Genomic DNA, 109,052 nt, shown 5'->3' with positions numbered 1-109,052 from the left:
AAAACCGGTGTAGCCGGATCATCACCGATCTTGCGTCGTACGTGCCCGATATGCACATCCACAAGGTGCGGATCGCTCATCCAGCCGTCTCCCCATACGGCATCAATGAGTTGCTGCCGAGAGAAGACGATTCGAGGTTGACCGGCCAATGCCGCCAACACCTCGAACTCGGTGCGGGTCAGGTCCACCGCTTCACCGCTTCGGCGGACTTCGCGGCTGCCGACGTCGATTTGGAGGGAGCCAAAGACAAGGGGCGGTGTGCCGAGCGCGGCGGCTTGTTCGCTGGGGCGGGGCCGGCGGAGCATAGCGCGCACTCGAGCCACGAGCTCTCGCGGGCTGAAAGGCTTGGTCAGGTAGTCGTCTGCTCCGACAGAGAGGCCGACCAGCTTGTCGATTTCGTCAACCCGGGCGGTCAGCATGATGATGTAGCAATCGGTGAAGGTGCGCACGGTACGACAAACCTCAATGCCGTCCATCCCTGGCAGGCCCAAGTCGAGAACGATGATGGCGGGGGCCCAGTTTCGTGCCGTCGTCACCGCAGACTGGCCGTCAGCTGACGTCTGCACGTCGAACCCATCTCGCTCCAAGTAGCCGGCGACCAACTCGAGCAGCGGCACCTCATCGTCGACCACCAGTACTCGCGGCCGCGGCTCCGCAGCGGTTTGTGGCCTGAAGGTCGTTGACATCATGGTCTCATTGTCCCTCCGGGTTCATCCCGGACCGCTCTGATGAGCGGCTGCCGCCCATATCCCCAGTCAATCTTTGTCAAAAGACCTATCAATGGATTTCAGCTGAGCTGCACCGCGCCATTCCCAGCTGAACTTTGTCAAGTGTCGATACGGTTTTGGGTACCCGCGATTTCAACCTGGTTTGTCGACACTGGAGGTGACATGAACCCGCACGGCAATTCCGTAGCTGACCGTCACCAAAGGCCTGTAGTCGCCTATGCGTTCACGGCGGTTCTTGTCATGGCAGCCATGTTGCTGGGCATGCACTCCATGATCGGCGAGCACGGCGTAGGTTCGGGGGCAGCCGAGTCCACTGCACATTCCGACACCGTCCCGAGGGCCGCTGACTTCGGAACTGACGTGGCGGTCGCGGCGACGGCGCCGATGCTCCCAGTAGTCGTGCATGCAGAAGTCGGCCTTTTCGGTAGCGCCGACGGCATGCTCGATTGCGCCGTGTGGGCGATAACCTGCGCCCTGGTACTGGTCTTAGCGGCTCTCATCATTCTTGCCAGCTCGCCGGCCACGTATCGGCGTCTGCTCGAGGCGGGCGGGCGGGTCGTCTCTCGCTATCAGGGCCCCGCGCTTCATCTCTTCAGGCCTAGCTTGGTCGTTCTCTCCATCAGTCGCACCTAAAACCAGCAATGGCCTTAGCGTCACTCGACGCCTACCTTCACCACGCCGTATGGCGACCCGATTCTTCACGTCTGACTCCGAATGGATTGACAATGCCCAAGCCACATACTTATCTTCTTGCTGCCGCAGCCGTCGCGACTGCACTCACTCTCAGCGCCTGCGCTGGTGGAACAACCGACACCGGCTCATCCGCCGCCCCCAGCTCCCCCGAGTCCTCCGCCTCATCGGTTGATCTCGCCGACGCGGACGTCGAGTTCACCCAGATGATGATCCCCCATCACGAACAGGCCGTCGAAATGAGCGATGACCTTCTCGCGAAAGACGAGATCGACCAGCGCATCGTGGACCTGGCCACCGAGATCAAAGACGCTCAAGAGCCCGAAATCCAGCAGCTCGAATCCTGGCTGTCCGCATGGGGCATGGATGACACCAGCTCCAGCGAAATGGATATGTCCGATATGGATCACGGCACGGACGGCATGATGTCTGACGACGATATGAACGCCCTCGAGTCCGCGCCCTCAGAAGACGCTGGAAAACTCTTTCTCGAACAGATGATCGTTCATCACCAGGGCGCAATCGCGATGGCTCAGACCGAGATCGACGAGGGACAATTCCCGGACGCTGTGGACATGGCCACGAACATCGTGAACAGCCAGACCGCCGAGATTGATGTCATGAACGGCATCCTCGCCACACTGTAGCCCCAGGTTCAGGAGCGACCGTGACACGCGAGCGGTCGGACCCCGGATTCCGCGAGCGAAGCAGGTAAAGATGACTGTCATCGGGTACGCGCGTGGTGCAACGCGCAAGCAGAGAGTCGATGAGCGAGAAATCGCGTTGACCGCGGCCGGCGCGGAGCGCGTGTATGTGGACCACGGCGAGTCGAAGAATAGGGCGTCGTTGCCATAGTTTTCAGCCTGCTTGGCTTGCTTGCGGGCCGGTGACGTCTTGTTGGTTTGCCAACTCAGCCAGTTGGATCGGTTGGCTCGTGACGATCGTCTGATTTCACTCCTTCACGAGCTCGGCGAACGCGGCATCGGACTTCGTTCGTTAGCGGAACCGGCGATCGATACGACCGGCCCCTCAGGCCGGATCCTTCTCGCTTGCCCAGGTTGAAGGCTCCATAGGCGCTACCGTCCTTGCCTGCGGGGAGAGCTGGAACTGGGTGTAACCGTCAACTTCGATGACGAGCTCGCCAGTGCGTTCGCCTATGCCTCCGTCAGCTGGGGCCCGCGGGTGGGCGTGTGGTGGGCCACTCCACTGAGGAGAGATGGCGGCGCAATTTCTTTTCGGACAAGCGACCGTAGCTGAACAGCTCGCCGTCGATCAAGATGCCCGGGGCGAAAACGATGCCGAGCCGGTTCGCAAGATCTCGGCCTTCGGCTGATGCCAACGGAATCTCCACGATGTTGAAGGGATACTCGTCGGCGAGCTGCGCCAAGGTGTTTTTCGCGTCCACGCAGGAGGGGCAGGCCTCTTGGGTCAGGACGGTGACCATCATCATCCGTTCACCCCGGCAGCCGTCATGTCGGCGAGAAGGTCGGTCATGGACACGTACATGGTGTAATCCGGGGCGCCACCGTAGTCGGCTCGCCACTGAATGGTGCCGTCAGGCCCGACAAGGATGAAGCTGTGTCCGGCGCGGGAGTCGCCCATCATGCCGTAGTCGTTCGCCCCGTACTCTTTTATGACGTCCATCTTCGTGTCCGCCAGGGCGATGGAGGCGAGTTTGTCATCTTCCATCTTTTGCGCAATCAGGTCTACCGGCCCGCTGGTGATTGTGAGCACGGCGTCGACTCCGACGGCAGTGAGCTGATCGGATTCGGCGTCCAGGTCACGCATCTGGTCCCAACAGGGCTGGCAGCCCAGTCCCTCATGGAAGTACAAGAGCACCGATTTGCCCGCGTAGTCAGTCAAATCCACGGTGTCCCCCGATGTGGACTCCATTGCGAATCCCGGGGCCATCTCTCCCACCCCCGGAGATCCCACCGCGTAGTCAGCCGCATCGTCGCTCCTGACCATAGGAGCGGACTGGGCCGGCTGGGCGGGTCCGGAGGGCTCCTGGGCGAGAATAAGGAAAAAGGCGCCGAAAATGGCCACGACCACGCCGGCACCGATCAGCACGGCAAGGCGGTTGGTGTTCATTTTCAGAGGCCGCATCGCTGCGGCGCGCTTCTTGTTGCGTGATGCCATTACTGTGATTCCTTTGCGGTGTCGTGACAGGCCGGAGCGGTCGAACCGGCCGCTACCTGCACTGCCGTATCTGGCTCTGTCGCGGAAGAGGTGTGACCTCCCTGTGGGCGTCGGGCGAGCAGCGCCTTCCACACCAGGGTGGCGAGGGCGATGAAGACCACGAGGGCCGAGAGCCAGCCGGGGATGAAGCCGACGGACTGCTGAATATCCACAGCTGTGTGGTTGAGCCAGGCGGTGACCCGAACCTGCCAGCCGTCGGGTGCCATGCCGATGCCGCGAACCGCGATGATCATGGTGACGATACCCATCCCGAGCATCAAGCCACCGGACAACAGGCTCGACAGCGGCAGCCGTCGTCCGCCGGGCCACAGGGCGACAGTGCGCGCCGTGAGCAGCCGGCTATTGCTCCAGTCCTTCCGATCCCACACCAGCGCAAGGACACAGAGCGGAGCGACCATGCCGAAGACGTAGGCAATACCGACCAGCGCTGCCGTAGAAATCGACGACGCCGCCCCGGACATCGCGGCAACTCCGGCCAGGACTGGTGCACAACAGGCACTCGCCGCGCCAGAAAACACGCCCAACCCGTACACGGAACCGATTCCTGACCCTGAACTCTTCCCCGACGGCATCGGGAGCATCAACTTCCACCCCACCAACGTGGCGACACCTACGACGACCATGGCAATTCCCACCGCGCTGAAAATCCAGAAGTGGTACTGCGCCAGGGCGCGGCTAACGATCGCGGCGCCCAACGCAATGGGCAGGATGATCGTGCCGACACCGGCAGCGAAAACAAGTGTCATTCCCAGGATCTGGCCGCGACGGCGGAAGCTCGACGCGAAAAACGCCGGCAGCATGACCGACACACAACAGGGGGCCAGCAGGGCGACGATGCCGCCTAAGAACGAGGCGAGGATTGTGGTGGAGAGCAGGACCTGCTCCATGTATTGCTCCTTCAAAAGTGCACGGACTCACCGCCGTGCCGATGCCGTGGGGACGGGCGGACGGGCGGACGCCCGAGGGTCAAGCCTGGGTCGTAGTCTTCGCGGCTTCGTTGGAGCCGGTGTCGCTGTGGACGGGTGATTCCCGCGGGGCGGCAGCGTCCTTGTTTTTGCTGCGCATCATCATGAACGTCATCCCGATCATCGTCACGGGGCAGGCCAGAACCGCTGCGAGGGGAAGTGCCTCGCCGATCGATCTTCCGGCCACGAGCAGGCCGCCGAGAATAACGACACCGATCAGAATCATGCCGATGAGATGCGACTTGCCACCGTGGTTGTGCCCGTTCATGGACCTTCTCTTCTCTGGGGTTCGGTTGGGTGGACTGCGTCCCCTGGTGGTGGGTTTTTGCCTCGGCCGTTTATGGGGAAGATCCGAGCAATCGCCCACACCCCGAGAACGACGAACACCACACAAATTCCGGCGAGAATCGGCCACTCGCTCATGACCATTACTTCCTCCTGCTGGAATGTCCTGTCATGACTCTGGTTCCTCCACCCGCGGTTCTCGATGCAGGTTTGACGAAGAAACGATAAAGAAGGAGCGTCCGGTCCGAGGGTTTGTGGGCCCGGAGACTTCGTTTACGCATCGCTGAACGGCGACAACGCTGTGGCGCCGCAAACCAGGGCCTCGTGAGATCGACCGTCGCAGCGGCGCCGACCGACCTCAGGACGCCCGAGAAGGGGAAAATGAGTTATTGCCAACTTTTGCGACTTGTGATTGCATTTTTCTAAAGCGTGTTTGCGGCGAGAGCTTCAACGACCGGCCACGGAGGATGACGTTGCGAGCTCCGCAGAGTCATCTCCCCCAGTCCGACTCGGAGAGGGCTATTTGCGCGTCTTGAAATCGATCGCCTCACCGCCGACACAGTTCCGGCTGCTCCTTCCAGTCCTGGAGTCGCTATCATGACGCGTGATGGCACAATTGACCTCCCCGGTACTTCAGGCGCTTGGCCGATTCAACGACCGGCATCCTTGGTCGCACAACGATGCCTACTCAGGCTGGATCGTCTATCAGGCCCGACGCGTTCACAACCGCGGAGGGTCACGCGCACTCGACGTCGGTTGTGGCACCGGGCATCTGGTCGAACGCCTGTCCCGCGAGCTCTCCGACGTGCGTGGCATCGAACCAGACCCGGCCAGCGTAGAAGCGGCGCGTTACAACACGCGGGAGCTCCGCAACGTGGTGATCAGCCGATCGACGTGGGCCGAAGTCCGCGACACCCCGTATGACCTGATCACGTTCGTGGCGGTACTCCACCACCTCCCCCTTCAGGAAACTCTGCGCAGAGCGAGCCTGCTCGTCGCTCCAGGAGGCCGTCTGGTCATCGTGGGCGTCGCCCGTGAAACCGCTCGCGACATCCCGTTGTCGCTGATCTCGACACTGCTCAATCCGCTGGTCGGCTTGGCATTGCACCCGCGCCCGGCCGACCGCTTGCCCGCTTACATGCGCTCCCCCATCCAGCCGCCCACGGAAACATACGCCGAGGTCAAGGCCGTTGCCCGACGGGTGCTGCCCGGTATCACCCTGCGGCGCAGCCTGTTCTGGCGGTACACGGCCGTTTGGACGGCACCACCGTCGTCCTCCCAAGTCCGCCGGCCAGTATTTCGCAGCAGACTACGCCGGGCTACCGGTTGAATCACTCAAGTCGTGAAATCGATCGTACCGACGGATAGCAGTCTTCAAGAGCCCGCTCCGCCGAAGGAGTCCGTCCGACGCTGCCGAACGGAATCGATCAGACACGCAGATGCGAAATGCAGCCCGCAATTTTGGTGGCGGGCGTGACACATTCGCCTCGAGCTACGTCTTAGAAGTGGATACTCCGGACCGCCTGTGGTGGAGGCGCCACGAAACAAGGGTTCACTATGGACGCAATCACATTGGCCGGGCGCTCACCTGAGGTCACCGCAGCCGGACCACCGCGACTACGCGGACGTTACCGGTTGCTGGAACTGATCGGTCGAGGCGGCGAGGGCTCTGTCTACCGCGCCAGGGACGAAACGCTGGGTCGTGATGTCGCGGTGAAGGTCTTCGAGGCGTCCGCGACAACCGAGAAGGACATCCGTCGTCAGGAAGACGAAGTGAACCTCTTGGCGAGCCTGAGCCACCACAGCCTCGTCACCCTGCTCGATGCGGGTGTCGACCGCACGGATGTGGGCCGGCCACGTGTCTTTTTCGTCATGGAGCTCGTCACCGGCGCGGATCTCAAGGTCCAGCTCGAGCGGGGCACTCTCTCGGCTCGTCAGATAGCGCACATCGGCTACGACCTGGCTGAAGGCCTGCAGTACATCCATCATCGGGGTGTTGTGCATCGGGACGTCAAGCCGGCCAACGTCCTGCTTGTCGACTACAACCACGGCGGCGCTCGATACCGCGCGAAGCTGACCGATTTCGGCATCGCCCTGGTAGGCGCCATCGACCGCCGAGACCCGGACGCCGTGACGACGGGCACGGCCGCCTACCTCAGCCCCGAACAGACGCGGGGTCAGACGCTCGGCTCGGCCAGCGATGTCTACTCGCTGGGGCTCGTTCTTCTCGAGTGCTTCACTCGCACCATCGCGTTTCCCGGCGACCCGATCCCGTCGGCACTGGCCCGGCTCAGAAAAGACCCCTCCATTCCGCCCGGCATCGCCCCGGAATGGCGGGCGCTGCTGGCTGCAATGACCGCCCGCGACCCGAAGGACCGCCCCTCCATCCACGATCTGGTCGTGGCGCTTCGCCAGATGGTCGCTGCCGAGACCGGCCGGCACCGAGATGTGGCGGCGATTTCCGCGCCTTCGACCGAGGAAGCCCGGATGCTCGCGGTCGCGCGCTATCGACTGCCGGAAGCACCGGCCGACGGGTCCTTCGACCGCGTCACGGCCATTGCCGCCCGAGTGTTCTCCGTTCCGGTCGCGCTCGTCACGATCGTCGACCAGGACCGGATCTGGTTCACGTCCCACCACGGCCTGGAGATCGACCACATTGAGAGGCACCCGGGGCTCTGCGCCTCGGCGATCCTGGACGACGTGCCCTGGGTCGTCGAGGATGCCCGGTTCGACCCCCGGACGCTGGCTAATCCCCTCGTCGCCAGCGATTTCGGCCTCCAGTTCTACGCCGGGGTGCCGTTGCGCACCCGCGACGGACACAACCTCGGCACTCTGTGCGTTCTCGACTTCGAACCGCGCCAGGCCTCGGAAGAGGAACTCGCCACCCTCGGCGACCTCGCTGCGGTGGTCATGAGCGAAATGGAACTGCGCCTGGAAGGTCGGCGATCTGCTTTGGCGCTCAAAAGCGCTACTTCGACGCCGAGCTGACCCGCCGAACCCGCCGGGTCACCGTGAACTCGCCTGACGCCCTGCGAGCCGCGGGGCACCCTGCGCGAAGCATGAGACCTCCCTATTTCTTCTTCAGAGTGTTGGCGTGATCAGTGACCAGGCTCGCCTCATCCTTCGGGGGCCGCTCGTAGTCATTTGCTTCCGGGCGATCGGGAATAGTCACTTCGTCCGGCACCCGGTGCTCATAGGGGATGTTGGACAGAAGGTGCTTGATTGAGTTGATTCGTGCCGCACGCTTGTCATCGCTCTCAACCGTCCACCACCGTGCAAACGGAAGGTCCGTGACAGCGAACAAGTCATCCTTGGCTCGCGAGTAGTCCTCCCAGCGGGTAATCGAAAAGAGGTCCGTCTCGGAGAGTTTCCACCGGCGCATCGGATCTTCCAGTCGAGAACGGAACCGGTCTTCCTGGACCTTGTCAGACACAGAGAACCAGAACTTCACCAGAATGATCCCCTCGTCAACGAGCATCTTTTCCACCAAGGGCACCTGCTCGAGAAACAGACGGTATTGCTCATCGGTGCAATATCCCATCACCCGTTCGACGCCACCACGGTTGTACCAAGAGCGGTCCATCAAGACGATCTCCCCGGCGGTGGGAAGCCGTTCAATGTAGCGCTGGAAATACCACTGGCCCTTCTCTCGCTCGCTCGGAGTGGGAAGTGCGACGACCCGGGCGGAGCGCGGATTCAAATATTGGACGATCCGCTTGATCGCGCCGCCCTTGCCCGCGGCGTCTCGACCCTCGAAGATGACCAGCACCCGCGCTCCGGTCTCAATGACCCATTGCTGCATGCCTACGAGCTCGGCTTGCAACCGTTCCAGCTCATCCTCGTATAGAGGTTTCGGAACGCGCTTGACCGCACCTGTTTTCTTCGACTTCGACACGGCTGTCCCTTCATCGACCTACGGCGGCAGCCCGAAACACGCGGCCGGGACGATCATAAATCCTGTGCGGCGACAAGCGCGAGGTTAGAGCGCAGATTCGTTCCCTGCGAGCATGCTCATCTCTGTACTGCCTGGTTTACAGTGGCTCAATGAGTGATGTCACGCTTCGGAACGCCGCTGTCGTTTACAACCCCGTCAAGGTCGATCTCGATGCCCTCCGAAACGCTGTGAATGCGGAGGCAGCGGCCGGGGGGTGGTCTGAGAGCGTCTGGTTTGAAACGTCCGTCGACGATGTCGGCCAGGGCGTGACCGCGAAAGCGTTGGAACTCGGCGTTGATCTGATCATCGTCGCCGGCGGTGACGGTACCGTGCGCGCTGTCATCGAGGCCGTTCGCGGGCACGACGTGCCGGTTGGGCTTATACCCTCCGGAACGGGCAACCTCCTCGCGCGCAATCTCGACCTCACCCTCAGTGACATGCACGAGAGCGTGCGCGCAGCATTCACCGGTGAGGATCGCGCCATTGATCTGGGCATGATTCGTATCGAGCGAGACGACAAGTCGCGCGACGAGCACGCGTTCGTGGTGATGGCAGGTCTGGGCCTTGACGCAAAGATGATCACGAACACTGACGATGATCTCAAGGCAAAAGCCGGCTGGGCAGCCTATGTGAAAGCAATCGTCAAGTCTCTGCGTGACCCGGATGAGCTGCACATGCGATTCCAGATCAACGACGGCGCTGCCAAGCGAGCAACGGTGCACACCCTGATCCTCGGCAACTGCGGATCGTTGCCGGCCAATATCTTGCTGATGCCCGAAGCAGTGCTGGATGACGGTTTGTTCGATGTCATGATGACCCGGCCAGGCGGTGCACTGGGCTGGATCAGGGTATGGGTGAAAGTGGCCTGGACCAACGGCATCGTTCGTCGAACCAAAGCGGGCAAGGCCCTCGCCGGGGAACAGAAGAACGACGGCGACCTGCGCTATGAAACCGGCTCTGAGTTCACCGCACGCTTCTCTCGACCCGAGGAAATAGAACTCGACGGTGACGCGTTCGGCAAAGCCGTTGCCTTCAAAGCCTGGATCGAGCCCAGCAAGCTCCGCATCCGCATTCCAGTCACAACCGCATAAGAATCCTCGCACCAACCACACCACCCAGAACTTGCAGGCGGAGTATCTGCATCACGCGGAGAACCGCAACGAGTGGCCTGCCTATTCGAAGTCACCCGTCGCGGCCTTGGCGCCGATGTCGACGCGCTTGCTGACAAAGCCACGCCCAGCAAGATCGTGGACCGCCAGAAAGTCAGACGCGCGCAGGCGCCTCATCGCGGGAGCGCTCAATACCGGCGAATGTGGGGTCGTCGTCGAATGACTTAATGCGTGCCACCTGGAAGATGATCAGCGCATAGACGGCCTTTGCCAGAATGTCGGCGATCGAATAGCCGACCTGTTTGTAGACCCAGGCATCAGGACCGGCGATGTCCAGCAACGGCAACAGATAGGCAATCGGGTAGACACCCCAGCTCAGCAACAGCAAGAAACGCAGCTGGCTCAGGATGCGGCGCACGCCCACGGGTTGTTTGTTCAGCGACTTACCCAGCTGGACGAACAGCACATAGAGAATGTAGGCGAACGGGATGGTGGACAGCAGCCCGAACAGGCCACGGATGCCGTTGTCGCCACTGATCTCTCCGGGGTATCCGAGGATGATCATGAGCGCGGCGGCCGGAACGAGCCGCACTAGCAGCCCACGTTGCACGGACCGGGCCAATGCGAGCACGGCAATGAGTTCCACCAGCAGCAGCGGTACCGTGAGGAGCCAGTCCACGTAGCGGTAGCCCTCGTTGAATCCTTCGCCGACCGCCTGGCTGTAGTCGGCCTGGCCGCCGACGCCTTCCGTCACGAAGGCCGCCTTGAACGAGTCGAAGATGCGGAAGTAATGGTAGGCCGCGATGCCGCAGACGACGATGGCCACCGTGATGGCCTGGCGATACCGCGGCAGGATGCGTGGCAGCGAGATCAGCAGAAAGACCGCCGTGAACAGCTGGGCGGCGATGACCAGGGACAAGGAGTTGTAGACCGTGTCGTACTGGCCGGGCGAGAGAATATCGGGAATCATGATCTACTCCATCGGTTTTGACGGTGCCTGATTTGCCTTAGCCACTAAGTGACTTACTCAGTAAACTACATTTTCACCTTGTTTGGGGTGAATTAGGTACGATTACTTCACAACGCCGCGTGGGCGGGGCTTGGCCCCACGTAGGCCGGAGGAGACATGACCCAACCCGAAGCACTCGCGCATACCCTCACCGGTTTTCCGGCGGCGGCCACTGCATTCGTGAGCGCCCTCGACGCCAACCGCCAGCGCATCGCGCAGGATGTCGGCGTGAGCGCGACCGAGCTGCGCGCCCTGTTCCGGGTGGGGCGGTCGGTGAGCATCACCCCCAAGGAGCTGGCCGCACACCTAGGCATGACCACGGGCGCGATCACCGCGATCGCCCGCCGGTTGGTCGACGCGGACCTGCTGCACCGGGTGGATCACCCCGGCGACCGGCGCAGCCTCTACCTGGAGTTGACCCCGCTCGGGCACGAGGTGATGGGCGGCATCCACCGGGACTTCTCGGAGATGCTCGCCGCCTCGACCAGTAGTTTGAATGCCGATCAGCTCGCCGCCTTCACCGAGGCCCTCACCTCGGTCGCAGCCGAGGTGCGCAGCCGGTCTGCGCGCCCCTGATGCTCAGAGCAGTGACGTGCTCGTTGCCGGAAACGGCACGCTGAAACTCACGCCCCATTGTGCCTGCCGGGTGCTTTACACCGCCTCCTCCCCCACCGCCGCACCGTTGATTTCCGTGAACTTCCCGTATGTCTTCCGTTAGGGGACCGGTGTTGCGCCCGGGTGTCCGTTAGGACTGAAGAATGACTACTCCTGACAGCCCCACATTGGAGCCCCTTAGACCCAGCGATCTGGGAATGAGGTCTGGCTCATGACTCTCACCGCGATGATGCCGTCCCTCCGGCGTACGCTCGCCGATCCTCTCAACATCGATGCGTGGCCCGAATCTTCACACGCCACCACCACTGATGTCATCGTCTCCGGCGTGTCCATGCTGCGGCTCGTCGACGTGTGCCAAACCCCGTGCGTGCATACTGCTACCGCCGTCATCCCCGGCACTCACGGGCGGAGATCGCCGTACCGGGACGCCGCCGTCGTCGTCGTGCAGGTCACTGCGGTTCTGAGGAACTTCGACGCCGCACGTGTGGTCCTCATCGACGCGCGCCTGGACAATGTGGACGCGACGTGGCGGGAAACCCGACTCATCGGGCGAGCCTCGACGGTCAAGAGCAGCACCGCGATTCTGCTCTCCGGCGAATCTCACGAAACCCCCGGTCTCGGTCGCGGCATGGTGGAGCTGCCCGACGATCTCCGTGAAGGTGACTTACTCGCCATCCCCTGTATGGGTGTTGTCGCACTCCGCGATATCCGGGCGCGGCCGCAGTTCGAAGACGACACAGTGGCACCCCCCGAGCGTGACGCCGTTGCCTTGACCTGGCTGGCACAACTCGCATAAACCGTGAGACCGGGTCAGCCGGCCTATTTTCGGTGTGAGACTGGGCATACCGACGCTGTCATCGGGGAAGAATCCCACGTGTGAAGGTCTCGGAGACGGCGATGGGGCGCAATGCAGGCACGAGAGTGGAAGAATCCGGTGTTGGTCACCGGCGCGACCGGGAATGTGGGTCGGGTGGTTGTGCAGGAGCTTTTGGATGGTGGCGCCCGAGTGAGGGCGACCGGTCGTAGCGTCGAGTCGGTTCGGCGGGTATTCGGCGACCGGGTGGAAGCCGTTGCTCTTGACTTCACCGACCCAACTACCTGGGAAGCCGCCTTTGCGGGGGTGCAGCAGATGTTCCTCATGCGCCCGCCGCACTTGGGGAAACCAAAACGTCAGATGATCCCGGCGTTGGAGTACGCCCGCGACCACGGGATCTCGCAAATCGTGTTCCTGTCGCTGCAGGGAGCAGGGAAGAACACCATCGTGCCGCACGCGGCGATCGAGGCGTGGCTTCGTGACTCAGGCGTGGCATGGACTTTCGTTAGAGCATCCTTCTTCCACCAAAATCTGTCCACCACCCATCTGACCGATATTCGCGACCGGGACGAGATCATGGTCCCCGCACGCAACGGAGCGACGGCATTCGTGGATGTTGAAGACGTCGGAGCCGTTGCGGCCGCGGCGCTTCTGGATCCGTCAGCGCATGTGAACACCGCGTGGACGGTGACCGGGAATGAAGCGCTGACCTATGCACAGATTGCCGAGATCCTCACCCACGAACTGGGCCGGCCGATCCGCTACGCGCGGCCCGGCATCCTGCGGTACATCGTGCATGCCCGCAGGAAGTTAGGAATGCCATGGGGCATGGTCCTCGTCACTGCGGCGATTTACACCACCGCCCGGCTGGGCCTGGCCGCGGGCCTGACCGACGATGTCCGTCAGGTCCTCGGTCGCGACCCAGTCGGGTTCGCAGTGTTCGCCCACCGCGACCGCTCGGTGTGGACTCCGCGATAGTTCGGAGCGAGCGCGCGCCGCGGTAGAGCATTCAGCGGTGCTGACGATCCTGTTTCAGGACGAGGTCGCGCTCGTGTCCGTTGGATGCTCGTGAGAAGTATCCATGTCGGTGTATTCGCCCTCCACCTCCGCCCCCTCGCCGTTTGCTTCCGACGGCCCTGCTGCTGGCTCAGAATCGGTGTATTCGCCATCAGGAGCATTCTCGTTTTTCATGAGCTTCTCTCTCGAAGGGAGTACTGAGTTTATCTCTTGTAGCTGGCCCGTGTTCGGGTCCATCATTCTCGGGTGCCGCTCCCCAGTGGATTGGTGAACGTTAGGAGACGATCAAGTTCTTGCCGGGAGATCTCGAACCTAGAGCTATAACGCAGAAGATTAGGGTGGGCTGAATCGATCCTTGTATCTCCTAATGGGACCCGAACCCATGAAATGCGAGACGTAGGAGATCCCTCCTGTTCCCCCAACGAGCGGCAGATGACTTGTCTCGCATCTGTAGGATTCCGAGATGAGATTGCCCCTTGTCTGAGTTGCTCACGTTCGCCTGTTCGCGTTCTGGTAATTGAGGTTCCAGTAGCGAGCCACGAGGCACCTCCACCTCAGAAGCGCGCGGTATCACTGCGGTGAATCCGGCTAGTCTTAACGGATCAGACAGGGCGTCGCGGGTCACCGGGACCACCCCTCGTACCCTTGTGTGCCTCTTCGATGATCCGGACGTTCTTTACAACGGCGCTTTCGGTCATGAGCAGATCGAGCGAAGTGACGAACAGTCGGGCGATTTCTTCACTGCTCACATCAGGGCCGGGCACGTCGACCCGGAACCTCTGGGCCTGAAGTCCACCCTCGTTCGAAAACACGATCTCTGCATCGAAAACAGCGCGATATTCGGTCATCTGGCAACACTAACGAGATGGTCGTTGACGAACACGCTGCCCCGCGGTACCAACTCAGCGATCACGCGACGCAACAGATAACCATCGCGCGCACGAACCCATCATTTGATCAGCCTTCGACCGGTTGGACTAGACGCCTCGCAACCCATGGGATAGGAGACGCAAAAGATCCCTCCTGTTCACCCGACGAGCGGCAGGTGACTTATCTCGTATCTGGACCCGTCTCGCATCTGTAGTGTTTCGAGTCAAAGGAACTTGCTGGACGGCTGTCCCCGTGGCCTAGGTGCCCGCATTCGATATGTCTATTGAATGGTGCCAGAAATCGTCTGCATCAGTTTCAGGACTCTTCAACACAGCTGTAGTCGGGCTTGTCCGAGAAGCCCGTGGCGGAGCATTTGGTCGACCGAATGGTGGGGCATCGTCGCGGTGGCGAACACAGCGTTGCGGCCGGGAGTCGCCGTGAATCTGGAATTTCGGAACGGTGGCATTCAGGCATTCGGGAGAGCGACTTCCGGACCATCAATGGCCTCCATCCTGGTGGCAGGTGGTCGAAAAGGCGAACAATGCAATGGCAACAGCGGGTAATCCTGCAACGCGAAGGCGACGAAGAAGCCAAGAGCCGAGTGGTTGGATTGCGTAGTTTTCCTTCTTATGGTTGTGGCTGTTGGGGGGGGATTCGTTAACCAGTTGTACTCGATTGCAGTTGAAAGCGTGCGGTGTGTGGTGTTGTCGGCGCAGGCGGACACGGCGTCAGGCAGATCGGGGGGGGCGGTGTCAACGCCCTAGGTTGTCATAGAGACGGCGAACTGCGGTCCACTGGATATCTCGACGGGAGTGACTTTCGACGGGCTGCAAGAGTTGGTGGGACGAGTCCATCGGTAGAGTTTTGCGATGAAGAGTTTTCACATCAAGGTGCCAGAGTCGGATCTTGTTGATCTACGGGATCGGCTTCTTCGTACACGCTTGCCGGAGCCAACGCCTGGGGCGGAGTGGGCTGCTGGAGTTCCGAAGTCCTACTTGCAGAATCTCGTCACCTACTGGGAAGCCGAGTTTGACTGGCGTGCTCAGGAACGTTGGTTGAACTCATTCCCGCAATTTACTGCTGACATCGACTCACAGTCAGTCCATTTTGTTCACGTGAAGTCATCCCATCCTCATGCCGTACCTCTTGTCTTGAGCCATGGATGGCCGTACTCGTTTGCCGAGATGCTCCCGCTCGTCACTCTCTTGTCCGACTTTGACCTCGTCATTCCCTCATTACCCGGGTTCGTGTTCTCCGACGCCCCCACCGGATTCTTCACCGACACAAGCACGGCGCGCACGATACACAAGCTGATGACAGATGTCCTCGGCTATGCCCGGTACGGCACCTATGGTGAGGACATTGGCGCCTCCGTCAGTCATAGCCTGGCGTCACTCTTCCCGGACTCGGTGCTCGGTATCTTCGTCACACACCCCGCAGTGCCCCAGGTTGACGACCGGAAAGACCTCTCCGCGGCAGAAGACGCCTTCATTGCATGGCTCGACGCCGAATGGGAGGACGAGACCGCGTATGCGCATCTGCAAAGCACCCGCCCCGACACGGTCGCCGCCGCCTTGAACGACTCGCCCGCTGGGCTTGCCGCCTGGATTCTCGAAAAGTTTCGTTCCTGGAGCGACAGACGAAGCGGCCCGACGGAACTCACTCTTGATGAAAAGTTCTCTCGCGACGACCTTCTGCGAACGATTTCGCTGTACTGGTTCACCCAATCCATTGGGTCATCATTCCGCTCCTACTACCACCTGCGGCACCGCGAGAAGCGTGGTGCCGTTCACGTCCCGACGGGCATCGCCGTCGGGACAGGAGACCTCGGATACCCCCGTGAACTTGCCCAGCGCACGTACACCGACATTCGAAGCTTCGCCGTGCTCCCTCATGGTGGTCACTTCACGGCTAAAGAGGAACCCGAACTCGTCAGCGCCAACATCCGGGCCTTCTTCCAAGGGCTCCTAACCGAACCGGACCCGACGCGACCTCCCGATGGCGCCCGGGGCGTCTATTCGGAGGTCGGAGAGGTGTCGGAGGTCGAAAGTTCTCGGCCGTCAGATGGCGATTGATCAGCTGCTGTAGCGTCAGCCCACTCCTCCGCCCAGGAAACAAGCGGCCCGAACGCCGCAGGTAGAGCGGCTCCAAGCGAGGACAACTCGTATGAACCGTCGTGCTGACGGGCGACCAGCTTCGCTTCAGTGAGTTCACGAAGTCGGAGAGTCAGCGTCGAAGATGACATCCCGTCGCACTCTCGTTGAAGTTCCAAAAACGTGAGCGCGTGGCCCTGCAATTCCCAAACAATTCTCATGCTCCATCGCCGCGTCATGAGGTCGAGCAGTGCGAACAGCGGCCGCCCTGTTCGCGAACCCTTGGCAGGTCTTCCTGGAAGAGGGGTGGTTGACATAAAGCCACACTATCGCTTGCGCTTCGATATTCGAAGTGGTAGCTTCGGCTTCACTTCGATAGTCGAAGTGATCAGGGTTGGGAGCGGAAATGAAGATCGGAATTGTAGGCGCGGGCAACGTAGGCAAGCTGTACGGCGAGCAGTGGGTGAAGCGAGGCCACGAGGTCGCGTTCAGCTATGTGCGCGATTTGGGCCGTCTCGAAGATTTTGTCGGCCGGCTAGGTTCGTTGGCGTGCGTGCTTGAGGTAGAGAAGGTGGCAGCATTTTCGGACGTGGTCGTTTTCGCGCCGCCATTCGAGCTGATTGCGCACGCGGCAGCGCTCGTCGGTCCAGCATCAGGAAAGGTGGTCGTCGACACCACTAATCCTTTCAACCCAGAGCGCACTGGGTTGGTCGATCTCGGCACCAACACTTCGTCGGCGAAGGTCGCAGACTTGTTCCCGGACGCCTTTGTGGTCAAGGCCCTCCATAATTTGTCGGTAGATCAGGCCGCCGCTGCCATCAACCAGACTCCCCCCGTCATATTCATAGCCGGGGACAACAACGAGGCCAAGGACACGGTGGCGCGCTTAGTCGTCGACGCTGGGCTCAGTCCCTTTGACACGGGTGAACTAACTACCGCCGATCTGAGCGAAGCACCTGGCCCCTTGTTCATGAACGTGTACAGCATGTCGGCGGTCGCCGAAGCGGTCGCGATCGCCCGCGGCTGACTGTCCCCTAACAAACTCGAGCCACCCCGACTTCGCGGTAAGTTGGCGCACGATCGAACGGAGCTCTCGTTCGACATCCCGGCCACAAGCGAAAGCAGCCCCTTGGACGTCGTGGAGTTGCTGCTCCAGGACGACGCCTTTACCCTGGCGTTGAGCAGCCTTCCCATCAATCAAAAACGTGCCTGGCTCATGCGCGAGTTCGCCGGCTGCACCTACTCGGTCATCGCGCTTGAACTCGTAGTTCCGGAGTCCACCGTGCGCGGGCTCCTGGCCCGATCGCGTCACACCCTTGCCCGGGAATTGGCCTCCTGGCGCTAAATCGCGAGACCGCTCTTCCCGGGGAGAGCGGTCTCGCCGCCGACAGGTGCCGGCCCGGGTCGAATCGACCCGGGCCGGGGATGGGGCGGTTAGCGCCTGATAGCGCGTTGGAGCCAGCTGGCTTTGGCCGACGGCACCGGCCGCTGCTGTTCGCCCTGCTGGGCGCCGAGCACGATCAGGATAAGCGTGACGACCGGAGTGACCCACTGCAGGATGCGTTGCTGGTTCTGGGCGGACGCCAACTCATCTGAGGTGACCTCGCTGGGTTCGGTGGTGCCCTCGACCGCTTCGCCTGCGTTCGCGCCCATCTTCATTCCCAGCACGCCGGAATACACGCTGGTGCCGATGCCGACCAGCGTGAGTGCCAGCTTGACGCCGGTGTTCACCCGCCCTTCCTTCTGGGCGGCGAGCCGCTCGGTGTTGCCCAGGATCAGGCCGACCCCGCCGAGGCCATGCGCGGCCATGGCCGCCCACTGCACCGGCGCCCAGTGCTTCCAGCCCACGCTGGACACCGCCAGCCGTTCCCGGGGGTTACTGACGGAAGCGGCAGCGCTGTTCAGCCCCACCGCGCCCATCAGCGAACCACCGAACCAGGCGGCCAGGCCCACATCATGAAGGCTTCGAACGAGAGTGTTGCGTTGTGACATACGTCTGCTCCTCTTAGTTGTTTCAGGTCGCGAAAACTCTTGGCCGTTTAGGCTTCGAAGGCTTCCGCGCGAAACGTCATGACCAACTGAATAGCACTGGGCCGCACGGTCGCGCCTCCCACGGCACCCGGACCCGGGGACCGAAGCCTCCCGGGCCTGGCGGTTCTTCAGGTGCTAAATGGTGTCGTCGCGGGCACGGCGGCCCTTGCGCTCGATGTCTGACTCGTCGTAGTCGATCTCTTCTTTGCGCACGTCTTCGGAGACCCGCTGGTCTTCGGTCACCGTTTCGGTGCCCAGGCGGACCCGCTCCACCGGAACGGTTTCTTTATCCACCACGACGCGCTCCTCGGTGAGCTGGACTTCGTGCTCCTCGTCACTGAGGTCGGGACCGGAGTTGGCGTTGCCGCGGTTGGCGTCGGTGATGGGTTCACGTTCGAGGGTGACCTCTTCGTGGCTCACCGGTACCGTGACGGTCTGGTTCTCCGTCACCACGTGCTTGCGCAGTCGGGCGCGGCCAGCGGACACCTGCTCCTTGCCGACGCGCAGCTGCTCCTCGGAGCGGGTCATCGCTTCGTCGGTGGTGGGCCCGGAGGTGTCGTATCCCTCGGTGCGACGGTCACCGGCAGCGGCATCCGTGCGGGTGTCGTCGGAGTTTCCGGTGTTGCCGGTGCTCTGGCCGACGGTGGATCCGCTGAGGCCGTAGTATCTGTAGAGGGCGTCTTCGTCGGCGCTCTCCAGCGCGCCGTCGGTGTCGATGCGGGGGGCATCCTTTACGACATCCTTCGCGAAGCCGATGTGGAGCTCGTCGCCGGTCCAATCGGCAGTTTCAAGGGGCGCGAAGGATTCGCTGGTTCCGAACAGTCCGGTCTTCACCGTGACCCAGCTGGGCTGGTTGGTGGACGAGTCCAGGTACACCTGGCCGACGGTACCGACCTTGCGGCCCTCGGTGTCGACGACGTTGGCACCGATAAGGGAATCGATGTTGTTGGTGTTGATCATTGTCATTTCTCTCTTCCTACTTCGCACGCCGGACCAGTTGCCCGGCGGTGGTGGGGCGGTGGATCGAATTGAGGATCAGGGTTGATGCAAGGGTGCTGTTGAGTGGTGCGGACTAGCGGCCGAGGCCGGCCTTGTCGACCTTGCGGTGGTAGCGCATTCCGGCGAGACCGCCGAGGATGGCGCCGCCGAGGCTGACGACGGCGATAGCGATGGCCGTGATGATGCTGCCGAGGGCAAGGTCGCCCTCGTTGATGGGGATGCGCGGGAAGCTGTTCAGGTTGGCGAGGACGTTGAACTGACTGCCTGCTATGGCTCCCACGACAGCCAGCACCACAGCCACGATCAATGCCCAAAGCCAGACGGCGATGCCCTGCTTCGCGCCGCTGAACCGCGCCATCCGCCCGGCGACATAGCCGCCGCAGAAGTATGCGACGAACACGACGACCCCGAGCGCGATTGCCCCGATTAGGCCCACCGTTGCGGCGTTCTCGGTTGCTGCCCCCGCTGCCTGCTCTGGGTCGGCCTGCGTGCCTAGCCCGACGGCAGCGCCGGCGCCGACGACCAACGCGGTAAGCAGCACCGCCGCCCCTGTAGCGGTGAGCCAGCCGAAGAAAGCGGTGCCGAACCGCATGCCGCCGAACTGTTCCTTCTGCTTCGCCACAACATCCTCGCGGATGGTGTTACCGCTGGTGGCTGCGTGAGCGGCCGGCTGGGTGTCGCCGGATGTTTGTGCTGGCGGCACCTGGCGGGGTTCGTTCTGCGCTGAGGTCATGAGGTTCTCCTTCGAACGAGGCTGCCGAGTGGAACGAATGCGTCTCGATGGCCGGTGCGGCACATCCGCCGAATCATCGGCTACCTATCTCAGACGGTCAGACCCGGCGCATCGTCACGCTCCAAAGTGAAGTTTTCTCAAAAATCGCGAGACGGATACACGCAGGCCTTGGGACGTACCCAGCCGGAATTCGTTCCCCCCAATACCGGCACTCTCAAGATGCCCCACTTCGGGGCGCGAACCGAGAGGTGTGGCTGAAGGCTACCTGCACCACCGTGTGGCGATATGGCGGGAACTCAGACGGATGGGAGCCGTGCCGGCGACGGCGGGTGCTTGGGCGGTACCGAACTTGCTAGCCTTCACCGAGCAGGTGCCGGCCGTTCGCGAACTTGCGGAGCGGGGCGAGGGAACCCTTGCAGTGTTCGAGGTCACCGGCCAAAGCCAAGCTGACGCTTCAATCCTGCGGGACGCTTTCGCTGCGGCGCGCAGAGATGAGTGGAACGAGTTCATCGCTGATTGCGGCAAGTTCGATGCGGAGATCGATCGCGAGTTCGCGAAAGAGAAGTTCACCTTCGGCGAGTTGGAGGAGGAAGAGCAGAGCCTCGATCGACTCCGCCGCTGGCACCGCGATCTCATGCGACGCGACGCACTGGCTTTGCCCGATGCGGTGCGGGCTGCGGAGCATCTTGCGCAAAGTACGGAAAAACTCGCTGTCTATTCCGAGAGGGTGTTCGAAGTAAATCTCCCAGCCGACCCATCTGAGGGTTGAGAGATTCGGGCTTCACCGGCGGCGTCGCCCCCGGCTCGCGAGCATTCGGGGTGTCCGCGAGGCATGGTTGGCAGCCCTACTCCGTCTGCCTCAGGGCCCGATCTGGGCGTACGTTTCCGGCGCACGTGAGCCGTCCCTTACGGCGCCAGCTCGCCAACTCTATTTCTGGGACCGGAAGATTCGTATGCCCGCCACGTTCATGACGCGGATATTCGTGATGCGAGGCCTTCGCTGACAAAGTCCGCGACCGATTCTTATCCACAGGAGTCGCGGGAGACGGTACCCGACGATCCAACTGATTTCAGCGCGCTCGATTCACCTGGACAAAAAGCGAGCAGTACATTCCACTCCGGTCGCTCCGTGATCACCACACCCACCTAGTTACGTTGAGGTAACGGGTTACCCAATGCAATCCTTGACGAATCACCGCGGCAAGTAGACATACAGAGCGCGACTATGCACCACCTGTTGTGGCGGATACCTGCTTCGGCGCACCCGACAGCGGCGACGTGCCAGCAGCGATGATGCCTCTTCGGCCCAGTACCGAACTGGAGTCGACCGTGCGGTAGGTTCAAGCTCGAGTTGCCTGAACCCAACGTTGCAAATGACACACTGAAGGCTCCAAGAGAGACAGATATGACCATCAGTCAGCCGACGTCGATCAAAGTTCGTGGTGCTCGAGTCCACAATCTCAAGAACATCGATGTAGATGTCCCCATCGGCCGTCTCGTCGCGATCGCGGGTGTGTCCGGTTCGGGGAAGTCGTCGCTCGCGCTCGGTGTTTTGTATGCGGAGGGCTCGCGTCGCTACGTCGAGGCGCTTTCGACGTACACGCGTCGACGGATGTCGCATGCCACGCGTGCAACGGTGGACTCCGTTCAGCATGTACCCGCCGCCTTGGCGCTCCGGCAGCGGCCGGGAGTGCCTGGCGTTCGGTCGACATTCGGTACATCGACGGAGTTGCTGAATGTGCTGCGGGTGATGTTCTCGCGTCTCGGTTCCCACTTGTGTCCCAACGGGCATCGCCTTGCTCCCACCATCGACGTCGCTGCGAATAAGGACCTGGTCTGTCCCGAGTGCGGTGCCTCGTTCTACCCGCCCGGCGCCGAAACTCTCGCGTTCAACTCAGACGGCGCCTGCACCGTCTGCACCGGCACAGGCACAGTGCGCGACATCGATGATGAGACTCTTGTCCCCGATTCTTCGAAAACTATCGAAGGCGGAGCGGTAGCTCCGTGGGGCATGTTCGGACTTTCCGTGATGCCCCAGGTCGCGGCCGAACTCGGCGTGCGCATCGACGTACCGTACCGGGACTTGACTGAGAAAGAACGATGGATGGTCACGGATGGCCCCGCCGTGAAGCGGGAGATCCGGGTCCCCTCGAAGTCGGGAAAGCTCTTCGACCTGAACTTCACCTACCGCAGCGCCAGGCAGGCCGTCCGCGAGGCGATTGACAATGCGACCAGCGAAGCTGGACTCGGTCGCGTGAACCGGTTCATCACGGCACACACGTGCCCGTCGTGCCACGGCACTCGGCTGTCGGACCAGGCGCTCGGAAGCGAAGTCGACGGCATCAACCTCGCTGAAGCGGCCGGAAAGGACCTCGACACGGTGCTTTCCTGGGTATCGACGATCCCGAGCACAGTCGACTCCGATCTGCAGCCGATGGCATCGCTCATTGCCGGCCAGTTCGCCGAGATGGGCCGACGTCTGCTGCAACTGGGCCTGGGATACCTGACCCTCGACCGTGCCAGCTCAACGCTCTCCACCGGAGAACGCCAGCGGGTGCAACTGGCTCGGGCCGTGCGCAACGAAACCACCGGGGTCCTCTACGTCCTCGACGAACCGTCCATCGGCTTGCATCCGGCGAACATCGACGGCCTCATCGGAGTGATGCGCGACCTGCTCGACGACGGGAACTCTGTCATCCTCGTCGATCACGACGTCCAGGTGCTACGTGAAGCAGACTGGATGATCGAGATCGGACCAGGCTCTGGCGCGACGGGCGGAACGGTGCTCGCGCAGGGAACAATTCCACAGATCGGCGCCAATCCCGCTTCCCTGATCGGCGACTACCTCACCGGACGCGCCGACGTCATCACCAGAACGCGCGCCGGCGAAAAGGAGGTATTCGCAGACGGGACGATCCGACTCGTCACATCCGCCATGCACACCGTCCACGCCCTCGACGTCAGCATCCCGAAGGGTCGGCTCACCGCAGTGACCGGTATGTCCGGCTCGGGCAAGACCACTCTCGTCCTCGACAGCCTTGTCCCCGCCATCGCCGCGGCACACGGGGGCGGTGCGTTACCTTCGCACGTCCGGAGCCTGGACGCTGCCGGCCTGGCAAGCGCCAATGTCGTCGACGCCACCCCGATCGGCACTAATGTGCGCTCCACCGTGGCAACATACAGCGGCGTTCTCGACGAACTTCGCCGCGCATTCGCAGACACCCCCGCAGCGCGCGACAACGGCCTGAAGCCGGGCGACTTCTCGTACAACACCGGTTCGCTCAAGTGCCCGCGATGCGAAGGCACGGGCCAGGTCGTGCTCGATGTCCAGTTCCTTCCCGATATCGACATCCCCTGCCCCGATTGCAACGGCACCCGATACAGACCTGACGCCGACGACATCCGAATTGCCACACGGCAGGGCGACCGCACTCTGCCCGAAATCCTTGCCACCACCGTCGCGGACGCTGCCGAATTGTTTGCCGACCGCCCCCGTATCAAGAAGAAACTCCAGACCCTCGTCACGCTCGGACTCGGGTATCTGACACTCGGCGAAGACACTCCGTCGCTTTCCGGCGGCGAAGCGCAACGACTCAAACTCGCAACCGAGCTCGGCCGAAAGCACACGGGCACCCTCTTCATCCTTGACGAACCTTCGGTCGGCCTTCACCCGCTGGATACCCGAGTGCTCCTTGGCGTCCTCGACCAGCTTCTAAAAACAGGTGCGACCGTGATCATCATCGAGCACGACCTCGACATGATCGCCAACGCCGACTACGTGGTCGACATGGGCCCGGGCGGCGGCACGGCCGGTGGCCGCATCGTGGCCACCGGCCGCCCGCAAGAGATCTCGAAGAATCCCGAGAGCGTCACAGGGCGATACCTCGCGGCGTCGATGCGCGGTTACGAGCCATGAGCGTGTGCAGCCACTGAGAACGGCATTTCGCGATCAGTGAGTGTGGTCCCGGCCGAAACACCTCGCCGCGATCGCACGCGCAGGCTGTGTCCCGGACCCGATGCGCCAGAGGCGAGCCCCCGATTACCGGCGCCGCTCACCGTCGTTCGAGCTTGACCCTCTCCCGTCATACGGCGGGAGACTGGTCCTGTTTCCGGGCGTAGGCGCGATTGGCCCGCTGCCTGGCGCCGCAGCGTTCCGAGCACCACTGCCGCCTTGCGTGCGTTCGAATCATGAACCGATCACAGGGTGCGGATGCGCACTGCGCGATGCGATGCGCATCCGGGCCAGTCAACAACGCAGCGGCATCCTCGGCGATGTGGGCCATGGCGTGAGCGACGAGCTGGCTCGTTGGATGGCTCGGAACCCGGAGCAGCCCTTCGTCGGGGTCGAATCGCAGCAACGACGCGCTGGGCACTGCGGTCAGGGCGCGGTTGATGCCGCTCAATGTTTCGGCATTCGGCGCGACACCTTCGGTGCGCGACTCCAGCGCGTTCCGCAGGTTCGCTCTCAGATCCGTGAGCTGAAGTTGGCAATAGGCCAGCAATCCAGTATCGGCGGGTGCGAGGGCGTGCATGACGAGCCACGCGGTGGCACTTTCCGGGCTGTTGAGCTCATCGACCCGCTGCCCGCCCGGGAGGGTGACGATGCTGTTGACCAACGCCAAGCACGGATGCTCGGCGGTGCCCGGAGCGAGGGGCAATGGAACCTTTGTCATAGCACTCACGGTATCAGTTGCACTTTGCCGTGATAAGACCTTAGAGTGAATTGTCACGTCAAAACCAATATTATTCCGTGACAAGTTAGGTAGTATATGAACAATCCGAGCCCTTCCGGCACCGCCCCCTTCGTTTTGTCGATACTCGACAATGCATTCACCGGGGTTGGCCACCCGGTAGAGGAAACGTTCCACGAGATGATCTCGCTCGCGCAGCTGGCCGACCGGCGCGGTTACCAACGGTTCTGGATGTCCGAACATCATGCAATGCCCGGTGCCGCCATCTCGTCCCCGCAGCTGATGGTGGCTCGGCTCACCGGCGAGACCGAGCGCATCAGGCTCGGCGTGGGCGGGATCATGCTGCCCAACCACGTGCCCCTGGTGGTCGCCGAACAAATCGGCATGCTCGACGCGCTGGCTCCAGGACGGATCGATCTCGGCCTCGGTCGGGCTCCGGGCACCGACGGAGCAACCGCTGCGGCCCTGCGCCGTCACCACACGGCGAACGACGAATTCCCCGAGCAAATCGACGAACTGCTCGGATTCTTGGGCAATGACTTTCCGCCGGATCACCCCTATCGTGATGTGCCCGCCGTGCCGGGCCCGTGGCAGGCGGAGCAGAACCGGGTCCCACGATCGGAGACCAGCGCTGATATCTGGGTTCTGGGATCATCGACCTACTCCGCGCACGTTGCCGCCCGCCTCGGTCGGCCCTATGCCTTCGCACTGCAGTTCGGCAGCGCCGACATCCTGAATGCCATGCGGATCTACCGCGAGAACTTCCGGCCGTCTTCGTTCCTCGCGGAGCCATACAGCCTGGTCAGCATCGGGGCGATTGCTGATGAGAATCCCGCCGAGGCGCGGCGCCAGTCGACGTCCACCGCCATGGCAATGCTGAGGATGTTCCAGCGTAAGCCCTTCGCGCTGCTTCCTCCCGAGGAAGTGGAGGCCTTCCAGGCCAACGTGCAGGAGCGACAAATCATTGAGGAATACACCGATCGGACTCTTCATGGAACCGCCGGCCAGGTGGCCGCAGGCCTGGAAGAGCTTCAGGCACAAACCGGTGTCGACGAGGTGATGCTGGTGGTTTCGGGATACTCGCGCCGTGCCCAGTCCCGCACGGTGGAACTGATCGCCGACCACTACGGCATGCCCACCCACTGAGGGCGGTGATTCGCGGGTAGATAAAGCGGTAGAGCCAGTCCTCGCGGACTGGCTCTACCTACAAGGTGATTCAGGGACGGTTAGCAACCCGGTGATCAGATCCAGGTCAGGCTTGGACGTCTCGAAGCCACTGCTCGATGGAGCGCGGTTCGATACCGAGACGTTGCTGTGCACTATCCCCCATTTCGATCTCCTCACCGGTCTGAGTGAGCCTCCAGTGGTAGGACGCAACAACCGGGTCAGCCCCGGCTTTGCCGAACAACGGCGTTATGAGGGCACCGAAGTCGTCCGGATCCTGCGCCTCAAAGCTCACGCTCCGGTCAAGATACGTTCCGAAACCCGTTGCCAAGTCGTCCCCAAGAAGACCGGGAAGAGCTCCGACCGCGACCACACCGGTGACCTCGGGCTGATCGAAGAGTCGAACCACCACGTCGGCGATGTCCAAGTGCGAACTCCACGACACACGGTAGTCGTCACGGATCGGATAACGCAGCATTCCCTCTTCACGGGTGGGTCCAGTCACTGTAGGCAGAAGGAGGTTCTCTAGGTAGAGCCGGGGTTCAACGATGGCTACTGACACACCGCTCGCCATGAGTCCCCTCACGAGAACCGACGCGGCGTCCTCCCCCGCCTCGGTCGTGTTCACGCGGTACCCGCTGGTAGAGGCGACCACCCGTGCGGGCTGGGCGCGCGTGACGGCTTCAACGATGGTCCGCGCGTGGGCGAGTTGCTGTTCGGCAGTCCCGATCGGCAGGTGCACGAAGAGGCCCTCGACTCCGCGGTAGGCCTCTTCCAGGGACTCGACCGAACTGAAATCGACGGCGACGGCGTCGCCCTCATAGTTGGATGGGTTGCGAACCGCGGCTGTGACGTTCTTGCCGGCTTTGCGGAGGGCTGCGACGACGGGGCCGCCTTGGGCGCCCGTGGCGCCGTGAATGAGATAGGTCATGGGAACCATTAGTGCACGCGATGCACCAGTTACGTCAACTGCACTAATGGAGTAGCCTCAAAATATGACATTTTCCGGTGCGCCCTGGCCAGAATGCGGCATTGCTCGATTCCTGACCCTGCTTGATGGCCCCTGGGCGACGCTCATCATCAGAGAGCTGCTGACCGGGCCGGCGAGGTTCACTGAGCTGCGCGATGCACTGACTGGCATCAGTGCCCACACTCTCACGAACCGGCTTCGACGTTTTGAGACCTATGGATTGGTGACCAGGACCGTGTACGCCGAGATTCCTCCTCGTGTGGTCTACGAGCTGACGGCGTCAGGTGAGGCGCTGCGCCCCGTGTTGGAGGCGATGAACACCTGGGCGGCCACAATGCCTCTGATCGACGCTGAAGGCGCCGTCCCGCTGCCCGCGTCCTGTGTGACCGAACCCGCGAGCGCGTAGCGGACACCAGGACTTCACGTGGACGCCGGTTGCGTCACCTGTCCGTCGGCCGTTGATCGTAAGCGTCTCGGGCGTCCAGAACCGCTTCGATGTGCTGCTCCGCCCAGATGCCCAAGGCGGTCAGAGGCTCGCGTAGCGTCCGCCCCAACGACGTGAGTTCGTATTCCACTCGAGGTGGCATCTCGTCGTACGCGGTCCTGGTGAGGACCCCGTCCCGTTCCAGGTCGCGAAGCGTTCCCGAGAGCACCTTGCCGCTGATGCCCCCGACGCTCTCGCGGATGGCACCGAACCGGGCCGGGCCGTCGCTGAGCGTGATGACGATCATCGCGGTCCACTTGTTGGCGATCTTCGCCAACGAGGTTCGGGAGGGGCAGGTAGCCAACATGACGTTCCATACCGGGGCTTCGTCCGACATGCATCTCCTTAGTTACGTTGAGGTAACAAGTTACCATCTGTGACTATGGGTGAACACACCGACGAAGGAGCCACCAAAATGACCGAGCCCACCCCCGCAGCCGTTGCTGAGACCTATTTCGCCGCCCTCGGCCGCGGCGATATCCCCACCGTGATGGCCCAGTTCAGCGACGACGTCCTCTGGCACCAGCCCGGCGCCCACCAGTTCTCGGGAGACCACCATGGCGTGGGCGGGGTCGGCGCCCTTCTCGGCGGAATGATGGAAGCCAGCGCAGGCAGTTTTCAGCTCGCCGTCGCCGGTGCCCCGATGGTCAATGGAGACGTGGTCGCCGTGCCGGTGCGGTTCTCAGGGAACAGTGCCGGAGCAACCATGGACATGGCCGGCATCGATCTGCTCACGGTCCGGAGCGGCAAGATCGTTGAGGTGCACCTGTTCTCCGAAGACGGCCCCGCTGAAGATGCCTTCTGGGGTCTGAAGTAACCCACTGACAGCGCTGTCGATCTGACTTGCGTGGGCGACTCGGTTACGCCGTTCTGAAGAAACGGCGCAACCGGGGCACCCTGCGGATCAGCAGCTGGTCCAGCGCGAGGACGATCAGCAGCGACAGCCCGAACATCGGCAGGAAGATGCCGAGGGCCGTCATTGCCATGAGCAAGACCCGGTTACCCCACACTGGCAGCTTGGCACGGGGAGCCGCAGTCCCGGAAGCCGTGCCACGCCGAGTCCACCACATGATCGGCCCCGACACGCACATGAAGATCACCGCCAGACAGAACAAGGTTGTTGCGATCATGTTGACGACCCCAAAGCGTCGCCCCTCGTGCACAGCGATCCTCTGGGATACCGCCTTGGCCACCGCACTGTAGTCGTCGTAGCCGTAGCGGGCTGCTATCGCACCAGAGTACTGATCGACGTGCACGGTCTGCTCTTGGGTCACATCGGATTCAGCCACGTTTCCGTTGTTGTCCCACTGACCATCTGTCACGCTGAGTACTCCTGTGTCGCCATCGGGATAGATGACGGACGTCACCAATCGCCCCCCCTCTCCCGAAGTTGCCCCGCGAGGGCGTCCGAACGCGGCGCATTGTCGCATCATCGGACGCATACGGGCGTAGCACTTGGGCGCTTCAACGGTTGGCCTGAATTCATCGCCTTGTGTCATGCGAGCCAATGGCATGCCGGGGCGGCGGACGTGACCATGGATGAGCGAAGATAATTTCGCTCAAATCTCAGGAGTAAAGACTATGCACACACCCCGTCGCGCACTGATCCTTGTTGACGTGCAGCAGGAGTATTTCAGCGGACCGCTGGAGATCAAGTACCCGGCTCACCAGGACTCCTTGCCGAAGATCACCGCCGCCATCGACGCGGCCACGTCCGCAGGAATTCCGATCGCTGTCATCCAGCACAGCGCTGGAGATGAGGCACCTGTCTTCAACCCGACGATGGCCGGTTTCGCGCTGCATCCCGAGATCGCGAACCGCCAGAGCCCCAGGTGGAAGTCCGTGACGAAGCAATTCGGCACGGTCTTCGCCGGCACGGATGTTCTCGACTGGCTGCGGGAGCACGAGGTCGACACGATCACCCTGGTGGGCTACATGACCAACAACTGCATCATCGCCTCGGCCGCCGAGTCCGAGACCCACGGGCTGACCGCCGAGGTCCTCTCGGACGCGACCGGATCCATCAACATCGCCAACGATGCGGGCTTCTCCGACGCGAAAACCGTGCACACGACCCTCATGGCGCTGTTGAACTCGAACTTCGCCGCGGTCGCCACCGCCCAGGCCTGGACCGATGCGATCGCAGACGGTTCCGTGCTGCCGAAGGACAACCTCGGCAGCTCCGCCGTCCTCGGCGCCCAGCGAGCAGCCGCACTCTGAGTTCACGAACCCGAAAGTCTCGCCTCCGTACTTGCTAAGCGTCCACTATCAGGGTCCTTCGCGGTATGACCACCGGATACTGCCCCGGACGCCGCCACGGCTTGTCAAACGGACGCATCTGCGTCTTCCGTTCGATACGAATGCCCCCACACCAGTGGCTGTGGACTGTACTACCCGCAGACGTGCTCAATCTGGTGATCGTCTGAGGTGTCACAGATGTGGCGCCTCAAACGCGCGAGCCGCTCCTCGACTAGCTTTCGTCAGGTGCGTGCAAGGAGGAGTGCCGGGAGGGTGGTGTGCCGTACTGGCGCCGGAAGGCGCGGGCGAACGCACTGGGCTGTCGGTATCCTCTGTCGAACGTTGCGCGTGGCACGGTGCTACCGCGGTCTATGAGGTGGCGCGCGAATTCGAGGCGTACCGCCCGGATCGTGGCTGCTGGAGTCGTGCCCGCTGCCGCGAATTTCATCTGCAGAGTCCTCACCGAGATGTGATTGTTCGCGGCCAGCGTGAGCGCCTAAAAATCTGGATCGGCGAAGTGCTCCCTGATCTGGCGGCGCATCTCGGATCGGAGGGCTGTGCGGGTGGGCGCTATCCCGAGGCGCCGTGCGGCTGACCTGACCGCGTCCTCCGAACGTCCACGGGCGCATCGCTAAGCGAACGGCGAGCCTGAATGGTGTGGAGGTCACGCAAATCACGTTCCACGTTGGCGCGCGCTGGTCCGCGGACCTCAAGGAATATGCGGGCACCGATCTGTGCGTGCTGCCACACGTGGCCCTCGTTACCGCCGGAACCCTTGCCGTCGAGATGAGAGACGGTGAGCATGCCGAGTTCTCCACCGGTGACGTGATGCTGCTCCCGCCCGAACACGATGCGTGGGCCGTAGGAGAAACCGATTGCACATTCGTCGAGTTCTCCCGTGGCGACGAATACTACGACGGCGAGGCAACGCATGGAGAAGCGTGAGGCCGGAGAGCTGGCAAACCAACTGCGCATCAAAAACGGGCTCAGCTGGGAGGACCTCGCGTCGGCTATCTCCCGCCCACCGGTGTGGACCGTAGCCGCGATCCTCGGCTTCCACCCGATTCCGGCCGACCAGGCACGTGCCCTTGGCGAGCTGCTGGGTTTGGACGACGACGCCGTCACAGCGATGCAGCGTCAGCCCTCCCGCACAGCAGACGACTCGATACGGAGCGATCCAACGATCTACCGGTTCTACGAGCTCCTCCAGGTCTACGGCCCCGCACTCAAGGAACTCATCCACGAGGAATTCGGTGACGGGATCATGAGCGCGATCAATTGCAATGTCGAACTCGGCCGCGTTGCACACCCCGACGGCGATCGAGTCCGGGTGACCATAGAGGGGAAATTCCTTGCCTATCAATGGTAAAAGCCGGTTCTCGTGGGGGTGTTCGGTCTGCAATGTAGACGGCCTGGCTACCTCTATCGAACGCGCTCAGGCTCCTCCGCGTCGGGACGCACTGGTCGAATTTCTGGACGTGTCAGACCTAGAGCATCGAAACCGAAGACTATTCCTTCACGGTCAGGGCCTGGGATGACCAAGTCGGCCAGCCGAAGCAACGCTTCGGGGGATCCTTCAACGGCGACAGCAGTACCAGCGAAGGCGAGCATTTCAAGGTCGTTGGCCCCATCCCCGATGGCAACGACGTCGCTTTGGTCGATTCCGAATCGAGCGATGACAGCGGCGATACCGACCGATTTGTCAACGCCGGGGATGTACAGCTCACCCGCCCTATCTTTCAGCCCCGTGATGGAACTTGGAAGTGCCGCGATATCGGTGCCGATCTCTTCCGCGAGGGCGGGAACCGGCACTCTGGAGTCGAAAATCGTGACTTTACCGAACGAACAATCGCTGAGGTCGTTGGGTACCTGAAGAGACGCGAGGATGTCGCTCGGCCCCTGTCCATCGCCGGGAAAGGCTCCAAAGAGAATCCCGTGAATCCGCTCGCGACTTCCGGGCGGCCCGAAGATCGCGGTGGGTGCTTCGAGGACGTAGGTGACGTCGTATTTCTCGAGGACGGAGATCGTTCTCGCGGCTAGGTCAGCCGAAAACCGCTGGTCAGACCAGACCTGCTCGTCAACCTCAATATAGCCGCCAGCAGCAGCGACAAGGCCGTCGAATCCGACGGCCTGCACGTTGCGAGCGAGCATCGATTTCGGTCGGCCCGTGCACAGGAATATCTTGTGTCCGTTGGACCGCGCACGACGAACGGCTTCTACGTGAGCGGGTGGGATGACTCCTCGATCAGCGAATGTCCCATCGAAATCGATGAACACGGCCTTGGCGGTGGTCATGTCAGCGGAAGTGGGTGTTGGGGTAACAACTGGATGGGGCACGTCTCCACGCTACCGGTCTTGTCGCCGTCTCCGCGACTGGCCCGTGTGCAGTATTACGATGGCATCAGGCCAGAGGAAGGGTTTCTGTGAAGATCGCGATCTACGCATTCGATGGTGTCCCGATGTTTCATCTTTCGGTGCCGCAGATGGTCTTCGATGAGGTGAGTCGGCAGGGGCTGGCCCAGTGGGAAACAGTTCTGTTCTCCGACCGCGCGGGCTCGATCCGCACTGCCGAGGGGTACACCTTGGGCCGGGTTATGGGTCTTGACGCTGTCCTTGACGCCGACTTGGTCGTCGTCCCCTCATGGATCGACGACGGCCGGAAGATCCGGCCTGCATTCCGGGCAACGCTTCTCAGTGCCCACGGTCGCGGATCGACGATCGTCGGGCTGTGCCTCGGGGCGATCACCGTCGCCGACCTTGGCCTTCTCGAGGGCCGAAGTGCGGTGACGCACTGGCACGCCGCCGGCGACCTGGCCCGGAGACATCCGGGCGTCACCGTAGACGCGGACGTGCTGTATCTCGATCACGGCGACGTGATGACGTCGGCGGGTACCGCTTCCGGTATCGACGCGTGCCTGCATGTAGTCCGGACGCGCCTCGGCGCCGAAGCGGCGAACCGGGTCGCGCGAAGCTTGGTCGTCGCACCACATCGGGAGGGCGGGCAGGCGCAGTACATCGAGCGGCCCCTGGCGCACCAAGCCGCAGCCGACCCCATCGCCGTCGCATCGACCTGGGCCCTGGAAAATCTTGGGGAGGATCTCGGCGTTGACCGCCTCGCGGCCGCGGCGCACATGAGTCGCCGCACCTTCGTACGGACTTTCCGCAACGCCACGGGGGCGACACCGGCCGCGTGGGTAAGGTCTCGCCGACTCGATGAAGCCAGACGACTTCTCGAGACGTCGGACCTCTCGGTCGATCAGATCGCCGCGTCGTGCGGATTCGGCAACCCCGTTACCCTGCGCCAGAACTTCGCCGCCGCGTTCGGCAGCACGCCGTCGAGCTATCGCCGCCGGTTCGACGCCCGGGCGTGACAGTCCGCTTCAACCGTTCCGGGTCAGCGAAGCGCCGCACGCACTGGCAAAGGCGACCCAGCACGATCGGTCAAAGCCTCGGGAGGCCTGACGACAGGGGTGATGAATGCAGCGGCCGCCACTAGGACGAGCGGGGCGATCAGTGCCGTCCTGAGACTGGAGTGTTCGCCAACGAACCCGATGAGGGGCGGCCCGACGAGCAATGCCACGTATCCGACCGTGGCCGCGAAGGCGACGCGCCTGGCGGGGTCTCCCTCTCCTTCTCCTGCCGCGGACAACGCCAAAGGGAAACCCAAGGACGCGCCCAGGCCCCAGAGGACGACGGCCGCTACTGCGGCGACCTGGCTGTCGACGAAGATCACCAGGGCCATGCCCACAACGGCGCTGAGGACACCGACTCGCAGAACAGGTGCACGGCCAAAACGGGCGACGAACGCCCCACCGACGAAGCGGCCGATCGTCATGGAGGCGGCGAATCCGGTGTACACGGCAGACCCCGATGTGGCGTCGAAACCGTGGCCGTCGACCATGACTAAGGGGAGCCAGTCGCTCGCGGTCCCTTCGGTGAGCGCCATCGCGAGCACCAACGCAGCGATAAGAAGAAGGCGCGTGTCGCGCCACAGAGGCAACCGAGGCGCCGCCGCCGTGAGCTCCGCTGCCCGAAGAACCTGCCCGGTTCCGCGCGGGATACGCGGAGCAGCCGCGCCCATGACGACGACGGTGACGGCCCCGATCGCGGACAAGTGCCACAACACCGGGACGTCGGTCGCGGTGAAAGCGATGCCCGCACCGGCACCGACGAGAGTGCCCAGACTGAAGAAGCCGTGCAGGGCAGGCAGCACGGGGCGGCCGATGGTCTTCTCGATGTCGGCGCCCTCGACGTTCATCGCGATCTCCCCGCCCCCCATCCCCAGCCCGAAGAGAAACAGGCCGATGATCGTCGCTGTGGCCGACGATGAAGCTGCCCCGACGCCGATCGTCGGCATGCTCAGGATGACCCCGATCGTGCCCGCGAGCATCACGGCCCTCGCTCCCCAGCGCGCGACGGCAGGACCGGACGCAAGGATGCCGATCATCGACCCGGCGGACAAGCCGAGCAGGATCAAGCCCATCTCCGATGTCGTCGCGCCCAGCAGATCCCGGATGGCCGGCGTCCGAGTCACCCACGAAGAGATCGCCAGCCCGGGCAGGGCGAAGAGGGCAAAAAGTGCCAGGCGGCGCGAGTGCAAGGTCGTCATGGTTCATTTCTCGGTCGTGGATACAGCGGTCCGGAATCAGCATTGAGATCACGAATGCCGCCCTAGGCCGAAAGCACGGCCTCTCAAATTCTGCAGGCGGCAGGCGATCTGGACCAGTGGCCTAGAAACCAAATACCGATGAATACGAGCCACAGGAAACGTGTAGACGTCTCCCTGACGTGCGCCACGACATGCAGTTCGAAGACCCCGACCACACCTTCGCTGCGGGCGAGGACGTGCTGTAGCCGGTCGCCCCTGCCGGCAATCGCCGGTGCGTTCGATGATCCGCAGTGGGGCACGAGGCACCCGCCGGCTTATCTATAGGAATGTCTTTTCTAACGGCCCGGGGGCGTGCGCCGGCGCTTGGCGATACGACAAGATAAGGGAATGGATCGCGCGTCAAACTACCTGATCGCAGACCTCGAGGAGCCATCAGGCACGCGCACTCGACGCCTGCTTCGTCGGGCATGGGCACTGATCCGCGCAGCATCGGGTGACGTCGAGATCGACGCCGACCTAGTCATCCGCCGGCGCGCGAGCGGAGCCGAGGTTCTACGCACTGCCGCTGACATCGGCGAACCCCACTTCTTGTTGGAGACCGTGCGCCGCGACCTCGAAACCAAGACCGTCGATGAGTTCGTGCGCGAATGGCGCGTCTTCGACTAAGGCGCAGCCCGCTGGGCGTCGGGCCCCACGTTACGAGATACCTCTCGGCTCGGCCGCAGGAGTGCGACTAATCCGACTGTCAAAATTCATCTCACCATCTCGCATCCGTAGGGCTACGAGACGCTCAAGGGCTGGCTTGTCGACAGACTATATTTCGCAGGCGGCGTTCCCCATTCTGTCGAGTCCTTCTAGCAGCTGTCCGATCTGCTCGGCCCAGCTCTCACTCGCACGGAGGACGACGGCCCGGTGCTTGCTCGCCGCTCCCCCGTCGCCGACTTAGAGGATGCAGGGATACCTACCTGTGCTCAATCCGTGCATGACGGCAAGCCACGCGAATTTCGACACCACGGATCGGCCCTAAACGTCTCTCGACAGGGCTTTCGCGTGCGCTCGTTCTAAATGAATTTGTTGTCTACAACAGCACTGTGGCCAGATACTCTGCCGAGAATGTGATTATGTAACAACAAAACCCCCGCTTGACCGGGGGTTGCTACTGCTGGGGTACCTGGACTCGAACCAAGAACAAACGATAGCCGTCTCGAGCTCTTCGTCCACCCACAACTGGGCCGGAATCCCGCGGATTTCCGCGGTTTTCATGGGTCTAGTGTACGCGCTGGCACGGACGAATACGGGCTCATTCTGGTCACACAGCGAGCTATCTGGTTCGTTTCTGGTCACACCGCCGACCGGTTCTGGGACTGCCGGAGAGCTAACCTACACGCGCTGCCCTCGGCAAAGCGCGACCTGAGGTCAGAGTGACGTGGTGTCCGTTGCCGGCGGGTTCTCGTTAGGAGTATCGCTATCGGTGTACTCGCCCTCTGCCTGCGTCTCGTCGGCGTCAATTTCCGGCGTGCCGGCCGCTGCCTCGGAATCGGTGTATTCACCATCAGCGTCGTCGTTGATTTTCATGGCTCTCCCTCTCGAACGAACAATCAGTCTATGTCGCTGGACTGACCAAGGACAGGCGTACGTGATGTGCCGTGTCCCCTGTCCGCCTGCGGACGACCCTACGGGATCCGGGAACGCTGTCCTTCGACACCCCGGCACAGTCGAAAGTAGTCCCTTAGACGTAGTGCAGCTTCTACTTCAAAACGGCGCACTGTCTAGCGTTGGCTAGCTTCCCCCTGGATCGAGAACGGGCCTGGCTCATGCGTGAGTTCGCCGGCTGCAGCTACGCAGATATCGCGATCGAACTCGTCGTTCCAGAGTCGACAATGCGCGGATTACTCGCCCGATCGCGTCCCACCCTCGCCGACGAACTGGCCGCCTGGCTCTAGCCAATAGCCGACGCCCGGCCGATGGACTCCTGTTCTATGGACCGCGGAGGAACTGCGGCGGCCGGCGCGCGCAGCGCCGCCCGCGACGCCCGCGACGCCCTTCGCAGGAAGCGCGTTAGCCGTCTGCGTCCGTGGCTCGAGCCGAGTAAATGCTAGTCGTGCTAACGGACTCGTCGTCAGAATCTTCGACGCCTATAACGGGACCACGCCAAAGGAGTTCGTTTGCTCGCGCATGCACCCGGGCACTATCAAAACTGAACCCACCACCTGGATGGCCTACGACCGTCAATTCGATCTGGTCTGCCGATTCGAGTTTGCCGGAGAACGCGATGTGCGCTAACTGCTGCGCCAGAGTCTCCTCAGCCTGATCGGTCGGAGCCTTGAGAAGGTCTCCTCCGAGTTCACCCAAACTTGAAAAACAAGAATTTGGCACAGATCGCTTCCCGTCATCGGCACGATCGTGGTTAGTCCCTAGATCCCACGGCACGCGCGCCTCCCCCATCTCTATCCATGCGCCGCGACCGTCCGATTGTGGCTGAGACGGGCGTCGTCTCGTTCATGTCGACGCAGGCATCACTGATTCGTGGTGACAGGCGTCTTGTCTTTCACAGAAAGCATCGTGAAGACCAGGGCCACCAGAGCAGTACCGGCTAGGAGGAGTAGTCCGATGGCGTAGCTGTTTTCCGCAGCGTTGTAGGTGGCCCCCATCACCAGCGGCGGAAAGTATCCTCCCAGCCCGCCGGCCGCGCTGACGATGCCGCTGACCGCACCCACCCTGGCGGGCGGTGCGTTTCGTCCGATCCAGGCGAAAACTCCTCCGGCGCCGAGGCCGAGAGCCGAGGCCATTGCGACGAAAGTCAGGCCGGCAGGGATCTCACCGTCGGGGCGGAGATTCACCACCCAGGCGAGAACTGAAACGGCTGCGATCGAGCCCATCACCACCGGTTTCGGCCCGACGCGGTCGGCAAGGATCCCTCCGACGGGGCGGAGGATAACGGCGGCAACCGCAAACCCCGCCGTCCGGGTTCCGGCGGCAGTGAGGTCGAAGTCGTAGATCTGGCGCAGGTAGGTGGGCAGGTAGGTGGAAAAGGCGACGAATCCGCCGAAAACCAGCGCATAGAGAAAGCTCATCTGCCAGGTCACGCTGAGCCGAGCAGCAGCAGCGAGCTTGGGCAGGAAGGGATCAGTGCTGGCCGTGAATCCTGGGGACTCGGCCATGAAGAGCCACACGATGACGGCAACAACGATGAGGAGCACCGCGAGGATGAGGTGAGTGGGAACGTATCCGAACCGTTCCACCAGGCGAGGCGTGAAGAATGCCGACAACGCGGTACCGCCCATCCCTGCCCCGAACACGCCGGTGGCGAAGCCACGTCGGCTCGGCGGGTACCAGTGACTCACGAACGGGATTCCCACGGCAAAAACGGTTCCGGCCACGCCGAGCAACAGCGCGGCGGCCACCAGGAAGACGTAGGTGTTGAGGGTTCCTGCAATCGCGACGAGCACCAGAGCAGGGACGGATGCTAGTAACACCAGTGCGAATAGGATGCGTCCGCCGAATCTGTCAGTGAGCACGCCCACCGGGATCCGGCCGATCGATCCGACAAGCACAGGCATCGCGACGAGCACTGATGTCTGGGCCGGGGAGAGGCCCATTGATTCGGTGTAGCGAATGCCCAGCGGCGACACGCTGGTCCATGCCCAAAAGCACACGACGGATGCGAGCGTCGCGAGGGCGAGGTTGGTCCCTCTACTGTGGTGTGCCCTCTGCCGTGCAGAGGTTCTCGAGCCCATCGGTGTGTCCATCGCCGCTGCTCCGATCAGCGCTTATCGGGAGTGCGATCCTTGGTGCCGATGGGCGCCCACCCGCGCCGCGCCGGCCGTACCTGCCCGGCTTCTCGATCCCTGGACCGGTAGACGATGTAGGGCCTGAACAAGTAGTGCAGAGGCGCGGTGAAAGCGTGCACCAGTCGGGTGAAGGGCCAGATTGTGAACAACAACATGCCGACGAGGGTGTGGATGTGGAAGGAGAACGGAGCGGCAGCCATAGCCGTGACATCGGGTTGCAGGATGAACAGGGATTGGAACCAGGGCGACACCGTTTCCCTGTAGTTGTGGCCGTGCTCACCGCTGAAGACGCTGGCGAGAGTGGTCCAGAGGCCCAGGACGATCGCAGCTGTCAACACGACGTACATGATCTTGTCATTGGTGGTCGTGGCCATGAAAACCGGCCCCGTCTTGCGTCGTCGATAGATCAGGATCACGATCCCGCCGAGAGTGCATACCCCAGCGACTCCCCCGACCAGCAGTGCGTTGAGATGATAGAAATCCTGGCTCATCCCGAAAAAGAGTGTCCAGGACATGGGGACCACCAGGCCGAAGAAATGCCCGGCGATGACGGCTAGGAGCCCGAAGTGAAATATCGGGGATCCGATCCGCAGGAGGCGGGATTCGTAGAGTTGGGATGAACGGGTGGTCCAACCGAATTGGTCATAGCGGTAGCGCCAGATGGTCCCACCGATCAGGATCGCCACCATCACGTAGGGGAGAATGCCCCAGAGCAGCACGTCCCACATCATGAGCCGCCGTTCAGGGGAAGCAGACGGGGGTCGTAGGGTTCGAGGCCGACACTTTCGGCCGGTGGGCCGACGCCCGCCATGGTTTGGACGGCCTGTCGATCGGCGGGTGATGGGCCGGGAAGGGTGGCACAAATGCCCTCCACCACGGTGGCGTACGGTGACTTGTGCTCGGTGAGCGCGAGTCGGAGCATTTCGACACTGGGCCGGTATCGGATGAGCAGATCGCGACCCGCCATCGGGCCGGCCAACGCGGCGAACTCGAGAACCAGCGGTAAGAAGTCGGGCAGCTCACCGTGGGTGTTGGTCAGGTAGTCACTGCCCCGGTACACCTGCTTGAACTCAGCCAACACGTCACCCCGGCGACGGGTGTCGCCGTCGGTCCAATACGAGAGATAGAGCGGATGGTGCTTGCTCAGGTCGAACGTCTCCACGTAGGAACGCTCCAGGGTCCCCAACGCGGTGTTCTCGAGGTACCCGATGAACGCTGTGAGATCCGGTGCAGCCGGGCCGTGTTCGGCCAGCGCGGACCGCATCAACGCGCACCGTTCCAGGAGTTTGGCATCCGGGTACGACAGACACCAGGACGCGGCCTGATAGAACACGCGCTGCGCCAGGCTGTGCGCGGCGGCGGCTCGATCGCGCCTCATAGCGAGCCGCCCTTTTCCGTGGGCGGGCGCAGATCGCCCGGCGACGGGGCCGCAGCGCTTGGTCGGTCGCGTTTCTCGGGAAAGAGACCGGTCGGGCTACCGTTGCCGTCCCAGTTCAGTAGATTGACGCGGCCTCGGAGGGCCTGCTCGCCGGCGGGAGTATCGGACGTCTGCCGGTCTTTCAGCGCGTAGAAGTTTTCCACGGCCACGGGTGTTGGCCTGCCGCTCGCCTCACCGAACGGCGAGTCTTCATACATGCCCGGACCACCCTCAAAATCGACCGAGCACCCCATCTCCTCCAGGTCGTGTGCCTGCTCGACGTGTGCCTTGGGAATGACGTAACGCTCGTCATACTTCGCGATCGCCATCAGCCTGTACATCTCGTACATGGAGCCCGGTGACATCCCCACGGCTTCCGGAATCGACGGGTCGGGTTCCTGTTCCATCGTGATCGCCCGCATGTAGGCACGCATCGCCGCAAGCTTGCGCAACACCTCGGTGATCTTGTCGGTGTCGCCGGCGGTGAACAGCTCAGCGAGATACTCGACGGGGATGCGGAGTGCGTCGATGGCGCCGAAGAGATTGCCGCTGTCTTCGGCGTCGTGGCCCTGCTCGCTCAGCAGGTCAACGATGGGAGACAGCGGCGGCACGTACCAGACCATCGGCATGGTGCGATACTCCGGGTGCAGCGGCAGCGCCACTTTGTATACCTTGGCGAGCGCATATACCGGCGACTTCTTCGCTGCGTCGAGCCAGTCGGCGGGGATGCCCTGGTCGAGGGCGGCTGCGGCCACCTCGGGGTCGTTGGGGTCTAGGAGTACGTCCATCTGCGATTCGTACAGGTCAGTCACGTCCGTCACCGCGGCGGCGTCGGTGACCCGGTCGGCGTCATAGAGGAACAGACCGAGGTAGCGGAGGCGGCCGACACAGGTTTCGGAGCACACGGTGGGAAGACCGACTTCCACCCGCGGATAGCAGAAGGTGCACTTCTCGGCCTTACCGGTCTTGTGGTTGAAGTAGATCTTCTTGTAGGGGCAGCCGGTGATGCACTGGCGCCAGCCTCGGCACTTGTCCTGGTCGACGAGAACGATGCCGTCTTCGACGCGCTTATAGATGGCACCGGACGGGCACGACGCCATGCAGGAGGGGTTGAGGCAGTGCTCACAGATCCGCGGAAGGTAGAACATGAAGGTCTGTTCAAAGGCGAACTTGATCTTGTCTTCCGACTCCCGCCGCACCTTTTCGACGATGGGGTCGAGGTGCCCCATCTCCGGGGCGCCGCCGAGGTCGTCGTCCCAGTTGGCCGACCAGCTAATTTTGGTGTCCCGACCGGTGATCAACGATTTTGGTCGGGCCACCGGGAAGTCGTCTCCGAGCGGAGCGTCGATCAGGGTCTTGTAGTCATAGGTCCAGGGCTCGTAGTAGTCCTTCAACTCGGGCTGCACGGGGCTCGCGAAGAGTCCGAACAGCTTTTTCAGCCGTCCACCGCCCGTGAGCACCAGTCGGCCCTTCTTGTTAAGCTGCCAGCCGCCCTTCCACCGTTCCTGGTCTTCGTAGCGGCGCGGATACCCTTGTCCCGGCCGGGTCTCGACGTTGTTGAACCAGACGTATTCGGTGCCGGCGCGGTTCGTCCACGCTTGTTTGCAGGTCACCGAGCAGGTATGGCAGCCGATGCACTTATCGAGGTTCATCACCATGCCCATTTGAGCCATAACGCGCATCAGTACCGCACCTCCTGGGAACGCTTTCGTATTGTGGTGACCATGTCACGCTGGTTGCCGGTGGGTCCCAGGTAGTTGAACGCGTAGGACAACTGCGCATACCCACCGATAAGGTGGGTGGGTTTGACGAGCAGTCGGGTGGCCGAGTTGTGGATGCCACCTCGGCGGCCGGTCGCCTCGGACTTCGGCACATCGATCGTGCGCTCTTGGGCGTGGTAGACGTAAACGACACCCGCGGGCATCCGATGGCTGACGATGGCTCGGCACACATACACCCCGTTGGTGTTGACGCACTCGATCCAATCGTTGTCGGAGACCGAGATCGCCGCAGCATCCGCGGGGCTGATCCACGCTGTCGGACCTCCTCTGGACAGCGACAGCATGAAGAGGTTGTCCTGGTACTCCGAGTGGATCGACCACTTCGAGTGCGGGGTTAGGTAACGCACCGTGATCTCGGAAGTTCCGTTCGGGCCAAACCGCGGTTCGCCGAACAGCCGCTGCATATCCAGCGGTGGTCGGTAGATTGGCAGGGCCTCGCCCAGGTCGCGCATCCAGTCGTGGTCGAGGAAGAAGTGCATCCGACCGGTGAGGGTGTGCCAGGGCTTCAGCCGCTCGACGTTGATGGTGAACGGGGAATACCGGCGCCCACCCGTCTCGGACCCGGACCACTCCGGGGATGTGATTACCGGAACGGGCCCCGCTTGGGTTTGCGCGAAGGTCACCCGCTTCTCTTCGGAGCCTTCGGCGAGGTCGGCGAGCTTCATGCCGGTCTGTTCTTCCAGTTCGCGGAAGCCTTGCACGGCAAGTTCGCCATTGGTCGTTCCGGAGAAGCTCAGGATGGCTTGGGCGAATTTCGCATCGGTATCGATGGCCGGGCGACCGTTGCCCGCCCCGCCGAGCATCAACCCGTTGCTCTGTGCGAGCCGCTCAATTTCGTGCTCCATCCGGTAGGTGATGTTCTTGACGGTGAAGCCGCGTTCCTCCGCGAGCGGTCCGACCGTGGCGAGCTTCTCCGCGATCGCGGTGTAGTCGCGCTCAACGATCGAGAAAACCGGCATGTTCTGACCGGGTACCGCCGGGATATCCGTGTCCCGCCAGTCGCGGACCACTCCACCGGGCTGGGCGATCTCCCCCGGCGTATCGTGTTGCAGCGGCACACTGACCAGGTCCCGCCGGGTGCCGAGATGCGTCTTAGCCTGGCGGGAAAACTCCTCCGCGAGCAGACGGAACGTGTCAAAGTCGGTTTTCGCCTCCCACGGCGGGTCGATGGCGGGGCTGAAGGCGTGCACGAAGGGGTGCATATCGGTGGAGGAGAGGTCGTGCTTTTCGTACCAGGTGGCAGCGGGAAATACGATGTCCGACAACAGCGTTGTCGACGTCATCCGGAAATCTGCGGAGACAAGGAGGTCGAGTTTTCCTTCCGGTGCCTCGTCGTGCCATTTCACGTCCCGGGGTCGGGCGGCGTTCACGTGGTCGGTGCCCATCACGTTGTTATGGGTGCCGAGGAGGTTGCGCAGAAAGTACTCGTTGCCCTTGGCCGACGAGCCGAACAGGTTCGAACGCCAGAGCACCAGGGTGCGCGGCCAATTCTCGGGAGCGTCGACATCGTCGATGGCCGGGTTCAACCGCCGGTTCTTAAGGGCGTTGGCGATCCAGGTCGGGGTATCTGGTGCCTCCCCCGAATCCACCGCCGCTTGGGCCTCATCGGCGAGATCAAGCGGGTTGCGGTCGAACTGCGGGTAAAACGGCATCCAACCGAGCCGGTTCGACTGAGCGAGGGTGTCCGCGGTGTGCATTCCATCAAAATGTCCTTCGGCGAGGGGGGACTTGAGGGAGTCGGCCGAGTACCCATCAGAGCGCCACTGATCGGTGTGCATGTACCAATACCCGGTCCCGATCATGGTCCGGGGCGGTCGGCTCCAGTCCAAACCGTTCGCGAGGGAAATCCACCCGGTGATCGGACGGGTCTTTTCCTGACCGACGTAGTGCGCCCAACCGCCGCCGTTACGCCCCATGCACCCGGTGAGCATCACCAGCGAGAGCACCGCGCGGTAGGTGGCGTCACCGTGGAACCACTGACAGATGCCAGCGCCCATGATGATCATGGATCGCCCCTTCGATTCCTCGGCGTTGCGGGCAAATTCGCGCGCGACCCGGATGCAGGCGGCAGCCGGCACACTCGTGATCTCCTCTTGCCAGGCCGGCGTATACGGGGTCGACGCATCGTCGTAGTCGGTGGCCCAGTCTCCCGGCAGCCCCGGACGGCCAACCCCGTACTGGGCGAGCATCAGGTCGAACACTGTGGTGACCAGGTGACCGGCCACCCGCCGGACCGGCACACCCCGGGTCACCACCGAGCCCTCGCCGGAGGGCGCCTCGAAGCAGGGCATCCGAATTTCGGCGGTTTGGGCGGATGCGCCGCCGTCGGCCTCGTCGAGAAGGCTCAGGACCGGGTCGACACCCTCCAGGTCAAGGTTCCACTTGCCCTTACCCGCCTCCCCATACCGGTAACCGATGGACCCGTTGGGCACCACTGGAGCGCCGGTGGCCGAGTCGATCAAAACCGTCTTGAAGGCGGCATCAGGAGTGTTCGCCTGGTCGGGTAGGTCCGTCGCCATCAGGAATTTAGTCGGCACGAGGCCACCGTCAGCGTGCTCCTCGATGCGGACGAGGAAAGGCAGATCGGTGTAACGGCGTACGTATCCGCTGAAGTACGGAACCTCGCGGTCCACAAAGAACTCCTTGAGCATCACGTGGCCCATTGCCATCGCGAGCGCAGCGTCTGTGCCGGCCTGGGCGGGCAGCCACTCGTCGGCGAACTTCGTGTTGTCGGCATAGTCCGGACTGATCGCGACCACCTTCGTGCCCCGATACCGCACCTCTGCCATGAAGTGCGCGTCGGGCGTACGTGTCACTGGAACGTTCGATCCCCACATCATCAGGTAGGTGGAGTCCCACCAGTCCCCCGATTCAGGCACATCGGTTTGGTCGCCGAACACCTGCGGAGAGGCCACGGGGAGGTCGGCGTACCAGTCGTAAAACGATGTCATTACCCCACCGATGAGCTGAATGAACCGGTTTCCCGCCGCGTGAGACACCATCGACATGGCCGGAATCGGGGAAAAGCCGGCGCACCGGTCCGGACCGTACTTCTTGATCGTGTGAACGTGGGCGGCAGCGGCGATCTCAACCGCCTCCTGCCACGGAATGCGAACGAGCCCGCCTTTCCCTCGCGCCTTCTGGTAGCGACCGCGCCGTTCAGGGTCATCTACAACGTCTGCCCAAGCGAGCACGGGATCTTTCAGCCTCGCCTTGGCCTCCCGGTACATCTCGACGAGCACACCTCGGCCGTACGGATACCGCACCCGTGTTGGCGAATAGGTGTACCAACTGAATGCGGCACCCCGAGGACACCCGCGCGGCTCGTACTCCGGACTGTCGGGGCCGACCGAAGGGTAATCGGTCTGTTGCGACTCCCAGGTGATGATGCCATCGCGAACATATACCTTCCACGAACACGATCCAGTGCAGTTGACCCCGTGGGTGGAACGCACCACCTTGTCATGACTCCACCGGTCACGGTAGAACACATCACCCTTGCGCCCGCCCTCACGGAACACCGCGCGTCCATCATCTGTCTGGTCCCACCGCGTGAAAAAACGGCCAAGCGCCAACATGGTGTCCGACGCTTTCCCGTCCAAACCGGCAGGCACTGAAGCAGCTGCCATGGCCAAATACTATATTTCGCCCTCCCAGCGCGCTAGTGATCAGTGAGCTTTCGTCACGTCAGTGTTTCCGGGCGCACCGTGCACCACTACGTCATCTTCGATCACTTGGGACGAGAGGCCGCCAACACCTGGTGGAGGCGCGGACGAATGCGTCGAACGGTACGTGCCCGCAGCAGCCGTCGTTCTAGGGTTGGTGAACCACGGCATACCGATTATCGTCACAGCGATCGGCGAGGCAGCACGATGCGCGCACTGGTGGCTTAGGATTGCCTTACCTGCCCCATGGACTGAAAGGTCCCCAATGCTCTTTCCCCTGCGTCTCGCGCGCCTTGCCCCCGTTGCCATCGCCGCACTGCTCGTTGCGGGCTGCTCAGCGAGCGGCCCGGGCGATGATTCGAGCGACAGCCAGGATGGTGGCACTTCCGACGGCGCGCTCGTCGTGTACAACGCCCAGCACGAGGAGCTCACCACAGAGTGGGCCGACGCCTTCACAGAGGAATCCGGCATCGAAGTGGTCCTCCGCAATGGCGATGACAGCGAATTGGGCAACCAACTGGTGCAAGAGGGCGCCGCCTCTCAAGCCGACGTTTTCCTCACCGAGAACTCACCGGCGATGTCGCTCGTCGAGAAGGCAGGCCTGCTCGCCCCGGTCGATGAGGCCACTCTCGCGCTCGTGCCGGAGCAGTACCGACCTTCATCGGGCGACTGGACCGGCATTGCCGCCCGCTCGACTGTGCTCGTCTACAACCCTGACCTTATTTCCGAGGCAGAGTTGCCCACCTCGCTCCTGGATCTAGCCGACCCTGAGTGGAAAGGCCGCTGGGGTGCGGCCCCGGCGAAGGCGGACTTCCAGGCCATCGTCTCAGCTGTGGTCGAGACGCAGGGCGAAGACGCCGCGCTGGAGTGGCTCGAGGGTCTGGCAACGAACGCCACCGAGTACCGCAACAACATCGTCACCATGAAGGCTGTCAGTGCCGGTGAAGTGCCCGTCGGCGTCATCTACCACTACTACTGGTACCGCGATCAGGATGCCGCGGCGGAAGACAGCGGCAATACCCAGTTGCACTATTTCGGCAACCAGGACCCGGGCGCCTTCGTAAGCGTGTCCGGTGGCGGCGTGCTCAAGAACGCCCCGCACGCCGACGAGGCCCAGCAGTTTCTTGCCTTCATTGCCGGAGAGCAGGGCCAAGAGATCCTCGGCGAGGGGTACAGCTTCGAGTACCCGGTAGCCTCGAACGTTCAGGCGAAGTCCGAACTTCCACCGCTTGACGGCTTGGCGGCCCCGGTGATCGACCCTTCAGCCTTGAACGGCCCGAAGGTTATCGAGCTCATGACGGAAGCCGGTCTACTCTGACTACGCACCTAACCCGGCCGCCGTTTGTCGCCACGCCAGCGCGTCGCGCCTCCGGCGGTCTCATCACGCTCGTCGCCGTTCTTGCCCTCGGCGCGCTCGTGCCCATCGGCTACGTCGTCCAGGCCTCGGTTGCCATGGGCTGGGACGAGCTTTCGACGCTGGTGTTCCGCCCGAAGGTCGGCGAGCTGCTCGTCAACACTGTGCTCCTCGTCGTGATCGGCGTTCCGGCATCGGTTGTACTCGGGGTCAGCGGCGCCTGGCTGGTTGAGCGCACAGCCCTGCCGGGGCGCCGTGTCTTCGCGGTGGCACTGGCTGCGCCGCTGGCGATTCCCGCCTTCGTCGCCAGTTACGGGTGGGCGAGCGTTGTGCCCTCGATCAGCGGGCTGTGGGGCGGTGTGCTCGTCGCGGTCACCGCGTATTTCCCCCTCGTGTACCTGCCCGCGCTGGCGGCGATCCGGGGCCTCGACCCCGCACTCGAGGAATCCGCGCGTTCGCTCGGTATGGGCTCGTGGACGGTGTTCTTCCGGGTCGTGTTACCGCAGCTGCGCGTGGCGGTCCTGGGTGGCGCCCTGGTGGTCGCGCTGCACCTCCTGGCGGAGTACGGCGCCTTTGCCTTCCTGCGCTTCGACACCTTCACCACCGCCATCGTTGTCGCATATCAGACAACCTTCGCCGGGCCGAACGCGGCCGCACTCGGGCTGGTGCTCGTGCTGCTGTGTTTGGTCCTGCTTGTCGCTGAGTCCCTCGCCCGCGGCCGTGCACGCTACGCCAGGGTAGGCGGCGGTTCGCCGCATCCGCCGGCCCGGGTACCGCTGGGACGCCTCGCCCCGCTGGCGGTCGCCGGGCTGGTCTGCCTCGTCACGGCCTCGACCCTCGTGCCGTTGACAAGCGTGGTGCGCTGGTTGTTCCGCGCTGACACGGCCGACCTCGGGCACCTCGCATCGGCGACGGTCCAGACCCTCGTCCTGTCGCTTGCGGGAGCCGCCTGCGCGATCGCCGTCGCACTCCCCTTCGCCTGGTTGGCGGTGCGCTACCCAGACCGGCTCTCGCGCGTCCTCGAAGGAGCCGCCTACCTCGCCAGCAGCCTTCCCGCGATCATCGTCGCGCTCGCCCTCGTTGCGACGACCCTCGCCATCGCCCCCACTCTTTACCAAACTGCGTTCACGGTCATCGCCGCGTACGTCGTGATCCTCCTGCCTCGTGCGCTCGTTCCGCTGCGAGCCGGCCTGTCGCAGGTGCCCGAGTCGTTGGAAGAGGCCGCTCGATCGCTCGGCGTCCCACCTTTCGTCGCGCGCCTGCGGGTCACGGTGCCGCTACTAGTGCCGGCGGCGTGCGCAGGCGGCGCCCTTGTCGCGCTCGGTGCGGCGAACGAACTCACCGCGACACTGCTGCTCGCGCCGACCGGCACCCGCACGGTCGCGACCAGCTTCTGGTCCGCGGCTTCCTCACTCGACTATCCGACCGCTGCCCCCTACGCCGTGGTGCTGGTGCTGCTCTCGTGCCCGGCCGTCGCCCTCATGTTCGCCCACGCAACCGGACGGAGCCTCCGATGACCCTGCACCTCTCTGGCATCTCGAAGTCGTTCGGCGCGACGGAGGTGCTCCGCGACGTCACCCTCGAGGTGCCGGACGGCACCCGAATCGCCCTGGTCGGGGCGTCGGGCAGCGGCAAGAGCACCCTGTTGCGACTCATCGCCGGCTTCGAACGACCTGATACCGGCACCATCACCCACGACGGCCGGGAGATAGCCGGCCCGCGATCGAGTCTGCCTGCGCACCTGCGCGGCATCGGCTACGTCGCACAGGACGGCGCACTGTTCCCGCATCTGTCCGTCGCCCGCAACATCGCGTTCGGACTGCCCAGGGCGGCCAGGAATCACGCGCGTGTGCGCGAACTGATGGAATTCGCCTCTCTCGACGCCAGGCTGGCCGCCAGGATGCCGCACGAGCTTTCGGGCGGGCAGCAGCAGCGGGTCGCTCTCGTTCGCGCCCTCGCGCAGCGACCCAAGGTCATCCTGCTTGATGAGCCGTTCAGCGCCCTCGACACGGGTCTCCGCGCCCAGACCCGGCAAGCGGTCGTCGATATGCTCGAGCTCAGCGACGTGACGGCCATTCTGGTGACCCACGACAGAGACGAAGCGCTCTCATTCGGGCAGCAAGTCGGTGTGCTCGCGGGCGGCCGACTGGTGCAGGCCGGTACGCCGGCGACCGTCTTCGACTCTCCGATCGATGCCCGTGTCGCCGAGTTCCTGGGTGACGTGGTGCTCGTGCCGGCGCGCCCGGCGGGCGCCGACGCGGTGGACTGCGCCTTGGGACGCCTTCCAGTGCGGCACGACCGCAGCGGCGCGGCCGCCACCCTGTTCGCGATGGTTCGGCCCGAGCAGCTGCGTCTGGCGCCGGCTGCGGATGGCGGCAACGCGACTGTCATCAACGTCCGGTCAACCGGTGCAGGCGCCGAACTCACGCTGGCGTTCGACGGCGGCGAGTTCCCGGCGGAGGCGACGCACCGGGTGCCGTTGCACGCGGCGGCGCAGTTCACGGCCGGACGCTCCGTGCAGGTTTCTGTCGATGGCGGGGTGGTGCTCTACCCTCAGCCTGGCGCGCCGGGCCAGAAGTCAGCCCTGAGCACGCCTAGACCTGCACCGGTCGCTTCTGTCGCGCCGTCGAGGTAACACGCGTCGACCAAATCGCTCCTCTGACCCGACCGCTCACCAGCGTGTACCCACGCCAGGCGATGACACCGACCATGAGCGAGAGCACAGTCCCGAGCCACGGCGCATCCTGCTCGAACGGCGGGTACACCTGCCAGTGGGTGAGGTAGATGAACATCGACGCTCCAGCCAGCGCGACGACAGCGGGCACCAGTAGTCGTGGCACGCGAATAGCCGGTACCCAGACCAGCACCAGTGCGCCGCCGGCGGGGATGGCTTCGCGCAGCGGATCGTCGAAGAACCCGAACGAACTCACCCCGATGACCATCGAAACGAGGACTCGCCTCGACGTGCTGTCGGCTCGCGCGACAAGCCAACCGAGCGCGATGAGCCACACGACCACGGGTCCGCTGTAGCGCTCGACATACTCGGCATGCGGCCCGGCGAAAACGAAACGCGCCACGAGGGCGACGGAGAATGCGACGAGGGCGAAGCCGAACGGCCACCGCCGCTCCAACCGGTCCACCGGCCGGATGGCGAACAGGACGGCAAGACCGACGAGGGTCCACAGAAGCGCTTCGAGAAACCAGAACTGCCACTGTTCATTCCACCGCCCGTCGCCCGGCACGAGGTTGTTCACTAGCAGGACAGTGGTGAGGCTGTACTGGCCGCTCAGGAGGGCGACAGCACCGATCCAGAGCACCGCGGGCACCGCGAGTTCGGCAGCGCTGCGACCGAGGCCACGGAATCTGGGCCGCCCCGGCACCGATGCGAGTTGAAAGCGGGCAAGGTTGTATCCGGCGACGGCGAGCAGCAGGTGGGCGCCACCTTTCAGGCCGAACAAGTCGGCGTGCGTGCCGACAATGAGCACGATGGCGACCGCCCGCAGCACGGCCGGAGTCTCGAGGCGCAACAGGTGTGCGAAGCGAGGGCGGCGGCCTGCATCGACGGAAGCGCCCGGCGCACCGGAGCCTGCTTCCGCTCGCGCTCTGTCGGCGTTCTCGCGCACCTCTGTGGCGAACGCCGCCAACTCCCGAACTGAGCGGGTCGGCCAGTCCCTGGGCAGCTCCCCGAGCATCGCCTCGAGCCGAAGCGACACTTCGATGTAGCTGAGCGAATCGCCGCCGAGCCCGGCAAAGGAGTCGTCTAGGCTCACTTCAGGTTGGGACAGCAGCGTCGAGAGTAGATCGCGAATCATGTCGGGTGCGACGCCGCCCCCGTGTGCCTTGCTCACGTGGCACACCGAGTCAGAGGTCGATTCGACGCGATCCTGCAGTGCCGCGAACCGCACGAGAGCCGCCGTGTCGGGCTTTCCGCTCGAGGTGCGAGGGAACTGGGCTATCGCATACGTGCCGATGACCCGCATGGGAATTCCGACGAGGGCGGCGGCGCGCTCGTGGGCGCGTTGGGCTGCGCGATCCGAGGTGGCGAAGAGAAGCAGCCGTTCATCGGAGCTGGCCACGCGCACCTCGATCCCTTCGTCGAGCAGGAGCCGTTCAACTCGGTCGAGGTCGATTCGCAATCCGAAGATTTTGACGAAACGGTTTATCCGGCCGACAATCTCATACAGGCCGTCGGCGCGCCGGCGCGCGAGGTCCCCCGTCCGCAGTTCGTGCACGGTGCGACCGAGTTCGAAATCCGCCGGAGTCTCGGCGTAGCCGAGCATGACGTTCGGCCCCTCATAGACGAGCTCACCCTGACTGCCGGCCGAAGCCTCCGTGCCATCGTGGGCGTCGATGCGGAACCGGCCGCCGGGAATTGGTCGACCGATGGCACCGGCAGAGTCCTGGAGCAGATCGGGCGGCAGGTAGGCCATCCGAGCCGTGGCTTCAGTCTGGCCGTACATCACGAAGAGTTGAAAGCCCCGTTCGTCGCCAATACGGGCGAACCGTCGGATGACTTCCGGAGCGAGCCGACCGCCCGCCTGGGTCAGGTACCGCAGGCTCGGCACCGAACGCTCGGCGAAGTCGCCGGCCTCCAGCATCTCGAAGGTATAGGGCACGCCCGCAAATGAGGTGATTTCATGGGCGGATGCCTCGTCCCAGAACTCCTCGTCCGTCACCGATCGCTCGGTGAGAAGGATGCTTGCACCGGCGAACAGATGGCTGTTAACGACCGAGAGCCCGTAGCAATACTGCAGCGGCAGGGTCGTGGCCGCGCGATCATCAGGTCCGAGGCGCAGGTACTCGCCAATGGATGCGGCGTTGCTTCGCAGGTTGTCGTACGAGAGGCGCACGAGCTTGGGGGATCCTGTCGACCCCGACGTGCTGGCGAGTAGGGCCAACTCCGGATGGAATTTGTGTGCGCTGCCGGGGTGGCGCTCCTCGAGTGTCCACCCTTCTGGGCCGTGGCCGGCAATGACATCGGGCCGGAAACGCTCGGTGAGGGCGGCTCTGTGGATCAGGCTCGCCTCATCTGAGGCGCCGGGAACGAGGAACACGGGGTGCCCGCCCTCGAGTGCGGCGAGGTAGGTCACAATCGGCTCCAGCCCATTAGCCGCCGCGATCATCACCAGGCGACGGGTCTCGCCAAGCTGCGTCCGACGCGCCCGGATGAGCAGAAGTAGCTCGGCATAGCTGATTCTGACGCCGTTGCCCACGAGGGCGGTAGCGTCCGACCGACCGCCGAGAAGGGACAGGCTGGGAACAGAGACTAGCGAGGGCATAGCGGGCGGCTTTCAACACGGGCGGGAAACGCAGAATCGGGCCAAGTAAGCCTAACCTAACGTTGTGCGGACCTGCTTTGCGCTCGCGAAACCACCGGGTCGACGCGTACCGGATGTCGCTGTCATGGACGCGAGTGTTCCCAGACGGGACGCGGCGCAACCCTGCCGGGCTCGACTTCGACGACCGCCTCATCGACGCAACCCTTGCGCGCAACATTGAACCGTTCGTCACGATCAACCACAGGGAAGTGCCCCTCGCGCTAGACGAACGTGGTGGTTGTCCCAATCGCTTTACGTACACGACCACCGGCACTTTTAACGGGCGAGTGGTCGGCAACGTGGGCCTATCCTCGCCGCAACCGGCGACCGTCCCCAGCGTCGCCGGCTCCCCCGGCAGCTCTGCCCGGTCTTTGGCGGCTCCCGAAATCAGCCCCGCAGTTCGCTGCTGAGAACGGGATTGCGGATTCGGTTGCTCAGACAGTGCTCTCCCAGTGCTTCTGGCTCGTCGCCGCGGCGGGCGTCTACGGAGACCCTTACAAGGCATGCAAGGAGCAGCCCATCTTCGCGTCTGGGCGTTCCGACGTCCCCGAAGCAACCGACCACGACCTGGCAGCGCCGACCCAATCGCCAGGGTGGGTCAAGCTTGACTACCGCCCTAGCGCTGAGAACCCCTCCAACGAAGCCTGGTACTACGGTTCAGCTCAATGCCCAGCCCCAGTTGCAGGGCTCAATTGTGATGAATACCCGTTCAGAGCTACAGTCCAAGGAGGGGCAACCGCCCTGCCTCTCCCCAGTCTCAAGCTCATAAATGGAGCACAGAATCAACTACAGGGCAGCCGCTACGGTTCCTTTTTGTCGACGTGTCACGTTTCGTCCAAGCCAGTAGGAGAGCGGGGCTTCCTTGCGATTCCTCTCCCCCCGTCCGCAGTTGGAGTGCCTACTTTGACTTTGTGCAATGGGAGCTAACTCGTGACTGCCGCTGAGGTCGGGCAAGAGCTGCAGCGGTTCGCGCAACTCTGCAGCGACCGCGGCGCCGGCAACATCAGACGGATGCGCCCGGGCCTCACGTCCAACCAGCTCAGCGAGATCGAGAAGAAACACAACCTCCGGTTGCCTGATGAGACTCGACATTCGCAACGAAGGCGATGTTTTTCTGTATCCAGGATCACGCTGGTTAACGCTGAGCTTCAGCACTATCGCCAGGGTTATCGATATCACCGATCATTCCATCCCCAACGCCCTCGTGCTCATTTCCGACGCCACCGCATCGCCGGAAGAGTTCCCGATCGTGTCCGTTGCCAAGCAAATTTGGTGGTGGAACTTCGCGATCGAGAGCGGTGTCTGGGCGCTTGACGAAGACGGCCAGTGGGTTCATGACCACGCTCATTGGCCGACTGGCCCGGAGCGGCACCTAATGTAGCGGCCGTTGTAGCGACGGGCATAGACGGATTCCGTTCGCCGACGGGGAGCCACTGCGTGTAGTGCGGTGGCGTAAGCCTGTAGAGCGCCGGTGAACAGCAGGCTGCCACGGTTGTCGCGGAGCGAGGAGCACAGTCTCTGCGGCAATTTTGGCGCCGAGCACGTCGACGGCAAGAGCGTTGGCCCCTCCGTCGTCATCGCCGTCCGTCGGGGCGCAGTAGTGCCGCGTTGCAGATCAGGGCTGACGGGGCGCCGAGCTCATCGATGGCCTTCGACAGCGCCGCGCGCAAAGCTGGCGGGGATCACTGGCGTCAGCAGCGTAGCCGCGGGCGTCCACGTCGGCGCGACTGAGCTCAGTTGTCAGGGAGTCGACTTGCTGTCGGCGCTGCGGGCGTGTAGGGCGATGTTGTGGCCGGCGGCGGCGAAGGTGCGGGCAAGGGCGAAGCCCATGCAGGGGCCAGCTCCGAAGATGATTGCGGTTCCCTTGGTCATGGGTGGTTGCTTGCCATGGGCGCAGGTGCGCCCCCACCGCGTGCGCAGTTGCGGGGCCGTGACGACCGATTATGGAGCCCTGTTGTTCCTTCGGCGCGGTGCCGGTTGATCCATCGGTGGGCGCACTGCCGGTAGATGCCGAGTCTCCACTAGAACCAGAGGTTTTCCCTTTTTTCAACCCCGACTGTCACCAACCTCTCGGCTCAGTACAACTATTAGCGGCCCGCGGAAATTTGCGGGCGGGCACTGGAGGTCGCGATCTATCCGTTGACGATTATTAGTCAGGTCCAGGCCAGAGCAGTGTCAACTGGGTCGGCACGCAATCACGCAAAGGATTGATGACGATGCAAACGTACAAATTCATGGTCTATTTTCTGTGCTGTGCTGGCGCGACGAACAGTTCAGACACTCGAGTCAGGTCAGGACACTACTGGTCGGCACGCACTTGCGCGCTACGTGCAGACCTCACGGATTGGTAGTGCCGGGCGGCGCGGGCGCGATTGCCGCAGGCAACCGAGCACCATTCCCGCCGCGGGTGCGTCTTCGTGAAGTAGAGCACGCACCCTGGGGCGTGACACGCCCGCAATAGGGCCGGATTCGCGCTGAGCAGCTGTTGGGCTTCTACGGCAACGCCGGCGATGCCGACGACGACTGGCGACCGCGCCGATTCGGCGGCGAGCACGAGGCGCGCGTCGAGCAGTCGCAGCCGGGCAATCGGTCGCTGGCTGGCAGCGGCGTTCACGTTTCGGGCCGCGTCCTCCACGCTGGCTACGGCGGATACGGCAGCCGGACGGCGGTCGCCCGTGACGTGGGCTGCCAGCTTGCGTACTGAGTCCCGAAACGTCCGTGCGCTCAGGAACTCCTCTTGCGTGGCCGCCACGCCCTGCACGTCAACGCCGACTGCATCCAGCCACGCGTCCAGGTCCGACGGGGCCGCGAAGTCATCGTGCTGACCCTCCGAGTCGGCCCATCTCGTCGCCATCAGCCGCACCGGGGCGGGTTCGTCAGCGAGTACCCAATTACGGTCTGACATGTCATTTCTCACCTCACCAAACTATCACGGAACAAGCAGCTTGCATCCGTTAGAACATTCATGGTAGAACTTGTCACGGATGAACACGTGTTCATGCATTAGAAACGAGGAGACAAAACTATGACCGCCACCACCGCCGCCACCATCGCCCCGATCCAGCCCGAGACGGCCACAGGCGTCGCCAAAGAGCTGCTCGATCAGGTCCAGAAGGGACTGGGCCTCGTGCCGAATATGACCAAGGTCATGGCCACCAGCCCCGCTTTGCTGAAGGGGTACCTCGCGCTCTCCGCCGCAGTGGGATCAGGCAGCCTTCCTGCCGCGGTGCGTGAGCGTCTCGCGATCTCGACCGCACAGCTGAACGGCTGCGAGTACTGCCTCTCCGCCCACACCTATATCGGTAGCAATATCGCCAAGGTGGATGCTGCCGAGCTCGACTCCGCGCGCCGCGCCGAGTCGAGGGACCCGCATGTTGCCGCGCTGCTCAAACTCTCCAACACGATCGCAGAGTCTGCCGGTGATGTGGGCGACGAGGCGATCGGCGCAGCCCGCGCCGCTGGCGTGACCGACACGGAAATCGGTGAGGTCGTCGCGAACCTCGCGCTGAACATCCTCACCAATTACTTCAACACGCTCGCCAAGGTGGAGAACGACTGGCCCGTAGTCGGGCTGTAAATCTCCCTCGGTCCTCGAGGAGATGATGACGACGATCGAACGCACCAGCTCGCCGATGTGGGTTTCCACGCCGGCGAGCTGGCTGTGCGGCGCAAGCCGGGGTCGGGCAGGACCAGGCCCGGGCGGCGCAGCTGCGCGGGCCCGCCACCCAGACCGCCGTCAGCTCTTATCCGCGCAACCCGCGCTAACTGACTTAAAGGACAGATGGAATGACCGAATCCCGACCCCCGTTCCCTCCCTTCGACCTACCCTCGGTGCTGCAGAAAGTTCAGGCAGCCGAAGACGGTTGGAACAGCCGCGAGCCCGAGAGGGTCGCTCTTGCCTACACGCCTGACTCGATCTGGCGAAACCGGGACGTGCACGTCGTCGGGCGCCCGGCCATCATTGAGTTCCTCACCGCAAAGTGGCAGCGTGAGCAGCACTACGCGCTTCGCAAAGGGTTGTGGGGCTTCCGCGGCAACCGCATCGCCGTGCGGTTCCAGTACGAGTGGCACGACGATCACGGCCAGTGGTGGCGCAGCTACGGCAACGAACTGTGGGAGTTCGAGCCCAACGGCCTGATGAGCCGCCGAGAGGCATCCATCAACGACCACCAGATCACCGAGACTGAGCGTCGCTTTTTCGGGCCCCGCCCACAATCCGAACACGGCGTTGACTTTCCGCTCTGGTGACACCCATGAATCAGCGCATTGAGAGAGGGCAACGAGGGTTCTCACGCTCTGCCAGCCCGAGCGACAGCGTGTCTCATATTCGGGATGCCTCATAACCGATGGTTTGTGGAGGTTCCTGTCGGCGGCGGCGTCGAGTCTCCGACTGGCCTGCCGCCGCGTGATCCGCGCGGGACGAGTAGGATTTGTCGCCTCGGACCGCGTCCGGCCGGGTGCGCCGGCGGCCGATATCGTGCGCCCCAGTGCCCTTCCGTCGTCTGGCCGGCTCCGGAGCACGTGCCCGCAGATGTCAGCTGTGTGTCCCCACCACCGCGATCAGCTCGCGCGCCTGGGCAACGATGGCGTCACGCCACGCCTCGAACGTCGCATCCGTCGCGGCGAACTCGGTGTGGAAGTGCTGCATGTCGGGGGTGTGGATGTGCCCGGCCGGAATGCCGAGCCCCGCCCGATCGCGCAGCAGCGTGTTGCGGTAGGCCGACTCATTCGAGAGATAGGTGCCACCTCCGCCGCTGCGCGCGCAGGAGCCCTGGGGTGGGGGCGTCGGCTCGAGGGCAGGCGGGTATGTGTCCTCGCGCTGGGAAGTCTCCTTCTCTTCACCTGAGTCGCATCTGGGGAAATACCTGTAGTTCGTATTCCACAGCACGCCGAACGCAACCGACTCGTCTTCCCACGAATCGCCCGGCGGACGGGGAACATTCGAACCCGTGCGTGCCGCGATCATCTGCTCGATCGGTAGCGTCGACGCGGTCCACTGTGGTGGATCCGTCAATGTGTCGCCGCCACCCCAACGCTCCAGCACCTGGGTGTTGCAGCCAGGATTGTCCTTTGCCAGCTGCGCGGCGCCGGTCAAACCGGCAGGCGGACAGGGCGCAAAGCTGTCGTTGCCGGCAACGTCGCCGTGGTATCGGCCGTTCCATTGCTCCAGCGCGAACTGCGACCCGGCCGCCTGGCTCATGGTGATTGACGCATCCAACCGATCGTCGCCGGGCTCCATGAGTGGACCTACGGTGTCGTCCAGATATCCGCGCTCGAACTCGGGGTAGTTCACTGGCAGCGTGTACGCCTCGTAGCGCACCGTGGTGCCATCGGGAGCCGTCGTCGTCGTACCGTCAATCGCCAGTACGGTCGCCCCGGACGGATTACCGTAGCGAATCTGATTGCCGGCTGTTCCCGCCGCGCTGCCCGTGGCGCCACCGTCGAGAGTGAAGGGATCGAATCCGCTTACCAGCACCCGCGCCACCTGGTCGCCCGACGGCAGATCGACGTCACGCATGCCGCGGGCCGCCCGGTCGAAGGCATCGACCAGCAACGCACGCTCTTTGGTGGAGAGGGTGAAGTCCGGGCCCCACTGGTGCAGCACGGTCATGGCCTCCAGCCGCGTCCAGTACAGCGGTCGGTCGTCGCTCGCCGGCAGGTCACCGGTGACGCCTTCCGTCGATTGAGCTCGGGCGACAGCGTCCTGCCACAGCAGGGTACCCAGTCCCTCGACGACGGTCTTCGCATCGGCAAGGGACCCCTGTCCGCAGACGTCTTTGGCGAAAGCAGCGGTGAACTCACCGAATCCGGCGCCCTCGACCATCGTGCGTGCGAACGTACGATCGGCGGGCTGCGACGGATCGGCCTCGTCCGGCATAAACGCCGTGAGGCGCTCCTCTTCGACTGTGACGGGCAGCGAGGCGTTGGTGCAGCCCTCGGGTGCGAACCCGGCGACGATAGCGCTGAGCTCGTCGGATGCCGACTTGAGGGCGGTCGTTGACCGCTGCTCCGGGGTGGCCACCGCTGGCGAGCATCCGACCAGCAGTACGGAACCGAGCATCAGCGCCAGCCCGGCAGCGACAGGTACCGTCTGACGCGAGCGTGCACCTGGTTGACCTTGCTGAGATCGGCCGGATAGAGGGCGCATGCAGGATTCCCTTCCGCGCGTCCGCGGGGCGGCATAGCGCTTGGTCAAAGAGTGAACTCGAATCATTACATGCCTTTCGTTCACCTACGACGCTACGAACCAAGCCGCACCTGCACATCAGACTCCAGTCTCGAAAAAGAGCGACGAGGCAGTACCAGAGTCCACACCCGCGTAGTACTCGTGTGCCGCCCGCCGCAGTCTTTTCGGTTACGCAGTACCCGCAACTGATCGACCCCTCACCGAAAACGCTCGTAGGCGGCGCGTCAGATCGGAACGCAACTGTTGACATGTTTCGCGACCCGGAGCGCGTGGTGACGCAGCGTGGATCGCGCGCCATGGACAGCGCCTGGGCCCAGGTATCGCGCATGGTCAAATTGTGCTTGATGCGCTGAGACCTCGTCGCGGTGAGTCTCGGACCAGAACTTGAGCTGCCGGACCGTTTCGTGAAGTGACAGTCCCAGGCGGGTGAGGACATGACCGGAGTATTCGGCCGAGAGGGCTGGATCACGGCCGCCCATGCGCGTGCGACCTCTGCTACCGGCGACTGACGCATCTTTGTCGAATGCTAGTCAGGAGCACCCCTGACAACGCATGCTTGAGTGAATTGATCCACGACATGGAGGGAAATTGCGATGTCCGGCACTGACTTGGGCGACAACGACCAGACCCGCAAGGACACCAGTTACAGCCCGGCGAGCGAAACTGAAACGCAAGCCAAACAGACCGACGCCGCACCGTCAACGCTCGACCCCGAGATTGCCGACAAAGTGAATGTGGCGCCGGGAACAGGCGGTCCCGATGATGTTGGGGACGTCGAGGTAAATGAGGAGGACATCAATCTGCCGCCGTTTGGAGAGACGGTGGAACCTCCGGATTGACCCCTAACTCTTTCCTGAGCAAGGGGTGGTCGCTGATCGGACCTAGCTGATCATCGCTTGTTCGTTGTCGCTGACGTGGTGTGTCACGCACTTCGTTGCCATGTCTCGAAGGCTCATGTGCGCGCTGGCCGCGGCCGCTCGCAGGATCAGGAAGGCCTGATCCATGGGTACGCCGTGACGTTGCGCGAGAACGCCCTTAGCGGGCCGCGTTGTGTTTGTATACTCAACGAGTGAATTCAGCTGATCGAGACAATGAGCCCGAACCGGTGGGTCCTTCCGCGCAGTCATCGAGCAGCTCGATACTGCTGGCAGACGTCGGCCGGTCGCTCCTCGAAGACGAGCCGGATAGCGTCCTGGTTGACGTCGCGAGGAGCGGGAATTTGGTCGCTTTTGAGGTCTTGGTGCGTCGCTATCGGAATCTGATGCGTGGCTACGCCGTCAGGATCCTGAAGTCGTCTGCCGATGCTGACGATATCGTGCAGGAGGCCCTCATTACTGCTTGGGAAAAGCTACCAACCTTAAACGATGGCGCGCACGTGAAGGCCTGGTTAATGCGTGTGGTGCGCAATAAAAGCCTCGACCGGATCCGTAGGAACGCCCCGGTGGCTGCCGAGTATGACGATGACACAACAGAAATCCTGGATACCGAGCCTTTCAAGGTCGTCGAAACGCTGCTTCAGAATGAGGCATTGGCCCTAGCCCTTGCCAATCTGCCGACCAACCAGCGCCGCGCCTGGCTGATGCGCGAGTTCTCCGACTGCAGTTACGCCCTCATTGCGGATGAACTCGAAATTCCGGTATCGACTGTCCGTGGTCTCCTCGCGCGTTCACGCAGAAGCTTGGCAGGGGCGTTGGCCGACTGGCGCTGACGGTGTTTTCATCAACTCGAGAGGAAGCCTCCTCGGCTAGCTCATCATCAGCGGTACGGAAATTGAATTTGACGTGCGCTAGCTCGATACTGGCGGCAAGCTGCGCCGGGTGAGAGTTCGGTGTCTCTGGGTCTTCGTGCCGCGCCAGTATCGCAAATCCGTGTCGACGACGCCCGACGAGATCCTAAGATTCGAACTGATCGACGCAGCCGGATTTCGACTTTGATTCACGACGTCACGGCGTGGCTCCTCGCCTCCAGGACGCCGGCTCGAAATATTGACATTGGCCCGTCCGGGGTGTCAGCTATGTGAAAGCGCGAGTTGAGCAGGGGGCCCACTCGCGTGTGGGGGTGCTCATGAATCTACGCAACCGCTTCAACTCACGCTGCGGTGCCCGATGAGCACCGCCGCTACGCCCCGTCGAATTTTCGACCTGGTCGACTCGCTACTCTCTGGGACGTGGCCTGTCCTGGAACGCGACGCATTTGCGCTACTCGAGAGGCATTGCTGCAACGTTTTGGTCGCTCACCGGCACACTGAACGTGCGGTTCGGGTTGCGCGTTGGCACTGCACCGAACTAGACATCTGGGGCGCCTGGACGACCTGTCCCCCGCACGGGATCGGGCTCAGTGTCTATCTGTCGGACACTACCGCCACCGGCCCCACCATCTCGCTCGGGTACGGCGCCCTGACCAACGAGTTCACCACTCATCTGGGAGCGCCAGAGATCATTGACCGCAACCCCTACAGCCCCCGAACATCGTGGACTCGCCACAATCTTGCCGTCAGCATCGACTCTTACACCCGAGAACACGAATGCCCCTTGATCAAACTGACTATCCAGCCGCTGACCACAGTCATCCAACACCACGTCACCCCAACCGACCAAACCGCCTGAAATCTGGGGTCCTGTCCGGCGCCTCGTTACCCACCCGCTGGCTGAACTACCGGAATGTTGAAGGCAAGCAGCCCTGGACTTCTAATCCAGGCGAGGGCGTTGAAGCGGACGTCTCAATCGTTCCACCTAAAACGAGAGCCCGTGATGCACGACACCATCAGCGATGTCGTGCAGCTTTGAACTACTTGTGCGCGCGTAGGTGCGGAGCAAGGAGAAGGCGGCATCAATGGGCACCCCGTGGCGCTGCGCCAAAACACCCTTAGCTTGCTCGATAAGTATCCTGCTCTTCAGCGCTTGCTGTAATTGACCGTTCACCGTGCCTTGATTGCGGATGGTTTGATGTTGAACGAGGCTGATCGTTGCCACTTGAGCCAAGGCCAGCGCCAAGGCTGCGTCCTGGTCGCTAAACGGTTCGCGGGTGGAACTAAAGAGGTTAAGGCTCCCGAAAGTGTGACCGCGCAGGCGCAATGGGAAGGCATGCACGGCATCGAATCCTCGCGAGAGGGCAATCGCAACAAACTGAGGCCACCGCCCGGATTCTTCGGAGAGATTAGGAATCTCTACAGGTTCCCCGGAAGCGAAGCAGTCCAGACACGGGCCTTGATCGTGACCAAGCTGGGCCTCTTCGACCTCGCTCGTACGCTCGTTGGAAGACGCCACAATGTGAAGAACTCCACCGCTGTCGGCCAGAAGAATTCCGGCGTCTGTCGCCGCGGTATATTCGGTGCTGGCCTGGACGAGGATGTCCATGGTGTCGACGACGTCGCGGCCCGCGCTTAGTGAGTCGGCGAGGAGCACAAAGACGTCTGCAAGATCAACTTCGCGTTGTGAGGAGACCATGCACACAGAGAATAGAGCGCGATCACGACGGCCGTAAAGGGCTTGCGCTCAACTGTCAAAGGCCCTACACGGATTATCGAACTGTGCTCTTGGCCCACACTGGCTCATAGACCTCAGCGGTCCCGTTCGTCAGCCCAGCCATCCAGGACTGGACAGCTCTCGGACAGTGCTAATCGAAATACAGTCCCAATGGAAAGCTCTGGACACCAAAGCAAAATAGACGAAGGCAGTCCTTCGAGATTGCACAATGATCGGAATGGCTATCGACGACATTGCGGATTTTGTCCCGTCGAACCAAATGTGCTGACCGAACTCAGCCGCTCATGGGCACTGTTGCCCTGTCCTGGGCGGGTCGATTCGCGACGAGTGGGCGCGGTTCTGGGATGACCGTCATTCCTTCGGGCGTGTTCGCGGACTTGACTAACACTTCGACCCACTCCAAATCGAGGAAAGGCCATCGGCCGTCTGCGAACTTGAAGAAGAGTGGGGCGCCGGGGAATATCCAGATCGAGCCCCGCCCTCCGTCACCGTCCGTCTCATCTTTCCAGGAGAGATGAAAGCTTTCTTTTAGGTGGAGCTTGACCCCGATGGCGACCTGAAGATGAGCGAGTGTCCAGTCGTTGAAATAGATTGTGAGGCCCGAGTCGTACGTCAAGGTTCCCATGAGCTTTCCTCTCATGAAGTAACTATGGCCAGACCATAACCCCACTGCGTAGCCTCAGGGAGGGGGTTGCGCGCTCCCGCGACACTGTGTGTTCCATGCATTGCGGCGACGTCACGAGCGCTCTGGTACAGGAGCGGATCCGCACCTGCGAAAATGCGTGCGACGAGCTAATTGCGGCGAGCGAGAATTGCGCCGACGCGTGTCTGGCGGTGCCTGGTGACGGAAAAGTCACAGCATGTTTCCTCGCCGATCTCTACTGCGTGGAAATCGCAGCGGTGACAATCAGAGTGCTGTCATGGACGACAAGCACGACTGCACAGCAGCGATCTCAGTCCTGGGCGCGTGCGTAGAAGCGTGCACATCATCAGTAGTGCTCTCCGAATTCCGACGGCCCAAGGCTGCTCCCCCCACCAGGGCGCCGATGCTAGTGATTGTGTCGATTCGCTGAGCCGGACCGGCCTAGCTGGCGATCGCCGGGATGATGGCGCCGGAGAACACCTGCCAGGCCAGCGCCGTTTTCGCGACCAGGCTCAGGGTGATGTAGGTGCGTTCGCCCTGCAGGTAGCTCTTCCACTGGCCCACCTGCTTGTATTGCAGCCATTGGTTGATGGCGAAGGTGTTGAAAAACACGAACAGGGAGATGACGATACCGACCACGAACCCGGGGGCCGCAACGTCACTGGCGCTGCCCGGACGAAGGAAGTAGATCAACACCAGGATCCAGGGCACGATGCCCACCATGGACCCGAGGATGAACGGCAGCAGCCGCCCCGTACCCGGCTGCTCGTACTTCTCTTGCAGCGCGCCGAACATGATCATGGCGGCGTTGACGGCGAACACCGCGACCAGCGCGCCGATGTCGGTGACGCCGTTGATTTGTAGGATCAGCCAGATCATGATCGACGAGCTCAACGAATACTCCACCCAGCGGAAGTAGTTGTGGTTGTTCAGCAGTCCCTGCTTATAGCGTGCAAAGAACCCGGGGCTGGAAATGAGGAAGTGGAAGAAGGCGCTGAGCGCGAGGAACGCGACGACGCCGATGCCGATGTTCACCTCGAAGAGTGTCACCCGTTCCGGCGGGATCGGCACACCGGGAGGGCCGGCCAGGTAGTCGGCGGTCACGGCGAACAGAACCTGCGAGCTCAGCATGGTGAGAACCACCGTGAAGCCGATGGCCTGGATCAGATGCAGACTTCCGGCGACAACGTTATAGATGCGCAGCCGATCGATCTGCTCGTCAGGCGTGTTGACCCTTTTGGCCATGGGACGACTCCTTAGTTCGTGGGCGCCAGGGCCCCTGAGGACATCTTGGCACCGCCGTATCCGTAATTGGTTCGACGAGTGAGGAGCGGGCTGAGGCCGCCAGTTCTCCTGTACCCGCGTTCTTGGGTTAGCGACGATCAATACTCTTGCTTCCCCGCATATCCTTCAAAAACTCCACTCGACTTGGCCTTAAGCCGAGTGCCGGATTCATGTGCCTGCCCGTTGAGCCGGTCCCCCGCTCTCAAGCCGGGTTCGCTGTCCGGAGTTTGCGTGGGGCGGGGACAGTATTGAGGATTGTTGAGGTCAGGTCGGCGTTGCGGTCGGATAATGCTCAGGTACATTCCCACAGAGATGAGCAGAGTTCCAGCGGATCGTTGCGGCGGGTCAGCCGTGCTTCCGGTCACGTCTTCCGGTCGGTGGGTGGCGGGGTGTCCTTGAACAGGTCCGCTAGCCAGTTCTCGCCCCGGGATGCAGTCTCTTTGGATTGGCTGACAGGCGGGGTGTCCATATTCTCGCTCGCGGAGCTTGTCGCTCGCAGCGGGGGTAGTGACGGTGGCCGGCCTGGACGACTGCGGGCGCCGGCGAGGGCAATGACTTTGTCCAGTTCCCCGCGATCCAACCACACCCCCCGGCAGATCGGGCAGACGTCGATCTCAACGCCGGCTCGGCGAGCGACTGCCAGCATGGCTCCGTCGTGAGGGCAGTTCATGTGTGCTCCTTTTCTGTGGCTGAACAATACGGCGGCTGGTGAAGCGGGCGAATACCCCAAACATCACCAAAGGATCAGGGGTTTCGAAGAGAACAAAGGGGTGAGCGGGAACCACGCGACGCACAGTACCCCCCATTCGCTGACCCTTCCGGCGGGAGCCGGGAGCCGAAGTGTGGCGCGCGTGGCGCTAAAGGCCTCGACGTATACCTGCGATAGCGTCACCTCCACACCCGCCGTGCCTGCATCCCGCATTACCTCGGCGAGCATCGCCCGACGTCGGCGTTCACTCGATGCTGAGAGGACGGCCGGATCGATGCTGAATCCACCCCGTTCTGGCTGCGCGTGCACCCCGACGTGCGCGGTCCGTTCGGCCAGCACTCGTACGCCGGCAAACAGTCCCACCCAGCGGTCCCTGTCGCGGGGAAGAACGATGTGCACACACAGGTCATCGTGGCGGGTGAGCTTGAGGAGGTCTTCAGGCCACAGCTCCCCATCTAAGACCAAGCGGCCGACCGGCGCTTCGTACGCAGGGCCGCGGAGCTGGCAGTCGCGGGGAGAGTGCGTCATCGTGATCAGCTCGATTCCGGGCAGGGCCGGTCGTGCAGCTGCACCCGGGCGCCCCAGTCATCGACCGGATGCCACACCCCGGTCGCCTCAGTGGTGCGATCGATGACCGCCCGGACAGTGACCGGAATATCTCCTGAATTGCGCAGACTGCCGCATCCCGGTACCGGACCCCCGCAGGTGTCGTCAACGCCGACGGTCCACGCGACGACCAGAATGCCGGCTACCGCGAGCAGCGGCAACGCAAGCACCGCCGGCGTTACACCTCGACGGCCTCTCCGCACTGTCTGCGGTTGAGAGTCCAGATCCACCGAGGGGTCCAGGTCACTCATCGAAGCGATCCTTTCCGCCCCCGGCGGGCACTCCACGGCGGCCGAAGACCGGCTCAACCGCAGCAAGTTCCTCGTCGGTGGCGATCCGGAACGCCCCAGCGGCCTCGGCCTGCACTTCGCGTCGGCCTTGACCGCGGGTGGCGCGGAGGCTGGCCACGATGGACACCGTGATGATGGTCACGACTACGGCCAGGCTGATCGTGGTCGGGATGTAGAAGACATCCAGCAGCAGCATCTTGATACCCACCCAGATCAAGACGAAAGCGAGTCCGATCTTGAGGTAAATGAACCGATGGATCAGGTCCGCGAGCAAAAAATACATCGCCCGAAGCCCCAGGATGGCGAACGCGTTCGCGCTGAAGACCAGGAACGGTTCGCTAGTGACGGCGAAGATAGCCGGGATCGAGTCGACGGCGAAGATGATGTCCGTGATTTCCACCAGCACCAGCACGGCCAGCAGCGGGGTCGCCACCACGATTCCTGTCTTGCGGATCAGGAACTTCTGCCCGTGGTAAGCGTCGGTCATCGGCACGAACCGGCGAAACACCTTGAGAATGCGGGATTTCTCGGGGTGGACGTGGTCGTTGCGAGAGCGGAACATCCGCCACCCGGTGTAGATCAGGAACGCGGCGAATACGTACAGGATCCAGGAGAAGTTCTCGATCAGCGCGGCGCCGGCGGCGATGAAGATCCCGCGGAAAATCAGGGCGCCCAGGACGCCGAGGAACAACACTCGGTGCTGGTACTCGCGCGGGACCGCGAAAGCGGCGAAGATAATCGCCCAGATAAACACGTTATCTACCGCGAGGGATTTCTCGATCAGGTAGCCAGCGAAGTACTGCTGCCCGAATTCTGCCCCCCACAGCGTCCACACGAGCACGCCGAACGCGACACCGAGAGACACCCACACGATCGACCACACGGCGGCTTCCCGCACACCGATCACGTGAGCTTTGCGGTGGGCGACCAAGTCGACCGCAAGCATCAGCAGGATCACACCCAGGACAGCGAACCACGCCCACAGAGGGACAGTCATGACAAAGACCTCCACGAAATTATCGTGAAGGTCTCATCGGCCTTGCGGCCCTGCGCACCGGAACCCACGGAGGGAACGTATTGACGATGCGGAGCGAGGATTACTCCCCTTCTATGGATATTCAACACGAGAGGCGTGCTTCACGTCAACTGGGCCAGCCGAGGATTCCCTGAGCGAAGGATAGAAACTGCTTGTTTGACTCGCGCCGGGTATCTGGCTCGACTAGGCTCACCTCGCGGTTCAGCGGGCTGCAACACAAGAACGGTGGTTGCGGTGAAAGCTTCGGGACTCGACCTGAATTCGCGGTTGAGGCGCTACCCATGGGTGTCGCGGGCACTGAACGCGGAGGCCGTTTATGGCACCGTTTTGACCGCTGGCCTAATTTCTGCGTTCTCCCTCTACAACCCGGGACTACCCGTCCTGATCGCCCGCACTGTCGGCACCGTGTTGGTTTTTTGGGGCGCACACGTGTACGCCGAGATTGTCGGCAATCGGGAAACGAGCTGGCGGGAAGCGGTGCGTGAGGCTCTGCAACGCTCCGCCGGATTACTGTGGGCCCTCATCGTCCCGGTGGTCTGCCTAGCCTCAGCCGCAGCGCTTGGGCTTTCGATGGATGCCGGCGTCGACGTCTCGCTGTGGGGTGCCGTGATCACCCTGGCCGTGTTGGGATGGTGGGCAGCCCGACAACGTCGCGCCGCCCTCGTGGCAAAGCTCGCCACCGCCGCCGCCACCGCCGGCATGGGTGTCGCATTGATCGCCCTCAAAGCGCTCGTACACTGACCGATCCCTTGCCGCCAGACTGGGCCGGGCTAACTAGTGCTCTTCGCAGCCTGCGGCCCAGGTCGTAACCTGCGTCGATGGGGCCGTCACAGAGAGTTACCTCGTGAAGTGTGGCCCGACGCCCAGCGGGCTCAGCCTCAGTCGATTACGCGCCATTCGCGCACGGACTCCTCGACGGTCTTGGTTTCGAGGTCTCGGCGCACGGTCTCCAAAAGAAAGTGGGGGTCGCCGAGGTCGGCGGCAGTGCGAAGAACCTCAGCTCCGCTCGCGCGCCGGCGGATGACAAGGTCAGCGTCGACCTCGACGTAACCCCATGCTGCACGGACCAGCGCCAACGCACGACGGAACAGACGTCGAGTGCGTGTACCCGATGGCTCCTCAAGCTCGGCGACCAGGTGGTTTGACGCGCGATCCATTCCCTCATCTTGAGGCATATCAAAGCGCCTCGGTTGGTGTGCCTCCTGGTTGAGGTTGAGAGACGCTCCACAAATCAGTCGGACGCCAATAGGCTGAATGGCCTACTTCCCAGAGCCGCCAGAAGTCTGGAACGTCTGCCGAGCGGCCCGAGGTCCCCAACGCGTAACGAATTTCAGCCAGCCACGCTACTTCGTTGTCGTCAATCTCTAAATGAAAACCAACTTCGCACGGGGCGTGCACTGGTATTCCTGTCGGATCGATCCGCTGCTGACGGCACCCTGTCAATCGACGCCGGCCACCGTGGCTGGTAGAGGATCGCCTAACAAACTTTCGTCCGCAGCCGGCGTCTCGTATCCAACCTTCGCCACAACGGTCAAGGGGGAGATATCGGCGCACATCGGCGTTACCGTAAACCTCATGCTCCGCAGCGAATTAATTCACGCTCTGATTCAAGAGCGGATACGTACCTGCGAAGAAGCATGTGACGAACTGGTCCGTGTGAGCGAGATGTGCGCAGAGGAATGTCTAGCAGTGACCGGTGATGGGGAAATCACCACGTGTTTCCTAGCCGACTTGTACTGCGTTGAGATTGGACTTGTGACGGCCAGGGTTCTTTCATGGACGACCAGCGCCAATCACGCAGCAGCGATCTTAATCCTGGATGCCTGCGTCGAAGCCTGCACAGAGTCCGTGATCGCATGTGAGCGAATGGCTCAGCTCCACCCCAAGTGGGCAACCTGCACAAAAGCGTGCCACCGCGTGAGTAACGCCTGCACAGACCTGCAAGTAGCCCTCTCCGTCCGATAGACGATCGTCTATCGACCGTACGCCACGCGACGAGTGCGAGGGCGACGTCGTGAAGTAGCGCGAAGCGATCCAGATTACTCAAACGCGAATAGGCGTCTTCGGGCGGGGACTCCCCTCCCCATCGATTGCCGTAATCGATAAAGAGGCCCCGCTCGTCGCGATAGATCCCCACTGGGATCGTGGGGTGTCGATACTCACTCATGGTCACACGCCAGTCGTCAGCGTTCTCTCCATCGAGCGATCCCTTCCGGGCCCTCCTCCGCGGCTCGAAACCCAGGGGCTTTAAGGCACTAGGTTGCGAGACACTGGCGCCAGCTGACGGCACTGTGGCGCCAGGCTCACGGGCAACGACGGGCTCGAGCATCTGCTGGCAGCAATTGCTAGTTGAAACGGGGCTGTGGTGACCAAGACCAGTTGAAAAGGTACCGGTCTAACGGCGTATATCTCTACCGAAGAGAATCAATGTGGACACGATCACAACGACAAGCAGTACAGACCAAATCGGGCTTTCTCGGTGCCCAGCAACATTGTATTTCAGGGCCAGTATTCCGAAAATTGCTAGCAATCCCACTATCGGTATGAGAACCCTCTTCAATTTGCTCCGCTGTCTGTAGGGCGCGGCAACTCTGAAGCGAGTGGGGCCTCGAAGACCACTTCACCAGTTTGTGTCGCCGCCGGCCGGTCGTGTGTGGCCGCGCTTGCAGACGCTGATTGAGCCCCCCAAACACTGACCAAGATTAGGATACCTGCCGTGGCAAGGCTGGTCGCGCGATTCCTAACTCTCATTGCAATCCCCCTCATGGGATCGAGAGCGCTCGGACGAGTGACTTACCCTGGTTCCGTCTGCAGTCTAGGCCGAACGCCATGGACTGCGACACCTCGGCCCGTGCGTAAATGCGCTTCAAACACACTCCCGTCCCGTTGAGCGCCGGCGGCGTGCCCCTCGTCGATTGAAAAGGTGGTCTTCAATATCGAGCATGCCATGGGATATGACACAGCGACGTTACAAGACACCTCACGCATGAATCGGACTGCATCCGCGGGCTGGCGCGGCCGTCTCGCGCGATCTGGGACATCGTTCACCCCGCGTTCACCGTCTTCAACCCCGAGCGAGAGACCTTTGCCAACGTCTGGTCACCGTTCCACGCTGACTTCCCGACCTTCTGCGAACACACCGCCGACGTCTTAGCCAAGTACCGCACTTCCACGTCGTTTCGGCCGCAACCAGATATGCCCACAAATGTGTTCGACATATCCAGCGTTCCGTGGGCGTTAGATACGAGACAAATCATGTGCCACTCGTCGGCTGGAGAGGAATCTCCTACGTCTCGTATCCCATGGGTTTCGAAACACTCTCGTTTCGAGACAGCTCAGCTCACACGAAAAACCGCACTCTCGCCAACGTCTGGACGCGACAACGGCCGCTTCAGAAGTTTCGAACGCAGCCTGAAACCGGCCAGCTACCAGCCCAGAGAGATGGCGCGGAGCGCCCCAACGTGGGCCGAGTACGCGATGCGGCCGCTCTTGGTGAGCTTCACGAAAGTCGAGGTACGCGAGCACGTGGCGATGGCTGCCGCTCCGAAACCAATCACAGCGGCAACAAGCCCTGCGATCGGCGCCGCTGCAGCCCCCACCCAGATCAGCAGGAGGGCTGCAGTCACGGCTCCAACTCCGGTTGTCCCAAGTCCAGTAGCAGCTATGATCTTGCTCGTGTTACAGCTGTTCGCCCCGAATTTGCGGTCAAAGTAACCGGCGTAACACCGGAGGCGACAGGTGTTGGCGGAGGTGTTTGCGGTGCGGCATTGGCCGCAGAGTTCGCCCCAGGAACAAGGGCGACCACCGTCGTGGCCGTGAGAAGGAGGGCCTGCCACTTGCGGCGGCCAGTATGAGCGTTTATCTGTGATCCCCTTTGAATACTGTCGGTTGTTTTCTTCTCTACGGGATGTCCGCCTAGGTCCGAAAGGTTCAATAGCAGAGACAATTTGCAGGCGGTAGTCCCTGTGCCGTAGCGATTAGCTGGTTACCTGTCGCGAAACCTAAGTCTTCGCCGACACCAAACGCAGCCGCCGGAGTATTGGGCCCCTCGAGCGCCACCAGTTATTGCGGTTGAGCGCCGCTGAATATCGCGTTTCAGCGCCAATGGGTAGCGCCGGTGAGCGCCAGCGGTTCAGCTCGAGCTCACCGGCGTGGGTCACGCCGCGTCGTAAGAGTCGGAGGGACGGGGAACGTTGCGGGTGGAGTCTGCGAGCTTTCGTAATCGCGACTAGCTCGTCTGCGAGCTCGGTCTGTAGGCTTTCTTCGTTGACTGCCACGGTTTTTCCTGGCCTGTCGGTCATCATTCGTGAGATACGGCTGCGCCTAAGCACGGCGGAAGGTTCGCACCGCGTCGCCACTGAGGAGCTGCTCAGGCTCAACCGCGACTCTGAGAAAGCTCAGGCTCCTCGAGTCGCTCCCGCGTCGTAGCGAACGTGCCGGCCGACCTTGAGGTAGGGCGGGCCCGTGTGGGTCGGTCGCCAGTCCTTCAGCGTTCGCTCGGGCAATTTGAATAGCTCGGCGACCTCGAGCTGGGTCAGGAACGTCGCGGTGATCTGCGTTGTCGCGTCCATACCCAGAAGGTCCGCGCACGAAGCCGTGGGCAGCCCGTTTGGTTCAGGACGGGTCCGTATGAGCCGGTGCAGCACGTCACCATAGCAACCGTGAGCGGGGGGGGTATTGGACCGCTTCCGGTCACAGAGGCCGTTTAGGCCTAGTTGGGAGGAGGGACGATGGGCTGTTTCGCCGCGGAATCCTGCGCCTGTTGCTGCTGGGGTACCTGGACTCGAACCAAGAACAAATGAACCAGAATCATCCGTGTTGCCAATTACACCATACCCCAATGCGTTGTCCGAGGACCGCGCCGAAAAGTAACTCTATCCCACTCCGGGGCGACCAGCCAAATTGACGGGAGGGTGTGTCGCAAGCGGGCCGAGAAGTTCCCGGTTTATCGCCACCGCGGCGCGAGCTCCCTCTCCGGCCGAGACCAGCAGTTGCTCCGGGCCGGGCGGAGTGGTGTCCCCCGCGGCGTAAAGCCCGGGCACCGAGGTGCGACCCTGATCGTCGACGACAAGCAGGCCGACGGCATCCGTTGTCGGGGTCAGCGACGCAGCGAACGTGGCGGCAGCCTCGTACTTGGGGCGCACGAACCCGCCCTCTCTGGCCACGAACTCGCCGTCGGCGACCTGGATGCCGGTCATGGCTCCCCGCTCCCCCACCACGTCGGTGAGCGGGCGGCGGTCGACGCGGATGCCGCGCGCGGCCAGTGCGGCCTCGTCGGCGTCGGTGACCTGGCCGACACCGTTGGTGAAGACGATCAGGTCGTCGGTCCACTGCGAGATGAGCAGGGCGTGTTCGGCGAGGTCGTCGGTCTCGCCGATCAGGGCCAGGGCCCGGTCGGCCTCTTCGTAACCGTCGCAGGCGATACAACTGTGCAGGTTGGTGCCGTACCAGGCGCGAATGCTCGGCAGCGCCGGCAGCGTCTCGGCCAGGCCCGTGGCGATGAGCACGGTGCGCGCGGTGACCACGCGGTTCTTCTCGCCCCGCATGCCCTTGGTGGACACGGTGAAGCGGGCAGCGGCGGCGTCCGGCAACTGCTCGACGGAGCGCACCAGGCCCATGTGGAACTCGGCGGCCGGGTAGGCCTCGTACTCCTCGCGGCCGATGCGGCGCAGCTCCAGCGGCGGCACGCCGTCGCGGGTGATAAAGCCGTGCGAACGCAGGGTGGCGGAGTGCCGGGGCCGGTTGCTGTCGATCATCAGGGTGCGGCGGCGGGCGCGCACGAGGTTGAGCCCCGCGGCCAGGCCCGCCGGGCCGGCACCGATGATGACGACGTCATACGGCGCCTCAACGGCACCGGCAGCGGAATCGCTGCCGGCACCGGCGCTCAGCAGACCGTCCGAGCTCATGACACCAGGGTCGCCGAGAGCCGATCCAGGCGAGCCAGCGAGTCGGCCCGGCCGAGGATCTCCATCGACTCGAACAGCGGCGGCGAAATCTTGCGACCGGAGACGGCGACACGCAGCGGGCCGAACGCTACCCGCGGCTTGAGGCCGAGGCCACCGATCAGGGTGTCAGTGAGGGTGCTGTGCACGAGTTCGTGGGTCCACTCCTCTTCGGGAATGTCGCGCAGCGCTGCCGTGGCGGCCGTGAGAATCTCGGCGGCGTTCTGCGGGAGCGAGGCGAGCGCATCCGGCTGGTGCTCGAGCTTGTCGGCGCTCTCGAAGAGGAAACCGAGCATGTCCGGCGTCTCACCGAGCAGGGCGATGCGCTCCTGAACCAGCGGGGCGGCGGCGGCGAGGATGGCCTGCTCGGTGTCACTGAGCGGCTCGGTGAGCACGCCGGCGTTCACCAAGTAGGGAACCACGCGGGCGGCGAAGTCGGCCGGCTCGAGCAGACGGATGTGGTCGCCGTTGAGCGATTCGGCCTTCTTGAGGTCGAAGCGGGCGGGGTTCGGGTTCACGTCGACCACGTCGAATGCGGCGATCATCTCTTCGATGGAGAAAACGTCGCGGTCGTGGGTGAGCGACCAGCCCAGCAGGGACAGATAGTTCACCAGGCCCTCGGGGATGAAGCCCCGTTCGCGGTGCAGGAACAGGTTCGACTCCGGGTCGCGCTTGGAGAGCTTCTTGTTCTTGTCACCCATCACGTAGGGCAGGTGGCCGAAACGCGGCACGAAGGTGGTCAGGCCGATGTCGATCAGCGCGTGATACAGCGCGATCTGGCGGGGCGTGGACGAGAGCAGGTCTTCGCCGCGCAGCACGTGGGTGACACCCATCAGGGCATCGTCGACGGGGTTCACGAACGGGTAGAGGGGATGGCCGTTGGGGCGCACCACGACGAAGTCGCTGAACGAGCCGGCCGGGAAGGTGATCTCACCGCGGACCAGGTCGTCGAAGGAGAGCTCGGTGTCCGGCACCTTGAGGCGGAGCGCGGGCTCGCGACCCTCGGCGCGGAAGGCGGCCTTCTCTGCGTCGGTGAGGTCGCGCTCGTAGTTGTCGTAGCCGAGCTTGGCGTCCCGGCCGAGCTTGATGTTGCGCTCGGCAATCTCCTCGCCGGTGGCGAAGCTCTCGTAGATGTGGCCGGATTCGATGAGCTTGGCGATCACGTCACGGTAGATGTCGTAGCGCTGGGACTGGCGGTACGGCTCGTGGGGCCCGCCGGCCTCCACGCCCTCGTCCCAGTCCAGGCGCAGCCAGCGCATGGCGTCCAAGAGCTGGGTGAAGCTCTCCTCGCTGTCGCGGGCGGCGTCGGTGTCCTCCACACGGAAGATGAACTTGCCCCCGTTGTGCCGGGCGTAGGCCCAGTTGAACAGGGCCGTACGGATCAGGCCGACGTGCGGCGTTCCGGTGGGCGAGGGGCAGAACCGCACACGCACATCAGTGCCGGTTGCGGTCGAGAACGGGTGCGCTGTTGTAGTAGACATACGACATTCATCCTACCGAGCGAGCGGCGCGCCCGGGGTGTGTTCACGGTCTGCCCCCACGAGTGACCAGGGCGCCGCGTCGATCTCGCCGATGGCCCGGATGGTGGCAGCCACGGCCGGAATCGACTCCGCGCCCTCCGTTCCCACCAGGTGAATCGTGCGGAAGTCGCCGCCCGCGGTCGGCCGGGCGACGATCCCGGCCGGCAGGGGCGACGCGGCGATGGCCAGGGCGGGCACCAGCGCCACCCCCAGGCCCGCCGCGACCATGCCGAACACCGCCACGACGTTGTCGGTCTCGTAGGAGATGCTGGGGCTGAAGCCGCTGCGGGTGGCGAGGTCGAGCAGGTGCGCCCGGCAGCGCGGGCAGCCGCCGATCCACTGGTCATCGGCCAGCAGGGCCAGGTCGATCCGGTCGCGGCCGGCCAGGGGGTGCTCGCGGGGCACAACCACGAGCATCTCGTCGCGCCAGAGCGGCACGACGGTGAGGCCCTGGGCGCTCTGCCGGTGCGGGTCGGCCTGGTCGCCCGTGTAGCTGAAGGTGATCGCGAGGTCGGCGGCCTGGTCGCGCACGGCCCGCACGGCCTCCGGCGGTTCGGCCTCGAGGTAGTTCAGCTGCACACCGGGGTGCCGCTGGGAGAGGCCGCGCAGCACCGTGGGGATGACCGTGGCCGAGGCGGAGGGGAAGGCGGCGAGGGTCACCCGGCCGCTCCGCAGGCCGGCCAGGTCGCTGAGTTCGCCCGCCGCGGCATCCAGCGCCTGGGTCACGGTGGCGGCGTGCCGGGCCAGGATGCGGCCGGCCTCGGTGAGCCGCACGCCGCGGCCGGCCTTGGTCACCAACGGCATGCCCAGGCGGGCCTCGAGCCGTTTGAGGTGCTGGCTCACGGCCGGCTGGCTGTAGCCGAGCGACCGGGCCGCCGCGGTGATCGAGCCCAGCTCGTTGATGCGGTGCACGATGCGCAGCGCGTGGGAATCTACGTCAAGTGCACGGTGAAGATATTCGGGCATGCCCAAATCATAACCACTGGTTATCTGATTGATCGAGGACTGGGCGTTGCCGAATGGATCGAACGGGGCAACGCTGGATGGATGCGATCCACCGTTCCGTCCACTGTTCCGCCCGTAGCCCCGGCTCCCGCCCCGACCATGCCCCAGGTGCGGGCCGCCTACGCCCCCACGGACACGCGCTACCTGGCCGCGTGCACCTCGGGACTGCCCACCCTGGACACGGTGCGGGCGCTCCGCGAGGACGCCGACATGTGGGGCAGCGGCCTGGCCTCCCCCGCGCACTACCAGGCCGAAATCGACCGGGCCCGGACTCTCTACGCCGGGCTGGTCGGGGTGGGTACCGACCGGGTGGCGATCGGGTCACAGGCGTCGGTGATGGCAGCCGTGCTGGCCGCATCCGTGCCAGAGGGGCGCGAGGTCGTCTGCGTCGACGGGGACTTCACGTCGATGGTCTTCCCGTTCCTGCAGCAGGAGCACCGCGGGATCACGGTACGCCACGTTCCGGTGGCCCAACTCGCCGCCTCGCTCACCGAGCGCACCTGGCTGGTCGCCTTCTCGCTGGTGCAGTCCGGCACCGGTGTGATCGCGGATGCACCGGCCATCCGCGCGGCAGCAGCCGCGGTGGGTGCATTCACCCTCTGCGACACAACACAGGCCACCGGCTGGCTGCCCGTACACGCCGGCGACTTCGATGCCACCATCTGCCACGCCTACAAGTGGTTGGGTGCACCGCGGGGCGCGGCCTTCCTCACCGTGCTGCCCGCGCTGGCCGAGGTGCTGCGCCCGGTGCAGGCAGGTTGGTTCGCGGGCGACGACCCGTGGGCATCCTGCTACGGCCCGACCATGACCCTGGCGACGGATGCCCGACGCTTCGACGTGTCACCGGCCTGGCCGGCCTGGGTGGGCACGCGGGTGGCTCTCGAGTTCTTCAGCTCACTCGACTCGGCCGCCGTGTACGCCCACGACACCGGTCTGGGCAATGCCCTCTGCGCCGGGCTCGGACTGCCCGAACACAATCAGGCCATCGTCACCTGGGCCGATCCCGCCGGAACCGACCTGGCCCGACTCACCGCCGCCGGCATTACCGCGTCCGGCCGGGCCGGCCGCGCCCGCGTGGCCTTCCACCTCTGGAACGACCCCACCGACGTGGCTGCCGTCCTGGCCGCCCTGGGGCGCTAGCCTCGCACGAAAGCGGCCCCGTGGTCGCCTCGGGATGGTGAGGCGACCATAGGACCGCTTTCGCGAAACTGCCTGGTACGGCTAAGCGCTGCTACTTCTGGGCGGCCACCGCGTCGATGATTGCACTGGCGAGCTTCACCGAGGAGGCCGGGTTCTGGCCGGTGTAGAGGTTGCGGTCGATCTCGATGTGCTCGGCGAACGAGGCACCCTCGACGAAGTCGGCCCCGAGCTCGACCAGCCGCGCCTGCACGAGCCACTTGGCCTTCGGGGCGAGTCCGCCCAGGGCCTCTTCGGCGTCGGTGAAGCCGGTCATGCGGTAGGCCAGGAACGGCCAGGTGCCGTCAGCGGCCGTGGCGGCCAGAAGTGCGGCAGGGGCGTGGCAGAGCACACCGAGAATCCGGCCGGATGCGATGGTGTCCGTCATGATCTGGCCGCTGGTCGTGTCGACCGCGAGGTCCTCCATGGGGCCGTGTCCACCGGGGTAGAAGACCACGTCGTAGTCGGCGGCAGTGACGTCGTCGATCGAGGCCGGGCTCTTCAGCGCGGGGATCGAGTCGAGATAGCTGCGGAGTTCGGTGGAGCGTTCTTCGCCTCCGGTGGCCCCGGCGGCCAGGCTGCCCTCGTCGACGGTGGGCGCGACGCCCTTCGGGGTGGCGATGGTGATCGACCAGCCGGCCTCGGTGAAGAGGCGGTGCGGCTCGGCGAGTTCCTCGGCCCAGTACCCAGTGGGGTGCAGGGTGCCGTCGTTGAGGGTCCAGTGGTCAGCAGCGCTGACAACAAAAAGTACGGAAGTCATGTTTCTCCTAGATCGAATTCAGTGAATCGGTTGCGGCGGTTGCGGATTAGTGCCCGGCCGCGGCGGAGTCAGAGGTCTTGACCACCATCTTGCCGGTGTTCTCTCCACGAAGCATGCCCAGGAACGCATCGACCGAGTTCTCGATGCCCACAACGACGGTCTCGTCGAAGACGATGTCGCCGGCCGTGAACCAAGCGCCCATCTGCTCGGTGAAGGCCGGGAAGTGCTGCAGGTAGTTGCCCACGGTGAAGCCCGTGAGGGTGAGCCCGCGGGTGACGATGTTGACCATGTTCTGCACGCCGGTGGGGCCATCGGTGCGGTTCATCTGCGAGATGGCGCCGCAGAGTGCGGCGCGGCCGCCATCCTTGAAGGCACCGAGTGCGGCGCTCAGGTGGTCGCCGCCGACGTTGTCGAAGTACACGTCGATGCCCTCGGGGGCGGCTTCGGCCAGCTGGGTGGCGAGGTCGCCGGTCTTGTAGTTGAAGGCCGCGTCGAAGCCGTACTTCTCGGTGAGCAGGGCCACCTTCTCGTCGGTGCCGGCGGAGCCGATGACTCGTGCGGCACCCTTGAGGCGAGCGATCTGGCCGACCATGCTGCCCACGGCACCGGCTGCGCCGGAGACGAAGACGGTGTCGCCTGCCTTGAACTTGGCCACCTCGAGCAGGCCCACGTAGGCGGTGAGAGCGGTCATGCCCAGCACGCCCAGGTACGCCGACGACGGCACGTTGGGGATCTCGGGAACGACGCGGAAGCCCGCGGCATCCTCCTGTACGACATCGCGCCAGCCGTACTGGTGCACAACGAGGCTGCCGACGGGCACGGACGCCGCGGCCGACTCGACCACGTGGCCGACGGCGCCGCCGCCCATGGTCTCCCCGAGCACGAAGGGCGGAATGTAGGACTTCACGTCGTTCATGCGGCCACGCATGTAGGGGTCGACGGAGATGAAGTCGTTAACAACGCGCACCTGGCCCGCCGCCAGGTCGGGCAGGTCGATGACCGCGGTGCTGAAGTCCGTTGCGGTGGGCCAACCGGTGGGCCGGGCGGCGAGCTGAATCTGAGTGCTGGTGGCTGTCGTCATGAAAAGAGTCCTTACTGTTCGCGATCGGTGCCGGGGGCGTCCCTGTTCTCAACGGATGGTTTTCTGCACCGATCGTTTTACTATAGCCGGGCTATCGTTTATAGTGAAACGAGCGGTACAGAACATTCACAGCAACACCGCTCGCAACACCCACGGACCAGACGTCCGCGGACGGAAGGCAGACAGCTCATGGGACGGCTCCAGACGTTCGACAGCACCACGGTCGTGCAATCCGCCCGCGACGTCTTCTGGGACCGCGGCTACGACGGCGCATCCCTGGCCGACCTCGAGACGGCGACGGGTGTAAACCGGTCGAGCCTGTACCACGCGTTCGGCAGCAAACGCGGGCTCTTCGACGCCGCCGTCGCCGATTACCGCGACACCGTCATCCGGCCGCGCCTGCGCGGCCTGCAAGCGGATGGCGCCGGCCGCCAGGAGCTGCTGGCCTACTTCGACGAACTGCGGGAGGCCGTGGCGACGCTGCCTCTGGACTCCCCCCGACGGGGCTGCCTCCTGGTCAACTGCGCCACGGGTCTGGCCACGCACGACGAACCCGCCCGGGAAGTGGTCGAGGCATACCGAACCGAGTTGGCCGCCGCACTTCGCAACGCCCTCGCCGGCGGACCAGCCGAAAACACCGACGAGCGGGTGCGAACCCTCGCGTCGCTCTCGATGAGCGCGATGCTGCTCGCGAGGGTCAATGCCGCCGAGTCGGCCGCGCTTCTCTCCACGGCCGCCGACCAGGTCCGCGCCTGGTTCCCGCTCTAACTGTTCCCCGTCCGGACAATTGGTCCCGGTGCGCCGGGCACAATTGTCCGCTTGGGCAACAGTCGCTGCCTAGGAGCGGGCGATTCCCCACTCCGCCGCGAAGACCTCTGGCGTGAATTCGTTCAGCTCGCGGCGCACCGTCTCCAGCATGGAGTCGGCCAGCTGCGAGTCGTTCTGCCCGGAGCGGTAGACCTCGCGCCCATTGGCCCTGACCCGGATGACGAGGTCGGCGACCGCCGGTCCGATCGGGGTGTCTCCCATGCCGAGCAGGCTGACCGCCAGCGACGCCACGGTGCCGGCGAGCATCCCTGCCCGCCGGGCCATGGTGACCTCGCGCGGTTCCAGGTCGGCCGTGTACAGCTCGGCAGCGGTCATCGGTCCCCCGTCGGTCCGGTCGGTCAGGCCGGGCGGCGAACCGGGTTGGTGAGCACGCCGAGGCCCGGGATCTCGATGCTCGCGGTATCGCCGTGCGACACTCGCCGTGCGGCGCTGGACGAGCCGGTGAGGATCACATCGCCGGGCAACAGGGTGAACGAGTGCGAGAGGAACGAGACGATTTCCGCCATCGAGAAGGCCAGCAGCGACACCTCTCCGCTCTGGAACTCCACGTCGTTGACCCGGCCGAGCACGCGGCCGTCCGTGGGGTCGAACTCGGTGTCGATAACCGGTCCGAGCGGGCAGAACGAGTCGAAGCTCTTGGCCCTGGCCCCGTGGCCACTGCCCTCGGCCAGGTCGACGGCGGTGACGTCGTTGGCGATTGTGTAGCCGAAGATGGCCCCAGGAGCGTCGGCGACGCTGAGATTCTTGGCGACCCGGCCGATCACGATGGCCAGCTCACCCTCGACGCGCACATCGTCGGAGGCCGCGGGCAGCACGATCGGGTCGTTGGGGCCTACGACGGTGGTGTTGGGCTTGAGGAAGAAGCGTGGCTCGGCGGGCTCCCCCGGCGCGGCAAGCGCCGCGGCCTTCTCCGCGGCATCCGCGAAATAGGCGCCGGCCAGGCCGACGACCTTGGAGCGCGGAATCACCGGCGCGAGCAGCGCCACATCCACCAGCGGCAGGCGCGCGCCGGTGGGGTTGTAGCCGGCGAACATCGGGTCGCCGGTCAGGACGACCAGTTCGTCGTCGTCGATGATGCCGAACGCGATGGTTCCGGCGTGGCTGAACCTGGCGATCTTCACGCCGTCACCTCCGCGTCCAGACGCATCAACCAGCCATGCCGGTCGGGCAGACGGCCGTACTGGATGTCGGTGAGCTCCTGACGGAGCGCCAGGGTGATCTCCCCCGCGGCAGCGTCGGCGTCGCCGATGGTGAAACCGACGGCCTTGAGCTGGGCGATCGGGGTGACCACGGCGGCGGTGCCGCAGGCGAACACCTCGGTGATCTCACCGGATGCCACGCCGTCGCGCCACTCGTCCACCGTCACGTCGCGCTCGATCACGGTCATTCCGCGGTCACGGGCGAGTTGGATGATGCTGTCGCGGGTGACGCCCTCGAGGATGGTGCCGGTGAGGCGGGGGGTGACGAGGGTGTCGGTGCCGTGCACGAAGAACACGTTCATGCCGCCGAGTTCGTCGATGTGGGTGCCGGTCTCCCCGTCGAGGAAGAGCACCTGGGCGCAGCCGTTGTCGTAGGCCTCCTGCTGGGGCAGCAGGGAGGCCGCGTAGTTGCCACCGCACTTGGCGGCCCCGGTGCCGCCGCGACCGGCGCGGGAGTACTCGGTGGACAGCCAGATCTTCACCGGGGCGACGCCGTCGGTGAAGTAGGCGCCGGCGGGGCTGGCGATCACGTAGTAGCCCACCTTGTGCGCGGCCCGCACGCCGAGGAAGCTCTCGTTGGCGATCATGAACGGGCGCAGGTACAGGCTGGTCTCCGGGGCGTCGGGCACCCAGGAGCCGTCGACGGCGATCATCTGCTTGACGGATTCGAGGAAATCGGCCACTGCGAGTTCGGGCAGCGCCAGCCGGCGGGCGGAGCTCTGCAGGCGTTCGGCGTTCTTCTCCGGCCGGAACGTCCAGATGGAGCCATCGGCATGGCGGTACGCCTTCATGCCCTCGAAGATCTCCTGGCCGTAGTGCAGCACCGAGGAGGCGGGGTCGAGCAGCAACGGCCCGTATGGCGTCACCCTGGCGTCGTGCCAGCCCTTCTCGATGGTCCAGTCGATCGTGACCATGTGGTCGGTGAAGTGCTTGCCGAAGCCGGGGTCGGCGAGGATCGTTTCGCGCTCAGCGATGCTGCGGGCGGTCTGTGACGGCGTGCGCTCGAACTCGAGCGGGAAAGATGTGGTCTGCTGGCTCATGGGAGTCCCTTGTGTTTAGACGGGAGTGCGGTTAGGCGGGAGTGCCGGTCAGGCGGGACACGATGGCATCGCCGACGGCGCTGGTGGATCGTGGCTCCGCTGCGACGCTGCGGGCGATGATGTCGGCCGTGACGGCCGCGCTCACCCTGGCCGACGCATCCGCCAGACCGAGGTGGTTCAGGAGGAGCGCGACAGAGAGGATCGCCGCCGTGGGATCGGCCAACTGCCGGCCCGCGATGTCGGGTGCCGAACCGTGCACGGGTTCGAACATGCTGGGGAAGCGACCTTCCGGATTGATATTTCCGGATGCCGCCAGGCCGATGCCGCCGCTGATTGCCGCTGCCAGGTCAGTGAGGATATCGCCGAAGAGGTTGTCCGTGACGATGACGTCAAATCTACTCGGATTCGTGACCAGGAAAATCGTTGCCGCGTCCACGTGCAGGTAATCCACGGTCACGTCAGGGTATTCGGCGGCGACCTCGGTGACGATGCGCTGCCAGAGGCTGCCCGCGAAGACGAGAACGTTGGTCTTGTGCACCAGGGTGAGCTTCTTTCGCGGGCGGTTCTGGGCCGCTTCGAAGGCGTAGCGCACGACCCGTTCCACGCCGAACGCCGTGTTGACCGAGACCTCGTTGGCGACCTCGTTCGGTGTGCCCTGACGGATGGCGCCGCCGTTGCCGACGTAGGGACCCTCGGTGCCTTCGCGCACGACGACGAAGTCGACGTCGCCGGGGTCGCCGAGCGGGCTGGGCACACCGGGGAAGAGGACGCTGGGGCGCAGGTTCACGTAGTGGTCGAGGGAGAAACGCAGTTTGAGCAGCAGCCCGCGCTCGATGTTGGCGTTCTTCAGCCGCGGGTCGCCGGGCAGCCCACCGACGGCGCCGAGCAGGATGGCGTCGTGGGCGCTGATCGCGGCCAGGTCATCGTCGGTGAGCACGTCGCCGGTCGCGAGGAACCGGGTGGCACCGAGTGAGAAGTGGGTGAGCTCGAACTCGACGGGGTCGGCGTGGGTCACGGCGTCGAGCACCTTCAGCGCTTCGGCGACGACCTCCGGGCCGATGCCGTCTCCGGCGATGACTGCGAGCTTGACTGAGCGGGACATGCGGCTCCGATTACGGTGAGGCAGCCGGTGGGCTGGCGATATTGGCGCGATATTGGCTTGGAGATACCCTGCAAATCAACCCTACTGTGCCCATTTGGCTGTCTATGCTTGAGGACCCTGACCATGTGCGTCGCCGGCGTGCGTGTGCCATCCCCGAAGAAAGCAGTTCACCATGAGTATCGGATTGGGAATCTTCCTTTTCGTCGTCGGCGCCATCCTGGTGTGGGCCCTGAACATCCAGGTCGACATGATCGACATCGACCTCGTCGGTTACATCTTGATGGGTGCTGGCGCGCTCATCTTCGTGCTCGGCCTGGTGTTGCTCACCCGCCGCCGCAGCAGCATCAGCACCACTCGCAGCGCCGTCGACCCGGTCAGCGGAGAGCGCGTCGTGCAGCGGGAGCGCTCGATCGACGACGTGTAACCCTCGCTTCACCAACGCTCCATCCACAAGAAAGCCCCGGATTCGCATCCGGGGCTTTCTTGTGTGTGCGGCCTGTGAGGCAGCGGTGTCCTATTCGGTGATGTCGATGGCGACCATCACGTCGGCAGTGATGGCTTCACGCACGGAGGCGAGCAGACTGGCCGGCACCGGCGAGTCGACGGTCAGCACGCTCAGCGCGGGGCCGCCGGCCTCGTGCCGCGCGATCTGCATGCCGGCGATGTTGATCTCGGCGTCGCCGAACTCACGGCCGTAGACCGCGACGATGCCGGGACGGTCGGTGTACAGCATGACGATGAGGTGCTCGGCGAACGGCACCTCCACGTCGTAGCCGTTCACTTCGACGATCTTCTCGATCTGCTTGGGGCCCACCAGGGTGCCGGACACCGAGACCTGCGAACCGTCGGCGAGGGCGCCGCGGAGGGTGATCAGATTGCGGTACTCGGGCGATTCGGCCTCGGTGATCAGGCGCACCGCGACACCGCGCTGCTCGGCGAGCAGGGGCGCGTTCACGTAGGAGACGGTTTCGCTGACCACGTTGGTGAAGATGCCCTTGAGCGCGGCGAGCTTGAGCACCGAGACGTCGAACTCGACGATCTCACCACGCACCTCGATGTCGACGCTGGTGAGCGGGCTGTGCGCGGCGAGTCCGGAGAACACCTGGCCGAGCTTCTCGACCAGCGGGATGCCGGGGCGGACCGTCGGGTCGATGATGCCACCGGCGACGTTGACGGCGTCGGGCACGAGTTCGCCCGACAGCGCGAGCCGCACCGACTTGGCGACCGAGACGCCGGCCTTTTCCTGAGCTTCGTCGGTGGACGCGCCCAGGTGCGGGGTGCTGATCAGGTTGTCGAGGCCGAGCAGCGGTGATCCGGTCGGCGGCTCGTTGACGAAGACGTCGAGGCCGGCACCGGCGATGGTCCCGTCGACGAGGGCTGTGTACAGGTCGGCTTCGTCGATGAGTCCGCCGCGGGCGACGTTGACGACGTACGCGGTGGGCTTCATCAGCTTGAGCTGCGGGGCGCTGATCATGCCCGTGGTCTCGGGGGTCTTCGGCATGTGGATGGTGACGAAGTCGGACTGCGCGAGCAGTTCGTCCAGGCTCACCGGGTGCACGCCCAGCTGCTGCGCACGGGCCGAGGTGATGTACGGGTCGAACGCGATGATGTTCACGCCGAAGGCCTGCAGGCGGGCGGCCACCAGGGCGCCGATGCGGCCGAGGCCGATGATGCCGACGGTCTTCTCGTACAGCTCGATGCCGGTGTACTTGGAGCGCTTCCACTGACCCTGCGCGAGGGCGCCGTGGGCCGGCGGGATGTGGCGGGCCAGGCTGAGGATGTGGCCGACGGTGAGTTCGGCGGCGGAGATGATGTTGGAGGTAGGGGCGTTGACGACCATGACACCGGCCGCGGTCGCGGCCTTGATGTCGACGTTGTCGAGGCCGACACCGGCACGGGCGATGACCTTCAGGTTCGGTGCGGCGGCGAGGGCCTCGGCGTCGACCTTGGTCGCGGAGCGGACCAGGATGGCGTTGGCGGAAGCCAGGGCGGAGAGCAGTGCGGCACGGTCAGTGCCGTCGACGTTGACAACGTCGAAGTCGGGCCCGAGGGCATCGACAGTGGCAGGCGAGAGTTCTTCGGCGATTAATACGACGGGCTTCGACACGAAAACAGATCCTTAGAAAGCGTCGGGCGAGGGAAGCTCGCGCCTCGACGGTGGGGCGCCAGATACCACAACACCTTACTGGCACCACAATGGAGCCATGAGCCCCGAGTCAGTGACCTACGTCCTAACCGTGCTGAGAATCGTCCTTGCGGTGGTGTTCGTCGTCGCCGGGATCAGTCATTTCGTGCCCGCGGTTCAGCGCACGATGTCGGCCATGATCCCGCCACGACTGCGCGTGCGGGGCCTGTTGGCCCCGCGGAACCTCGTGATTTTCACCGGTCTGTGCGAGATTGCCGGCGGCATCGGGCTGCTTCTCGAATCCACCCGTGTTACGTCCGGTGTCGCTTTGGCCGTGTTCCTCGTGGCCGTCTTTCCCGCCAACGCTTACGCGGCGCGGCACAAGGACCGGTTCGGCGCTGTCGCGATTCCGTTGGTTCCGCGGCTGCTCGGCCAGCTGGCGCTGATCGGTCTGGTGCTCGTGGCGGGTCTGGCCGGCTGAGCCAGCCTCTCAGGCCCTAGACGATCAGGCTGCCGAGGCCGAACACGAAAATGTCGAGGGAGATCGCCGAGACCAGGGCCAGCCCGGCCAGCAGCAGAAGCGCCTGCGGACCGGCTTCCCGGCGGCGGCCGAGCCAGAACGCGATCCCGAAGACCACGATCGGGACGAGCACACCCGCCAACAGCAGGCCCCAGCCGAAGCCGCTCAGGGTGGTGTCGAGCGACTGGGCGGCACTGTTGAGGCCCAGCAGGTTGCCCAGGCCCGACCACGCGCTGTACGCGTAGAACAGCCCGAACAGGATGGCGATGGTCGCGGAGAGCCACGCCGGCGTGCGACGGGTGCGCTGGGGTGCGGTGGTTGCAGTGCTCATCAGAGTCCCCCGGTTCCGGCGATGAAGGGCAGTGGGGCCAGCAGCACGACTCCCAGGATGAGCCAGGTCCAGCGCAGACGCGGCATGCCGCGGGTGAGCCAGTACGAGGCGGCGAACCACACGAGCGGTGCGGCCACGGCCAGCCAGGTGCCCAGTGAGAACATGAACTGCGACAGCGGGTCGGTCAGCGGATTCTCGATGCGCCCCACTCCGATGAACCAGCCGATCGTGTAGAGCAGGTAGACGCCCGCGAGGATGCCCAGACCAACGAGGGCCGGCGACGACAGGGCCGCCTTGCCCGCGGGTGCATCGACGTAGCCACCCGGTGATCCGGTGACGGTCCAGCCCTCGGGGAGGTCGGCAGCAGGCCCATCCGCGGGCTCGGGTGGGTTGGTGCTGCCGGACACGAGGGTGGGATCGTCGTCGCCGGCCCAGCCGAGCGCGTCGTTATCCCGGGAAGAAGTCATGCGCTCAGCCTATTAGTTCAGTGGCTGATCAGCACCTTGAGCGCGTGGGTTTCGGCGGCGCGGGAGAACGTGTCGTAAGCGTCTTCCACCTGGCCGAAGTCGAAGGTGTGGGTGGCCAACCGGTCTGCGGGGATCTTGTGCTGGGCCACCAGCTTCAGCAGCATCGGCGTGGTGTTGGTGTTCACCAGGCCCATGCTGATGCTGATGTTCTGGATCCACAGGTTTTCAACGTGCAGCGACACGGGCTTGCCGTGCACACCCACATTGGCCAGGTGTCCGCCGGGCCGCACGATCTCGGTGGCCATGGTGAAGGTCTCCGGGATGCCGACGGCCTCGATGGCCACGTCGACGCCGGCGCCGTCGGTGGCGGCGAGCACCTCGTCTCGCCACTCCGGTCGTCCGGAGCGCACGGTGTGGGTGGCCCCGAAGGTCTTGGCCTGTTCGAGCCGGTTCTCGTCGATGTCGACGGCCACGATCGACCCGGCGCCGTAGAGTCCCGCGGTGGCGATGGCGGCCAGGCCGACCGGACCGGCGCCGATCACGGCGACGACGTCGCCGGGTGCCACCTGGCCGTACTGCACGCCGATCTCGAACCCGGTGGGCAGGATGTCCGAGAGCATCACGGCCTCGGCGTCGGTGACGGAGTCTGGCAGCGGGTAAAGCGTGTTGTCGGCGTAGGGCACCCGCACCAGTTCGGCCTGGGTGCCATCGATGAGATGGCCGAAAACCCAGCCGATGCCCGAGCGGCCCTCGTCGCCGAGACAGTGTGAGTAGAGGCCGGTCTTGCAGTTCGCGCAGTGCCCGCAGGACTTGATGCAGGAGATCAGCACCCGCTCGCCCACGATGATGGATTCCACCGACTCCCCCACCGCGACGACGGTGCCGACACCTTCGTGACCCAGGATGCCCCGGGCGTCACGGCGGGCACGTCGCCCTTGAGGATGTGCAGGTCGGTGCCGCAGATGGTGGTGGTGTCGATGCGCACGATCGCGTCGGTCGACCGCACGATCTGCGGCTCCGGCATGTCGGTCCAGGATTTCACGCCAGGGCCGCCATAAACGAGTGCTTTCACGATGACGCTCCTTCGAGTCAGTTGTGCGCTGCCCCCGCTGATGCGCGCCATAGTACTCGCGGGGTAGTCTGGTGGGCTCGTTCGACCCCGGGCGAAAACAGGTTGATCATGCAACACCATCTCGATACCAACCGCGCGAACTGGGACGATCGGGCCGCGGCCCACGCGGTGCGCACCGGGTTCGGTTACGGAGTGCAGCGGTACGTCGACGATCCCGCGCTTCTGTCGGATGTCGTCCGCTTCGACCGCGAGCGGCTGGGCGATATCGCCGGGCTGACGACGGTGCACCTGCAATGCCACATCGGAACCGACACGCTCTCGCTGGCCCGGTTGGGCGCCCGGGTCACCGGGCTTGACTTCTCGTCGGTGGCTCTTGCCGAGGCCCGCGCCCTGGTCGCCGAAACCGGGGACGCCGTCGAGTTCGTTGAGTCCGATGTGTACGCGGCCCTCGCCGTTCTTCCGCAGGCCGGCTTCGACCTGGTCTACACGGGCATCGGTGCCCTGTGCTGGCTGCCGAGCATCGACCGATGGGCGGCCGTCGTCGCCGGGCTGCTGGCACCGGGCGGGCGCCTGTTCATTCGTGAGGGTCACCCGATCCTGTGGACCATGGACGAGCGACTCGCTGATGACCTGCACCTGCGATTCCCCTACTTCGAGCAGCAGGAACCGTTGGAGTGGGACGACGATTCCAGCTACGTCGTGACGGATCGGCCGATCACCAACACGAAGACCTACGAGTGGAACCACGGGATCGGCGAGATCGTCACGGCGCTCTTGAACGCCGGCCTCACCCTGACGATGCTCGTCGAACACGACAGTGTGCCGTGGGAGGCCCTGCCCGGCCAGATGATCGAGCGACCCGACGGCGAGTTCGCGCTCGGTGAGCGAGCCGGGGTCGCACCGCTCAGCTACACGATCCAGGCCGTGAAGCCGCTCGGCTGACGGGCACCGCGGCGACTCAGCGGTGCCGCACGGCCCTGACCACTGCGATGCTCACCGCGATGACCCAACCCAGCACCCCGGCCAGGCAGACCCGCTCGGCCAGGCCCAGCAGGCCGGGGGCGATCGCGGCGGTGACGCCCAGCGACACCAGGCCGACGGCGGCGACCCCGGTGAGCCACGCGGCGGCCGGGTAGGCGCGGGGCAGCTCACTGCCGCGGAGCCACCTCGTCAGAAGGGCGAACGCCACCAGCGCGGCGACGAAGCCCGCGGCCGCGACGATCAAGTGCGCGGCGCCCGGCGCGGTGGTCGGGGCGAGCCCCGGCGCATCGGCGGGTGGGATGTCGGTGGGCAGGAATGCCAGCGCGGCGGAGCACACCCCGGCGAACAGCATCAGGACCAGGCCGGCCTGCCGCAGCGGCGACCGCGGGCCGAACGAGGAGAGCGCGGCGACGGCGCAGAGCGTCACCACTCCCCTGGCCAGGAAGTTCAGGTTCATGATCCAGCCGTACGGCCCCACCGCGAGGTTGCTCTCGGCCTCCGAGATCACGCTGTAGTGCGGCGGTAGCAGCTGCAACACCACGTCTACCAGAACGTAGAGCACAGCGCCAACGAGGGCGACGGTCGCCAGCAGTCGGGTCCCGGGCCGGCCGGTGAACCGGGCCGTGACCGAGCTCTCGCCTCCGGCATTCATAGCGTTCACCTGCGGAAGCCTATCGGTCTGCCGGGGACGCTCGTAGACTTCCGCCATGGCTCGAGACGAGTCCCCCGGCGTCCCCTTCGCCATCCCTGGTGCTCCGGCCCCGACCGTGGGCCGGCACCACGTGAACGGATGCCGCCTGTACGCCGAGGTGCGCGGCGCCGGCCCGCCGCTGCTGATCATCGGCGCCGCCAGCGACGACGCCGAGATGTTCCGGCCGATCGCCGAGCGGCTGGCCGGGCTCACCGGCGTCGCCGGGTTCACCGTTGTGACCTGGGATCCCCGCGGCACCCGACGGAGCACGAGGCCGGGCTGGCCATGCGATTCGTATACCCACGCCGACGATGCCGCCGCGCTGCTCCAGGACCTCGGGGTCGTTCCCGCCGCGATCTTCGGCGCCAGCGCCGGTGGGATCGTGGCGATTCGGCTCGCCGTGCGGCATCCGGACCTGGTGCGACAGGTCCTCGTGTACGAACCGGGCTTCTTCCGCAGCACGGATTCGGGCGCCGCGCTGCTGGCCCGCACCTCCGACGCCGTGCGAAAGCACCTGCGGGAGCGCACCGACGACTGGGCCGGCGCCCTCGCCGTGGTGGCGCGTATGGCGGGGCGGGACCCGGCCGCCCGGCTGAACAGCCCCGACGACTCCGCAGGCCGGGGTCCGCTCGACGCCCCGCCCGGGCTCGAGTGGTACACCGAGCGCGGGGCGGCCCTGGCCGAGAACTTCATTCGGGACGACCTGCCGCGCACCGGGGAGACCGTCGACCCCGCCCTCCTGCGCGCAACCGGCAGCGACATCCGTTTCGCGTTCGGCACCGACTCCGCCCCGGTGTTCCGGGAGATCGCCGAGACGCTCACCCGCGCCCGCCAACGCACCGGCGCAGATCCGCACCTGCCGGACGCGATCAATGGAGCCGCCCACCTCGCTTATCTCACCCCGGACCCGATCGCACGCTACATCCGCGCACGGTGCCTGCCCGAGGAAGAGGTCGACTAGCTCGCCGAGTCGCCGCAAACACCCCCTTCGGTGGCTCTGAGGGGGAAGGATGCCGCAACTCGACGCGAGGCCGTTTCCGTGAGTTGCCAGTTGGCGCCCCCTCATGGCGTCCGAAGGGGCTTCAACTGGCAACTGACGGCGCATTCACCTTGTGAGCGGCGCCGGCACACGCCGAAGGGGCCAGTCGATTCGACTGGCCCCTTCGGGTGAAACAGGTACGGAGTTAGCGGGCAGCTTCGCCGTCGACGTAGTCGTCGTCGTTCGAGGCGTTCCAGGCGAAGAGCTTCCGCAGCTCGCGGCCGGTGGCCTCGATCGGGTGCTCTTCGCCCTTCTTGCGCAGGGCCAGGAACTCGGGAGCTCCGGCATCCTGGTCGTTGATGAAGCGCTCGGCGAATGCGCCGTTCTGGATGTCGGCGAGAACGGCCTTCATGTTCTCCTTGACGCTCGGGTCGATGACGCGCGGGCCGGAGACGTAGTCGCCGTACTCGGCGGTGTCGGAGACGCTCCAACGCTGCTTGGCGATGCCGCCCTCCCACATCAGGTCGACGATGAGCTTGAGCTCGTGCAGCACCTCGAAGTAGGCAACCTGCGGCTGGTAGCCGGCCTCGGTGAGAACCTCGAAGCCGTACTGGATCAGCTGCGACGCGCCACCGCAGAGAACGGCCTGCTCACCGAACAGGTCGGTCTCGGTCTCTTCGGTGAAGGTGGTCTTGATGCCGGCGGCACGCAGGCCACCGATCGCCTTGGCGTAGCTGAGGGTCAGCGGCCAGGCGTTGCCGGACGCGTCCTTCTCGACGGCGACGATGACGGGAACGCCACGGCCGGCCTCGAATTCGCGGCGCACGGTGTGGCCCGGGCCCTTGGGGGCGACCATGACCACGTCGACGCCCGCGGGCGCCTCGATGTAGCCGAAACGGATGTTGAAGCCGTGGCCGAAGACCAGGGCCTTGCCGTCGGCGAGGTTGGGGAGGATGTCGTCCTTGTACAGGTGACGCTGCACCTGGTCGGGTGCGAGGACCACGATGACGTCGGCCCAGGCGGATGCCTCGGCGGCACTGAGGACGGTGAAGCCGACCTCTTCGGCCTTGGCACGCGACTTCGAGCCCTCCTTGAGTCCGATGACGACCTCGACGCCGGAGTCGCGCAGGTTCTGCGCGTGGGCGTGGCCCTGCGAGCCATAGCCGATCACGGCGACCTTCTTGCCCTGGATCAGGGACAGGTCGGCGTCTTTGTCGTAGAAGATTTCAGACAATGTGGTGTTCTCCTTGGTTTGTGTATTTGTCGGGAAAATTTTGTTTGGCGTTCTTGTCGAGAAGGTGCGCTGGTCGAGCTTGTCGAGACCTTAGTTTTTGAAGACGCGTTCGGTGATCGATTTGGATCCCCGACCGATGGCGAGGAGGCCCGACTGGGCGATTTCCTTGATGCCGTATGGCTCGAGCACCCGCAGGAACGCCTGGGTCTTGCCGGAGTCGCCGGTCACCTCGATCACGACGGCATCCGTGGACACGTCGACGACCCGGGCACGGAACAGGGTGACCGCTTCGAGGACCTGGGAGCGGGTGGTGTTGTCCGCCCGCACCTTGACGAGCAGGTGCTCGCGCTGGACCGATTGGCTCGGGTCGAGCTCGACGATCTTGATGACGTTGATCAGCTTGTTGAGCTGCTTGGTCACCTGTTCCAGCGGGGCGTCCTCGACGTCGACGAGGATCGTGATGCGCGACAGGCCGGGGATTTCGCTGTGGCCGACGGCGAGGCTCTCGATGTTGAAGCCGCGCCGGGCGAACAGGCCCGCGACGCGGGTCAGCAGTCCGGGCTTGTCCTCGACGAGGAGGCTGAGAACGTGGGTACTCATCGGTTACTCCTCTTCCCAGGTGGGGGCGTGGTCCTTGGCGTACTGCACGAAGCTGTTGCTGACGCCCTGCGGCACCATCGGCCACACCATGGCGTCGCGGCTGACGATGAAGTCGATCACCACGGGCCGGTCGTTGGTGGCCAACGCAAGCTTGATCGCGTCGTCCACCTGGTCGGCGCGGGTGACCCGGATTCCCAGGGCACCGTACGCATCGGCCATCTTCACGAAGTCGGGCACCATCGCGGTGCCGTGACCGGTATTGAGGTCGGTGAAGGAGTGCCGGCCGTCATAGAACAGCGACTGCCACTGACGCACCATGCCGAGCGACGAGTTGTTGATGATCGCCACCTTGATCGGGATGTTGTTGATCGTGCAGGTGGCGAGTTCCTGGTTGGTCATCTGGAAGCAGCCGTCGCCGTCGATGGACCAGACCGTGCGGTCGGGTTCGGCGACCTTGGCGCCCATGGCCGCGGGCACCGAGTAACCCATGGTGCCGGCCCCGCCGGAGTTGAGCCAGGAGTTCGGCCGCTCGTACTTGATGAACTGTGCGGCCCACATCTGGTGCTGGCCGACGCCGGCGGCGTAGACGCCCTCGGGCCCGGTGAGCTCGCCGATGCGCTTGATCACGTACTGCGGGGCGAGCAGGCCGTCGGCCGGTTCGCTGTAGCCCAGCGGGAACTTCTCCCGGAGGCCCTTGAGGTAGGTCCACCACTCGGAGATGTCGGGGGTCGTCGTGGTGATCGCCTCACGGTAGGCCACGGTGAGGTCGGCGATGACGTCCTTGGCGTCACCCACGATGGGCACGTCGGCGGCGCGGATCTTGCCGATCTCGGCCGGGTCCACGTCCACGTGCACGATGGTGGCATTGGGCGCGAATTCGGAGGCCTTGCCGGTGACCCTGTCGTCGAAACGGGCGCCGAGAGCGATGATGAGGTCGGATTCCTGCAGTGCCAGCACGGCAGCGACGGTTCCGTGCATGCCGGGCATGCCCAGGTGCTGGTCGTGCGAGTCGGGGAACGCTCCGCGGGCCATCAGGGTGGTGACGACGGGGGTGCCGGTCAGTTCGGCCAGCTCGAGCAGTTCGGGTGACGCCTGGGCGCGGATGACACCGCCGCCGACGTAGAAGACGGGCTTCGCGGCGCCGGCCAGCAGCGCCGCCGCGGCCTGAACCTGCTTGCCGTGCGCCTTGGTGATCGGCCGGTAGCCGGGCAGGTCGAGCTTGGGCGGCCAGATGAACGGTGCCTTCATCTGCTGGGCGTCCTTGGTGATGTCCACCAGCACCGGGCCGGGACGGCCGGTGTTGCAGATCAGGAACGCCGAGGCGATGGCGGCGGGGATGTCTTCGGGCCGCTTCACCAGGAACGAGTGTTTGGTGATCGGCATGGTGATGCCGACGATGTCGGCCTCCTGGAAGGCATCCGTGCCCATCAGCGTGGAGAAGACCTGGCCGGTGATCGCCAGCAGCGGCACCGAGTCCATGTAGGCGTCGGCGATGGCCGTGACCAGGTTGGTCGCGCCGGGGCCGGAGGTGGCGATGGCCACCCCGACCCGGTTGCTCGAGGACGCATAGCCCTCGGCGGCATGGCCGGCGCCCTGTTCGTGGCGTACCAAGATGTGGCGGATGTCGTCCTGGTTCATCAGCTCGTCGTAAAGCGGGATGACGGCGCCGCCGGGCAGCCCGAAGACGTCGGTGACGCCGAGCATCTTGAGGCTGCGCAGAATTGCGCCGGAACCGGTGAGGATTTCAGGCGTTCCGGACACGGCGTCGGCGGACGGCGCGCTGGGGGTCGGGGCGGATGGCACGGGCAAAGGTTCCGTGGTCATGAGAGCAAATCCCTAATTCGAATGACGGATGGTGTCGATTATCCCGTGGTCGCACCCAGGGCCGCGGACTGCACGAGCTTGGAGTACTTGGCGAGAACGCCACGGGTGTAACGGGGAGGAAGTGGAGCCCAGCCTTCTCGGCGGGCGGCCAGCTCTGCGGGGTCGACCAGTAGGTCAAGCGAGCGAGCTGCGATATCGACCCGTATCAGATCACCATCGCGCACGAAGGCGATCGGACCTGCGTCCACCGCTTCGGGTGCTATATGGCCGATACACAGTCCGGTTGTGCCGCCTGAGAATCGACCATCAGTCAATAGTAGTACATCGGCTCCGAGCCCAGCGCCCTTGATGGCCGCGGTGATCGAGAGCATCTCGCGCATGCCCGGGCCGCCCTTGGGGCCTTCGTAGCGGATGACGACGACGTCACCCTTGAGGATCTCCCCCGCGGTGAGGGCGTCCATGGCCGCGCGTTCACGCTCGAAGACCCGGGCGGGGCCCTCGAAGATGTCGCTGTCGAAGCCGGCGGTCTTGACGACGGCGCCCTCGGGGGCGATGGAGCCCTTGAGGATGGTGATGCCGCCGGAGGCGTGGATCGGGTTGTCCAGGGTGCGCAGGACCTTGCCGTCGAGCTCGGGCGGGTCGATCTCGGCGAGGTTCTCCGCCACGGTCTTGCCCGTGACGGTGAGCGCGTCGCCGTGGATGAGACCGGCCTCGAGCAGGGCGCGCATCACGGCGGGTACGCCGCCGTGACGGTCGACGTCGTTCATGACGTACTTGCCGAAGGGCTTGAGGTCACCGATGTGCGGCACGGTGTCGCCGATGCGGTTGAAGTCGTCGAGGGTGAGCTCGACCTCGGCCTCCTGCGCGATGGCGAGCAGGTGCAGCACCACGTTGGTGGAACCGCCGAAGGCCATGGCCACGGCGATGGCGTTCTCGAACGCCTTCTTGGTGAGGATGTCGCGGGCCGTAATGCCTAAGCGCAGCAGGTTGACCACGGCCTCGCCGGAGCGGTGCGCGTAGTAGTCGCGGCGGCGGTCGGCGGAGGCGGGCGACGCGGAGCCGGGAAGGCTCATGCCCAGGGCCTCGGCGACGCTGGCCATGGTGTTGGCGGTGTACATGCCGCCGCAGGCACCCTCGCCGGGGGCGAAGGCGCACTCGATGCGCTTGGCGTCTTCCACGCTCATGCGGCCGGCCTTGACGGCGCCGACGGCTTCGAACGAGTCGATGATGGTGATGTCCTTCTCGGTGCCGTCGCTCAGCTTCACCCAGCCGGGTGCGATGGACCCGGCGTAGAGGAAGACGCTGGCGAGGTCCAGGCGCGCGGCGGCCATGAGCATCCCGGGCAGCGACTTGTCGCAGCCGGCCAGCAGCACAGAACCGTCGAGGCGTTCGGCCTGCATGACGACCTCGACGGAGTCGGCGATGACCTCACGGGAGACCAGGGAGAAGTGCATGCCCTCGTGGCCCATCGAGATGCCGTCGGAGACCGAGATGGTGCCGAACTGCAGCGGGTAGCCGCCGCCGGAGTGCACACCCTCCTTGGACGCCTGCGCGAGGCGGTCCAGGGACAGATTGCATGGGGTGATCTCGTTCCAGGAGCTGGCGATGCCGATCTGGGGCTTCTCCCAGTCCGCGTCGCCCATTCCCACCGCTCGGAGCATGCCGCGGGAGGTGGTGGCCTCGATGCCATCGGTGACGTCGCGGCTACGGGGCTTCATATCGAACTCAGACATGCACCGAGTCTAGAACGTCGCGGGCGGCACACCCGTCATGACGACCGGTGGCACGCCCGCGACGCGGGACCTACTGCTGCTGCGTGGCGGCGGCGCGGAAGTCTGCTAGGAGCGCCAGCACCTGGGTGACCTCCTTCGGGCCCCGCACCCGATAGCCGGCCTGGGTAGCGCCCGGGCCGATCTTGAGGCCCAGGTCGCCCTCGCCCAGCACCGTGAAGGCGTCTTCGTCGGTGACATCGTCACCGGCATAGAGCACCCTGTCGGCGCCGGTGTGCGCACGCAGGCGTTCGAGGGCGTCGCCCTTGGTGCTGGAGCGCACCGAGAACTCGAGCACGTTCTTGCCCTCGCGCACGGTGAGGGCAGGCAGCAGCTCGGCCAGCTGGTCGCGGGCCTCGCGCTGCACGGCCTGGCCGTCCTGCGCGGTGGCCAGGCGGGTGTGCAGCGCCAGGCCGGCCGGCTTCTGCTCGATCCAGGTGCCGAACACCGGGCCGGAGATGCGCTCAAGCACCCGGGTGAGGGTGTCGAGCTTCTCGACCTCTTCGGGTACCAGACCCAGCTCGATGCCGTTTGCGTCCAGCTGCACCTCGATACCGTGCGATCCGGTGAGCAAAACCTCGCTCTGCGGTTCGGCCACATGCTTGAGGCTCACCAGGGCCCGGCCGGAGACGAACGCGACACGCACGCCGGGCAGGTCGAGCAGCCGCTGCACCACGTCGTGGGTGCCGTCGACCGCGCGGGCGTCCTCGGGTTCGTCCACGTGCGGCGCCAGGGTGCCATCGAAGTCGAGGGCCACCAGGATGGTCTCGGCCGAGCTGATGTCCTTCAGCGCCGACACGAGGTTCTCCGGCACGCCGCTGGGCACGGCGGCCCCGCCGGTGAGGGTCTGCAGGAACGAGGCGGACCAGGTGGCCACGTCGTTGTCGAAGACCTTGCGGCGGAGGGCCCGCATGCGCCTCGTGCGTTCGCGCTTGGGCATGGTGACGGCCTTCATGATCGACGCCTTCATGCCGTCGATGTCGTGCGGGTTGATCAGTACGGCCTGCTTGAGCTCGTCGGCAGCACCGGCGAATTCGCTGAGCACGAGCACGCCGTCGCCGTCGTAGCGCACCGCGACGTATTCCTTGGCGACGAGGTTCATGCCGTCCCGGAGGGCCGTGACAAGCATCACGTCGGCGGCCAGGTAGAGCGCCACCATCTCTTCCCGCGGGTAGCCATGGTGGTGGTAGCTGATGGCGGTGTGGCTGATGGTGGAGTAGTCGCCGTTGACGCGGCCGACGGCGAGTTCGATCTCGTCGCGCAACTGCATGTAGGTGGCCACGCGCTCGCGGGACGGGCTGGCGACCTGTACGAGCGTGACGTCCTCGACGCTCAGAGTGCCGTCGGCGAGCAGCTCACCGAAGGCCTTGATGCGGTGACCGATGCCCTTGGTGTAGTCCAGGCGGTCGACGCCGAGCATGATCGTTTTAGGATTGCCGAGGTCCTCGCGGATCTGGCGGGCGCGTTCCTGAATCTCCGGTCGCTTGGCCATTTCCTCATAGGCCTCGGCGTCGATCGAGATCGGGAAGTGCTTGGCGATGACCCGGCGGTGCTGGCCGTTCTGGCTGGGCACGTCCACGGCGACACCGCGGGTGGCGTAGCCGAACAGGCGGCGCACGGCGCGAGAGAAGTTGCCGGCATCCGCCAGCCGCTGGAAGCCGATCAGGTCGGCGCCGAGCAGGCCGTCGAGGATCTGCTTGCGCCAGGGCAGCTGGGCGAAGATGCCGTACGGCGGGAACGGGATGTGGTTGAAGAAGCCGATCACCAGGTCGGGGCGGGCGTCGCGGAGCATCCGCGGCACCAGCTGCAGCTGGTAGTCGTGCACCCAGACCGTGGCGCCGGGCGCTGCGGATGCCGCGGCCGCGGTGGCGAACCGGCGGTTGACCTGCACGTAGGCGTCCCACCATTCGCGGTGGTAGCTGGGTGAGGCGATCACGTCGTGGTAGAGCGGCCAGAGGGTGTCGTTGGAGAAGCCCTCGTAGTAGAGCTCGAGATCTTCGGTGCTCAGGCGTACGGGCACGATCGAGATGCCGTCGTTTTCGAAGGGCTCGAATTCGCGGTCGGCCACGCCGGGCCAGCCCACCCAGGCGCCGTCGGAGGCGCGCATCATCGGTTCGAGGGCGGTGACCAGGCCGCCGGGCGAGGTGCGCCAGCTTTCGGTGCCGTCCTCGGCTACTTCGTAGTCGACCGGAAGCCGGTTGGAGACCACGACCAGGTCGAAGTGACCGGGCGCGACCGAATCGGGGCCGGGCTCCGCGCCGGCCTCTCCGGTGGTGTCGGGTGCGGTGACTGATGCGGTGGTGTCTGCTGCGATTTCGATGACTCATCCATTCCGGTGCCCGCCTGTGCGGCGCACCTGGCTGCACCTCGAGGTTACCAGCGAAGGCTATGCTGACGCCGTGATTCGCATCGGCATGAGCTCCACCTGCGTGTACCCGCTGGGGTTGGAAGACTCTTTCAGGTTGGCGAAGCAGGCAGGGTTCGACGGCGTTGAGATCATGGTCACCCGGGACGAAGCCACCCAGGATGCGGCGGCGCTGACCGCGCTATCCGAGCGGTACAGCCTGCCGATCTTCTCGATCCACGCACCGGTTCTGTTGCTCACCCACTTCGTCTGGGGCCGGGACCCCCGGGTGAAGTTGGAGCGGTCCGCCGAGCTCGCCGGGCTGGTCGGCGCATCGACGGTGGTGGTGCATCCGCCGTTTCGCTGGCAGGCCGGTTATGCGGAGGACTTTCTCGACATCGTGCGGGAGCTCGGCGCCGGCACCGGCCTTCAGATCGCCGTCGAGAACATGTTCCCGTGGAAGATCGGCGGGCGAGGGGTCAAGGCGTACTCCCCCGGTTGGGACCCCACGGTGATGGACTGCGCCGCGGTGACCCTCGATTTCTCGCACTGTGCGCTCAGCGGCCAGGACAGCCTCGCGATGGCCACGGCCCTGGGCGAGCGTCTGCGCCACGTGCACCTCTGCGACGGCACGGGCTCCCTCGACGAGGGCCGGGTCTTCGACGAACACCTGGTGCCCGGCCGCGGCACCGAGCCGGTGGCCGAGGTGTTGCGGAACCTCGCCGCGGTGAACTGGGACGGCACCATCGTGGCCGAGGTGAACACCCGGACCGCCCGCACCGAGCCGGAGCGCCTGGCCCTGCTGACCGAAACCCTCACCTTCGCCCGCGACCACACCCGAGAGCTGTGACTCAAGCACCTAAAACCCGAGTTTTTTGGGGCTTTTCTCTCAGTTCGCGGGTTGTCGGCTAGCGTGTAGCCATGCGAAAGTTCTTGTTCAACACCGCAATGATCAGCGTCGTCGTCGGCGGCTGGCACATCCTGCAGGCCACCAAGAACGGTCCGAGGGACTGGCGCCTGGTGCTCACCTGGATCGGCTGGGGACTCAGTGTCGCGGTCGCCGTCGGCAACGTGGTGAAGGACGCCGACGAGAAATCCGTGCCGGGCGCCACTGCCGTGAAGGTTAAGTAGCGGGCATCCCCCCGCCAGTCCCCGTTCTGCGGCGTGTCCCCCGTGATTTCGGGGTGGAGAAGGCGAAACTGGTCTTCTCGCGTTGTTAGTAGGAAGGGGCTCACGATGTTCGGTCGTCGACGTCGCACCGCACCCGTCATCCAGGCCCCGGTTGCTCCCGCTCCGGCAGAACTCAGCCGCGCCGAGGTCTTTGAACATCTCCACGCCGCGCTGGCCGATCTCGTCGGCGCCGAGGGAGCCTGGACCCTGGTCCCCCGCCGCTCCGATGACACCGATGTGATCTTCCACGGGCTCAAGGCCCACCAGATCGCCGAGACCCTCACCGAGCTCCTGGCTGCCGAGACCATGCGCCTGCGCACCGATACCCAGGCAGCGCCCCGCAACATCGCCGAACCCCGCACCGACACCCCGATGGACGGAATCACGGCCGTCAACACCGGCGCCCTCCTGGTGTCCTCTGGTGCGGAACCGACCGCACTGCCCTGGAACCCGGCTCCAATCTCGGTGTGGGCCGAACCGACGTCCGGCGCCCGCGCCGGATCGGCCACGATCAGTCGCCTCGTCGCCTAAGCACCACCCGCGCTGCAGATCAGGTCGAGCTGCTACTCCCGCGGTTGCGGGTAGCCGCGCCGTAGATGAGCAGCACGATGATCGACCCGAGAATGGCGATCACCCAGGTGCGCAGGTCGAAGAACGACCCCATGTCGACCCCGAAGATCAGGCCGGCCAGCCAGCCGCCCAGCAACGCGCCGACCACACCGAGCAGCAGGGTCACGAACCAGCCGCCACCCTGCGTTCCGGGGAGGATCAGCTTGGCCAGGGCGCCGGCCAAGAGGCCGAGCAGGAGAAATCCGAAGAAACCCATGAGAACTGCCTTCCGTGTCCCGGCATCGGTGAACTCTCCGTCCGGCTGCGACGATCATAAAACCGCACAGGTCCGACGGATAGGCGTGCCGATGGCAGCGGGAAACCGGACCGGAGACCCCGGCCGGGACCGGTGACCAGCGTTCCGCCGGATTTTTTGTAGGTATTCCACTGCGGCGCCCTGCCGAGGAAATCTAGATTGAAAACCATGACAGCCCCCACCGTTCCCGCCCGTAGAGTCACGGCCCGCCTCAGCGTGCGCGACCTGGCGCAGATCGCCATTTTCGCCGCCCTCATCGCCGCCCTCGGGTTCCCCGGCGCGCTTTCCCTGGGCGCCAGCACCGTGCCGATCACGTTCCAGACCCTCGGCGTGATGCTGGCCGGCGCGATCCTCGGAGCGCGCAAGGGTTTCTTGGCCGTGCTGCTGTTGCTGGTCCTCGCCGCGGCCGGGCTGCCCCTGCTCTCCGGTGGGCGCGGCGGCCTGGTCTGGTTCACCACCTCCCCCTCCGCCGGCTACCCCTACGGATGGCTGCTGGGCGTCGTCGTGATCGGCGCCCTCACCGCGTGGCTGCTGCCGCGCTACCCGTTCTGGCCGGCACTGGGCGCCACCGTTCTCGGCGGCATCGTGGTCGTCTACCTGATCGGGGTGCCCGTCACCGCCATCAACCTGGGCCTGCCGCTGTGGGCCGCCGCCGTCGACAGTACGAAGTTCCTGCCCGGCGACCTGGTGAAGGTGGTCGTGACGGTCCTCGTCGCCAAGCAGGTGCACCGGGCGTACCCGGGCCTGATCACCCCGCGCCGCACGGTTCCGGTCTCCGCGCCCGTCGACGCCCGGGCGTGAGCGTGAGCGCCGCCGGCATCCGTTTCGAGGACGTCTCGCACGGCTTCGACGACCAGCCCGTGCTGCGCGGCATCGACCTGCACCTCACCGAACGCCGGATCGGCATCGTCGGCGCCAACGGCAGCGGCAAGTCGACGCTGGCGCGCATGATCAACGGTCTGGTCACCCCCACTAGCGGCACCGTCACGGTGAACGGCCTGGACGTGCGCCGGCAAGCCAAGCTCGTGCGGCGCGAGGTGGGCTTCATCTTCACCAATCCCGACAACCAGATCGTGATGCCGACCGTGCAGGAGGATGTGGCCTTCACCCTGCGGCGCCGGGGCCTGGCCGCCGACGAAATCACGGCGCGCACGGCAGAGGCGCTCGATAGGTTCGGTCTCACCGCTCTCGCCGAGCGCCCCGCGCACCGTCTGTCCGGCGGTCAGAAGCAGCTGCTGGCCCTCGCGGCGGTGCTGGTGGCCGGGCCCAGCATCGTAGTGGCCGACGAACCGACCACCCTGCTGGATGCCCGCAACACCCGTCTGATCACCGGGCTGCTGGTGTCGCTGACCCAGCAGGTGATCGTGGTGACCCACGACCTGGAGGTGCTGGACGGGTTCGACAGGGTGATCGTGGTCGACGAGGGCCGGGTCGTCGCCGACGACGTGCCCGCCACCGCTCTCACCGCGTACCTGAGCCTGCTGTCATGACCGGGCCGGCATGATCGGGCTGTACCGGCCGGGGACCTCGCTGCTGCACCGCGCGCCGGCGGTGTTCAAGCTGGCCGTGCTCGCCGTCGCCATGGTGCTGGTCGGCCTGGCGGCCGATCCGCTGGTGCTCGCGGGGGAATTCATGGCCGTGGTCGCCCTGTACGCGCTGGCCGGCATCCCACCCACGGCGGCCTGGCCGCAGATCGGTCCGATCCTGTGGATCCTGGTCTTCGCCGTGCCGGTGCAGGTGCTGGTCGCGAATGGTTCGGCGGAGGGCTGGACCACGGCCGGTCTGATGGCCGGCCGGCTGCTGGCGGCCGTGGCCCTCGCCGCCCTTTTCACCCTCACCACCACGGTCACCGCGGTGCTCGAGGCGTTCCAGCTGCTGTTGCGGCCGTTCCGGCGCTGGGTGGATGCCGACAGGGTGGGGCTGCTCGTAGCCCTGACCATCCGGTGCATCCCATTGGTGGCGGAGATCGTGCGGGAGGTGCTCGACGCCCGGAGGGCGCGCGGCGCACAGGGGTCGATCATCGCCCTGGCCGTCCCCGTCGTCGTACGCTCGTTGTACGCCGCCGATGCGATCGGAGAGGCCCTCGCCGCACGCGGATTGGACGACTGATCGAATTGACCACTGACAGCAGCCCTCGAACCGTTCTGCGCACCCGCATCAGATTCGCCGGTTGGACCGCGCTCACCGCGCTGGCCCTCGGGATCGTGGCCGTCCTGTTCTGGACGCAGCTCGTGATGCCCGCCGACCGCACGGCCGCCCAGGCCGTGTTCGACGACCCCGCCGTCACGGTGACCGACACCGACGTCTCCGTCGTGATCGCCCCGGCCGAGGAACGCTCGGTCGCCGGCCTGGTCTTCATTCCCGGCGCCAAGGTCGACCCGTACGCGTACCTCGCCACCCTGGCTCCCACCGTGGCAGAGACGGGGATGACCGTGGTCATCACCAAACCGGTTCTGAACCTCGCCTTCTTCGACCAGCGTCCGCTGGACACCTTCACGGCCACCGCGCCCGATGTGGCGGCGTGGTTCGTAGGCGGCCACTCGCTCGGCGGCGTGCGGGCCTGCATGTACGCCGAGGACAACGAGGTCGCCGGCCTGGTGCTGTTCGGCAGCTACTGCGCCTCGGCCGTCGACGACGAGCTGCCGGTGCTGAGCCTCAGCGGGAGCGAGGACGGCTTGAGCACCCCGGCCAAGATCGAGGACACCGCCGACCTGCTGCCCGCCGACACGACCTTTGTGCGGATCGAGGGCGCCAACCACGCCTCCTTCGGAGCGTACGGGGCTCAGCCCGGCGACGGCGAGGCCACGCTGACCCGGGCGGCATCGGAGCGGGCCATCACCGAAGCGCTGTCGAGCTTCATCACGCTGCGAGCTCCGCAGTCGCAGTGACCCGGCAATCGCACTGACCCGCGGGACCTGCTGCTCTTGTCGGTCGCCGGGGCCGGGGCCACTATGACTCGTGTCGGCGAACGTCGCCACGACCCGGGAGGACTCATGCACGCACTCGTCGTCTATGACACGAACTATGGCAGCACCCGCACCATCGCCGAGGTGATCGCCACCGAATTGGGCCAGGGAACCACCACCCTCAGCGTGTCCGACATCACCGAGGCAAGCCTCGACGGCGTCGACGTCCTGGTGGTGGGATGCCCGATCAACGGCTGGAAGCCCACCGATCGGATGCGCCGGTTCCTGCGAACCCTCGCACCGGGCTCCCTCGCCGGTGTGCGGGCCGCCGCGTTCGACACCCGCATCAAGCTATTCATCCACGGGGATGCGGCGGCCAAGATCTCGCACGCCCTGCACGCCGCCGGCGCCACTATCGTGGCCAAGCCACACGGCTTCGTTGTCGACGGCACCGAGGGGCCGCTGGCCGCCGGAGAGACCGGCAAGGCCGGTGCCTGGGCGGCGTACATCGGCGCCGAACTGCGCGCCAGCGCCTGAGACGACCGCGCCAGAGCCGACCGCACCAGAGCCGACCGCGCCAGAGACGACACAGAAACGGCCCGTGCCGAGGCACGGGCCGTTCATGGACGGGGCAGTCGACTACGCGGTGAGCGAGTCCACATACTCCTGGTTGTCTTCGATCCACTTCGCGACGATGGGGCCGTAGTCCTGGCCGTCGTAGTCAACGAACATGGCGGCTTCGAGCGACTGGAGCTTGTCGAGGTCCATGGTGTAATCGGCGATCCACTTGGTGGCCTGCGGGAAGTCGGTGGAGAAGTCCTTCTTGCCGTAGGCGTGGATGGTCTCCGAGGCGCCGAGGGTGCCTTCGGGGTCTTCGAGGTTCTTCAGGTCGAAGGTGTCGTAGGCCCAGTGCGGCGCCCACAGGGTGACGGCGATGTTCTCGCCGGACTTCTCCGCAGCGGTCAACTCGGTGAGCATCGCTGCGGTCGAGGAGGTCTGGTAGTCCATGTCCTCGAGGCCGTAGGTGGGGATGGTGTTGTCGGTCACGGCCTCGGTGAGACCGGCGCCGGGCTCGATGCCCACGAGACGGTTGTCGAACAGGTCGGCGTTATCGGCCAGCTCGGCGAGGGTGTCGATCGGCGCATCGGCGTTCACGGCGATGGTGTTCTTGGCCTCGTCGTTCCAGGCCCCGAGTTCGGTGATGTCGTCGCCGTACTCCTCGAGGTAGGACTTGTGGGTGTTCGGCAGCCAGACGTCGAGGTTGAGGTCGTAGTCACCGGTGGAGAGCCCGGCGTAGACCGGTGCAACGTCGGCGTACTCGAGTTCGACGTTGTAGCCCTTCTCGTCGAGGATGGCCTTCCACAGCTCTGATGCCGCGATCCCCTCGTCCCAGCCGTTGAACACGGCGATGGTGAGGTCCTTGTTGTCCGAGTTGCCGTCACCGACGGTCTCGGCCTCGGCCGCGGTGCAGCCGGCCAGGGCGAGCATGCCGATGGCACCGGTGGCGAGGATCTTGAGTGAACGGTTCTTCATGTGTCTGCCTTTCGTGTCACCTGCTGGTGGTGACCGGGGTTGAAGCTGCGGGGGTTGAAGCTACGGGTGGAGCTAGACGCGGGACGGCTCGCGCTCGGCGGCCTGCGTCGGTGTCACGGCCGGGGCCACGGTCGGTTCCACGGCGACGGCCGCGGCCGGAGCGTGGACCGGGTGGGCGCGGCGCTTGCGAGCGGCGAGCACCCTGCTGATCGGGGTGTTCCCGTTGCCGAGAGCCGCGGTGAGCCGGTCCAGGAAGATCGCGAGAATCACCACGGAGAGGCCGGCCTCGAAGCCGAGCGACACGTCGATGCGGTTCAGGCTGGCCACGACCTGCTGGCCGAGACCGCCGGCGCCGACCATGCCGGCGATGACGACCATCGAGAGCGACAGCATGATCACCTGGTTGATACCGGCCATGATGGTGGGCATCGCCAGGGGCAGCTGAATCTGACGCAGGATGCGCCACGGTGACGCACCGAAGGCCTGGCCGGCTTCGACCACCTCGCTGTCGACGCTGCGGATGCCGAGTTCGGTGAGCCGAACGCCGGGAGCCATGGCGAAGATGATCGTCGCCACGATGCCGGGAACAACACCGACGCGGAACAGGATCAGCGCGGGGATCAGGTACACGAAGGCCGGCATGGTCTGCATGAAGTCGAGGATCGGGCGGATGATGCTGGACGCCACGCCGGACTTGGCCGAGAGGATGCCAAGCGGCACGCTGAACAGGATCGCCAGGACGCTCGCGACGAGCACCAGGGCGAGCGAGTCCATCGCGTTCTCCCACTGGTCGACACCCACGATGACAACGAGGCCGACGACGGTGCCCACGGCGAACTTCCAGCCGCGGATCATCAGTGCCAGCGCCGCGGCCACGAGGATGATCACCCAGAACGGCGGTGTGGCCAGAATGAGGTCGACGAGGTCGTAGGCGCCGCTGAAGATGGCGCGCACGAAGTCGAAGAAGAACCCGAAGGTGTCGGTGATGAAGTCGATGAAGGTATCGGCCCAGGAGCCGAGGGGAATCCGGAAGTCGTTCACGGCTGTACTCCTTCCGACGCGGTTTCGCGCAGGGTTTCGGTGATGATGCTCATCGAGATGGTGGCCGGCGGTTCCATCACCGGCAGCTCACCGGTCGTCGGACTGACATTGCCGAGAGCCGCGAGCAGGGTCACCCGGGGGATCACACCGAGCAAGCGGTTGCGATCGTCGACCACGGCGATGGGCAGGTCGCTCTCCACGGCCAGTTCGACGAGGTCGACCAAGGCGGTGTCGGCGGCCACCGCGGTGGCGTCCAGGATGATGGCCCGCAGGTCGCCGTCGCCGGCCTTGACCTGCTTGAGCACGTCCCGGTCGCGCACGACCCCCGCGAAGCTGCGGTCACGGCGCAAAACGAAAGTGGCCGAGGTCTGCAGGTCGCGCATGGTGCGGAGAGCCGCACGCGGGCCGGCGGTGACGGTGACCACCGAACGCGCCGGCTCCATGACGCTGCCGGCGGTGAGCACCCGCGCCCTGTCGACATCCTGCACGAACTGGGCGACGTAGTCGTTGGCCGGGTCGGTGAGGATCTCTTCGGGCGTGCCGATCTGCACGATCCGGCCGTCGCGCATCACGGCGATGCGGTCGCCGAGGAACATGGCCTCGTTGAGGTCGTGGGTGATGAAGATGATCGTCTTGCCGAGTTCGGCCTGCAGCTCGATCAACTGTTCCTGCATTTCGCGGCGGATCAGAGGGTCCAGGGCGGAGAACGCCTCATCCATCAGGAGAACGTCGGTGTCGGCGGCCAGGGCCCGGCCGAGGCCGACGCGCTGCTGCATGCCACCGGAGAGTTCGGAGGGCAGATTGTCGGCCCATCCGTCCAGTCCCACCAGGCGGATGATGGTGCGCGCCTTGGCGAGGCGCTCCTCACGGGGCATGCCCTGCACCTCGAGGCCGTAGGCGACGTTATCGATCACCGTGCGGTGCGGCAGCAGGGCGAAGTGCTGGAAGACCATCGAGATGCTTTGACGGCGCACGTCCCGCAGCTTGGCCGCCGGGATGCCGGTGATCGGGGTGTCTCCGACGGTGACAGTGCCGCTGGTGGCCTCGAGCAGGCCGTTGAGCATGCGGATGAGGGTGGACTTGCCCGAGCCGGAGAGGCCCATCACCACGAAGATCTCACCACGCTGTACCTCGAAGGAAGCGTCGATGACGGCGGCCGTTCCCAGGTGCGCGAGCTCGTCACGGCTCGCGCCGCTCTGGAGTTTCTTGACGATGTCGTGCGGTTTGCGGCCGAAGGCCTTGTAGAGCCTGTCCGCCTTCACGGCGATTCCCGGTGCTACTGCTGCTGCAGTTTCTGTCTGCTCCGCCTCGCTGGCGGGTACTTCTGCCTTGACGGCGATGATTTCGGTCACGGATTCTCCGGAGCACGCCGAATAGACCGCCTGAGCGGTCGACAACACGGGGCTCGCTGTGTCGGACGGGTAGGCCGAGACCGGCCTCGACACCGAGAAACGGCGTGGGCTGGAGCGACCATGGGATCGCGTCCGTCTGGGCCTCACCGTACGCACGCGGCCGTCCCAGTCGAGCTGGGGGCTACGCGTTCGCGTCCTGGTGAAGGGTCGGAAGACCGTCACCGAGCCTACCACGGTAGGGCACGCCAGACCCCTGGACCCCCGACTCGCCGACCCACAACGTGCACTCTCAAGTGCTGGTCAGTGGGGATAAAGCGTCCCGACTCAGATCAGCACGCCAGGGGCACCGGCCCCGGCGCGGCGGTCTGGGCGTACGTTCTCCCTAGAGGTCAGGATGGTCACGACGACGTGGACCAGTGGTGCGGCCGGGAAGGATGGGTGCGAACTATGCACGGGTGGAGCATTACACGCCGGCTGTTCGTCGCTCACTCTGTGTTCATAGTGTCTTTGGCCGTGTTCGTGAGCACTGCCGCCTTCGTCGACGCCCGGGACCGCGGCTACTCCGAAAGGGCCGACCGGCTACTCGCGGTAGCGGCCGCGATCGCCGACAGCCCGTTCGTGGTGACGGCGGCGACATCGCCGGATCCGACGGCGGCGCTGCAGCCGTACACGCTCGAGGTCAACCGGGACGCCGCGCTGGACTTCATCACGATCATGAGCCCGGCGGGCGTCAGTTGGACGCACCCGGACCCCGCCGAAATCGGCCGGCAGTATGTCGGCCGCACGGGCCCCGCCACAGCCGGAATGTCGTTCACCGACGTCACGCCGGGCACCCCCGGCCCGTCGGTGCGCGCCGTGGTGCCGATCCTCGACTCCGACGGCGAAGTGGTGGGCATGGTGGCCGCCGGCGTGAGAACCAGCAACCTGCAGATCGCCCTCGACGCCCGGCTGCCCGCCATCCTGGCGATAACGCTCACCCTGCTCCTGGCGGGTTCGCTGGCCACCTGGGTTCTGCGACGTTACCTGCGCCGGGTCACCCTGGGCTGGGGGCCGGAAGAACTCGCCCGACTGTTCGTCCATAACGACTCCGTGGTCAACTCGGTGCCAGAGGGGCTGATTCTCGTGGACGGTGCCGGCGACCTGGTGCTCTACAACGATCGAGCCGCAGAGCTGCTCGGGCTGCCGCCGCGGCCCGCCTCCCGCGCCGCGGGCGCCTTCTCGCCGGGCATCGACGACCTGGACCTGCCGCCCAGCCTCGCCGACCTGTTGCGGAGCGGCCGCACCGTGGCAGACGAGATCCACCTGTGCGGGTCCCGGGTGCTGGTGGTGAGCCAGAACCCGGCAGAGCCCACCCCCAGCCGGCTGGCTACGCGGGCGGCGCCGGTGGGAACCGTGGCGACGCTCAGGGAACGCTGAGCCCGGTCAGTGCAGGCGCCGCGCCCGCACCACGACGTCTTCGGTGTGGTGGGCACCGGCACCGGTGGCCACGTGGCGGGGCCGGGTTTCGTCGACCTCGATCCGCCAGGTGTCGTCCAGCAGGGCCGCGACCTGGGCCGGGCTCACGTACAGGTCGGGATCAAAACCGTGCGCGGCGGCCTCAGCGGCGGTGGGCGTGGGGTGGTGCACGATGAGCAGCACACCCCCGGGCGCGACGGCATCCAGCAGGGCGCGCTCCGCGATATTCTCGTCCGTGCGCAACAGGGCGGGGTACTGCGCGGAGACCAGGTCGAAGCTCGCCGCCGGCAGGGCCGCCTCGACGAGTCCGGCGTGCAGCCAGCGCACCGTGCCGCCGACCAGGTCGGCTCGCACGAGGTCGGCCTGGCGGGCGGCGCGCTCGAGTGCCACTCGTGAGACATCCAGCGCCGTCACGTCCCAGCCCTGTGCCGCCAGCCAGAGGGCATCGGCGCCCTCGCCGCAGCCGACGTCGAGGGCCCGCCCCGGCCGCAGGTGGTGCGTCTCGCTGACCAGCGCGGCGTTGGGCCGGCCGCTCCACAGGGTCTCATTTCCGGCGTAGCGCTGATCCCAGAAGTCTCCTATTGCGTCGGGCTCCTGGGGTTCACGGGCGGTGTCGTTGGTGTGCATGACTGCATCCTCCCTCGTCGGCGGCACGGCGACAAACTGGCTTGCCGAACCAGCAACTGGCCTGCGCCCCGGGGGCTCGTCGAAACGATAGCCTCGTCGCATGACAGCTGAGCCGGGGCGCCGTGGACGTGCCTGCTGAGAGCCGGGCGGCGCCCACGAAGGCCGATGTGCCCGCCGCCCGCCACACCCTGCAGATACTCACCCACCTGGCCGCCCAGCGCGGGCCGGTACCGGCGTCGACCATCGCGCAGACGCTCGGGCTCCCCCGGTCCACCGTCTACAGGCTGCTCGGCGTGCTCACCGAGCTCGGCTTCGTGCTGCACTTTCCCGAGGCCCGTCGGTACGGCATCGGCCTGGCCGCCTTCGAGCTGAGCAGCGGCTTTGCCCGGCAGGAGCCCCTGGCCCGGCTGGGCCGGCCAATCCTGGCCTCGCTCGTCGACACCATCAGCGAGAGCGCGCATTTGGCCGTGCTGCACGGTCGCGATGTGATCTACCTCGTGGAGGAGCGCGCTCCCCGCCGCCCCGCCCTGGTGACGGATGTCGGGGTGCGCCTGCCCAGCCACCTCACGGCCAGCGGCCGGGCGCTGCTCGCGACGCTGCCGGTCGCGCAGGTGCGGGCCCTGTTCCCCGACCCGTCCGCCTTCGTGCAGCGCGACGGCGGCAACACCCCGGCGCCGGGCGGCGTGAGCAGCTATCGCGAGCTGAGCCGGCTCCTGGCCGAGGTGCGCGCGCAGGGCTACGCGGCGGAGGACGGCGACGTCACCCTGGGTCTCGCATCCGTCGCGGTGGCCGTTCGGGACCACAGCGGCTGGCCCGCCGCCGGCATCGCCGTGACCTTCGCCCGGTCCAGCGTGCCGCCGGAACGCTGGCCGGAGCTCGCCGCCGCCGTGGAGCACGCCGCGGCCGAGTTGGGCCGCCGCATCAGCGGTCGAACCGGCTAATTTTTCGAAAAAGTGAACCGGTCTGAACCTTTTGGCCTGCCGTCTCGTTGCACAGAGTGGATGACCACCATCCGCTCGCTAATTACACGCGAAGACTATGAACGAGGGTGACATGCAGAAAAAGACGAAGATCGGGCTGTGGATTGCGGGCGGAGTTGTCGTCATCGGCGGTGCCGCCCTGGCCTTCGGGCCTGCGGTCTATGCCGACTACGCCAACAGCACCGTCGAGGCGGCCCCGACCATCGCCGCGGGCACCCCGGGCCCGACGGATGCCGGCGCGGCCACCGAGGTCAACGCGGACGACCTCTCCGGCACCTGGAGCGTGGCCGCGGACTCTTTCGCGGGCTACCGCGTCGACGAGGTTCTGCAGGGCAACGACGTGACCGTGACCGGTCGCACGGCGGACGTTTCCGGTGAGCTCACCGTCGACAACCTCTCGCTCACCGCCGCCACGATCACGGTGGACGTGGCGAGCATCGCCACCGACGAAGGCGCCAGGGATGCCTACTTCCGGGACTCCGCGATGGAAGCCGACGACTTCCCGACCGCCATCTTCACGCTTACCGCACCGGTCACCCTCGAGGCCCCCGTGGCCGGTGTCGCGCAGACCCTGAGCGCCACCGGCGAACTCACCCTGCACGGCGTCACCCAGCCGGTCACGGTGGAGCTGCAGGCCGCGCTCACCGAGGCCGGCGGCCAGGTTGTCGGCAGCATCCCGATCACCTTCAGTGACTACGGCGTCGACGCCCCCGACCTCGG

General features: G+C 64.8%; 114 protein-coding genes, 1 tRNA gene and 3 pseudogenes (2 of these 118 only partly in view). 52 read left to right on the top strand and 66 right to left on the bottom strand.

Translation table 11 applies throughout. The features are described 5' to 3' along the window. Window positions 1-689, bottom strand: the 5' portion of a protein-coding gene (locus tag E3T22_RS01140; protein ID WP_166789242.1) for a response regulator transcription factor. Its footprint begins 49 nt before the window's first position; the window shows 689 of its 738 coding nt (coding positions 1-689); it begins with the start codon at window positions 687-689; the stop codon falls past the left edge of the window. Window positions 690-890: 201 nt separating this feature from the next. On the opposite strand from E3T22_RS01140, the gene E3T22_RS01135 reads away from it, so the two are divergent. The 3 genes from E3T22_RS01135 to E3T22_RS19585 all read left to right on the top strand — a co-directional run bounded on the left by E3T22_RS01135 (window position 891) and on the right by E3T22_RS19585 (window position 2,480). Continuing rightward, window positions 891-1,361: a hypothetical protein gene (locus tag E3T22_RS01135; protein ID WP_134479792.1), complete on the top strand. Its 471-nt coding sequence runs from the start codon at window positions 891-893 to the stop codon at window positions 1,359-1,361. A gap of 92 nt (window positions 1,362-1,453) precedes the next feature. Continuing rightward, the gene (locus tag E3T22_RS01130) at window positions 1,454-2,065 is read left to right on the top strand and encodes a DUF305 domain-containing protein (RefSeq protein WP_134479790.1); all 612 of its coding nucleotides are present in this window, start codon (window positions 1,454-1,456) and stop codon (window positions 2,063-2,065) included. Between the two features lie 220 nt (window positions 2,066-2,285). Continuing rightward, window positions 2,286-2,480, top strand: a complete 195-nt coding sequence (locus E3T22_RS19585) for a recombinase family protein (protein WP_134479788.1) — start codon at window positions 2,286-2,288, stop codon at window positions 2,478-2,480. 103 nt (window positions 2,481-2,583) lie between these two features. Here the strand turns inward: E3T22_RS19585 and E3T22_RS01120 are convergent, their stop codons facing one another. The 4 genes from E3T22_RS01120 to E3T22_RS01105 form a co-directional block, all read right to left on the bottom strand. Continuing rightward, the gene (locus E3T22_RS01120) at window positions 2,584-2,868 is read right to left on the bottom strand and encodes a thioredoxin family protein (RefSeq protein ID WP_134479787.1); all 285 of its coding nucleotides are present in this window, start codon (window positions 2,866-2,868) and stop codon (window positions 2,584-2,586) included. Then, the gene (locus E3T22_RS01115) at window positions 2,865-3,557 is read right to left on the bottom strand and encodes a peroxiredoxin family protein (RefSeq protein WP_134479785.1); all 693 of its coding nucleotides are present in this window, start codon (window positions 3,555-3,557) and stop codon (window positions 2,865-2,867) included. The genes E3T22_RS01120 and E3T22_RS01115 overlap by 4 nt, the downstream gene beginning before the upstream one ends. Further along, entirely contained in the window at window positions 3,557-4,504 is a 948-nt protein-coding gene (locus E3T22_RS01110; RefSeq protein WP_134479783.1) for a cytochrome c biogenesis CcdA family protein, read from the bottom strand. The genes E3T22_RS01115 and E3T22_RS01110 overlap by 1 nt, the downstream gene beginning before the upstream one ends. A gap of 79 nt (window positions 4,505-4,583) precedes the next feature. Next, a complete protein-coding gene (locus tag E3T22_RS01105; protein ID WP_088456548.1) occupies window positions 4,584-4,850 on the bottom strand; it encodes a hypothetical protein in 267 nt (88 codons plus the stop codon). Between the two features lie 624 nt (window positions 4,851-5,474). Here E3T22_RS01105 and E3T22_RS01100 point away from each other — a divergent pair. After that, window positions 5,475-6,197, top strand: a complete 723-nt coding sequence (locus E3T22_RS01100) for a bifunctional 2-polyprenyl-6-hydroxyphenol methylase/3-demethylubiquinol 3-O-methyltransferase UbiG (protein WP_134479781.1) — start codon at window positions 5,475-5,477, stop codon at window positions 6,195-6,197. A 227-nt stretch (window positions 6,198-6,424) separates the two neighbouring features. Further along, window positions 6,425-7,855: a protein kinase gene (locus tag E3T22_RS01095; RefSeq protein WP_134479779.1), complete on the top strand. Its 1,431-nt coding sequence runs from the start codon at window positions 6,425-6,427 to the stop codon at window positions 7,853-7,855. 82 nt (window positions 7,856-7,937) lie between these two features. Here the strand turns inward: E3T22_RS01095 and ppk2 are convergent, their stop codons facing one another. Next, window positions 7,938-8,762, bottom strand: a complete 825-nt coding sequence (gene ppk2 / locus E3T22_RS01090) for a polyphosphate kinase 2 (protein ID WP_088456552.1) — start codon at window positions 8,760-8,762, stop codon at window positions 7,938-7,940. Window positions 8,763-8,911: 149 nt separating this feature from the next. On the opposite strand from ppk2, the gene E3T22_RS01085 reads away from it, so the two are divergent. After that, a complete protein-coding gene (locus tag E3T22_RS01085) occupies window positions 8,912-9,892 on the top strand; it encodes a diacylglycerol kinase family protein (RefSeq protein ID WP_134479778.1) in 981 nt (326 codons plus the stop codon). Between the two features lie 72 nt (window positions 9,893-9,964). Then, on the top strand, window positions 9,965-10,138 hold the full coding sequence (locus E3T22_RS01080; RefSeq protein ID WP_134479776.1) for a DUF3618 domain-containing protein: 174 nt from the start codon (window positions 9,965-9,967) through the stop codon (window positions 10,136-10,138). On the opposite strand, the gene E3T22_RS01075 is transcribed toward E3T22_RS01080, so the two are convergent. Next, window positions 10,065-10,880, bottom strand: a complete 816-nt coding sequence (locus E3T22_RS01075; protein WP_088456555.1) for a bacteriorhodopsin-like — start codon at window positions 10,878-10,880, stop codon at window positions 10,065-10,067. The genes E3T22_RS01080 and E3T22_RS01075 overlap by 74 nt on opposite strands. Before the next feature lie 156 nt (window positions 10,881-11,036). Between E3T22_RS01075 and E3T22_RS01070 the strand changes: the two genes are divergently transcribed. From E3T22_RS01070 to E3T22_RS01060, 3 genes are all read left to right on the top strand, one after another. Beyond that, window positions 11,037-11,495, top strand: a complete 459-nt coding sequence (locus E3T22_RS01070) for a MarR family winged helix-turn-helix transcriptional regulator (RefSeq protein ID WP_088456556.1) — start codon at window positions 11,037-11,039, stop codon at window positions 11,493-11,495. 250 nt (window positions 11,496-11,745) lie between these two features. After that, complete coding sequence (locus E3T22_RS01065; RefSeq protein WP_134479774.1) at window positions 11,746-12,330, top strand: hypothetical protein; 585 nt, start codon at window positions 11,746-11,748, stop codon at window positions 12,328-12,330. A 111-nt stretch (window positions 12,331-12,441) separates the two neighbouring features. Further along, window positions 12,442-13,326, top strand: coding sequence for an NmrA family NAD(P)-binding protein (locus E3T22_RS01060; RefSeq protein WP_134479772.1), 885 nt, complete (start codon window positions 12,442-12,444; stop codon window positions 13,324-13,326). A gap of 641 nt (window positions 13,327-13,967) precedes the next feature. On the opposite strand, the gene E3T22_RS01055 is transcribed toward E3T22_RS01060, so the two are convergent. Continuing rightward, a complete protein-coding gene (locus tag E3T22_RS01055) occupies window positions 13,968-14,213 on the bottom strand; it encodes a hypothetical protein (protein WP_088456559.1) in 246 nt (81 codons plus the stop codon). Window positions 14,214-15,104: 891 nt separating this feature from the next. Here E3T22_RS01055 and E3T22_RS01050 point away from each other — a divergent pair. Beyond that, the gene (locus E3T22_RS01050) at window positions 15,105-16,310 is read left to right on the top strand and encodes an epoxide hydrolase family protein (protein WP_134479770.1); all 1,206 of its coding nucleotides are present in this window, start codon (window positions 15,105-15,107) and stop codon (window positions 16,308-16,310) included. Here E3T22_RS01050 and E3T22_RS19530 read toward each other — a convergent pair. Continuing rightward, window positions 16,250-16,567: a helix-turn-helix domain-containing protein gene (locus E3T22_RS19530; protein ID WP_304988800.1), complete on the bottom strand. Its 318-nt coding sequence runs from the start codon at window positions 16,565-16,567 to the stop codon at window positions 16,250-16,252. The two genes, E3T22_RS01050 and E3T22_RS19530, sit on opposite strands and share 61 nt — an antisense overlap. A 167-nt stretch (window positions 16,568-16,734) precedes the next feature. On the opposite strand from E3T22_RS19530, the gene E3T22_RS01040 reads away from it, so the two are divergent. Continuing rightward, on the top strand, window positions 16,735-17,355 hold the full coding sequence (locus E3T22_RS01040; RefSeq protein WP_134479767.1) for an NADPH-dependent F420 reductase: 621 nt from the start codon (window positions 16,735-16,737) through the stop codon (window positions 17,353-17,355). Between the two features lie 111 nt (window positions 17,356-17,466). Continuing rightward, window positions 17,467-17,673 (top strand): RNA polymerase sigma factor, encoded by a 207-nt coding sequence (locus E3T22_RS01035; RefSeq protein WP_240632499.1) that lies wholly within the window; start codon window positions 17,467-17,469, stop codon window positions 17,671-17,673. 89 nt (window positions 17,674-17,762) lie between these two features. Here the strand turns inward: E3T22_RS01035 and E3T22_RS01030 are convergent, their stop codons facing one another. The 3 genes from E3T22_RS01030 to E3T22_RS01020 all read right to left on the bottom strand — a co-directional run bounded on the left by E3T22_RS01030 (window position 17,763) and on the right by E3T22_RS01020 (window position 20,091). Continuing rightward, complete coding sequence (locus E3T22_RS01030) at window positions 17,763-18,320, bottom strand: hypothetical protein (RefSeq protein WP_134479765.1); 558 nt, start codon at window positions 18,318-18,320, stop codon at window positions 17,763-17,765. Window positions 18,321-18,494: 174 nt separating this feature from the next. Next, complete coding sequence (locus tag E3T22_RS01025; RefSeq protein ID WP_370291300.1) at window positions 18,495-19,325, bottom strand: DUF2382 domain-containing protein; 831 nt, start codon at window positions 19,323-19,325, stop codon at window positions 18,495-18,497. A 106-nt stretch (window positions 19,326-19,431) separates the two neighbouring features. Then, complete coding sequence (locus E3T22_RS01020; protein ID WP_174776214.1) at window positions 19,432-20,091, bottom strand: hypothetical protein; 660 nt, start codon at window positions 20,089-20,091, stop codon at window positions 19,432-19,434. 250 nt (window positions 20,092-20,341) lie between these two features. Here E3T22_RS01020 and E3T22_RS01015 point away from each other — a divergent pair, with 250 nt between their 5' ends. Beyond that, on the top strand, window positions 20,342-20,860 hold the full coding sequence (locus tag E3T22_RS01015; RefSeq protein ID WP_134479764.1) for a Chromate resistance protein ChrB: 519 nt from the start codon (window positions 20,342-20,344) through the stop codon (window positions 20,858-20,860). Between the two features lie 636 nt (window positions 20,861-21,496). Further along, on the top strand, window positions 21,497-24,007 hold the full coding sequence (locus tag E3T22_RS01010) for an excinuclease ABC subunit UvrA (RefSeq protein WP_134479762.1): 2,511 nt from the start codon (window positions 21,497-21,499) through the stop codon (window positions 24,005-24,007). Between the two features lie 166 nt (window positions 24,008-24,173). Here the strand turns inward: E3T22_RS01010 and E3T22_RS01005 are convergent, their stop codons facing one another. After that, window positions 24,174-24,713 carry an ABATE domain-containing protein gene (locus tag E3T22_RS01005; protein WP_240632204.1) on the bottom strand — a complete coding sequence of 180 codons (540 nt, stop codon included), beginning with the start codon at window positions 24,711-24,713 and terminating at the stop codon, window positions 24,174-24,176. Between the two features lie 147 nt (window positions 24,714-24,860). Here E3T22_RS01005 and E3T22_RS01000 point away from each other — a divergent pair, with 147 nt between their 5' ends. Then, entirely contained in the window at window positions 24,861-25,928 is a 1,068-nt protein-coding gene (locus tag E3T22_RS01000) for an LLM class flavin-dependent oxidoreductase (protein WP_088456569.1), read from the top strand. A 106-nt stretch (window positions 25,929-26,034) separates the two neighbouring features. Here the strand turns inward: E3T22_RS01000 and E3T22_RS00995 are convergent, their stop codons facing one another. Beyond that, on the bottom strand, window positions 26,035-26,877 hold the full coding sequence (locus E3T22_RS00995) for an SDR family oxidoreductase (RefSeq protein WP_088456570.1): 843 nt from the start codon (window positions 26,875-26,877) through the stop codon (window positions 26,035-26,037). A gap of 64 nt (window positions 26,878-26,941) precedes the next feature. Here E3T22_RS00995 and E3T22_RS00990 point away from each other — a divergent pair, with 64 nt between their 5' ends. After that, window positions 26,942-27,322 (top strand): helix-turn-helix domain-containing protein, encoded by a 381-nt coding sequence (locus tag E3T22_RS00990; RefSeq protein ID WP_134479761.1) that lies wholly within the window; start codon window positions 26,942-26,944, stop codon window positions 27,320-27,322. Window positions 27,323-27,356: 34 nt separating this feature from the next. Here the strand turns inward: E3T22_RS00990 and E3T22_RS00985 are convergent, their stop codons facing one another. Beyond that, on the bottom strand, window positions 27,357-27,737 hold the full coding sequence (locus E3T22_RS00985) for a helix-turn-helix domain-containing protein (RefSeq protein WP_134479759.1): 381 nt from the start codon (window positions 27,735-27,737) through the stop codon (window positions 27,357-27,359). Window positions 27,738-27,815: 78 nt separating this feature from the next. Between E3T22_RS00985 and E3T22_RS00980 the strand changes: the two genes are divergently transcribed. Continuing rightward, the gene (locus E3T22_RS00980; protein ID WP_088456573.1) at window positions 27,816-28,217 is read left to right on the top strand and encodes a nuclear transport factor 2 family protein; all 402 of its coding nucleotides are present in this window, start codon (window positions 27,816-27,818) and stop codon (window positions 28,215-28,217) included. A 43-nt stretch (window positions 28,218-28,260) separates the two neighbouring features. On the opposite strand, the gene E3T22_RS00975 is transcribed toward E3T22_RS00980, so the two are convergent. Further along, window positions 28,261-28,767, bottom strand: a complete 507-nt coding sequence (locus E3T22_RS00975) for a PepSY domain-containing protein (RefSeq protein WP_166789240.1) — start codon at window positions 28,765-28,767, stop codon at window positions 28,261-28,263. 214 nt (window positions 28,768-28,981) lie between these two features. Here E3T22_RS00975 and E3T22_RS00970 point away from each other — a divergent pair, with 214 nt between their 5' ends. Further along, on the top strand, window positions 28,982-29,620 hold the full coding sequence (locus E3T22_RS00970) for an isochorismatase family protein (protein ID WP_134479755.1): 639 nt from the start codon (window positions 28,982-28,984) through the stop codon (window positions 29,618-29,620). Between the two features lie 250 nt (window positions 29,621-29,870). Here the strand turns inward: E3T22_RS00970 and E3T22_RS19580 are convergent, their stop codons facing one another. Further along, window positions 29,871-30,125, bottom strand: a complete 255-nt coding sequence (locus E3T22_RS19580) for a helix-turn-helix domain-containing protein (RefSeq protein ID WP_370291311.1) — start codon at window positions 30,123-30,125, stop codon at window positions 29,871-29,873. A 170-nt stretch (window positions 30,126-30,295) separates the two neighbouring features. On the opposite strand from E3T22_RS19580, the gene E3T22_RS00960 reads away from it, so the two are divergent. After that, complete coding sequence (locus tag E3T22_RS00960; protein WP_174776213.1) at window positions 30,296-30,583, top strand: hypothetical protein; 288 nt, start codon at window positions 30,296-30,298, stop codon at window positions 30,581-30,583. Continuing rightward, complete coding sequence (gene cynS, locus E3T22_RS00955) at window positions 30,570-31,007, top strand: cyanase (protein ID WP_134479752.1); 438 nt, start codon at window positions 30,570-30,572, stop codon at window positions 31,005-31,007. Before E3T22_RS00960 ends, cynS begins: the two co-directional genes overlap by 14 nt. A gap of 53 nt (window positions 31,008-31,060) precedes the next feature. Here the strand turns inward: cynS and E3T22_RS00950 are convergent, their stop codons facing one another. Continuing rightward, window positions 31,061-31,933 (bottom strand): HAD hydrolase family protein, encoded by an 873-nt coding sequence (locus tag E3T22_RS00950; RefSeq protein ID WP_134479750.1) that lies wholly within the window; start codon window positions 31,931-31,933, stop codon window positions 31,061-31,063. Between the two features lie 128 nt (window positions 31,934-32,061). Between E3T22_RS00950 and E3T22_RS00945 the strand changes: the two genes are divergently transcribed. Beyond that, window positions 32,062-33,009, top strand: a complete 948-nt coding sequence (locus tag E3T22_RS00945) for a GlxA family transcriptional regulator (protein WP_166789239.1) — start codon at window positions 32,062-32,064, stop codon at window positions 33,007-33,009. Between the two features lie 23 nt (window positions 33,010-33,032). Here the strand turns inward: E3T22_RS00945 and E3T22_RS00940 are convergent, their stop codons facing one another. After that, window positions 33,033-34,247, bottom strand: a complete 1,215-nt coding sequence (locus E3T22_RS00940; RefSeq protein ID WP_134479748.1) for an MFS transporter — start codon at window positions 34,245-34,247, stop codon at window positions 33,033-33,035. A 387-nt stretch (window positions 34,248-34,634) separates the two neighbouring features. Here E3T22_RS00940 and E3T22_RS00935 point away from each other — a divergent pair, with 387 nt between their 5' ends. Then, entirely contained in the window at window positions 34,635-34,913 is a 279-nt protein-coding gene (locus E3T22_RS00935; RefSeq protein ID WP_088456580.1) for a hypothetical protein, read from the top strand. Between the two features lie 750 nt (window positions 34,914-35,663). On the opposite strand, the gene E3T22_RS18930 is transcribed toward E3T22_RS00935, so the two are convergent. Then, a complete protein-coding gene (locus tag E3T22_RS18930) occupies window positions 35,664-35,822 on the bottom strand; it encodes a hypothetical protein (RefSeq protein WP_166788818.1) in 159 nt (52 codons plus the stop codon). Between the two features lie 200 nt (window positions 35,823-36,022). On the opposite strand from E3T22_RS18930, the gene E3T22_RS00930 reads away from it, so the two are divergent. Then, a complete protein-coding gene (locus E3T22_RS00930; RefSeq protein ID WP_241983559.1) occupies window positions 36,023-36,190 on the top strand; it encodes a sigma factor-like helix-turn-helix DNA-binding protein in 168 nt (55 codons plus the stop codon). Between the two features lie 573 nt (window positions 36,191-36,763). Here the strand turns inward: E3T22_RS00930 and E3T22_RS00925 are convergent. The 5 genes from E3T22_RS00925 to E3T22_RS00905 are packed head-to-tail and all read right to left on the bottom strand — an operon-like array spanning window position 36,764 to window position 44,865. After that, window positions 36,764-37,984 (bottom strand): MFS transporter, encoded by a 1,221-nt coding sequence (locus E3T22_RS00925; RefSeq protein ID WP_134479747.1) that lies wholly within the window; start codon window positions 37,982-37,984, stop codon window positions 36,764-36,766. Window positions 37,985-38,010: 26 nt separating this feature from the next. Beyond that, window positions 38,011-38,766 (bottom strand): respiratory nitrate reductase subunit gamma, encoded by a 756-nt coding sequence (gene narI, locus E3T22_RS00920; protein WP_134479838.1) that lies wholly within the window; start codon window positions 38,764-38,766, stop codon window positions 38,011-38,013. Then, a complete protein-coding gene (narJ, locus tag E3T22_RS00915) occupies window positions 38,766-39,416 on the bottom strand; it encodes a nitrate reductase molybdenum cofactor assembly chaperone (protein WP_088456582.1) in 651 nt (216 codons plus the stop codon). Before narJ ends, narI begins: the two co-directional genes overlap by 1 nt. Continuing rightward, complete coding sequence (gene narH, locus E3T22_RS00910; protein ID WP_088456583.1) at window positions 39,413-41,137, bottom strand: nitrate reductase subunit beta; 1,725 nt, start codon at window positions 41,135-41,137, stop codon at window positions 39,413-39,415. The genes narJ and narH overlap by 4 nt, the downstream gene beginning before the upstream one ends. Then, complete coding sequence (locus E3T22_RS00905) at window positions 41,137-44,865, bottom strand: nitrate reductase subunit alpha (RefSeq protein ID WP_198415069.1); 3,729 nt, start codon at window positions 44,863-44,865, stop codon at window positions 41,137-41,139. The genes narH and E3T22_RS00905 overlap by 1 nt, the downstream gene beginning before the upstream one ends. 301 nt (window positions 44,866-45,166) lie before the next feature. Between E3T22_RS00905 and E3T22_RS00900 the strand changes: the two genes are divergently transcribed. The 3 genes from E3T22_RS00900 (at window position 45,167) to E3T22_RS00890 (ending at window position 48,890) form a co-directional block, all read left to right on the top strand. Next, a complete protein-coding gene (locus E3T22_RS00900) occupies window positions 45,167-46,219 on the top strand; it encodes an iron ABC transporter substrate-binding protein (RefSeq protein WP_088456585.1) in 1,053 nt (350 codons plus the stop codon). Window positions 46,220-46,317: 98 nt separating this feature from the next. Next, window positions 46,318-47,772, top strand: a complete 1,455-nt coding sequence (locus E3T22_RS00895) for an iron ABC transporter permease (RefSeq protein ID WP_240632207.1) — start codon at window positions 46,318-46,320, stop codon at window positions 47,770-47,772. Continuing rightward, on the top strand, window positions 47,769-48,890 hold the full coding sequence (locus E3T22_RS00890) for an ABC transporter ATP-binding protein (protein ID WP_134479743.1): 1,122 nt from the start codon (window positions 47,769-47,771) through the stop codon (window positions 48,888-48,890). The genes E3T22_RS00895 and E3T22_RS00890 overlap by 4 nt, the downstream gene beginning before the upstream one ends. Here E3T22_RS00890 and E3T22_RS00885 read toward each other — a convergent pair. Then, entirely contained in the window at window positions 48,850-51,468 is a 2,619-nt protein-coding gene (locus tag E3T22_RS00885) for an AMP-binding protein (RefSeq protein WP_166791405.1), read from the bottom strand. The genes E3T22_RS00890 and E3T22_RS00885 overlap by 41 nt on opposite strands. Window positions 51,469-51,596: 128 nt before the next feature. Here E3T22_RS00885 and E3T22_RS19575 point away from each other — a divergent pair, with 128 nt between their 5' ends. Together E3T22_RS19575 and E3T22_RS00875 are read left to right on the top strand one after the other, a co-directional pair. After that, entirely contained in the window at window positions 51,597-51,983 is a 387-nt protein-coding gene (locus E3T22_RS19575; RefSeq protein WP_370291296.1) for a family 1 glycosylhydrolase, read from the top strand. A gap of 668 nt (window positions 51,984-52,651) precedes the next feature. Further along, the gene (locus E3T22_RS00875; RefSeq protein WP_134408441.1) at window positions 52,652-52,954 is read left to right on the top strand and encodes a hypothetical protein; all 303 of its coding nucleotides are present in this window, start codon (window positions 52,652-52,654) and stop codon (window positions 52,952-52,954) included. A gap of 359 nt (window positions 52,955-53,313) precedes the next feature. Here E3T22_RS00875 and E3T22_RS19440 read toward each other — a convergent pair whose 3' ends face one another. The 3 genes and pseudogenes from E3T22_RS19440 to E3T22_RS00865 form a co-directional block, all read right to left on the bottom strand. After that, window positions 53,314-53,445, bottom strand: coding sequence for a hypothetical protein (locus E3T22_RS19440; protein WP_255453177.1), 132 nt, complete (start codon window positions 53,443-53,445; stop codon window positions 53,314-53,316). 38 nt (window positions 53,446-53,483) lie between these two features. Then, window positions 53,484-53,588: pseudogene (locus tag E3T22_RS00870) on the bottom strand (leucine zipper domain-containing protein); the annotation flags it as partial. Window positions 53,589-53,872: 284 nt separating this feature from the next. Continuing rightward, window positions 53,873-54,478 carry a CGNR zinc finger domain-containing protein gene (locus tag E3T22_RS00865; protein ID WP_198415068.1) on the bottom strand — a complete coding sequence of 202 codons (606 nt, stop codon included), beginning with the start codon at window positions 54,476-54,478 and terminating at the stop codon, window positions 53,873-53,875. 120 nt (window positions 54,479-54,598) lie between these two features. Here E3T22_RS00865 and E3T22_RS00860 point away from each other — a divergent pair, with 120 nt between their 5' ends. Then, window positions 54,599-55,150 (top strand): carboxymuconolactone decarboxylase family protein, encoded by a 552-nt coding sequence (locus E3T22_RS00860; RefSeq protein ID WP_088456592.1) that lies wholly within the window; start codon window positions 54,599-54,601, stop codon window positions 55,148-55,150. 209 nt (window positions 55,151-55,359) lie between these two features. Then, window positions 55,360-55,821, top strand: coding sequence for a nuclear transport factor 2 family protein (locus E3T22_RS00855; RefSeq protein WP_134479737.1), 462 nt, complete (start codon window positions 55,360-55,362; stop codon window positions 55,819-55,821). A gap of 286 nt (window positions 55,822-56,107) precedes the next feature. On the opposite strand, the gene E3T22_RS00850 is transcribed toward E3T22_RS00855, so the two are convergent. Continuing rightward, window positions 56,108-57,634: a hypothetical protein gene (locus E3T22_RS00850; protein WP_241983558.1), complete on the bottom strand. Its 1,527-nt coding sequence runs from the start codon at window positions 57,632-57,634 to the stop codon at window positions 56,108-56,110. Between the two features lie 719 nt (window positions 57,635-58,353). Between E3T22_RS00850 and E3T22_RS00845 the strand changes: the two genes are divergently transcribed. Further along, window positions 58,354-58,599: a hypothetical protein gene (locus E3T22_RS00845; RefSeq protein WP_134408443.1), complete on the top strand. Its 246-nt coding sequence runs from the start codon at window positions 58,354-58,356 to the stop codon at window positions 58,597-58,599. A gap of 42 nt (window positions 58,600-58,641) precedes the next feature. Here the strand turns inward: E3T22_RS00845 and E3T22_RS19570 are convergent, their stop codons facing one another. Beyond that, window positions 58,642-58,887 carry an ANTAR domain-containing protein gene (locus E3T22_RS19570; protein ID WP_088456596.1) on the bottom strand — a complete coding sequence of 82 codons (246 nt, stop codon included), beginning with the start codon at window positions 58,885-58,887 and terminating at the stop codon, window positions 58,642-58,644. Between E3T22_RS19570 and E3T22_RS00835 the strand changes: the two genes are divergently transcribed. Beyond that, complete coding sequence (locus tag E3T22_RS00835; RefSeq protein ID WP_241983557.1) at window positions 58,830-59,468, top strand: RNA polymerase sigma factor; 639 nt, start codon at window positions 58,830-58,832, stop codon at window positions 59,466-59,468. The genes E3T22_RS19570 and E3T22_RS00835 overlap by 58 nt on opposite strands. A 1,024-nt stretch (window positions 59,469-60,492) precedes the next feature. Here the strand turns inward: E3T22_RS00835 and E3T22_RS00830 are convergent. The 6 genes from E3T22_RS00830 to E3T22_RS00805 all read right to left on the bottom strand — a co-directional run bounded on the left by E3T22_RS00830 (window position 60,493) and on the right by E3T22_RS00805 (window position 65,774). Next, window positions 60,493-61,206, bottom strand: a complete 714-nt coding sequence (locus E3T22_RS00830) for a GAF and ANTAR domain-containing protein (RefSeq protein ID WP_134479733.1) — start codon at window positions 61,204-61,206, stop codon at window positions 60,493-60,495. A gap of 313 nt (window positions 61,207-61,519) precedes the next feature. Further along, a complete protein-coding gene (locus E3T22_RS00825) occupies window positions 61,520-61,885 on the bottom strand; it encodes an ATP-dependent DNA ligase (protein WP_240632210.1) in 366 nt (121 codons plus the stop codon). Between the two features lie 444 nt (window positions 61,886-62,329). Next, complete coding sequence (gene heR, locus E3T22_RS00820) at window positions 62,330-63,133, bottom strand: heliorhodopsin HeR (RefSeq protein WP_134479731.1); 804 nt, start codon at window positions 63,131-63,133, stop codon at window positions 62,330-62,332. Window positions 63,134-63,533: 400 nt separating this feature from the next. Next, window positions 63,534-63,818 carry a zf-TFIIB domain-containing protein gene (locus tag E3T22_RS19565; RefSeq protein WP_370291310.1) on the bottom strand — a complete coding sequence of 95 codons (285 nt, stop codon included), beginning with the start codon at window positions 63,816-63,818 and terminating at the stop codon, window positions 63,534-63,536. A gap of 596 nt (window positions 63,819-64,414) precedes the next feature. Then, a complete protein-coding gene (locus E3T22_RS00810) occupies window positions 64,415-64,738 on the bottom strand; it encodes a hypothetical protein (RefSeq protein WP_134479727.1) in 324 nt (107 codons plus the stop codon). After that, a complete protein-coding gene (locus E3T22_RS00805) occupies window positions 64,731-65,774 on the bottom strand; it encodes a TerC family protein (RefSeq protein ID WP_088458049.1) in 1,044 nt (347 codons plus the stop codon). The genes E3T22_RS00810 and E3T22_RS00805 overlap by 8 nt, the downstream gene beginning before the upstream one ends. 366 nt (window positions 65,775-66,140) lie before the next feature. Here E3T22_RS00805 and E3T22_RS00800 point away from each other — a divergent pair, with 366 nt between their 5' ends. Then, window positions 66,141-66,554 carry a hypothetical protein gene (locus E3T22_RS00800; protein ID WP_134479725.1) on the top strand — a complete coding sequence of 138 codons (414 nt, stop codon included), beginning with the start codon at window positions 66,141-66,143 and terminating at the stop codon, window positions 66,552-66,554. Between the two features lie 137 nt (window positions 66,555-66,691). Here the strand turns inward: E3T22_RS00800 and E3T22_RS00795 are convergent, their stop codons facing one another. Both E3T22_RS00795 and E3T22_RS19560 read right to left on the bottom strand, forming a co-directional pair. Next, window positions 66,692-66,970, bottom strand: coding sequence for a hypothetical protein (locus E3T22_RS00795; RefSeq protein WP_133160366.1), 279 nt, complete (start codon window positions 66,968-66,970; stop codon window positions 66,692-66,694). A gap of 551 nt (window positions 66,971-67,521) precedes the next feature. Continuing rightward, window positions 67,522-67,980, bottom strand: coding sequence for a DUF6226 family protein (locus tag E3T22_RS19560; RefSeq protein WP_370291293.1), 459 nt, complete (start codon window positions 67,978-67,980; stop codon window positions 67,522-67,524). An 833-nt stretch (window positions 67,981-68,813) separates the two neighbouring features. On the opposite strand from E3T22_RS19560, the pseudogene E3T22_RS19555 reads away from it, so the two are divergent. After that, a pseudogene (locus E3T22_RS19555) lies at window positions 68,814-69,038 on the top strand (CatA-like O-acetyltransferase); the annotation flags it as partial. A 200-nt stretch (window positions 69,039-69,238) separates the two neighbouring features. On the opposite strand, the gene E3T22_RS19280 reads toward E3T22_RS19555, so the two are convergent. The 6 genes from E3T22_RS19280 to E3T22_RS00765 form a co-directional block, all read right to left on the bottom strand. Then, window positions 69,239-69,439: a hypothetical protein gene (locus E3T22_RS19280; protein ID WP_241983556.1), complete on the bottom strand. Its 201-nt coding sequence runs from the start codon at window positions 69,437-69,439 to the stop codon at window positions 69,239-69,241. A gap of 771 nt (window positions 69,440-70,210) precedes the next feature. Next, on the bottom strand, window positions 70,211-70,384 hold the full coding sequence (locus E3T22_RS00785; RefSeq protein WP_134479724.1) for a DNA-binding protein: 174 nt from the start codon (window positions 70,382-70,384) through the stop codon (window positions 70,211-70,213). A gap of 197 nt (window positions 70,385-70,581) precedes the next feature. Further along, window positions 70,582-70,653: transfer RNA gene (locus tag E3T22_RS00780), tRNA-Gln, on the bottom strand. Between the two features lie 34 nt (window positions 70,654-70,687). Further along, window positions 70,688-71,719, bottom strand: a complete 1,032-nt coding sequence (locus tag E3T22_RS00775) for an NAD(P)/FAD-dependent oxidoreductase (protein ID WP_134479722.1) — start codon at window positions 71,717-71,719, stop codon at window positions 70,688-70,690. Further along, window positions 71,716-73,236: a glutamate--tRNA ligase gene (gene gltX, locus E3T22_RS00770; protein ID WP_088456643.1), complete on the bottom strand. Its 1,521-nt coding sequence runs from the start codon at window positions 73,234-73,236 to the stop codon at window positions 71,716-71,718. The genes E3T22_RS00775 and gltX overlap by 4 nt, the downstream gene beginning before the upstream one ends. Window positions 73,237-73,248: 12 nt before the next feature. Continuing rightward, complete coding sequence (locus tag E3T22_RS00765; RefSeq protein ID WP_134479720.1) at window positions 73,249-74,241, bottom strand: LysR family transcriptional regulator; 993 nt, start codon at window positions 74,239-74,241, stop codon at window positions 73,249-73,251. 81 nt (window positions 74,242-74,322) lie between these two features. Here E3T22_RS00765 and E3T22_RS00760 point away from each other — a divergent pair, with 81 nt between their 5' ends. Continuing rightward, window positions 74,323-75,420 carry an aminotransferase class V-fold PLP-dependent enzyme gene (locus tag E3T22_RS00760; RefSeq protein WP_370291292.1) on the top strand — a complete coding sequence of 366 codons (1,098 nt, stop codon included), beginning with the start codon at window positions 74,323-74,325 and terminating at the stop codon, window positions 75,418-75,420. 91 nt (window positions 75,421-75,511) lie between these two features. On the opposite strand, the gene E3T22_RS00755 is transcribed toward E3T22_RS00760, so the two are convergent. Together E3T22_RS00755 and E3T22_RS00750 are read right to left on the bottom strand one after the other, a co-directional pair. After that, the gene (locus E3T22_RS00755; RefSeq protein ID WP_103479375.1) at window positions 75,512-76,216 is read right to left on the bottom strand and encodes a type 1 glutamine amidotransferase domain-containing protein; all 705 of its coding nucleotides are present in this window, start codon (window positions 76,214-76,216) and stop codon (window positions 75,512-75,514) included. Between the two features lie 46 nt (window positions 76,217-76,262). Next, entirely contained in the window at window positions 76,263-77,297 is a 1,035-nt protein-coding gene (locus tag E3T22_RS00750) for an NADP-dependent oxidoreductase (RefSeq protein ID WP_088456646.1), read from the bottom strand. 189 nt (window positions 77,298-77,486) lie between these two features. Here E3T22_RS00750 and E3T22_RS00745 point away from each other — a divergent pair, with 189 nt between their 5' ends. Continuing rightward, window positions 77,487-78,065 (top strand): TetR/AcrR family transcriptional regulator, encoded by a 579-nt coding sequence (locus E3T22_RS00745; RefSeq protein WP_088456647.1) that lies wholly within the window; start codon window positions 77,487-77,489, stop codon window positions 78,063-78,065. Between the two features lie 69 nt (window positions 78,066-78,134). Here the strand turns inward: E3T22_RS00745 and E3T22_RS00740 are convergent, their stop codons facing one another. From E3T22_RS00740 to E3T22_RS00725, 4 genes are read right to left on the bottom strand one after another with little or no spacing between them, the layout of a single operon-like run. Then, window positions 78,135-78,440 carry a hypothetical protein gene (locus E3T22_RS00740; RefSeq protein WP_134479719.1) on the bottom strand — a complete coding sequence of 102 codons (306 nt, stop codon included), beginning with the start codon at window positions 78,438-78,440 and terminating at the stop codon, window positions 78,135-78,137. A gap of 23 nt (window positions 78,441-78,463) precedes the next feature. Further along, entirely contained in the window at window positions 78,464-79,246 is a 783-nt protein-coding gene (locus E3T22_RS00735) for a fumarylacetoacetate hydrolase family protein (protein ID WP_088456649.1), read from the bottom strand. After that, window positions 79,243-80,364, bottom strand: a complete 1,122-nt coding sequence (locus E3T22_RS00730; protein ID WP_134479717.1) for a branched-chain amino acid aminotransferase — start codon at window positions 80,362-80,364, stop codon at window positions 79,243-79,245. The genes E3T22_RS00735 and E3T22_RS00730 overlap by 4 nt, the downstream gene beginning before the upstream one ends. 31 nt (window positions 80,365-80,395) lie before the next feature. Further along, window positions 80,396-81,466: a 3-isopropylmalate dehydrogenase gene (locus E3T22_RS00725; RefSeq protein WP_088456651.1), complete on the bottom strand. Its 1,071-nt coding sequence runs from the start codon at window positions 81,464-81,466 to the stop codon at window positions 80,396-80,398. Between the two features lie 172 nt (window positions 81,467-81,638). On the opposite strand from E3T22_RS00725, the gene E3T22_RS00720 reads away from it, so the two are divergent. Further along, complete coding sequence (locus tag E3T22_RS00720; protein ID WP_088456652.1) at window positions 81,639-81,890, top strand: DUF6458 family protein; 252 nt, start codon at window positions 81,639-81,641, stop codon at window positions 81,888-81,890. Between the two features lie 90 nt (window positions 81,891-81,980). On the opposite strand, the gene serA is transcribed toward E3T22_RS00720, so the two are convergent. Continuing rightward, on the bottom strand, window positions 81,981-83,573 hold the full coding sequence (gene serA, locus E3T22_RS00715; RefSeq protein WP_088456653.1) for a phosphoglycerate dehydrogenase: 1,593 nt from the start codon (window positions 83,571-83,573) through the stop codon (window positions 81,981-81,983). A gap of 97 nt (window positions 83,574-83,670) precedes the next feature. Here serA and E3T22_RS00710 point away from each other — a divergent pair, with 97 nt between their 5' ends. After that, on the top strand, window positions 83,671-84,072 hold the full coding sequence (locus tag E3T22_RS00710) for a DoxX family membrane protein (protein ID WP_088456654.1): 402 nt from the start codon (window positions 83,671-83,673) through the stop codon (window positions 84,070-84,072). Window positions 84,073-84,088: 16 nt separating this feature from the next. Here the strand turns inward: E3T22_RS00710 and E3T22_RS00705 are convergent, their stop codons facing one another. From E3T22_RS00705 to E3T22_RS00695, 3 genes and pseudogenes are all read right to left on the bottom strand, one after another. Beyond that, complete coding sequence (locus E3T22_RS00705) at window positions 84,089-84,442, bottom strand: bacitracin resistance protein (protein WP_134409226.1); 354 nt, start codon at window positions 84,440-84,442, stop codon at window positions 84,089-84,091. Beyond that, window positions 84,442-84,909 carry a DNA polymerase III subunit gamma/tau gene (locus E3T22_RS00700; RefSeq protein WP_134479715.1) on the bottom strand — a complete coding sequence of 156 codons (468 nt, stop codon included), beginning with the start codon at window positions 84,907-84,909 and terminating at the stop codon, window positions 84,442-84,444. Before E3T22_RS00700 ends, E3T22_RS00705 begins: the two co-directional genes overlap by 1 nt. 17 nt (window positions 84,910-84,926) lie before the next feature. Beyond that, window positions 84,927-85,981, bottom strand: a pseudogene (locus tag E3T22_RS00695) (zinc-dependent alcohol dehydrogenase family protein). 108 nt (window positions 85,982-86,089) lie between these two features. Here E3T22_RS00695 and E3T22_RS00690 point away from each other — a divergent pair. Further along, window positions 86,090-86,923, top strand: a complete 834-nt coding sequence (locus tag E3T22_RS00690) for a bifunctional 2-polyprenyl-6-hydroxyphenol methylase/3-demethylubiquinol 3-O-methyltransferase UbiG (protein ID WP_088456658.1) — start codon at window positions 86,090-86,092, stop codon at window positions 86,921-86,923. Window positions 86,924-86,939: 16 nt separating this feature from the next. On the opposite strand, the gene E3T22_RS00685 is transcribed toward E3T22_RS00690, so the two are convergent. Then, window positions 86,940-87,614: a DUF998 domain-containing protein gene (locus E3T22_RS00685; protein ID WP_241980289.1), complete on the bottom strand. Its 675-nt coding sequence runs from the start codon at window positions 87,612-87,614 to the stop codon at window positions 86,940-86,942. A 55-nt stretch (window positions 87,615-87,669) separates the two neighbouring features. Between E3T22_RS00685 and E3T22_RS00680 the strand changes: the two genes are divergently transcribed. Beyond that, window positions 87,670-88,614 carry an alpha/beta fold hydrolase gene (locus E3T22_RS00680; protein ID WP_134479714.1) on the top strand — a complete coding sequence of 315 codons (945 nt, stop codon included), beginning with the start codon at window positions 87,670-87,672 and terminating at the stop codon, window positions 88,612-88,614. A 223-nt stretch (window positions 88,615-88,837) separates the two neighbouring features. Here E3T22_RS00680 and ilvC read toward each other — a convergent pair whose 3' ends face one another. From ilvC to E3T22_RS00655, 5 genes are all read right to left on the bottom strand, one after another. Further along, the gene (ilvC, locus tag E3T22_RS00675) at window positions 88,838-89,866 is read right to left on the bottom strand and encodes a ketol-acid reductoisomerase (RefSeq protein ID WP_088456660.1); all 1,029 of its coding nucleotides are present in this window, start codon (window positions 89,864-89,866) and stop codon (window positions 88,838-88,840) included. Window positions 89,867-89,956: 90 nt separating this feature from the next. Then, a complete protein-coding gene (gene ilvN / locus E3T22_RS00670; RefSeq protein WP_088456661.1) occupies window positions 89,957-90,466 on the bottom strand; it encodes an acetolactate synthase small subunit in 510 nt (169 codons plus the stop codon). Between the two features lie 3 nt (window positions 90,467-90,469). Next, entirely contained in the window at window positions 90,470-92,290 is a 1,821-nt protein-coding gene (locus tag E3T22_RS00665; protein WP_088456662.1) for an acetolactate synthase large subunit, read from the bottom strand. 38 nt (window positions 92,291-92,328) lie between these two features. Beyond that, window positions 92,329-94,023 (bottom strand): dihydroxy-acid dehydratase, encoded by a 1,695-nt coding sequence (gene ilvD, locus E3T22_RS00660; RefSeq protein WP_103461537.1) that lies wholly within the window; start codon window positions 94,021-94,023, stop codon window positions 92,329-92,331. 70 nt (window positions 94,024-94,093) lie between these two features. Further along, window positions 94,094-96,379 carry a bifunctional alpha,alpha-trehalose-phosphate synthase (UDP-forming)/trehalose-phosphatase gene (locus E3T22_RS00655; RefSeq protein WP_370028282.1) on the bottom strand — a complete coding sequence of 762 codons (2,286 nt, stop codon included), beginning with the start codon at window positions 96,377-96,379 and terminating at the stop codon, window positions 94,094-94,096. Between the two features lie 79 nt (window positions 96,380-96,458). Between E3T22_RS00655 and E3T22_RS00650 the strand changes: the two genes are divergently transcribed. The 3 genes from E3T22_RS00650 to E3T22_RS00640 all read left to right on the top strand — a co-directional run bounded on the left by E3T22_RS00650 (window position 96,459) and on the right by E3T22_RS00640 (window position 98,104). Then, on the top strand, window positions 96,459-97,253 hold the full coding sequence (locus E3T22_RS00650) for a sugar phosphate isomerase/epimerase (RefSeq protein WP_134409221.1): 795 nt from the start codon (window positions 96,459-96,461) through the stop codon (window positions 97,251-97,253). 71 nt (window positions 97,254-97,324) lie between these two features. Beyond that, window positions 97,325-97,534 carry a hypothetical protein gene (locus tag E3T22_RS00645; protein ID WP_088456665.1) on the top strand — a complete coding sequence of 70 codons (210 nt, stop codon included), beginning with the start codon at window positions 97,325-97,327 and terminating at the stop codon, window positions 97,532-97,534. A 105-nt stretch (window positions 97,535-97,639) separates the two neighbouring features. Continuing rightward, window positions 97,640-98,104: a hypothetical protein gene (locus E3T22_RS00640; RefSeq protein WP_134409220.1), complete on the top strand. Its 465-nt coding sequence runs from the start codon at window positions 97,640-97,642 to the stop codon at window positions 98,102-98,104. Between the two features lie 19 nt (window positions 98,105-98,123). Here E3T22_RS00640 and E3T22_RS00635 read toward each other — a convergent pair whose 3' ends face one another. Next, on the bottom strand, window positions 98,124-98,399 hold the full coding sequence (locus E3T22_RS00635) for a GlsB/YeaQ/YmgE family stress response membrane protein (RefSeq protein WP_088456667.1): 276 nt from the start codon (window positions 98,397-98,399) through the stop codon (window positions 98,124-98,126). 207 nt (window positions 98,400-98,606) lie between these two features. Here E3T22_RS00635 and E3T22_RS00630 point away from each other — a divergent pair, with 207 nt between their 5' ends. The 5 genes from E3T22_RS00630 (at window position 98,607) to E3T22_RS00610 (ending at window position 101,881) form a co-directional block, all read left to right on the top strand. Further along, entirely contained in the window at window positions 98,607-99,239 is a 633-nt protein-coding gene (locus tag E3T22_RS00630) for a biotin transporter BioY (RefSeq protein WP_088456668.1), read from the top strand. Then, entirely contained in the window at window positions 99,236-99,928 is a 693-nt protein-coding gene (locus E3T22_RS00625) for an energy-coupling factor ABC transporter ATP-binding protein (RefSeq protein ID WP_240632217.1), read from the top strand. Before E3T22_RS00630 ends, E3T22_RS00625 begins: the two co-directional genes overlap by 4 nt. Before the next feature lie 10 nt (window positions 99,929-99,938). Continuing rightward, window positions 99,939-100,547: an energy-coupling factor transporter transmembrane protein EcfT gene (locus tag E3T22_RS00620; RefSeq protein ID WP_134479712.1), complete on the top strand. Its 609-nt coding sequence runs from the start codon at window positions 99,939-99,941 to the stop codon at window positions 100,545-100,547. A 5-nt stretch (window positions 100,548-100,552) separates the two neighbouring features. Next, window positions 100,553-101,326, top strand: a complete 774-nt coding sequence (locus tag E3T22_RS00615) for an alpha/beta hydrolase (protein ID WP_240632218.1) — start codon at window positions 100,553-100,555, stop codon at window positions 101,324-101,326. Window positions 101,327-101,431: 105 nt separating this feature from the next. Next, window positions 101,432-101,881, top strand: coding sequence for a flavodoxin domain-containing protein (locus tag E3T22_RS00610; protein WP_088456670.1), 450 nt, complete (start codon window positions 101,432-101,434; stop codon window positions 101,879-101,881). Window positions 101,882-101,983: 102 nt separating this feature from the next. Here E3T22_RS00610 and E3T22_RS00605 read toward each other — a convergent pair whose 3' ends face one another. From E3T22_RS00605 to E3T22_RS00595, 3 genes are all read right to left on the bottom strand, one after another. Beyond that, window positions 101,984-102,877 (bottom strand): glycine betaine ABC transporter substrate-binding protein, encoded by an 894-nt coding sequence (locus tag E3T22_RS00605; RefSeq protein WP_088456671.1) that lies wholly within the window; start codon window positions 102,875-102,877, stop codon window positions 101,984-101,986. 72 nt (window positions 102,878-102,949) lie between these two features. After that, on the bottom strand, window positions 102,950-103,918 hold the full coding sequence (locus E3T22_RS00600) for a proline/glycine betaine ABC transporter permease (protein ID WP_088456672.1): 969 nt from the start codon (window positions 103,916-103,918) through the stop codon (window positions 102,950-102,952). After that, on the bottom strand, window positions 103,915-105,186 hold the full coding sequence (locus tag E3T22_RS00595) for a glycine betaine/L-proline ABC transporter ATP-binding protein (RefSeq protein WP_088458059.1): 1,272 nt from the start codon (window positions 105,184-105,186) through the stop codon (window positions 103,915-103,917). Before E3T22_RS00595 ends, E3T22_RS00600 begins: the two co-directional genes overlap by 4 nt. 597 nt (window positions 105,187-105,783) lie before the next feature. Here E3T22_RS00595 and E3T22_RS00590 point away from each other — a divergent pair. Next, on the top strand, window positions 105,784-106,686 hold the full coding sequence (locus tag E3T22_RS00590) for a PAS domain-containing protein (protein WP_166789238.1): 903 nt from the start codon (window positions 105,784-105,786) through the stop codon (window positions 106,684-106,686). A gap of 6 nt (window positions 106,687-106,692) precedes the next feature. Here E3T22_RS00590 and E3T22_RS00585 read toward each other — a convergent pair whose 3' ends face one another. Beyond that, complete coding sequence (locus tag E3T22_RS00585) at window positions 106,693-107,352, bottom strand: bifunctional 2-polyprenyl-6-hydroxyphenol methylase/3-demethylubiquinol 3-O-methyltransferase UbiG (RefSeq protein WP_103461544.1); 660 nt, start codon at window positions 107,350-107,352, stop codon at window positions 106,693-106,695. Between the two features lie 122 nt (window positions 107,353-107,474). On the opposite strand from E3T22_RS00585, the gene E3T22_RS00580 reads away from it, so the two are divergent. After that, window positions 107,475-108,293 carry an IclR family transcriptional regulator gene (locus E3T22_RS00580; protein WP_241983555.1) on the top strand — a complete coding sequence of 273 codons (819 nt, stop codon included), beginning with the start codon at window positions 107,475-107,477 and terminating at the stop codon, window positions 108,291-108,293. A gap of 112 nt (window positions 108,294-108,405) precedes the next feature. Continuing rightward, window positions 108,406-109,052 carry the 5' portion of a YceI family protein gene (locus E3T22_RS00575; RefSeq protein WP_134479707.1) on the top strand. Its footprint extends 61 nt past the window's final position, so 647 of the gene's 708 nt are visible here — the first part of the coding sequence; it begins with the start codon at window positions 108,406-108,408; its stop codon lies beyond the right edge, outside the window.

It is taken from the genome of Cryobacterium sp. TMB3-10, from assembly GCF_004402305.1.
In the GTDB taxonomy this organism is placed as follows: Bacteria; Actinomycetota; Actinomycetes; order Actinomycetales; family Microbacteriaceae; genus Cryobacterium; species Cryobacterium zongtaii.
Note: the sequence above shows the minus strand (reverse complement) of the source record. Positions and strands in the feature narration are given on the sequence as shown.

What these genes read in the sequence shown, in the direction of transcription:
- E3T22_RS01135 (WP_134479792.1), top strand. Translation starts at nt 891, where the DNA reads ATGAACCCGCACGGCAATTCCGTAGCTGACCGTCACCAAAGGCCTGTA.
- E3T22_RS01130 (WP_134479790.1), top strand. Translation starts at nt 1,454, where the DNA reads ATGCCCAAGCCACATACTTATCTTCTTGCTGCCGCAGCCGTCGCGACT.
- E3T22_RS01120 (WP_134479787.1), bottom strand. Translation starts at nt 2,868, where the DNA reads ATGATGATGGTCACCGTCCTGACCCAAGAGGCCTGCCCCTCCTGCGTG.
- E3T22_RS01115 (WP_134479785.1), bottom strand. Translation starts at nt 3,557, where the DNA reads ATGGCATCACGCAACAAGAAGCGCGCCGCAGCGATGCGGCCTCTGAAA.
- E3T22_RS01110 (WP_134479783.1), bottom strand. Translation starts at nt 4,504, where the DNA reads ATGGAGCAGGTCCTGCTCTCCACCACAATCCTCGCCTCGTTCTTAGGC.
- E3T22_RS01105 (WP_088456548.1), bottom strand. Translation starts at nt 4,850, where the DNA reads ATGAACGGGCACAACCACGGTGGCAAGTCGCATCTCATCGGCATGATT.
- E3T22_RS01100 (WP_134479781.1), top strand. Translation starts at nt 5,475, where the DNA reads ATGGCACAATTGACCTCCCCGGTACTTCAGGCGCTTGGCCGATTCAAC.
- E3T22_RS01095 (WP_134479779.1), top strand. Translation starts at nt 6,425, where the DNA reads ATGGACGCAATCACATTGGCCGGGCGCTCACCTGAGGTCACCGCAGCC.
- E3T22_RS01085 (WP_134479778.1), top strand. Translation starts at nt 8,912, where the DNA reads ATGAGTGATGTCACGCTTCGGAACGCCGCTGTCGTTTACAACCCCGTC.
- E3T22_RS01075 (WP_088456555.1), bottom strand. Translation starts at nt 10,880, where the DNA reads ATGATTCCCGATATTCTCTCGCCCGGCCAGTACGACACGGTCTACAAC.
- E3T22_RS01070 (WP_088456556.1), top strand. Translation starts at nt 11,037, where the DNA reads ATGACCCAACCCGAAGCACTCGCGCATACCCTCACCGGTTTTCCGGCG.
- E3T22_RS01065 (WP_134479774.1), top strand. Translation starts at nt 11,746, where the DNA reads ATGACTCTCACCGCGATGATGCCGTCCCTCCGGCGTACGCTCGCCGAT.
- E3T22_RS01060 (WP_134479772.1), top strand. Translation starts at nt 12,442, where the DNA reads ATGCAGGCACGAGAGTGGAAGAATCCGGTGTTGGTCACCGGCGCGACC.
- E3T22_RS01055 (WP_088456559.1), bottom strand. Translation starts at nt 14,213, where the DNA reads ATGACCGAATATCGCGCTGTTTTCGATGCAGAGATCGTGTTTTCGAAC.
- E3T22_RS01050 (WP_134479770.1), top strand. Translation starts at nt 15,105, where the DNA reads ATGAAGAGTTTTCACATCAAGGTGCCAGAGTCGGATCTTGTTGATCTA.
- E3T22_RS19530 (WP_304988800.1), bottom strand. Translation starts at nt 16,567, where the DNA reads ATGACGCGGCGATGGAGCATGAGAATTGTTTGGGAATTGCAGGGCCAC.
- E3T22_RS01040 (WP_134479767.1), top strand. Translation starts at nt 16,735, where the DNA reads ATGAAGATCGGAATTGTAGGCGCGGGCAACGTAGGCAAGCTGTACGGC.
- E3T22_RS01030 (WP_134479765.1), bottom strand. Translation starts at nt 18,320, where the DNA reads ATGTCACAACGCAACACTCTCGTTCGAAGCCTTCATGATGTGGGCCTG.
- E3T22_RS01025 (WP_370291300.1), bottom strand. Translation starts at nt 19,325, where the DNA reads ATGACAATGATCAACACCAACAACATCGATTCCCTTATCGGTGCCAAC.
- E3T22_RS01020 (WP_174776214.1), bottom strand. Translation starts at nt 20,091, where the DNA reads ATGACCTCAGCGCAGAACGAACCCCGCCAGGTGCCGCCAGCACAAACA.
- E3T22_RS01010 (WP_134479762.1), top strand. Translation starts at nt 21,497, where the DNA reads ATGACCATCAGTCAGCCGACGTCGATCAAAGTTCGTGGTGCTCGAGTC.
- E3T22_RS01000 (WP_088456569.1), top strand. Translation starts at nt 24,861, where the DNA reads ATGAACAATCCGAGCCCTTCCGGCACCGCCCCCTTCGTTTTGTCGATA.
- E3T22_RS00995 (WP_088456570.1), bottom strand. Translation starts at nt 26,877, where the DNA reads ATGACCTATCTCATTCACGGCGCCACGGGCGCCCAAGGCGGCCCCGTC.
- E3T22_RS00990 (WP_134479761.1), top strand. Translation starts at nt 26,942, where the DNA reads ATGACATTTTCCGGTGCGCCCTGGCCAGAATGCGGCATTGCTCGATTC.
- E3T22_RS00985 (WP_134479759.1), bottom strand. Translation starts at nt 27,737, where the DNA reads ATGTCGGACGAAGCCCCGGTATGGAACGTCATGTTGGCTACCTGCCCC.
- E3T22_RS00980 (WP_088456573.1), top strand. Translation starts at nt 27,816, where the DNA reads ATGACCGAGCCCACCCCCGCAGCCGTTGCTGAGACCTATTTCGCCGCC.
- E3T22_RS00970 (WP_134479755.1), top strand. Translation starts at nt 28,982, where the DNA reads ATGCACACACCCCGTCGCGCACTGATCCTTGTTGACGTGCAGCAGGAG.
- cynS (WP_134479752.1), top strand. Translation starts at nt 30,570, where the DNA reads ATGGAGAAGCGTGAGGCCGGAGAGCTGGCAAACCAACTGCGCATCAAA.
- E3T22_RS00950 (WP_134479750.1), bottom strand. Translation starts at nt 31,933, where the DNA reads ATGACCACCGCCAAGGCCGTGTTCATCGATTTCGATGGGACATTCGCT.
- E3T22_RS00940 (WP_134479748.1), bottom strand. Translation starts at nt 34,247, where the DNA reads ATGACGACCTTGCACTCGCGCCGCCTGGCACTTTTTGCCCTCTTCGCC.
- E3T22_RS00935 (WP_088456580.1), top strand. Translation starts at nt 34,635, where the DNA reads ATGGATCGCGCGTCAAACTACCTGATCGCAGACCTCGAGGAGCCATCA.
- E3T22_RS18930 (WP_166788818.1), bottom strand. Translation starts at nt 35,822, where the DNA reads ATGAAAATCAACGACGACGCTGATGGTGAATACACCGATTCCGAGGCA.
- E3T22_RS00925 (WP_134479747.1), bottom strand. Translation starts at nt 37,984, where the DNA reads ATGGGCTCGAGAACCTCTGCACGGCAGAGGGCACACCACAGTAGAGGG.
- narI (WP_134479838.1), bottom strand. Translation starts at nt 38,766, where the DNA reads ATGTGGGACGTGCTGCTCTGGGGCATTCTCCCCTACGTGATGGTGGCG.
- narJ (WP_088456582.1), bottom strand. Translation starts at nt 39,416, where the DNA reads ATGAGGCGCGATCGAGCCGCCGCCGCGCACAGCCTGGCGCAGCGCGTG.
- narH (WP_088456583.1), bottom strand. Translation starts at nt 41,137, where the DNA reads ATGCGCGTTATGGCTCAAATGGGCATGGTGATGAACCTCGATAAGTGC.
- E3T22_RS00905 (WP_198415069.1), bottom strand. Translation starts at nt 44,865, where the DNA reads ATGGCAGCTGCTTCAGTGCCTGCCGGTTTGGACGGGAAAGCGTCGGAC.
- E3T22_RS00900 (WP_088456585.1), top strand. Translation starts at nt 45,167, where the DNA reads ATGCTCTTTCCCCTGCGTCTCGCGCGCCTTGCCCCCGTTGCCATCGCC.
- E3T22_RS00890 (WP_134479743.1), top strand. Translation starts at nt 47,769, where the DNA reads ATGACCCTGCACCTCTCTGGCATCTCGAAGTCGTTCGGCGCGACGGAG.
- E3T22_RS00875 (WP_134408441.1), top strand. Translation starts at nt 52,652, where the DNA reads ATGAGACTCGACATTCGCAACGAAGGCGATGTTTTTCTGTATCCAGGA.
- E3T22_RS19440 (WP_255453177.1), bottom strand. Translation starts at nt 53,445, where the DNA reads ATGACCAAGGGAACCGCAATCATCTTCGGAGCTGGCCCCTGCATGGGC.
- E3T22_RS00865 (WP_198415068.1), bottom strand. Translation starts at nt 54,478, where the DNA reads ATGTCAGACCGTAATTGGGTACTCGCTGACGAACCCGCCCCGGTGCGG.
- E3T22_RS00860 (WP_088456592.1), top strand. Translation starts at nt 54,599, where the DNA reads ATGACCGCCACCACCGCCGCCACCATCGCCCCGATCCAGCCCGAGACG.
- E3T22_RS00855 (WP_134479737.1), top strand. Translation starts at nt 55,360, where the DNA reads ATGACCGAATCCCGACCCCCGTTCCCTCCCTTCGACCTACCCTCGGTG.
- E3T22_RS00850 (WP_241983558.1), bottom strand. Translation starts at nt 57,634, where the DNA reads ATGCTCGGTTCCGTACTGCTGGTCGGATGCTCGCCAGCGGTGGCCACC.
- E3T22_RS00845 (WP_134408443.1), top strand. Translation starts at nt 58,354, where the DNA reads ATGTCCGGCACTGACTTGGGCGACAACGACCAGACCCGCAAGGACACC.
- E3T22_RS19570 (WP_088456596.1), bottom strand. Translation starts at nt 58,887, where the DNA reads ATGACTGCGCGGAAGGACCCACCGGTTCGGGCTCATTGTCTCGATCAG.
- E3T22_RS00830 (WP_134479733.1), bottom strand. Translation starts at nt 61,206, where the DNA reads ATGGTCTCCTCACAACGCGAAGTTGATCTTGCAGACGTCTTTGTGCTC.
- E3T22_RS00825 (WP_240632210.1), bottom strand. Translation starts at nt 61,885, where the DNA reads ATGAGAGGAAAGCTCATGGGAACCTTGACGTACGACTCGGGCCTCACA.
- heR (WP_134479731.1), bottom strand. Translation starts at nt 63,133, where the DNA reads ATGGCCAAAAGGGTCAACACGCCTGACGAGCAGATCGATCGGCTGCGC.
- E3T22_RS19565 (WP_370291310.1), bottom strand. Translation starts at nt 63,818, where the DNA reads ATGCTGGCAGTCGCTCGCCGAGCCGGCGTTGAGATCGACGTCTGCCCG.
- E3T22_RS00810 (WP_134479727.1), bottom strand. Translation starts at nt 64,738, where the DNA reads ATGAGTGACCTGGACCCCTCGGTGGATCTGGACTCTCAACCGCAGACA.
- E3T22_RS00805 (WP_088458049.1), bottom strand. Translation starts at nt 65,774, where the DNA reads ATGACTGTCCCTCTGTGGGCGTGGTTCGCTGTCCTGGGTGTGATCCTG.
- E3T22_RS00795 (WP_133160366.1), bottom strand. Translation starts at nt 66,970, where the DNA reads ATGGATCGCGCGTCAAACCACCTGGTCGCCGAGCTTGAGGAGCCATCG.
- E3T22_RS19560 (WP_370291293.1), bottom strand. Translation starts at nt 67,980, where the DNA reads ATGAGTGAGTATCGACACCCCACGATCCCAGTGGGGATCTATCGCGAC.
- E3T22_RS00785 (WP_134479724.1), bottom strand. Translation starts at nt 70,384, where the DNA reads ATGGACGCGACAACGCAGATCACCGCGACGTTCCTGACCCAGCTCGAG.
- E3T22_RS00775 (WP_134479722.1), bottom strand. Translation starts at nt 71,719, where the DNA reads ATGAGCTCGGACGGTCTGCTGAGCGCCGGTGCCGGCAGCGATTCCGCT.
- gltX (WP_088456643.1), bottom strand. Translation starts at nt 73,236, where the DNA reads ATGTCTACTACAACAGCGCACCCGTTCTCGACCGCAACCGGCACTGAT.
- E3T22_RS00765 (WP_134479720.1), bottom strand. Translation starts at nt 74,241, where the DNA reads ATGCCCGAATATCTTCACCGTGCACTTGACGTAGATTCCCACGCGCTG.
- E3T22_RS00760 (WP_370291292.1), top strand. Translation starts at nt 74,323, where the DNA reads ATGCGATCCACCGTTCCGTCCACTGTTCCGCCCGTAGCCCCGGCTCCC.
- E3T22_RS00755 (WP_103479375.1), bottom strand. Translation starts at nt 76,216, where the DNA reads ATGACTTCCGTACTTTTTGTTGTCAGCGCTGCTGACCACTGGACCCTC.
- E3T22_RS00750 (WP_088456646.1), bottom strand. Translation starts at nt 77,297, where the DNA reads ATGACGACAGCCACCAGCACTCAGATTCAGCTCGCCGCCCGGCCCACC.
- E3T22_RS00745 (WP_088456647.1), top strand. Translation starts at nt 77,487, where the DNA reads ATGGGACGGCTCCAGACGTTCGACAGCACCACGGTCGTGCAATCCGCC.
- E3T22_RS00740 (WP_134479719.1), bottom strand. Translation starts at nt 78,440, where the DNA reads ATGACCGCTGCCGAGCTGTACACGGCCGACCTGGAACCGCGCGAGGTC.
- E3T22_RS00730 (WP_134479717.1), bottom strand. Translation starts at nt 80,364, where the DNA reads ATGAGCCAGCAGACCACATCTTTCCCGCTCGAGTTCGAGCGCACGCCG.
- E3T22_RS00725 (WP_088456651.1), bottom strand. Translation starts at nt 81,466, where the DNA reads ATGTCCCGCTCAGTCAAGCTCGCAGTCATCGCCGGAGACGGCATCGGC.
- E3T22_RS00720 (WP_088456652.1), top strand. Translation starts at nt 81,639, where the DNA reads ATGAGTATCGGATTGGGAATCTTCCTTTTCGTCGTCGGCGCCATCCTG.
- E3T22_RS00710 (WP_088456654.1), top strand. Translation starts at nt 83,671, where the DNA reads ATGAGCCCCGAGTCAGTGACCTACGTCCTAACCGTGCTGAGAATCGTC.
- E3T22_RS00705 (WP_134409226.1), bottom strand. Translation starts at nt 84,442, where the DNA reads ATGAGCACTGCAACCACCGCACCCCAGCGCACCCGTCGCACGCCGGCG.
- E3T22_RS00700 (WP_134479715.1), bottom strand. Translation starts at nt 84,909, where the DNA reads ATGACTTCTTCCCGGGATAACGACGCGCTCGGCTGGGCCGGCGACGAC.
- E3T22_RS00690 (WP_088456658.1), top strand. Translation starts at nt 86,090, where the DNA reads ATGCAACACCATCTCGATACCAACCGCGCGAACTGGGACGATCGGGCC.
- E3T22_RS00685 (WP_241980289.1), bottom strand. Translation starts at nt 87,614, where the DNA reads ATGAATGCCGGAGGCGAGAGCTCGGTCACGGCCCGGTTCACCGGCCGG.
- E3T22_RS00680 (WP_134479714.1), top strand. Translation starts at nt 87,670, where the DNA reads ATGGCTCGAGACGAGTCCCCCGGCGTCCCCTTCGCCATCCCTGGTGCT.
- ilvN (WP_088456661.1), bottom strand. Translation starts at nt 90,466, where the DNA reads ATGAGTACCCACGTTCTCAGCCTCCTCGTCGAGGACAAGCCCGGACTG.
- E3T22_RS00665 (WP_088456662.1), bottom strand. Translation starts at nt 92,290, where the DNA reads ATGACCACGGAACCTTTGCCCGTGCCATCCGCCCCGACCCCCAGCGCG.
- ilvD (WP_103461537.1), bottom strand. Translation starts at nt 94,023, where the DNA reads ATGTCTGAGTTCGATATGAAGCCCCGTAGCCGCGACGTCACCGATGGC.
- E3T22_RS00645 (WP_088456665.1), top strand. Translation starts at nt 97,325, where the DNA reads ATGCGAAAGTTCTTGTTCAACACCGCAATGATCAGCGTCGTCGTCGGC.
- E3T22_RS00640 (WP_134409220.1), top strand. Translation starts at nt 97,640, where the DNA reads ATGTTCGGTCGTCGACGTCGCACCGCACCCGTCATCCAGGCCCCGGTT.
- E3T22_RS00635 (WP_088456667.1), bottom strand. Translation starts at nt 98,399, where the DNA reads ATGGGTTTCTTCGGATTTCTCCTGCTCGGCCTCTTGGCCGGCGCCCTG.
- E3T22_RS00630 (WP_088456668.1), top strand. Translation starts at nt 98,607, where the DNA reads ATGACAGCCCCCACCGTTCCCGCCCGTAGAGTCACGGCCCGCCTCAGC.
- E3T22_RS00620 (WP_134479712.1), top strand. Translation starts at nt 99,939, where the DNA reads ATGATCGGGCTGTACCGGCCGGGGACCTCGCTGCTGCACCGCGCGCCG.
- E3T22_RS00610 (WP_088456670.1), top strand. Translation starts at nt 101,432, where the DNA reads ATGCACGCACTCGTCGTCTATGACACGAACTATGGCAGCACCCGCACC.
- E3T22_RS00605 (WP_088456671.1), bottom strand. Translation starts at nt 102,877, where the DNA reads ATGAAGAACCGTTCACTCAAGATCCTCGCCACCGGTGCCATCGGCATG.
- E3T22_RS00585 (WP_103461544.1), bottom strand. Translation starts at nt 107,352, where the DNA reads ATGCACACCAACGACACCGCCCGTGAACCCCAGGAGCCCGACGCAATA.